This window comes from Pseudomonas sp. Pseusp16 (assembly GCF_047324915.1).
GTDB lineage: Bacteria > Pseudomonadota > Gammaproteobacteria > Pseudomonadales > Pseudomonadaceae > Aquipseudomonas > Aquipseudomonas fluorescens_CD.
Genome location: NZ_CP168522.1, coordinates 3,243,948 through 3,355,434, shown reverse-complemented (window position 1 = coordinate 3,355,434; position 111,487 = coordinate 3,243,948). Strand labels below are relative to the sequence as shown.

At 60.0% G+C, this 111,487-nt stretch carries 107 protein-coding genes, 4 tRNA genes and 1 riboswitch (2 of these 112 only partly in view); of the genes, 61 read left to right on the top strand and 50 right to left on the bottom strand.

Features of this window, described 5'->3' with window-relative positions; translation table 11 throughout:
- From ACEN8Q_RS15215 to ACEN8Q_RS15205, 3 genes are all read left to right on the top strand, one after another.
- Positions 1–362, top strand: partial view of a glycine betaine ABC transporter substrate-binding protein gene (locus tag ACEN8Q_RS15215; protein ID WP_413428622.1) — the final stretch only. Its footprint begins 490 nt before the window's first position; 362 of the gene's 852 nt are visible here — the last part of the coding sequence; its start codon lies off the left edge, out of view; the stop codon is at positions 360–362.
- Between the two features lie 252 nt (positions 363–614).
- Positions 615–926, top strand: coding sequence for a DUF485 domain-containing protein (locus tag ACEN8Q_RS15210; protein WP_057398424.1), 312 nt, complete (start codon positions 615–617; stop codon positions 924–926).
- The gene (locus ACEN8Q_RS15205) at positions 923–2,581 is read left to right on the top strand and encodes a cation acetate symporter (protein ID WP_322614313.1); all 1,659 of its coding nucleotides are present in this window, start codon (positions 923–925) and stop codon (positions 2,579–2,581) included. The genes ACEN8Q_RS15210 and ACEN8Q_RS15205 overlap by 4 nt, the downstream gene beginning before the upstream one ends.
- 941 nt (positions 2,582–3,522) lie before the next feature.
- Here ACEN8Q_RS15205 and gltA read toward each other — a convergent pair.
- Positions 3,523–4,812, bottom strand: coding sequence for a citrate synthase (gene gltA / locus ACEN8Q_RS15200; RefSeq protein ID WP_007977501.1), 1,290 nt, complete (start codon positions 4,810–4,812; stop codon positions 3,523–3,525).
- A 364-nt stretch (positions 4,813–5,176) separates the two neighbouring features.
- On the opposite strand from gltA, the gene sdhC reads away from it, so the two are divergent.
- The 12 genes from sdhC (at position 5,177) to ACEN8Q_RS15140 (ending at position 19,676) form a co-directional block, all read left to right on the top strand.
- Positions 5,177–5,551 (top strand): succinate dehydrogenase, cytochrome b556 subunit, encoded by a 375-nt coding sequence (gene sdhC, locus ACEN8Q_RS15195; RefSeq protein WP_043302324.1) that lies wholly within the window; start codon positions 5,177–5,179, stop codon positions 5,549–5,551.
- The gene (gene sdhD / locus ACEN8Q_RS15190) at positions 5,545–5,913 is read left to right on the top strand and encodes a succinate dehydrogenase, hydrophobic membrane anchor protein (protein ID WP_008017858.1); all 369 of its coding nucleotides are present in this window, start codon (positions 5,545–5,547) and stop codon (positions 5,911–5,913) included. The genes sdhC and sdhD overlap by 7 nt, the downstream gene beginning before the upstream one ends.
- 3 nt (positions 5,914–5,916) lie before the next feature.
- A complete protein-coding gene (sdhA, locus tag ACEN8Q_RS15185) occupies positions 5,917–7,689 on the top strand; it encodes a succinate dehydrogenase flavoprotein subunit (RefSeq protein ID WP_413425351.1) in 1,773 nt (590 codons plus the stop codon).
- 11 nt (positions 7,690–7,700) lie between these two features.
- On the top strand, positions 7,701–8,405 hold the full coding sequence (locus ACEN8Q_RS15180; RefSeq protein WP_003223007.1) for a succinate dehydrogenase iron-sulfur subunit: 705 nt from the start codon (positions 7,701–7,703) through the stop codon (positions 8,403–8,405).
- Positions 8,406–8,666: 261 nt separating this feature from the next.
- Positions 8,667–11,498 carry a 2-oxoglutarate dehydrogenase E1 component gene (locus ACEN8Q_RS15175; protein ID WP_413425349.1) on the top strand — a complete coding sequence of 944 codons (2,832 nt, stop codon included), beginning with the start codon at positions 8,667–8,669 and terminating at the stop codon, positions 11,496–11,498.
- A gap of 42 nt (positions 11,499–11,540) precedes the next feature.
- Positions 11,541–12,761, top strand: a complete 1,221-nt coding sequence (gene odhB / locus ACEN8Q_RS15170) for a 2-oxoglutarate dehydrogenase complex dihydrolipoyllysine-residue succinyltransferase (protein ID WP_007977514.1) — start codon at positions 11,541–11,543, stop codon at positions 12,759–12,761.
- A gap of 98 nt (positions 12,762–12,859) precedes the next feature.
- A complete protein-coding gene (gene lpdA, locus ACEN8Q_RS15165) occupies positions 12,860–14,296 on the top strand; it encodes a dihydrolipoyl dehydrogenase (protein ID WP_077047447.1) in 1,437 nt (478 codons plus the stop codon).
- A gap of 196 nt (positions 14,297–14,492) precedes the next feature.
- Positions 14,493–15,659: an ADP-forming succinate--CoA ligase subunit beta gene (sucC, locus tag ACEN8Q_RS15160; protein ID WP_003223015.1), complete on the top strand. Its 1,167-nt coding sequence runs from the start codon at positions 14,493–14,495 to the stop codon at positions 15,657–15,659.
- Positions 15,659–16,540 (top strand): succinate--CoA ligase subunit alpha, encoded by an 882-nt coding sequence (gene sucD, locus ACEN8Q_RS15155; protein WP_003223019.1) that lies wholly within the window; start codon positions 15,659–15,661, stop codon positions 16,538–16,540. The genes sucC and sucD overlap by 1 nt, the downstream gene beginning before the upstream one ends.
- A 429-nt stretch (positions 16,541–16,969) precedes the next feature.
- Positions 16,970–18,283 (top strand): branched-chain amino acid transport system II carrier protein, encoded by a 1,314-nt coding sequence (gene brnQ / locus ACEN8Q_RS15150; protein WP_413425346.1) that lies wholly within the window; start codon positions 16,970–16,972, stop codon positions 18,281–18,283.
- A 254-nt stretch (positions 18,284–18,537) separates the two neighbouring features.
- Positions 18,538–19,275: a DUF599 domain-containing protein gene (locus ACEN8Q_RS15145; protein WP_057397979.1), complete on the top strand. Its 738-nt coding sequence runs from the start codon at positions 18,538–18,540 to the stop codon at positions 19,273–19,275.
- Positions 19,275–19,676 (top strand): MAPEG family protein, encoded by a 402-nt coding sequence (locus ACEN8Q_RS15140; RefSeq protein WP_413425342.1) that lies wholly within the window; start codon positions 19,275–19,277, stop codon positions 19,674–19,676. Before ACEN8Q_RS15145 ends, ACEN8Q_RS15140 begins: the two co-directional genes overlap by 1 nt.
- A 67-nt stretch (positions 19,677–19,743) precedes the next feature.
- Here ACEN8Q_RS15140 and ACEN8Q_RS15135 read toward each other — a convergent pair whose 3' ends face one another.
- Positions 19,744–19,950, bottom strand: a complete 207-nt coding sequence (locus ACEN8Q_RS15135; RefSeq protein ID WP_413705418.1) for a hypothetical protein — start codon at positions 19,948–19,950, stop codon at positions 19,744–19,746.
- Between the two features lie 158 nt (positions 19,951–20,108).
- Between ACEN8Q_RS15135 and ACEN8Q_RS15130 the strand changes: the two genes are divergently transcribed.
- The 4 genes from ACEN8Q_RS15130 (at position 20,109) to ACEN8Q_RS15115 (ending at position 23,815) form a co-directional block, all read left to right on the top strand.
- The gene (locus ACEN8Q_RS15130; protein WP_413425338.1) at positions 20,109–20,585 is read left to right on the top strand and encodes a PaaI family thioesterase; all 477 of its coding nucleotides are present in this window, start codon (positions 20,109–20,111) and stop codon (positions 20,583–20,585) included.
- Positions 20,582–21,034 carry a PaaI family thioesterase gene (locus ACEN8Q_RS15125; RefSeq protein WP_413425337.1) on the top strand — a complete coding sequence of 151 codons (453 nt, stop codon included), beginning with the start codon at positions 20,582–20,584 and terminating at the stop codon, positions 21,032–21,034. The genes ACEN8Q_RS15130 and ACEN8Q_RS15125 overlap by 4 nt, the downstream gene beginning before the upstream one ends.
- A gap of 81 nt (positions 21,035–21,115) precedes the next feature.
- Positions 21,116–23,020: a molecular chaperone HtpG gene (gene htpG, locus ACEN8Q_RS15120; protein WP_413425336.1), complete on the top strand. Its 1,905-nt coding sequence runs from the start codon at positions 21,116–21,118 to the stop codon at positions 23,018–23,020.
- Positions 23,021–23,086: 66 nt separating this feature from the next.
- Positions 23,087–23,815 (top strand): dienelactone hydrolase family protein, encoded by a 729-nt coding sequence (locus ACEN8Q_RS15115; protein WP_413425334.1) that lies wholly within the window; start codon positions 23,087–23,089, stop codon positions 23,813–23,815.
- 121 nt (positions 23,816–23,936) lie between these two features.
- Here ACEN8Q_RS15115 and ACEN8Q_RS15110 read toward each other — a convergent pair whose 3' ends face one another.
- A complete protein-coding gene (locus ACEN8Q_RS15110; protein WP_413425332.1) occupies positions 23,937–24,797 on the bottom strand; it encodes a pirin family protein in 861 nt (286 codons plus the stop codon).
- A 62-nt stretch (positions 24,798–24,859) separates the two neighbouring features.
- The gene (locus ACEN8Q_RS15105; protein ID WP_413425330.1) at positions 24,860–25,276 is read right to left on the bottom strand and encodes an OsmC family protein; all 417 of its coding nucleotides are present in this window, start codon (positions 25,274–25,276) and stop codon (positions 24,860–24,862) included.
- A gap of 237 nt (positions 25,277–25,513) precedes the next feature.
- Between ACEN8Q_RS15105 and ACEN8Q_RS15100 the strand changes: the two genes are divergently transcribed.
- Complete coding sequence (locus ACEN8Q_RS15100; RefSeq protein WP_413705417.1) at positions 25,514–27,139, top strand: methyl-accepting chemotaxis protein; 1,626 nt, start codon at positions 25,514–25,516, stop codon at positions 27,137–27,139.
- 149 nt (positions 27,140–27,288) lie between these two features.
- Here the strand turns inward: ACEN8Q_RS15100 and ACEN8Q_RS15095 are convergent, their stop codons facing one another.
- From ACEN8Q_RS15095 to purM, 3 genes are read right to left on the bottom strand one after another with little or no spacing between them, the layout of a single operon-like run.
- The gene (locus tag ACEN8Q_RS15095; RefSeq protein WP_413425328.1) at positions 27,289–28,002 is read right to left on the bottom strand and encodes a DUF3108 domain-containing protein; all 714 of its coding nucleotides are present in this window, start codon (positions 28,000–28,002) and stop codon (positions 27,289–27,291) included.
- 8 nt (positions 28,003–28,010) lie between these two features.
- Positions 28,011–28,661 (bottom strand): phosphoribosylglycinamide formyltransferase, encoded by a 651-nt coding sequence (gene purN, locus ACEN8Q_RS15090; RefSeq protein WP_057399406.1) that lies wholly within the window; start codon positions 28,659–28,661, stop codon positions 28,011–28,013.
- Positions 28,661–29,719 (bottom strand): phosphoribosylformylglycinamidine cyclo-ligase, encoded by a 1,059-nt coding sequence (gene purM, locus ACEN8Q_RS15085; protein WP_008049708.1) that lies wholly within the window; start codon positions 29,717–29,719, stop codon positions 28,661–28,663. Before purM ends, purN begins: the two co-directional genes overlap by 1 nt.
- Positions 29,720–30,104: 385 nt before the next feature.
- Here purM and ACEN8Q_RS15080 point away from each other — a divergent pair, with 385 nt between their 5' ends.
- From ACEN8Q_RS15080 to ACEN8Q_RS15055, 6 genes are all read left to right on the top strand, one after another.
- Entirely contained in the window at positions 30,105–31,163 is a 1,059-nt protein-coding gene (locus ACEN8Q_RS15080; RefSeq protein WP_413425326.1) for a DUF2066 domain-containing protein, read from the top strand.
- Between the two features lie 36 nt (positions 31,164–31,199).
- On the top strand, positions 31,200–32,273 hold the full coding sequence (locus tag ACEN8Q_RS15075; protein WP_413425324.1) for an AI-2E family transporter: 1,074 nt from the start codon (positions 31,200–31,202) through the stop codon (positions 32,271–32,273).
- 230 nt (positions 32,274–32,503) lie between these two features.
- Positions 32,504–33,208: a DnaA regulatory inactivator Hda gene (gene hda, locus ACEN8Q_RS15070; protein WP_007898944.1), complete on the top strand. Its 705-nt coding sequence runs from the start codon at positions 32,504–32,506 to the stop codon at positions 33,206–33,208.
- A gap of 222 nt (positions 33,209–33,430) precedes the next feature.
- A complete protein-coding gene (locus ACEN8Q_RS15065) occupies positions 33,431–34,063 on the top strand; it encodes a C40 family peptidase (protein WP_413425321.1) in 633 nt (210 codons plus the stop codon).
- Between the two features lie 165 nt (positions 34,064–34,228).
- Positions 34,229–34,765, top strand: a complete 537-nt coding sequence (locus ACEN8Q_RS15060; protein ID WP_413425319.1) for a C40 family peptidase — start codon at positions 34,229–34,231, stop codon at positions 34,763–34,765.
- 18 nt (positions 34,766–34,783) lie between these two features.
- Positions 34,784–35,437, top strand: a complete 654-nt coding sequence (locus ACEN8Q_RS15055; protein ID WP_413425317.1) for an O-methyltransferase — start codon at positions 34,784–34,786, stop codon at positions 35,435–35,437.
- Positions 35,438–35,542: 105 nt separating this feature from the next.
- Here the strand turns inward: ACEN8Q_RS15055 and ACEN8Q_RS15050 are convergent, their stop codons facing one another.
- Together ACEN8Q_RS15050 and ACEN8Q_RS15045 are read right to left on the bottom strand one after the other, a co-directional pair.
- Positions 35,543–36,856, bottom strand: coding sequence for a PQQ-dependent sugar dehydrogenase (locus ACEN8Q_RS15050; protein ID WP_413705416.1), 1,314 nt, complete (start codon positions 36,854–36,856; stop codon positions 35,543–35,545).
- A gap of 66 nt (positions 36,857–36,922) precedes the next feature.
- The gene (locus ACEN8Q_RS15045) at positions 36,923–37,507 is read right to left on the bottom strand and encodes a hypothetical protein (protein WP_413425313.1); all 585 of its coding nucleotides are present in this window, start codon (positions 37,505–37,507) and stop codon (positions 36,923–36,925) included.
- Positions 37,508–37,660: 153 nt separating this feature from the next.
- Positions 37,661–37,895, top strand: a riboswitch (cobalamin riboswitch).
- Positions 37,896–37,976: 81 nt separating this feature from the next.
- Between ACEN8Q_RS15045 and cobO the strand changes: the two genes are divergently transcribed.
- The 14 genes from cobO (at position 37,977) to ACEN8Q_RS14975 (ending at position 49,451) form a co-directional block, all read left to right on the top strand.
- Entirely contained in the window at positions 37,977–38,588 is a 612-nt protein-coding gene (gene cobO, locus ACEN8Q_RS15040; RefSeq protein WP_008017892.1) for a cob(I)yrinic acid a,c-diamide adenosyltransferase, read from the top strand.
- 10 nt (positions 38,589–38,598) lie between these two features.
- Complete coding sequence (locus ACEN8Q_RS15035; protein ID WP_413425311.1) at positions 38,599–39,999, top strand: cobyrinate a,c-diamide synthase; 1,401 nt, start codon at positions 38,599–38,601, stop codon at positions 39,997–39,999.
- On the top strand, positions 39,996–40,646 hold the full coding sequence (gene bluB, locus ACEN8Q_RS15030; RefSeq protein WP_413705415.1) for a 5,6-dimethylbenzimidazole synthase: 651 nt from the start codon (positions 39,996–39,998) through the stop codon (positions 40,644–40,646). Before ACEN8Q_RS15035 ends, bluB begins: the two co-directional genes overlap by 4 nt.
- On the top strand, positions 40,643–41,551 hold the full coding sequence (gene cbiB, locus ACEN8Q_RS15025) for an adenosylcobinamide-phosphate synthase CbiB (protein WP_413425307.1): 909 nt from the start codon (positions 40,643–40,645) through the stop codon (positions 41,549–41,551). The genes bluB and cbiB overlap by 4 nt, the downstream gene beginning before the upstream one ends.
- A complete protein-coding gene (gene cobD, locus ACEN8Q_RS15020; protein ID WP_413425305.1) occupies positions 41,544–42,536 on the top strand; it encodes a threonine-phosphate decarboxylase CobD in 993 nt (330 codons plus the stop codon). Before cbiB ends, cobD begins: the two co-directional genes overlap by 8 nt.
- Complete coding sequence (locus tag ACEN8Q_RS15015; protein WP_413705414.1) at positions 42,533–43,984, top strand: cobyric acid synthase; 1,452 nt, start codon at positions 42,533–42,535, stop codon at positions 43,982–43,984. The genes cobD and ACEN8Q_RS15015 overlap by 4 nt, the downstream gene beginning before the upstream one ends.
- A 123-nt stretch (positions 43,985–44,107) precedes the next feature.
- On the top strand, positions 44,108–44,629 hold the full coding sequence (cobU, locus tag ACEN8Q_RS15010) for a bifunctional adenosylcobinamide kinase/adenosylcobinamide-phosphate guanylyltransferase (protein WP_413425301.1): 522 nt from the start codon (positions 44,108–44,110) through the stop codon (positions 44,627–44,629).
- Entirely contained in the window at positions 44,626–45,681 is a 1,056-nt protein-coding gene (gene cobT / locus ACEN8Q_RS15005) for a nicotinate-nucleotide--dimethylbenzimidazole phosphoribosyltransferase (RefSeq protein WP_413705413.1), read from the top strand. Before cobU ends, cobT begins: the two co-directional genes overlap by 4 nt.
- A complete protein-coding gene (gene cobC / locus ACEN8Q_RS15000) occupies positions 45,678–46,253 on the top strand; it encodes an alpha-ribazole phosphatase family protein (RefSeq protein WP_413425297.1) in 576 nt (191 codons plus the stop codon). The genes cobT and cobC overlap by 4 nt, the downstream gene beginning before the upstream one ends.
- A 2-nt stretch (positions 46,254–46,255) precedes the next feature.
- A complete protein-coding gene (locus ACEN8Q_RS14995; RefSeq protein ID WP_413425295.1) occupies positions 46,256–46,987 on the top strand; it encodes an adenosylcobinamide-GDP ribazoletransferase in 732 nt (243 codons plus the stop codon).
- Between the two features lie 56 nt (positions 46,988–47,043).
- Entirely contained in the window at positions 47,044–47,448 is a 405-nt protein-coding gene (locus ACEN8Q_RS14990) for a MarR family winged helix-turn-helix transcriptional regulator (RefSeq protein ID WP_008017903.1), read from the top strand.
- Between the two features lie 52 nt (positions 47,449–47,500).
- The gene (locus tag ACEN8Q_RS14985; protein ID WP_413425293.1) at positions 47,501–48,709 is read left to right on the top strand and encodes an MFS transporter; all 1,209 of its coding nucleotides are present in this window, start codon (positions 47,501–47,503) and stop codon (positions 48,707–48,709) included.
- Positions 48,706–48,828, top strand: coding sequence for a hypothetical protein (locus tag ACEN8Q_RS14980; RefSeq protein WP_413425291.1), 123 nt, complete (start codon positions 48,706–48,708; stop codon positions 48,826–48,828). Before ACEN8Q_RS14985 ends, ACEN8Q_RS14980 begins: the two co-directional genes overlap by 4 nt.
- Positions 48,829–48,884: 56 nt before the next feature.
- Positions 48,885–49,451, top strand: coding sequence for a glutathione peroxidase (locus tag ACEN8Q_RS14975; RefSeq protein WP_413425289.1), 567 nt, complete (start codon positions 48,885–48,887; stop codon positions 49,449–49,451).
- A 180-nt stretch (positions 49,452–49,631) separates the two neighbouring features.
- On the opposite strand, the gene ACEN8Q_RS14970 is transcribed toward ACEN8Q_RS14975, so the two are convergent.
- The 3 genes from ACEN8Q_RS14970 to ACEN8Q_RS14960 form a co-directional block, all read right to left on the bottom strand.
- Positions 49,632–50,903, bottom strand: a complete 1,272-nt coding sequence (locus ACEN8Q_RS14970; protein WP_413425287.1) for an OmpP1/FadL family transporter — start codon at positions 50,901–50,903, stop codon at positions 49,632–49,634.
- Between the two features lie 146 nt (positions 50,904–51,049).
- Entirely contained in the window at positions 51,050–51,532 is a 483-nt protein-coding gene (locus tag ACEN8Q_RS14965; protein ID WP_057715794.1) for a hypothetical protein, read from the bottom strand.
- Positions 51,533–51,809: 277 nt separating this feature from the next.
- Entirely contained in the window at positions 51,810–52,034 is a 225-nt protein-coding gene (locus ACEN8Q_RS14960; RefSeq protein WP_008051046.1) for a hypothetical protein, read from the bottom strand.
- 1,006 nt (positions 52,035–53,040) lie between these two features.
- On the opposite strand from ACEN8Q_RS14960, the gene ACEN8Q_RS14955 reads away from it, so the two are divergent.
- Both ACEN8Q_RS14955 and rmuC read left to right on the top strand, forming a co-directional pair.
- Positions 53,041–53,364, top strand: a complete 324-nt coding sequence (locus ACEN8Q_RS14955) for a hypothetical protein (RefSeq protein ID WP_057399384.1) — start codon at positions 53,041–53,043, stop codon at positions 53,362–53,364.
- Between the two features lie 175 nt (positions 53,365–53,539).
- Entirely contained in the window at positions 53,540–54,904 is a 1,365-nt protein-coding gene (rmuC, locus tag ACEN8Q_RS14950; protein WP_413425354.1) for a DNA recombination protein RmuC, read from the top strand.
- 124 nt (positions 54,905–55,028) lie between these two features.
- Here the strand turns inward: rmuC and ACEN8Q_RS14945 are convergent, their stop codons facing one another.
- Positions 55,029–58,499, bottom strand: a complete 3,471-nt coding sequence (locus ACEN8Q_RS14945) for a NahK/ErcS family hybrid sensor histidine kinase/response regulator (protein ID WP_413705412.1) — start codon at positions 58,497–58,499, stop codon at positions 55,029–55,031.
- Positions 58,500–58,714: 215 nt separating this feature from the next.
- Positions 58,715–59,251 (bottom strand): TetR/AcrR family transcriptional regulator, encoded by a 537-nt coding sequence (locus ACEN8Q_RS14940; RefSeq protein WP_413425282.1) that lies wholly within the window; start codon positions 59,249–59,251, stop codon positions 58,715–58,717.
- A gap of 148 nt (positions 59,252–59,399) precedes the next feature.
- Here ACEN8Q_RS14940 and ACEN8Q_RS14935 point away from each other — a divergent pair, with 148 nt between their 5' ends.
- From ACEN8Q_RS14935 to ACEN8Q_RS14925, 3 genes are all read left to right on the top strand, one after another.
- Positions 59,400–60,590 carry an MFS transporter gene (locus ACEN8Q_RS14935; RefSeq protein ID WP_413425280.1) on the top strand — a complete coding sequence of 397 codons (1,191 nt, stop codon included), beginning with the start codon at positions 59,400–59,402 and terminating at the stop codon, positions 60,588–60,590.
- 128 nt (positions 60,591–60,718) lie between these two features.
- Positions 60,719–61,870, top strand: coding sequence for a TDT family transporter (locus tag ACEN8Q_RS14930; protein WP_413705411.1), 1,152 nt, complete (start codon positions 60,719–60,721; stop codon positions 61,868–61,870).
- Positions 61,871–61,966: 96 nt separating this feature from the next.
- Positions 61,967–63,841, top strand: a complete 1,875-nt coding sequence (locus ACEN8Q_RS14925) for an MFS transporter (RefSeq protein WP_413705410.1) — start codon at positions 61,967–61,969, stop codon at positions 63,839–63,841.
- Positions 63,842–63,964: 123 nt separating this feature from the next.
- Here the strand turns inward: ACEN8Q_RS14925 and sugE are convergent, their stop codons facing one another.
- The 3 genes from sugE to rdgC form a co-directional block, all read right to left on the bottom strand.
- Entirely contained in the window at positions 63,965–64,279 is a 315-nt protein-coding gene (sugE, locus tag ACEN8Q_RS14920) for a quaternary ammonium compound efflux SMR transporter SugE (RefSeq protein ID WP_085716911.1), read from the bottom strand.
- A gap of 131 nt (positions 64,280–64,410) precedes the next feature.
- The gene (locus ACEN8Q_RS14915) at positions 64,411–65,376 is read right to left on the bottom strand and encodes a bile acid:sodium symporter family protein (RefSeq protein ID WP_413425274.1); all 966 of its coding nucleotides are present in this window, start codon (positions 65,374–65,376) and stop codon (positions 64,411–64,413) included.
- A 137-nt stretch (positions 65,377–65,513) separates the two neighbouring features.
- Entirely contained in the window at positions 65,514–66,434 is a 921-nt protein-coding gene (gene rdgC, locus ACEN8Q_RS14910) for a recombination-associated protein RdgC (protein WP_413425272.1), read from the bottom strand.
- Positions 66,435–66,593: 159 nt separating this feature from the next.
- Between rdgC and ACEN8Q_RS14905 the strand changes: the two genes are divergently transcribed.
- From ACEN8Q_RS14905 to ACEN8Q_RS14890, 4 genes are all read left to right on the top strand, one after another.
- A tRNA-Val gene (locus tag ACEN8Q_RS14905) sits at positions 66,594–66,669 on the top strand.
- 19 nt (positions 66,670–66,688) lie between these two features.
- Positions 66,689–66,765 (top strand) — tRNA-Asp (locus ACEN8Q_RS14900).
- 198 nt (positions 66,766–66,963) lie between these two features.
- Positions 66,964–67,039: transfer RNA gene (locus tag ACEN8Q_RS14895), tRNA-Val, on the top strand.
- Between the two features lie 15 nt (positions 67,040–67,054).
- Positions 67,055–67,131 (top strand) — tRNA-Asp (locus ACEN8Q_RS14890).
- A 190-nt stretch (positions 67,132–67,321) separates the two neighbouring features.
- Here the strand turns inward: ACEN8Q_RS14890 and ACEN8Q_RS14885 are convergent.
- Both ACEN8Q_RS14885 and ACEN8Q_RS14880 read right to left on the bottom strand, forming a co-directional pair.
- Complete coding sequence (locus tag ACEN8Q_RS14885; protein WP_413428344.1) at positions 67,322–68,458, bottom strand: catalase family protein; 1,137 nt, start codon at positions 68,456–68,458, stop codon at positions 67,322–67,324.
- Between the two features lie 28 nt (positions 68,459–68,486).
- On the bottom strand, positions 68,487–70,289 hold the full coding sequence (locus tag ACEN8Q_RS14880) for a di-heme-cytochrome C peroxidase (protein WP_413428343.1): 1,803 nt from the start codon (positions 70,287–70,289) through the stop codon (positions 68,487–68,489).
- Positions 70,290–70,558: 269 nt separating this feature from the next.
- On the opposite strand from ACEN8Q_RS14880, the gene ACEN8Q_RS14875 reads away from it, so the two are divergent.
- From ACEN8Q_RS14875 to ACEN8Q_RS14855, 5 genes are all read left to right on the top strand, one after another.
- On the top strand, positions 70,559–71,275 hold the full coding sequence (locus ACEN8Q_RS14875) for an FKBP-type peptidyl-prolyl cis-trans isomerase (protein ID WP_413428342.1): 717 nt from the start codon (positions 70,559–70,561) through the stop codon (positions 71,273–71,275).
- 292 nt (positions 71,276–71,567) lie between these two features.
- Entirely contained in the window at positions 71,568–72,023 is a 456-nt protein-coding gene (locus ACEN8Q_RS14870) for a YkvA family protein (protein ID WP_085716907.1), read from the top strand.
- Positions 72,024–72,137: 114 nt separating this feature from the next.
- Complete coding sequence (locus ACEN8Q_RS14865; RefSeq protein WP_413428341.1) at positions 72,138–72,479, top strand: helix-turn-helix domain-containing protein; 342 nt, start codon at positions 72,138–72,140, stop codon at positions 72,477–72,479.
- Complete coding sequence (locus tag ACEN8Q_RS14860) at positions 72,476–72,847, top strand: hypothetical protein (RefSeq protein ID WP_003223109.1); 372 nt, start codon at positions 72,476–72,478, stop codon at positions 72,845–72,847. The genes ACEN8Q_RS14865 and ACEN8Q_RS14860 overlap by 4 nt, the downstream gene beginning before the upstream one ends.
- Positions 72,848–73,258 (top strand): sel1 repeat family protein, encoded by a 411-nt coding sequence (locus tag ACEN8Q_RS14855; RefSeq protein ID WP_413428340.1) that lies wholly within the window; start codon positions 72,848–72,850, stop codon positions 73,256–73,258.
- A 49-nt stretch (positions 73,259–73,307) separates the two neighbouring features.
- Here ACEN8Q_RS14855 and ACEN8Q_RS14850 read toward each other — a convergent pair whose 3' ends face one another.
- Together ACEN8Q_RS14850 and ACEN8Q_RS14845 are read right to left on the bottom strand one after the other, a co-directional pair.
- Complete coding sequence (locus ACEN8Q_RS14850) at positions 73,308–75,098, bottom strand: bifunctional diguanylate cyclase/phosphodiesterase (RefSeq protein ID WP_413428339.1); 1,791 nt, start codon at positions 75,096–75,098, stop codon at positions 73,308–73,310.
- 145 nt (positions 75,099–75,243) lie between these two features.
- On the bottom strand, positions 75,244–77,325 hold the full coding sequence (locus tag ACEN8Q_RS14845; protein ID WP_413428346.1) for a carboxy terminal-processing peptidase: 2,082 nt from the start codon (positions 77,323–77,325) through the stop codon (positions 75,244–75,246).
- 138 nt (positions 77,326–77,463) lie between these two features.
- Between ACEN8Q_RS14845 and ACEN8Q_RS14840 the strand changes: the two genes are divergently transcribed.
- Positions 77,464–78,426, top strand: coding sequence for a zinc-binding dehydrogenase (locus ACEN8Q_RS14840; RefSeq protein WP_413705409.1), 963 nt, complete (start codon positions 77,464–77,466; stop codon positions 78,424–78,426).
- A gap of 117 nt (positions 78,427–78,543) precedes the next feature.
- On the opposite strand, the gene ACEN8Q_RS14835 is transcribed toward ACEN8Q_RS14840, so the two are convergent.
- The 6 genes from ACEN8Q_RS14835 to ACEN8Q_RS14810 form a co-directional block, all read right to left on the bottom strand.
- On the bottom strand, positions 78,544–79,197 hold the full coding sequence (locus tag ACEN8Q_RS14835) for an HAD family hydrolase (protein ID WP_413705408.1): 654 nt from the start codon (positions 79,195–79,197) through the stop codon (positions 78,544–78,546).
- Positions 79,198–79,231: 34 nt separating this feature from the next.
- Positions 79,232–80,221 (bottom strand): ABC transporter ATP-binding protein, encoded by a 990-nt coding sequence (locus ACEN8Q_RS14830; RefSeq protein ID WP_413705407.1) that lies wholly within the window; start codon positions 80,219–80,221, stop codon positions 79,232–79,234.
- The gene (locus ACEN8Q_RS14825; protein WP_413428335.1) at positions 80,218–81,018 is read right to left on the bottom strand and encodes an ABC transporter permease; all 801 of its coding nucleotides are present in this window, start codon (positions 81,016–81,018) and stop codon (positions 80,218–80,220) included. Before ACEN8Q_RS14825 ends, ACEN8Q_RS14830 begins: the two co-directional genes overlap by 4 nt.
- Entirely contained in the window at positions 81,005–81,841 is an 837-nt protein-coding gene (locus ACEN8Q_RS14820; protein ID WP_413705502.1) for an ABC transporter permease, read from the bottom strand. The genes ACEN8Q_RS14825 and ACEN8Q_RS14820 overlap by 14 nt, the downstream gene beginning before the upstream one ends.
- A 5-nt stretch (positions 81,842–81,846) precedes the next feature.
- A complete protein-coding gene (locus tag ACEN8Q_RS14815) occupies positions 81,847–82,653 on the bottom strand; it encodes an alkaline phosphatase family protein (protein WP_413705406.1) in 807 nt (268 codons plus the stop codon).
- 160 nt (positions 82,654–82,813) lie between these two features.
- Complete coding sequence (locus ACEN8Q_RS14810; protein WP_057399361.1) at positions 82,814–83,878, bottom strand: ABC transporter substrate-binding protein; 1,065 nt, start codon at positions 83,876–83,878, stop codon at positions 82,814–82,816.
- Between the two features lie 363 nt (positions 83,879–84,241).
- Here ACEN8Q_RS14810 and ACEN8Q_RS14805 point away from each other — a divergent pair, with 363 nt between their 5' ends.
- The gene (locus ACEN8Q_RS14805) at positions 84,242–84,955 is read left to right on the top strand and encodes a UTRA domain-containing protein (protein ID WP_413427809.1); all 714 of its coding nucleotides are present in this window, start codon (positions 84,242–84,244) and stop codon (positions 84,953–84,955) included.
- Positions 84,956–84,967: 12 nt separating this feature from the next.
- On the opposite strand, the gene ACEN8Q_RS14800 is transcribed toward ACEN8Q_RS14805, so the two are convergent.
- From ACEN8Q_RS14800 to minC, 7 genes are all read right to left on the bottom strand, one after another.
- Positions 84,968–87,079, bottom strand: a complete 2,112-nt coding sequence (locus ACEN8Q_RS14800; RefSeq protein ID WP_413705405.1) for a mechanosensitive ion channel family protein — start codon at positions 87,077–87,079, stop codon at positions 84,968–84,970.
- A 126-nt stretch (positions 87,080–87,205) separates the two neighbouring features.
- Entirely contained in the window at positions 87,206–87,382 is a 177-nt protein-coding gene (locus ACEN8Q_RS14795; protein ID WP_413705404.1) for a hypothetical protein, read from the bottom strand.
- Positions 87,383–87,568: 186 nt separating this feature from the next.
- A complete protein-coding gene (locus ACEN8Q_RS14790; protein WP_413705403.1) occupies positions 87,569–88,858 on the bottom strand; it encodes a M18 family aminopeptidase in 1,290 nt (429 codons plus the stop codon).
- Between the two features lie 199 nt (positions 88,859–89,057).
- Positions 89,058–89,693, bottom strand: a complete 636-nt coding sequence (locus ACEN8Q_RS14785; protein WP_413427813.1) for an RluA family pseudouridine synthase — start codon at positions 89,691–89,693, stop codon at positions 89,058–89,060.
- A 91-nt stretch (positions 89,694–89,784) separates the two neighbouring features.
- Positions 89,785–90,039 carry a cell division topological specificity factor MinE gene (gene minE / locus ACEN8Q_RS14780; protein WP_007974947.1) on the bottom strand — a complete coding sequence of 85 codons (255 nt, stop codon included), beginning with the start codon at positions 90,037–90,039 and terminating at the stop codon, positions 89,785–89,787.
- Positions 90,040–90,042: 3 nt separating this feature from the next.
- Positions 90,043–90,855 (bottom strand): septum site-determining protein MinD, encoded by an 813-nt coding sequence (minD, locus tag ACEN8Q_RS14775; RefSeq protein ID WP_007974946.1) that lies wholly within the window; start codon positions 90,853–90,855, stop codon positions 90,043–90,045.
- A 202-nt stretch (positions 90,856–91,057) separates the two neighbouring features.
- Positions 91,058–91,795: a septum site-determining protein MinC gene (minC, locus tag ACEN8Q_RS14770; RefSeq protein ID WP_111282831.1), complete on the bottom strand. Its 738-nt coding sequence runs from the start codon at positions 91,793–91,795 to the stop codon at positions 91,058–91,060.
- A 118-nt stretch (positions 91,796–91,913) separates the two neighbouring features.
- Here minC and ACEN8Q_RS14765 point away from each other — a divergent pair, with 118 nt between their 5' ends.
- Together ACEN8Q_RS14765 and ACEN8Q_RS14760 are read left to right on the top strand one after the other, a co-directional pair.
- Positions 91,914–92,846 carry a lipid A biosynthesis lauroyl acyltransferase gene (locus ACEN8Q_RS14765; RefSeq protein WP_413427814.1) on the top strand — a complete coding sequence of 311 codons (933 nt, stop codon included), beginning with the start codon at positions 91,914–91,916 and terminating at the stop codon, positions 92,844–92,846.
- Between the two features lie 133 nt (positions 92,847–92,979).
- Positions 92,980–94,152 (top strand): patatin-like phospholipase family protein, encoded by a 1,173-nt coding sequence (locus ACEN8Q_RS14760; RefSeq protein ID WP_413427815.1) that lies wholly within the window; start codon positions 92,980–92,982, stop codon positions 94,150–94,152.
- Positions 94,153–94,287: 135 nt separating this feature from the next.
- Here the strand turns inward: ACEN8Q_RS14760 and ACEN8Q_RS14755 are convergent, their stop codons facing one another.
- The 8 genes from ACEN8Q_RS14755 to puuE form a co-directional block, all read right to left on the bottom strand.
- A complete protein-coding gene (locus tag ACEN8Q_RS14755) occupies positions 94,288–95,073 on the bottom strand; it encodes an outer membrane protein OmpK (RefSeq protein WP_322614256.1) in 786 nt (261 codons plus the stop codon).
- Between the two features lie 377 nt (positions 95,074–95,450).
- Entirely contained in the window at positions 95,451–96,236 is a 786-nt protein-coding gene (locus tag ACEN8Q_RS14750) for a hypothetical protein (RefSeq protein WP_413427816.1), read from the bottom strand.
- Positions 96,237–96,410: 174 nt separating this feature from the next.
- A complete protein-coding gene (locus ACEN8Q_RS14745) occupies positions 96,411–97,763 on the bottom strand; it encodes a nucleobase:cation symporter-2 family protein (protein WP_413427817.1) in 1,353 nt (450 codons plus the stop codon).
- Between the two features lie 205 nt (positions 97,764–97,968).
- Positions 97,969–99,270, bottom strand: coding sequence for a urate hydroxylase PuuD (locus ACEN8Q_RS14740; protein ID WP_007993089.1), 1,302 nt, complete (start codon positions 99,268–99,270; stop codon positions 97,969–97,971).
- Positions 99,271–99,321: 51 nt separating this feature from the next.
- A complete protein-coding gene (locus ACEN8Q_RS14735) occupies positions 99,322–99,825 on the bottom strand; it encodes an ureidoglycolate lyase (RefSeq protein WP_150772621.1) in 504 nt (167 codons plus the stop codon).
- Between the two features lie 147 nt (positions 99,826–99,972).
- On the bottom strand, positions 99,973–100,968 hold the full coding sequence (alc, locus tag ACEN8Q_RS14730; protein WP_008017682.1) for an allantoicase: 996 nt from the start codon (positions 100,966–100,968) through the stop codon (positions 99,973–99,975).
- A gap of 90 nt (positions 100,969–101,058) precedes the next feature.
- Positions 101,059–101,574, bottom strand: a complete 516-nt coding sequence (uraD, locus tag ACEN8Q_RS14725) for a 2-oxo-4-hydroxy-4-carboxy-5-ureidoimidazoline decarboxylase (RefSeq protein ID WP_413427818.1) — start codon at positions 101,572–101,574, stop codon at positions 101,059–101,061.
- Positions 101,571–102,497 (bottom strand): allantoinase PuuE, encoded by a 927-nt coding sequence (gene puuE, locus ACEN8Q_RS14720; RefSeq protein ID WP_413427819.1) that lies wholly within the window; start codon positions 102,495–102,497, stop codon positions 101,571–101,573. Before puuE ends, uraD begins: the two co-directional genes overlap by 4 nt.
- A gap of 434 nt (positions 102,498–102,931) precedes the next feature.
- Here puuE and uraH point away from each other — a divergent pair, with 434 nt between their 5' ends.
- Positions 102,932–103,285, top strand: a complete 354-nt coding sequence (uraH, locus tag ACEN8Q_RS14715; RefSeq protein WP_085723219.1) for a hydroxyisourate hydrolase — start codon at positions 102,932–102,934, stop codon at positions 103,283–103,285.
- Positions 103,286–103,506: 221 nt separating this feature from the next.
- Here uraH and ACEN8Q_RS14710 read toward each other — a convergent pair whose 3' ends face one another.
- From ACEN8Q_RS14710 to ACEN8Q_RS14700, 3 genes are all read right to left on the bottom strand, one after another.
- Positions 103,507–104,133 (bottom strand): LysE family translocator, encoded by a 627-nt coding sequence (locus ACEN8Q_RS14710; protein ID WP_413427820.1) that lies wholly within the window; start codon positions 104,131–104,133, stop codon positions 103,507–103,509.
- 72 nt (positions 104,134–104,205) lie between these two features.
- Complete coding sequence (locus ACEN8Q_RS14705) at positions 104,206–105,555, bottom strand: NCS2 family permease (protein WP_413427821.1); 1,350 nt, start codon at positions 105,553–105,555, stop codon at positions 104,206–104,208.
- 332 nt (positions 105,556–105,887) lie between these two features.
- Positions 105,888–106,334, bottom strand: coding sequence for a MarR family winged helix-turn-helix transcriptional regulator (locus ACEN8Q_RS14700; RefSeq protein WP_413705402.1), 447 nt, complete (start codon positions 106,332–106,334; stop codon positions 105,888–105,890).
- Positions 106,335–106,415: 81 nt separating this feature from the next.
- Between ACEN8Q_RS14700 and ACEN8Q_RS14695 the strand changes: the two genes are divergently transcribed.
- Complete coding sequence (locus ACEN8Q_RS14695) at positions 106,416–107,582, top strand: PLP-dependent aminotransferase family protein (RefSeq protein ID WP_413427823.1); 1,167 nt, start codon at positions 106,416–106,418, stop codon at positions 107,580–107,582.
- A gap of 159 nt (positions 107,583–107,741) precedes the next feature.
- On the opposite strand, the gene ACEN8Q_RS14690 is transcribed toward ACEN8Q_RS14695, so the two are convergent.
- The 5 genes from ACEN8Q_RS14690 to ACEN8Q_RS14670 form a co-directional block, all read right to left on the bottom strand.
- Positions 107,742–108,113 (bottom strand): glutathione S-transferase N-terminal domain-containing protein, encoded by a 372-nt coding sequence (locus tag ACEN8Q_RS14690; protein WP_150724597.1) that lies wholly within the window; start codon positions 108,111–108,113, stop codon positions 107,742–107,744.
- Between the two features lie 104 nt (positions 108,114–108,217).
- Positions 108,218–108,763: a GTP cyclohydrolase I FolE gene (folE, locus tag ACEN8Q_RS14685; protein WP_007988130.1), complete on the bottom strand. Its 546-nt coding sequence runs from the start codon at positions 108,761–108,763 to the stop codon at positions 108,218–108,220.
- Between the two features lie 77 nt (positions 108,764–108,840).
- The gene (locus ACEN8Q_RS14680) at positions 108,841–109,398 is read right to left on the bottom strand and encodes a Smr/MutS family protein (protein ID WP_413421935.1); all 558 of its coding nucleotides are present in this window, start codon (positions 109,396–109,398) and stop codon (positions 108,841–108,843) included.
- 78 nt (positions 109,399–109,476) lie between these two features.
- Entirely contained in the window at positions 109,477–109,797 is a 321-nt protein-coding gene (locus tag ACEN8Q_RS14675; protein ID WP_413421937.1) for a hypothetical protein, read from the bottom strand.
- A 131-nt stretch (positions 109,798–109,928) separates the two neighbouring features.
- The gene (locus ACEN8Q_RS14670; protein ID WP_413421939.1) at positions 109,929–110,519 is read right to left on the bottom strand and encodes a cysteine hydrolase family protein; all 591 of its coding nucleotides are present in this window, start codon (positions 110,517–110,519) and stop codon (positions 109,929–109,931) included.
- A gap of 239 nt (positions 110,520–110,758) precedes the next feature.
- On the opposite strand from ACEN8Q_RS14670, the gene prmB reads away from it, so the two are divergent.
- Positions 110,759–111,487 carry the 5' portion of a 50S ribosomal protein L3 N(5)-glutamine methyltransferase gene (gene prmB, locus ACEN8Q_RS14665; RefSeq protein ID WP_413705401.1) on the top strand. The gene runs 180 nt beyond the window's last position, so only the first 729 of its 909 coding nucleotides appear in the window; it begins with the start codon at positions 110,759–110,761; the stop codon falls past the right edge of the window.

Sequence of the window (111,487 nt, the reverse complement as noted above, 5' to 3'; positions counted from 1 at the left end):
ATCAAAACAAAGCCAGTTCCGGCGCCGGCATGATCGCCGAGTTGACCCGTGCCGAGAAGAAAAACGAATCCATCGCCGTGACCGGTTGGGTGCCGCACTGGATGTTCGCCAAGTGGAAACTGCGCTTCCTCGAAGACCCGAAAGGCGTGTACGGCGCGGCTGAAACCGTGAACAGCATCGGCAGCAAAGGCCTGGAGGCCAAGGCACCGGAAGTGGCCAAGTTCCTGAAGAACTTCCAGTGGGAATCCAAGGACGAAATCGGTCAGGTCATGCTGGCGATTCAGGACGGTGCCAAGCCTGATGCCGCCGCGAAGGATTGGATTGCCAAACACCCAGAGCGTGTTGCTGACTGGACTAAATAAACTTCGATCAAGCGTCTAAGCTGCTTTTCCCTGTGGGAGCGGGCTTGCTCGCGAATACTGACTGTCAGTTGACTGAGAGGTTGACCGACATGCGGCTTTCGCGAGCAAGCCCGCTCCCACATTGATTTGTGGCGTGCTGATAAATGGCGAAAACGCCATGTGGTTCTAAGACTAAGGTCGTCTGGAACCTGCCCCGCAGCCGCATAGAGTGGATACCGTTCCAACTAAATCTGTGCTGCGAGGATAAAAACAATGAACGACAGCATTTACCTCTCGATTCAAAACAGCCCGCGCTTCAAGGAGCTGGTTAGCAAGAGGGAACGATTCGCCTGGATTCTTTCGGCGGTCATGCTAGGGCTTTACTCCGCATTCATCCTTTTGATCGCTTACGGGCCGCAAGTGCTGGGGACGAAAATCAGTCCCGAGTCTTCGATTACCTGGGGCATACCGATCGGCGTCGGGCTGATTGTTTCGGCCTTCGTCCTGACCGGCATCTACGTACGACGTGCCAATGGCGAGTTTGACGACCTGAACAATGCGATTCTCAAGGAGGCTCAGCAATGATCCGGCGTCTACTGGCTCTATTGAGCATCGCGGCTTTTGCACCGGGCGCCTGGGCGGCTGACGCCCTGACCGGTGAAGTGCATAAACAACCTCTCAACGTCGCTGCGATCCTGATGTTCGTTGTGTTCGTGGGGGCCACCCTGTGCATTACCTACTGGGCCTCCAAGCGCAACAAGTCGGCTGCCGACTACTATGCGGCGGGTGGCAAGATCACCGGGTTCCAGAACGGTCTGGCGATTGCCGGCGACTACATGTCGGCCGCCTCGTTCCTGGGGATTTCCGCGTTGGTGTTCGCTTCCGGCTATGACGGGCTGATCTATTCGATCGGCTTCCTGGTGGGCTGGCCGATCATTCTGTTCCTGATCGCCGAGCGCCTGCGCAACCTGGGCAAGTACACTTTTGCCGACGTGGCGTCCTATCGCCTGGGGCAAACCCAGATCCGCACACTGTCCGCCTGCGGTTCGCTGGTGGTGGTGGCGTTCTACCTGATCGCCCAGATGGTCGGTGCCGGCAAGCTGATCCAGTTGCTGTTCGGCCTCGACTATCACGTCGCGGTGATCCTGGTGGGTGTGCTGATGTGCCTTTACGTGTTGTTCGGCGGCATGCTGGCGACCACCTGGGTACAAATCATCAAGGCTGTCCTGCTGTTGTCCGGCGCTTCCTTCATGGCGCTGATGGTGATGAAGCACGTCAACTTCGACTTCAACATCCTGTTTTCCGAGGCGATCAAGGTTCACCCTAAAGGTGAGGCGATCATGAGTCCGGGCGGTCTGGTGAAGGATCCGGTTTCGGCGTTCTCCCTCGGCCTGGCACTGATGTTCGGTACCGCGGGTCTGCCGCATATCCTGATGCGCTTCTTCACCGTGAGTGACGCAAAGGAAGCTCGCAAGAGCGTGCTGTACGCAACCGGCTTCATTGGCTACTTCTACATCCTGACCTTCATCATCGGTTTCGGCGCGATCCTGCTGGTCAGCACCAACCCGGCCTTCAAAGACGCGGCCGGCGCGTTGCTCGGTGGTAACAACATGGCGGCGGTACACCTGGCCAATGCGGTCGGTGGCAGCATTTTCCTGGGCTTCATCTCGGCGGTGGCGTTCGCGACCATTCTGGCGGTCGTTGCCGGCCTGACCCTGGCCGGTGCTTCGGCGGTGTCCCACGACCTGTATGCCAGCGTGATCAAGAAGGGCAAGGCCAACGAGAAGGATGAGATTCGTATTTCGAAGATCACCACCGTTGCCCTGGGTGTGCTGGCCATTGTTCTGGGCATTCTGTTCGAAAGCCAGAACATCGCGTTCATGGTGGGCCTGGCGTTCTCCATCGCGGCGAGCTGCAACTTCCCGGTGCTGCTGCTTTCGATGTACTGGAAAAAGCTGACCACTCGCGGTGCGATGATCGGTGGCTGGATGGGGCTGATCAGTGCGGTAGGCCTGATGATCCTTGGCCCAACCATCTGGGTGCAGATCCTGCATCATGAGAAAGCCATCTTCCCGTATGAGTATCCGGCGTTGTTCTCGATGATGATTGCCTTTGTCGGGATCTGGTTCTTCTCGGTTACCGACAAGTCCACTGCGGCTGACAATGAGCGGGCGTTGTTCTTCCCGCAGTTTGTTCGTTCGCAGACCGGGTTGGGGGCGAGTGGGGCGGTTTCGCACTAAGGCTTCAATGTTTTATATATAAGTTGCACTGACATCCAATGCCCCGGTCGAGAGATCGGGGCATTTTTGTTGGGCGATAATCGACCGGAATTTTTTTGGTGTGTATATCCGTTGCTGCGGTAACGGCGACTTAGGGTTTCGCCCTTACGGCGACTCACTTTTTTTAACAAGCGCCTTAAAAAAAGTAAGCAAAAAAAGCGCTCGCCCCGAACGTCCGGCCCCTCGCCAGGGCTCGGGGTTCCTTCGCTCCGGCATTCATCCGGGGGCATTGCTCTACGGTTTGCTTCGCTGCACCTCCCTGCAATGTGTGCGTCTGCGCCGCACGGCGCTGCGCGCCATTCCCCGGATGAACACCTCCACTCAGCCTGCCGAGGGGGCGGGTGGATCAAGATCAAGAGCGGCAGGCGAGCTAACGCTCGGCCCTGTAGGAGCGAGCTTGCTCGCGATGGACGTCAACGATGACGAGGGCTGTCTGAATCCCCGCGGTGTCCCGGCGTTTTTCGCGAGCAAGCTCGCTCCTACAGGGGGGCGGTCACGTTAGATCAGGCCGGCCAGCAGGCCGCTTCGCTTTTGCTTTTGCTTTTGATCTTCTTGCCCCCTCGAGAGGCTTCGTTCCGGTTCTGCGCAGTGGGCAACCCGGCATGGATGCCGGGTTAGCCGCGTACGGCCATGGATGGCCGATCGCGGCGGGCCCACGGAGCAGGACCGGAGCGAGGGAATGCCGAGCCTTGGCGAGGCACCGAACGTCAGGGGCAAGAGCCCTTGGTTACTTGGGGCCGGGCGGCGCTCCGCTTTTCCAAGTAACCCGCCGTAAGGGCGGAACCGTAAGTGGCCGCGGCCAAAGAAACGGATATGTACACAATTAAAAAAGGAAAACAAAAACGGCCTCTATATAAGAGGCCGTTCCCGGTACAACTCAACACGCTACAGCAAGACAACTCTTACTTGCGGTCTTCCAGCTTGGTGATATCACGCGACTCGTAGCCGGTGTACAACTGGCGCGGACGGCCAATCTTGTACGGGCTGGAGAGCATTTCTTTCCAGTGGGAGATCCAGCCGACGGTCCGCGCCAGGGCGAAGATCACGGTGAACATGCTGGTTGGAATGCCGATCGCCTTGAGGATGATCCCCGAGTAGAAGTCGACGTTCGGGTACAGCGAGCGCTCGATGAAGTACGGGTCGGTCAGGGCGATCTCTTCCAGGCGCATGGCCAGTTCGAGTTGCGGATCGTTCTGGATGCCCAGTTCCTTCAACACTTCGTCGCAGGTCTGCTTCATGACGGTGGCGCGCGGGTCGCGGTTTTTGTAAACGCGGTGACCGAAGCCCATCAGTTTGAACGGATCGTTCTTGTCCTTGGCCTTGGCGATGAACTTGTCGATGTTGGAAACATCGCCGATTTCATCGAGCATGGTCAGTACGGCTTCGTTTGCACCGCCGTGGGCAGGGCCCCACAGTGCAGCGATACCGGCGGCGATACAGGCGAACGGGTTGGCGCCCGAGGAGCCCGCCAGACGCACGGTGGACGTCGAGGCGTTCTGCTCGTGGTCGGCATGGAGGATGAAGATCCGGTCCATGGCCTTGGCGAGCACCGGGCTGATCGGTTTGATCTCGCACGGGGTGTTGAACATCATGTGCAGGAAGTTTTCCGCGTACGACAGGTCGTTGCGCGGGTACATCATGGGTTGGCCCATGGAGTACTTGTAAACCATCGCGGCCAGGGTCGGCATCTTGGCAACCAGGCGGATCGCGGAAATTTCGCGATGCTGCGGGTTATTGATGTCCAGGGAGTCGTGGTAGAACGCCGAGAGGGCGCCGACTACGCCGCACATGACGGCCATCGGGTGGGCGTCGCGACGGAAGCCGTTGAAGAAGGTCTTCAGCTGCTCGTGAACCATGGTGTGGTTCTTCACGGTGCTGACGAACTGGGCCTTCTGTTCTGCGGTCGGCAGTTCGCCGTTGAGCAGCAGATAGCAGGTTTCCAGGTAGTCCGACTTTTCAGCCAGCTGTTCGATCGGGTAGCCGCGGTGCAGCAGAATGCCGTTGTCGCCGTCGATATAGGTGATCTTCGACTCGCACGAGGCGGTCGACATGAAGCCTGGGTCAAAGGTGAAACGGCCCGTGGCCGTCAGGCCCCGAACATCGATAACATCGGGACCAACGGTGCCGGTTAAAATGGGCAGCTCGACGGGGGCTGCGCCCTCGATGATCAACTGCGCTTTTTTGTCAGCCATGTGGCCTCCTATTTATGCTTGAAATCATCAGACAGACCCCCCACGCAGGGCCCGCACCACTATAGTGAGATAAATTCGAATGTCAATTTGCCTAAAGTCTTGCTCCAGAAGGCTTTAACCGGACTTTTTCCTCGAAATTGACTGCCATTTACGCCTTTTATGTCAGTTGCGCAATCCGCTGTTTGGGTTAGGTGTTTGCGTTGTCATTAGTAGCCTAACTGTCTATACTCGGCCACCGACCGCCAAGGGCTTTTGGGCTTGCTTTCATTGGGGGTCGCATCCCTGGGTGGTGGTTACCTGACCAGTGCACTCCCCAACAACTTTGCCCTGATTGTTAGGGGCTCTTCAGTGTGAAAAAAAAGCCGTGAAAAGCCAACGACCTGTAAACCTAGACCTAAGGACCATCAAACTCCCAGTCACTGCTTACACGTCCATTCTTCACCGTATTTCCGGTGTCATCCTCTTCGTGTGCCTTGCCATCATGCTTTACGCATGGGACAAGTCGCTGAGCTCCGAGGAAGGCTTCGGTCAGGTGAAAGCGTGTCTGACCAGTCCGCTAGCCAAGCTAGTGATTTGGGGCATCCTGTCCGCTCTGCTGTATCACCTGGTAGCCGGTGTGCGCCATTTGATCATGGACATGGGCATCGGTGAGACGCTGGAAGGCGGCAAGCTGGGCTCGAAAATCGTTATCGCCGTTTCCGTGGTGGTAATCGTTCTGGCAGGAGTTTGGATATGGTAACTAACGTCACGAACCTGTCGCGTTCGGGCCTCTATGACTGGATGGCGCAGCGCGTTTCTGCGGTCGTTCTCGCGGCTTACTTCATCTTCCTGATCGGATACATCGTGGCCCATCCTGGCCTCGAGTACGCCCAGTGGCATGAACTGTTCGCCCATAACGGGATGCGTATCTTCAGCCTCCTGGCCCTTGTTGCCCTCGGCGCTCACGCCTGGGTCGGCATGTGGACCATCGCGACCGACTACCTGACGCCAATGGCGCTGGGCAAGTCCGCGACGGCTGTGCGTTTCCTTTTCCAGGCAGTATGCGGCGTTGCGATGTTCGCTTACTTCGTCTGGGGTGTGCAGATTCTCTGGGGTATCTGAGTCATGGCTAACATTCCAACGATTTCTTTCGACGCCATCATTATTGGTGGTGGCGGTGCCGGCATGCGCGCAGCGCTGCAACTGGCACAGGGCGGTCACAAGACTGCCGTGATCACCAAGGTTTTCCCGACCCGCTCGCACACTGTGTCCGCTCAAGGCGGCATCACCTGCGCAATCGCGTCTGCCGACCCGAACGATGACTGGCGCTGGCACATGTACGATACCGTCAAGGGTTCCGACTACATCGGTGACCAGGACGCTATCGAATACATGTGTCAGGAAGGCCCGGCTGCCGTTTACGAGCTGGACCACATGGGCATGCCTTTCTCGCGTACCGAGCAAGGTCGTATCTACCAGCGTCCATTCGGCGGTCAGTCGAAGGATTACGGTAAAGGCGGGCAGGCTGCCCGTACTTGCGCCGCTTCCGACCGTACCGGTCACGCGCTGCTGCACACCCTTTATCAGGGCAACCTGAAAGCCGGTACCGTGTTCCTGAACGAGTACTACGCTGTCGATCTGGTGAAGAACGGCGAAGGCGAGTTCGTCGGTGTGATCGCGATCTGCATCGAAACCGGTGAAACCACCTACATCCGCGCGAAAGCCACCGTGCTGGCGACCGGCGGTGCAGGCCGTATCTACGCTTCGACCACCAACGCCCTGATCAACACCGGTGACGGCGTTGGCATGGCGCTGCGTGCCGGTGTGCCGGTACAAGACATTGAAATGTGGCAGTTCCACCCGACCGGCATCGCCGGCGCTGGTGTATTGGTTACAGAAGGTTGCCGTGGTGAAGGTGGATACCTGATCAACAAGCACGGCGAGCGTTTCATGGAGCGTTATGCTCCGAACGCCAAGGACCTTGCTGGTCGTGACGTTGTTGCCCGTTCGATGGTTAAAGAGATCATCGCCGGTAACGGTTGCGGTCCGAACGGCGACCACGTGATGCTCAAGCTCGACCACCTGGGCGAGGAAGTGCTGCACAGCCGTCTGCCAGGCATCTGCGAACTGTCGAAGACTTTCGCGCACGTTGACCCGGTTGTCGCTCCGGTTCCGGTTGTTCCGACTTGCCACTATATGATGGGCGGCGTTGCCACCAACATTCATGGCCAGGCGATCACCCAGGACGCCGAAGGCGTGGACAAGATCATTCCTGGTCTGTTCGCGGTAGGTGAAGTGGCTTGCGTATCGGTACACGGCGCCAACCGTCTGGGCGGCAACTCGTTGCTCGACCTGGTGGTATTCGGCCGCGCTGCCGGCCTGCACCTGGAGAAGGCTCTGACCGACGGCATCGAATACGATGACGCCACCGAAGCCGATATCGAAGCGGCCCTGTCGCGCCTGAACGCACTGAACAACCGTACCGACGGCGAAGACGTCGCTACCCTGCGTCGCGAGCTGCAAAGCTGCATGCAGAACTACTTCGGTGTATTCCGTACCGGCGAATACATGCAGAAAGGTATCGCTCAGCTGGCTGAGCTGCGTACCCGTATCGCCAACGTGAAGATCAACGATAAGTCGCAGGCGTTCAACACTGCACGTATCGAAGCGCTGGAACTGCAAAACCTGCTGGAAGTGGCCGAAGCTACCGCTATCGCCGCTGAAGTTCGCAAGGAGTCCCGTGGTGCTCACGCCCGTGAAGACTTCGAAGACCGTGACGACGAAAACTGGCTGTGCCACACCCTGTACTTCCCGGGTGACAAGCGCGTCACCAAGCGTGCCGTGAACTTCTCGCCGAAGACTGTTCCGACTTTCGAACCTAAAGTCCGGACTTATTAAGGGTGACCGCCATGTTGCAAGTCAGTGTTTATCGCTACAACCCTGATCAGGACGCAGCGCCGTTCATGCAGGAATTCCAGGTCGATACCGGTGGTAAGGACCTGATGGTGCTGGATGTGCTGGCCCTGATCAAAGAGCAGGACGAAGGTTTCTCCTATCGTCGCTCTTGCCGTGAAGGTGTTTGCGGTTCCGACGGCATGAACATCAACGGCAAAAACGGTCTGGCGTGCATCACGCCGCTGTCTGCTGTCGTAAAAGGTAACAAGTTGATCGTTCGTCCTCTGCCAGGTTTGCCGGTTATCCGTGACCTGGTCGTCGATATGAGCATCTTCTACAAGCAATACGAGAAGGTTAAGCCATACCTGCAGAACGACACGCCGGCTCCGGCCATCGAGCGTCTGCAGTCCCCTGAAGAGCGTGAAAAGCTGGACGGTCTGTACGAGTGCATCCTGTGCGCTTGCTGCTCGACTTCCTGCCCGTCCTTCTGGTGGAACCCGGACAAATTCCTGGGCCCAGCTGCCCTGCTGCAAGCGTACCGCTTCCTGGCAGACAGCCGTGACACCAAGACGTCCGAGCGTCTGGCTTCGCTGGATGACCCGTTCAGCGTATTCCGCTGCCGCGGGATCATGAACTGCGTCAACGTATGTCCGAAAGGCCTGAACCCGACTAAGGCCATCGGTCACATCCGTAACATGTTGCTCTCGAGCGGCGTGTGATTCAGCTGCTGTACCCGTAGAACCGCTGTACCCGTAGATGCTGCGGCGCAGGCTTCAACCGGCGCCGTAGTTTTAACCTGAGCAGCAGCTTAAAAGGCTGCGGCTCTTATTTTGAAGAAATGAGACAAGCAGGGGCATCCGGGCTGGTACCCGGACTATCAGTGTGATCCTAGTGGCTTGTTTTGGTCGCTGCATTCGGACTTCTGCAAGTTTGCTCGGTGTCGACACCGATGGTGTTCCCCTAACCGAGGGTGACCAAGCATGCAAGAAAGCGTGATGCAGCGCATGTGGAACAGTGCCTACCTATCCGGTAGTAACGCTGCCTATGTGGAAGAGCTTTACGAGCTCTACCTGCACGACCCTAACGCTGTGCCAGAAGAGTGGCGCACCTACTTCCAGAAGTTGCCTGCCGACGGCAACTCTGCCACCGATGTTTCGCACTCCACAATTCGCGATCATTTCGTCTTGCTGGCAAAGAACCAGCGCCGCGCCCAACCGGTTTCCGCCGGCAGCGTGAGCAGTGAGCACGAGAAGAAGCAAGTTGAAGTGCTGCGATTGATCCAGGCCTACCGTATGCGTGGCCACCAGGCAGCCCAGCTTGACCCGCTGGGGCTGTGGCAGCGTCCTGCACCTGCAGACCTGTCGATCAATCATTACGGCTTGACCAATGCCGATCTTGATACGACCTTCCGTGCCGGCGACCTGTTCATCGGCAAAGAGGAAGCGAGCCTACGCGAAATTCACGAAGCGTTGCAGCAGACATATTGCCGCACCATCGGCGCTGAATTCACGCATATCACCGATTCCGAGCAGCGCCAGTGGTTCCAGCAGCGTCTGGAAAGCGTGCGCGGTCGTCCGACGTACTCCGCCGACATCAAGAGCCACCTGCTCGAGCGCGTGACCGCCGGCGAAGGCCTGGAAAAATACCTGGGCACCAAATACCCGGGCACCAAGCGTTTCGGTCTGGAAGGCGGCGAGAGCCTGATTCCGATGCTCGACGAGCTGATCCAGCGTTCCGGTTCCTACGGCACCAAGGAAATCGTCATCGGCATGGCCCACCGTGGCCGTCTGAACGTGCTGGTCAACACCTTCGGCAAGAACCCGCGCGAGCTGTTCGACGAGTTCGAAGGCAAGAAGAAGGTCGAGCTGGGTTCCGGTGACGTGAAATACCACCAGGGCTTCTCGTCCAACGTGATGACCACCGGCGGTGAAGTTCACCTGGCCATGGCGTTCAACCCGTCCCACCTGGAAATCGTATCCCCGGTGGTCGAGGGTTCGGTTCGCGCCCGTCAGGATCGTCGTAACGACCCGACCGGCGAGAAGGTTCTGCCGATCTCCATCCACGGTGACGCTGCATTCGCAGGTCAGGGCGTGGTCATGGAAACCTTCCAGATGTCGCAGACCCGCGGTTTCAAGACCGGCGGTACCGTGCACATCGTGATCAACAACCAGGTCGGTTTCACCATCAGCAACCCGCTGGACTCGCGTTCCACCGAGTACGCGACCGACGTTGCGAAAATGATCCAGGCGCCGATCCTCCATGTGAATGGTGATGATCCGGAAGCCGTATTGTTCGTGACCCAGCTGGCCATCGACTACCGCATGCAATTCAAGCGTGACGTGGTGATCGACCTGGTCTGCTACCGTCGTCGCGGCCACAACGAGGCCGACGAGCCAAGCGGCACCCAGCCTCTGATGTATCAGCAGATCACCAAGCAGCGCACCACCCGTGAGCTGTATGCCGATCGTCTGACCCAGGGCGGTGTGCTGGACGCAGAGCGTGTTCAGGCGAAAGTCGACGAATACCGCAACGCGCTGGACAACGGTCTGCACGTGGTGAAAAGCCTGGTCAAGGAGCCGAACAAAGAGTTGTTCGTGGACTGGCGTCCATATCTGGGCCACGCCTGGACCGCGCGTCACGACACTCGCTTCGACCTCAAGACCTTGCAGGAGCTGTCCGCCAAGCTGCTGGAGATCCCGGAAGGCTTCGTGGTTCAGCGCCAGGTTGCCAAGATCTACGAAGACCGCCAGAAGATGCAAGCCGGCGGCCTGCCGATCAACTGGGGTTACGCCGAAACCATGGCGTACGCGACCCTGGCGTTCGAAGGTCACCCGATCCGCATGACTGGCCAGGACATCGGCCGCGGTACGTTCTCGCACCGCCATGCTGTCCTGCACAACCAGAAAGACGCGGGTACCTACATCCCGCTGCAGAACCTGTACGACGGTCAGCCGCGTTTTGACCTGTACGACTCGTTCCTGTCCGAAGAAGCGGTATTGGCGTTCGAGTACGGTTACTCGACCACCACGCCGAATGCCCTGGTTATCTGGGAAGCCCAGTTCGGCGACTTCGCCAACGGCGCCCAGGTAGTTATCGACCAGTTCATCACCAGTGGCGAGCACAAGTGGGGCCGTCTGTGCGGTCTGACCATGCTGCTGCCGCACGGTTATGAAGGTCAGGGTCCGGAGCACTCCTCGGCTCGTCTGGAGCGTTACCTGCAGCTGTGCGCCGAGCACAACATTCAGGTGTGCATGCCGACGACGCCGGCTCAGATCTACCACTTGCTGCGCCGTCAGGTGATTCGCCCGCTGCGCAAGCCACTGGTAGTCCTGACTCCGAAGTCGCTGCTGCGCCACAAGCTGGCCATCTCGACGCTGGAAGATCTGGCCGAAGGTTCGTTCCAGACCGTTATTCCGGAAATCGATGCCCTGGACCCGAAAAAGGTCGAGCGCGTTGTTCTGTGTAGCGGCAAGGTCTACTACGACCTGCTGGAAAAACGCCGTGCCGAAGGCCGTGACGACATCGCCATCGTGCGTATCGAGCAGCTGTACCCGTTCCCTGAGGACGACTTGAAAGAAGTCCTGGCTCCTTACACCAACGCCAAGCATGCCGTCTGGTGCCAGGAAGAGCCGATGAACCAGGGTGCCTGGTACTGCAGCCAACACCACTTGCGTCGCAGCGTCGCCAACCTCAACAAGTCTCTCGTACTCGAGTACGCGGGCCGTGAGGCTTCTGCTGCACCTGCATGCGGTTACGCATCGATGCACGCCGAGCAGCAGGAACAACTGCTGCAAGACGCCTTTACTGTTTAACGCCTTCGCGCACCTGAAACCGAATTTAAGGAACCACAGATAATGGCTATCGAGATCAAAGCCCCCACTTTCCCGGAATCGGTTGCCGATGGCACCGTTGCCACCTGGCACAAACAACCGGGCGACGCGGTCAAGCGCGACGAACTGATCGTCGACATCGAAACCGACAAAGTCGTGCTGGAAGTGCTGGCTACCGCTGACGGCGTGCTGGGCGCAATCGTCAAGAACGAAGGCGACACCGTTCTGTCCGACGAAGTCCTCGGCTCCATCGTTGAAGGCGGCGCTGCTGCTGCCGCTCCGGCTGCCGCTGCTGCTCCGGCCGCTGCTGCCGCAGCTCCAGCTGCCGGCGCTGACGAAGACGCTATCGCAGCTCCAGCCGCTCGCAAGCTGGCCGAAGAAAACGGCATCAACCTGGCGTCCGTCAAAGGCACCGGCAAAGACGGTCGTGTAACCAAGGAAGACGTGGTTGCCGCTGTCGAAGCCAAGAAAGCCGCTCCTGCTGCAGCACCTGCCAAGGCTGCCGCTCCGGCTGCCGCTGCTCCTGTGTTCGCCGCTGGCGACCGCATCGAGAAGCGCGTACCGATGACCCGCGTTCGCGCCACCGTGGCCAAGCGTCTGGTTGAAGCTCAGTCGAACATGGCGATGCTGACCACTTTCAACGAAGTCGACATGACCGAAGTCATGGCGCTGCGTTCGAAGTACAAGGATCTGTTCGAGAAGTCCCACAACGGCGTACGCCTGGGCTTCATGTCGTTCTTCGTGAAAGCAGCCACCGAAGCGCTGAAACGCTTCCCGGCTGTCAACGCCTCGATCGACGGCGGCGACATCGTTTACCACGGCTACGCTGACGTCGGCGTTGCAGTTTCCAGCGATCGCGGCCTGGTTGTACCGGTCCTGCGTAACGCCGAACTGATGAGCCTGGCTGAAATCGAAGGCGGCATCGCCACCTTCGGCAAGAAAGCCCGCGACGGCAAACTGTCGATGGACGAAATGACCGGTGGTACTTTCACCATCACCAACGGCGGTACTTTCGGTTCGATGATGTCGACCCCGATCGTCAACCCGCCACAAGCAGCCATCCTGGGCATGCACAACATCATCCAGCGTCCTATGGCCATCAACGGTCAGGTCGTTATCCGTCCGATGATGTACCTGGCACTGTCCTACGATCACCGTCTGATCGATGGCAAAGAAGCTGTGACCTTCCTGGTGACCATCAAGAACCTGCTGGAAGATCCGGCTCGTCTGTTGCTGGATATCTGATAGAAGCAGCCATGAGCTGCAAGCCCAGGCTGTCGGAAAACCCGCAGCCTGGCTTGTCGCTCGCGGCTTGAAGCTTTTCGCTAAAGAGGATTTTTTGAATGTCGCAGAAATTTGACGTAGTAGTGATCGGTGCGGGCCCTGGCGGTTACGTCGCTGCCATCAAGGCCGCGCAGTTGGGTCTCTCCACTGCCTGCATCGAGAAGTACACCGACAAGGAAGGCAAACTGGCTCTGGGCGGTACTTGCCTGAACGTCGGCTGCATTCCATCCAAGGCCCTGCTGGACAGCTCGTGGAAATTCCACGAGGCCCAGGACGGTTTCGCGATCCACGGTATCAATCACGCTGGCGTGACCATGGACGTGCCCGCGATGGTCGGCCGTAAAGCCAACATCGTCAAAGGCCTGACCTCTGGCGTTGCGACCCTGTTCAAAGCCAACGGTGTGACCTCCATCCAGGGTCATGGCAAGCTGCTGGCCGGCAAGAAAGTCGAAGTCACCAAGCCAGACGGCTCGGTTGAAGTCATCGAAGCCGAAAACGTCATCCTGGCTCCAGGTTCGCGTCCGATCGACATTCCGCCAGCTCCGGTTGACCAGAATGTGATCGTCGACTCCACCGGCGCCCTGGAATTCCAATCGGTACCCAAGCGTCTGGGCGTGATCGGCGCTGGCGTGATCGGTCTGGAACTGGGTTCGGTCTGGTCGCGTCTGGGTGCAGAAGTGACTGTCCTGGAAGCCCTGGACACCTTCCTGATGGCAGCGGACACCGCTGTTTCCAAGGAAGCGCTGAAAACCCTGACCAAGCAGGGTCTGGACATCAAGCTGGGCGCTCGCGTAACCGGTTCCAAAGTGAACGGCGACGAAGTCGTTGTGAACTACACCGATGCCAACGGCGAACAGAACATCACGTTCGACAAGCTGATCGTAGCCGTTGGTCGCCGTCCGGTGACCACTGATCTGCTGGCTGCCGACTGCGGCGTGACCCTGGACGAGCGCGGTTTCGTGCACGTTGACGATCACTGCGCCACCACCGTACCGGGCGTCTACGCCATCGGCGACGTGGTTCGCGGCATGATGCTGGCGCACAAGGCCTCGGAAGAGGGCATCATGGTCGTCGAGCGCATCAAGGGCCACAAGGCCCAGATGAACTATGATCTTATTCCTTCGGTTATTTATACTCACCCGGAAATCGCATGGGTTGGTAAAACCGAGCAGGCCTTGAAAGCTGAAGGCGTTGAAGTTAACGTCGGCACCTTCCCGTTCGCAGCCTCTGGCCGTGCCATGGCTGCCAACGACACCGGTGGTTTCGTCAAGGTCATCGCAGATGCCAAGACAGACCGCGTTCTGGGCGTCCACGTGATTGGCCCAAGCGCTGCAGAACTGGTTCAGCAGGGCGCGATCGGTATGGAGTTCGGCACCAGCGCTGAAGACCTGGGCATGATGGTTTTCTCCCATCCGACCCTGTCTGAAGCCTTGCACGAAGCTGCTTTGGCAGTGAATGGCGGCGCCATCCACATCGCCAACCGCAAGAAGCGTTAAGACAATAAGAAACCACGGCGGAATGGCCCGTCGTGAGCCTTGCATGCAAGACTCACCGCGGAATATCCGCTGGACGCAGTCTTGCATAGCTGCACCGGGTATCCGGAAAGGCCATGCAAGCAGCAGTCACAGGTGGTGCGGCACTTGAATGAGTGCAGCACCGAATGCGCAGTACCTAACGAAGACGGTAATAAGCATGAATCTTCACGAGTATCAGGGTAAGCAGCTGTTCGCTGAATACGGCCTGCCAGTTTCCACCGGTTACGCGGTAGACACCCCGGAAGCAGCAGCAGAAGCTTGCGACAAAATCGGCGGCAGCGAGTGGGTTGTCAAAGCCCAGGTCCACGCCGGTGGTCGCGGTAAAGCGGGCGGCGTCAAGCTGGTTCGCAACAAAGAAGACGCCAAAGCCTTCGCACAGCAGTGGCTGGGCAAGCGTCTGGTGACTTACCAGACTGACGCCAACGGTCAGCCAGTCACCAAGATCCTGGTTGAATCGTGCACTGATATCGCTAAAGAGCTGTACCTGGGCGCTGTCGTTGACCGTTCGAGCCGTCGTATCGTGTTCATGGCTTCCACCGAAGGTGGCGTGGACATCGAGAAAATCGCTCACGACACTCCAGAAAAAATTCTGAAAGCCACTATCGACCCACTGGTTGGCGCTCAGCCATTCCAGGGTCGCGAGCTGGCATTCCAGCTGGGTCTGGAAGGCAAGCAAGTTGCCCAGTTCGCCAAGATCTTCGTAGGTCTGGCCAAACTGTTCCAGGATCACGATCTGGCCCTGCTGGAAGTGAACCCGCTGGTGATCAAGGCTGACGGCGATCTGCACTGCCTGGACGCCAAGATCAACATCGACGCCAACGCCATGTACCGTCAGCCTAAGCTGAAGACTTTCCACGATCCGTCGCAAGACGATCCGCGCGAAGCGCACGCTGCCAAGTTCGAACTGAACTACGTAGCGCTGGAAGGCAACATCGGTTGCATGGTCAACGGTGCTGGCCTGGCCATGGGTACCATGGACATCGTCAACCTGCATGGCGGCAAGCCAGCCAACTTCCTCGACGTGGGCGGCGGCGCTACCAAAGAACGCGTTACCGAAGCGTTCAAGATCATCCTGTCCGACACTAACGTCGCTGCAGTACTGGTCAACATCTTCGGCGGCATCGTTCGTTGCGACATGATTGCCGAAGGCATCATCGGTGCAGTGAAAGAAGTCGGCGTGAAAATCCCGGTTGTTGTTCGCCTTGAAGGCAACAACGCTGAGCTGGGCGCTAAAGTACTGGCAGAAAGCGGTTTGAACATCATCGCTGCTACCAGCCTGACCGACGCTGCTCAACAAGTTGTCAAAGCTGCGGAGGGCAAATAATGAGCGTCCTGATCAATAAAGACACCAAAGTTATCTGCCAGGGTATTACCGGTTCGCAAGGTAGTTTCCACACCCAGCAAGCCATCGAGTACGGCACCAAGATGGTTGGTGGTGTAACTCCAGGCAAAGGCGGCACCGAGCACCTGGGCCTGCCAGTGTTCAACACCGTGAAAGACGCCGTAGCTGCCACTGGCGCCACCGCCAGCGTGATCTACGTTCCGGCTCCTTTCTGCAAAGACTCGATCCTGGAAGCTGCCTTCGGCGGCATCAAGCTGATCGTGTGCATCACCGAAGGCATTCCTACCCTGGACATGCTGGACGCTAAAGTTAAGTGCGACGAGCTGGGTGTTACCCTGATCGGCCCTAACTGCCCAGGCGTAATCACTCCAGGCGAATGCAAGATCGGCATCATGCCAGGTCACATTCACTTGCCAGGCAAGGTCGGTATCGTTTCCCGTTCCGGCACCCTGACCTACGAAGCTGTGAAGCAGACTACTGACGCCGGTTTCGGTCAGTCGACTTGCGTCGGCATCGGTGGTGACCCGATCCCGGGTTCGAACTTCATCGACATCCTGAAGCTGTTCCAGGAAGACCCGAAGACCGAAGCGATCGTGATGATCGGCGAGATCGGCGGTTCGGCTGAAGAAGAAGCGGCTGCCTACATCAAGGCACACGTGACCAAGCCGGTTGTTTCCTACATCGCTGGTGTGACTGCTCCTCCGGGCAAGCGCATGGGCCATGCTGGCGCAATCATCTCTGGCGGCAAAGGCACTGCAGACGAGAAATTCGCTGCTCTGCAAGACGCAGGTGTTAAAACCGTGCGTTCGCTGGCAGACATCGGCAAGGCCCTGGCCGAGCTGACTGGTTGGGCTGTCAAGTAAGCCTCGTGCTTGGCTGACGCTTCACCAAACAAAGGCCACCTTCGGGTGGCCTTTGTCGTTTTCGAGGTCATGCGGTGTCAGGACCGGCCCCTTCGCGGGCAAGCCCGCTCCCACAGGGAGTTGTGCCGTATGCAATTTTTGCGAACGACCCGGTCAACTGTGGGAGCGGGCTTGCTCGCGAAGACGGACTTACAGGCGCCAACCATTTACATGCGAAAATGCGACACGCAAATGTCGTAGATCGGATAGTTCGCCCTCTAACAGTGCGTTTATCGGCCAAATTCGTTAATCTACGCGCCATTTTTGCGTCCGCGGCCCACAAGGCGGCAACGCGCTAAAAGGGTCGGTCTTATACGGACTGACAGCATTTCCCTCACCCATAGGGAAATCCCTCTCTAAATTCCGATTCAGTAGTGTGGTATTTCCTTAATGAAAGTGTTGAAAGGCCAGGACATCCTGGCACTTGGTTTTATGACGTTTGCCCTGTTCGTCGGGGCCGGCAATATCATCTTCCCCCCTATCGTCGGTTTGCAGTCCGGACCTAATGTCTGGATGGCGGCGCTGGGTTTCCTGGTCACCGCGGTCGGTCTGCCGGTGATCACCGTTGTGGCCCTGGCCAAGGTCGGTGGTGCAATGGATGCGTTGAGCAGCCCGATCGGTAAAATCGCCGGCGGCCTGTTGGCGGCGGCGTGCTACCTGGCCGTGGGCCCGCTGTTCGCAACGCCACGTACCGCGACGGTATCGTTCGAAGTGGGTCTGGCGCCGCTGACCGGCGAGAGCCCGCTGGCATTGTTCCTGTACAGCTCGGTGTACTTCCTGCTGGTGTTCTTCATCTCGCTGTATCCGGGCCGTCTGCTGGATACCGTAGGGCGCTTCCTCGCTCCGCTGAAGATCATCGCCCTGGCGGTGCTGGGCATTGCCGCATTCGCCCTGCCGGCCGGTGACATTGGCCAGGCAACCCCTGAATATGTGGCGGCGCCGTTTTCCCAGGGCTTCATCAATGGTTACCTGACCATGGATACCCTGGGCGCCCTGGTGTTCGGCATCGTCATCGTCAACGCCATCCGTTCCCGTGGCGTTGAGTCGCCAGCACTGATCACCCGCTATGCGATCATCGCCGGTCTGATTGCCGGTGTGGGCCTGGCGCTGGTGTATGTCAGCCTGTTCCGTCTCGGTTCGGGCAGCCATGAAGTGGCCGCAGGCGCTACCAACGGCGCGGCGGTACTGCATGCTTACGTGCAGCACACCTTCGGTTCGCTGGGCAGTGGTTTCCTCGCTGTGTTGATTTCGCTGGCGTGCCTGGTGACCGCGGTCGGCCTGACCTGTGCCTGCGCCGAATACTTCAGCCGAGTGCTGCCACTGTCCTACAAGACGCTGGTCATCATCCTGGCTGCATTCTCCCTGCTGGTGTCCAACCTGGGCCTGACCAAGCTGATTGCGTTCTCGATCCCGGTACTGACCGCGATCTACCCGCCGTGCATCGCCCTGGTGGCCCTGAGCTTCTGCAAGGACTTCTGGCACGAACAAGGTCGCATTGTCGGTCCGGTAATGCTGGTATCGTTCCTCTTCGGCCTGATCGACGCCCTGAAGGGTGCAGGTCTGGCGGACTGGATGCCGACGCAATTGGCCCACCTGCCGCTGAGCGAGCAGGGCCTGGCCTGGCTGGTGCCATCGGTGATGACACTGGTCGTCGCAGTTGTCTTTGATCGTCTGCTGGGCAAGCGCGAAGAAGCCTTGGCTTAAGTCGCTCCACGGCCCGCCACAAGCGGGTTTCGAGCAGAAACGGAAATGCCCCGTCTCAATCGATACGGGGCATTTTTTATGGGCGTGAGGCAGTGTCTTTTTCCTTAAGCTAACGTCGAAGCACTTTGTGGGAGCGGGCTTGCTCGCGAATGCGGTTTATCATTCAACATGGATGTCGACTGACACTCCGCTTTCGCGAGCAAGCCCGCTCCCACAGGTTTTCGGTATTTCGCCCTTACATCACAAGGACCTGCATGTCGTTCATCCAAGCCAACCTGATCCACATTCTTGCCGCCATCTGGTTCGTTACCTGCTGGGGCGGGTACACCCGTTATGCCACCTGGAAAGGCCGTGACACTGCATGCCTGGCCAGTGTGCTGCACCTGTATCGTGAGGACTGGATGCGCCGCATGCTGCTGCGTGACAACCGCATCGCCGATGCCAGCGTGATCGGCAATCTGGAGCGCAATGCTTCGTTCTTCGCCTCCAGTACATTGATTATCCTGGCCGGTATTCTCACCGTGTTGGGGGCTTCGGAGCGGGCGGTATCGTTGCTGGCAGATATCCCGATGGTGCAACAGGCGTCCCAGGGCATGTCGGAAATCAAGTTGCTGTGCCTGGCGCTGGTGTTTGTCTATGCGTTCTTCACGTTCAGCTGGTGCATGCGCCAATACAACTTTGCGGCGGTACTGGTGGGGTCGGCACCGATGGCCGGCGAGCGCCATGTGTCGGAGCAAGAGCGCAAGGCGTTTGCCTCCCGCGCAGCCCGCGTCATCTCCATGGCTGCCAACCAGTTCAACTTCGGGCTGCGTTCCTACTACTTCGGCATGACCATGCTGGCCTGGTTTGTCAGCCCATGGTTATTCATGTTGATGAGTGCCGGCGTCGTGTTTGTGTTGTACCGCCGCGAGTTTCATTCCGACGTTCTCGACGTGATGGTCTATACCCCTACAGAGGCGCCGTTGCCGGAGGTAATCAAAGAGGCTGCTTGATGAGTATTCCATTCTGGTGCGTGTTTATCAGTGCCGTGTTGATCTACCTGGCGCGAATCCCCGTTACCAGCGCCATGAAAGAGCAGGGCGGCTACGATAACCACCTGCCGCGCCAACAGCAGTTGCAACTCACAGGCCTGGGTGCCCGGGCAGTAGCCGCGCATCAGAATAGTTTCGAAGCGTTCATGTTATTCGCGGTGGGTGTGTTGATGGCGCATACCACGCAGACGGCGGGATGGCTGATCGACTGTCTGGCGATCATCTTTGTGGTTTCGCGGGTTATTTACCTGGTGTGTTACTGGAAGGACCTGGCCTGGCAACGCAGTATGGTTTGGCTGGTGGGATTAATCTGTTCGCTGTTGCTGATAATTAGTCCGACTTTTCGGACGATTTTGCTCTAACCGCTTTTTTGAAGACAAAAGAAAACCCGCACTTGGCGGGTTTTCTTTTGTCACGCTAAAAACCGGATTAGTTCTTAGGCGCTTCCGGAGCGGCCGGAGCGGCTGGAGCGGCTGGAGCGGCCGGAGCAGCCTCTTTCGCCGCGTCGTTCATTTTTTGCTGGGCTTGCTCAGCATTTTGGTTAGCATCTTGAGCTTTGTCCTCGGTTTTTTTGCCGCAGGCAGCGAGACCGAGGGAAGCGGTCAACATCAAGGCAATAGCTAAAGTCTTACGCATGGGGTGTTTCTCCTGATGAAAAGCATCTACTGGCCTTAAGAGCCCACGCATCAGGGTTAAGTTCCTTAATTCTTTCAGATATATAAGTTTGCTCTAGTGCGGAACTTTTACCCGAACCTCCACCGCACTCTACGAACATCAACAAGAGTTTTAATAAAATGGCTGAAAACCCCGTTTTTGAGCGTGCGATGCGCTTTCTGTCGGCGCTGCGACATTGTCAGGTACTTGGACTAAGCGTACACAGCGCCAGCAGCGAAGGGCTGACGATTGTGTTGCCGTACAGCCCGCAGATCGTCGGTAATCCCGAAACCGGCGTGATTCATGGCGGGGCGCTGACTTCGTTGATGGACACGGCCTGTGGCATGGCGACACTCTGCGTGCTCCCGGAGTTCGAAGTCTGCCCGACCCTCGACCTGCGCATCGACTATATGCACGCTGCCGAGCCGCATAAGAATGTCTACGGCTTTGCCCAGTGCTATCGGGTAACCACCGACGTGATTTTTGCCCGTGGCTTCGCCTATCAGGATGACCCCGGGCAACCCATTGCCCATGTGGTAGGCACTTTCATGCGCATGGGCAAGGGCATCAAAGGTACCAAGGGCTTTGCTGGCGCGGTTGCCGGAGGTGCGCAATGAGCGAGTCTCTGAAGGAGCAATTGCAAAAGGCCCACGAGCAGGGCGATTACGCCTCGCTGCTGGATCTGATTCCTTATGCCCGGCTTATCGGCGTCGAATGCTCAAGGGTGGGAGATGAGTTGCTGTTCAAGCTGCCAGCGAACAAGGACAACATTGGTAACCCTTTGTTGCCGGCGATTCACGGCGGTGTGATCGCCGGTTTCATGGAATTGGCCGCTGCGCTGCACTTGCTGGTGTTTACCGGAACGCCCGGGGTACCGAAGATCATCGACTTCTCCCTGGATTACCTGCGTGCCGGGCAGTTTCGCGATACCTGGGCCCGATGCCAGGTTTGCCGCCAGGGCCGCCGGGTTGCCAACGTGGCGATTACCGCCTGGCAAAGCACCGAGGCCGAACCCATTGCCACGGCCCGTGCACATTTCAAACTCGAGGAGCCCTTGAAATCCTGAACTCAGCCCCAAACTCTGAGAACAACCCGCCGCTGACCCTCAAGGTCGCGGCTTATGCCATCTGATTGGAGTTTGATGACCATGAGTGTGGAAACTCAAAAGGAAACCCTGGGCTTCCAGACCGAGGTGAAGCAACTGCTGCATCTCATGATCCATTCGCTGTATTCCAACAAGGAAATTTTCCTTCGCGAATTGATCTCGAACGCCTCTGACGCTGTCGACAAATTACGTTTCGAAGCCCTGGCCAAGCCAGAGCTGCTGGAAGGTGGTGCCGAACTGAAAATCCGCGTGAGCTTCGACAAGGACGCTAAAACCGTCACCCTCGAAGACAACGGTATCGGCATGAGCCGCGAGGATGCGATCACCCACCTGGGCACCATCGCCAAGTCCGGCACCGCCGATTTCATGAAGCACCTGACCGGCGACCAGAAGAAAGATTCGCACCTGATCGGCCAGTTCGGTGTCGGTTTCTACTCCGCATTCATCGTCGCCGACAAAGTCGACGTGTTCAGCCGTCGTGCCGGCAGCGCCGCCAGCGAAGGCGTGCACTGGTCGTCCAGGGGCGAAGGCAATTTCGAAGTCGCGACCATCGACAAGGCCGAGCGCGGTACCCGCATCGTCCTGCACCTGAAATCCGGTGAAGACGAGTTCGCCGATGGCTGGCGTCTGCGCAATATCATCAAGAAGTACTCCGACCATATCGCCTTGCCGATCGAGTTGCCGAAAGAAGTGGCAGCCGCTGAAGGCGAAGAGAAACCGGCCGTCGAGTGGGAAACCGTCAACCGCGCCAGCGCCCTGTGGACCCGTCCGCGTACCGAGATCAAGGACGAGGAATACCAGGAGTTCTACAAGCACATCGCCCACGACTTCGAAAACCCGCTGAGCTGGAGCCACAACAAGGTCGAAGGCAAGCTGGAGTACAGCTCGCTGCTGTACGTGCCGAGCCGTGCGCCGTTTGACCTGTACCAGCGTGAAGCGCCAAAAGGCCTGAAGCTGTACGTGCAGCGCGTGTTCGTCATGGATCAGGCCGAGTCCTTCCTGCCGCTGTACCTGCGCTTCATCAAAGGCGTGGTCGATTCCAACGACCTGTCGCTGAACGTGTCGCGGGAAATCCTGCAGAAAGACCCGATCATCGATTCCATGAAGTCGGCGCTGACCAAGCGCGTCCTGGACATGCTGGAAAAACTGGCGAAGAACGAGCCAGAGCAATACAAGGGCTTCTGGAAAAACTTCGGTCAGGTCATGAAAGAAGGCCCGGCAGAAGATTTTGCCAACAAGGAAAAAATCGCCGGTCTGCTGCGTTTCGCATCGACCACTGGCGACGATGGCGAACAGGTTGTCGGCCTGGCCGAGTACCTGGCGCGCGCCAAGGAAGGTCAGGACAAGATCTACTACCTGACCGGCGAAACCTACGCGCAGGTCAAGAACAGCCCGCACCTGGAAGTCTTCCGCAAGAAAGGCATCGAAGTGCTGCTGTTGACCGACCGCATCGACGAGTGGCTGATGAGCTACCTCAGCGACTTCGACGGCAAGAGCTTCGTCGACGTGGCGCGCGGTGACCTGGACCTGGGCAACCTGGACTCGGAAGAGGACAAAAAGGCCGCGGAAGAAGTCGCCAAGTCCAAGGAAGGTCTGGTCGAGCGTCTGAAGACTGCATTGGGCGAGTCCGTTGCCGAAGTGCGGGTTTCCCACCGCCTGACCGACTCCCCGGCGATCCTCGCCATCGGCGAGCAGGACCTGGGCCTGCAGATGCGTCAGATCCTCGAAGCCAGTGGTCAGAAGGTGCCGGATTCGAAGCCGATCTTCGAGTTCAACCCGGCTCACCCGCTGATCGAGAAGCTCGACAACGAGCAGAGCGACGAGCGCTTCGGCGACCTGTCGCACATCCTCTTCGATCAGGCAGCCCTGGCGGCTGGCGACAGCTTGAAAGATCCGGCGGCCTATGTGCGTCGCCTGAACAAGTTGCTGGTTGAGCTGTCGGCTTAACAACGTTGTATAAAAACCCGCTTCGGCGGGTTTTTTCATTCTGGTGTTCAAAATCAGGAGTCAGACATGAGCCAAATCACTGTACGTTCCGTTGCTTATCAGATTGACGGCCAGGCTTACGAAAGCCGCCTGGCCTTTGATGCCGACCATAAAGGCCCGCGTCCGGGATTGTTGATGGCGCCGAACTGGATGGGCGTCGGTGCCGGAGCCGAAGAGATCGCCAAATCGGTGGCGGCCAAGGGCTACGTGGTGCTGGTTGCGGACCTTTACGGCCAGTCGGTTCGTCCAACGAACAACGATGAGGCGGGCGCGGCGATGATGCCGCTGAAGAACGACCGGGCATTGCTGCGCAAGCGTATGCAGGCAGCGTTCGAACAATTGCAAAAGCAGGGCGAAGCGGCGGTCGATACGTCGAAACTGGCAACCTACGGTTTCTGCTTCGGTGGTTGCTGCGCCCTGGAATTTGCCCGTACCGGCGCGCCGGTGAAGGCCGCGGTGTCGTTCCACGGCACGCTGGACACGCCGAATCCGGCCGATGCGAAAAACATCAAGGGCAAGGTGCTGGTGTTGCACGGTGCCTCCGATCCACTGGTGCCGAAGGAGCAGTTGCCAGCGTTCGAAGATGAAATGAACGCGGCCGGTGTGGACTGGCAATTGCTGAGCTACGGCGGTGCGTTCCACTCGTTCACCGACCCGCACGCCAAGGTGCCGGGCATGATGATGTATGACGCGAAGATTGCCGCACGGGCATTCACGTCGATGCATAACTTGCTGGATGAAGTGTTCAAGGGCTGACCATGATTTGGTCGGTGTGAGTGCCGGCCTCTTCGCGAGCAAGCCCGCTCCCATATTGGAATGCTGTTCCCCTGTGGGAGCGGGCTTGCCCGCGATGGCGGTATAACTGGCGCCGAAAATTTTAAGGCAGTTCGATCCGCTCAACTTCCCCCGGCACCGTCGGCCAATCCCCCGCCGCCCAGCGCCGGCGCGCTTCATCGATAGCAGCTGGATCGCTCGCGACAAAATTCCAGTTGATCCGCCGTGGCCCGTCCAGTGGCGCTCCGCCAAACAGCACGGCATGACAGTCGCTCTCGGCGAACAGCGTCATCTCTTCCCCGGCCGGCAGCACCACTAGCGTGTAGGGCTCCAGCAGCTCGCCCTCCAGTTGCACCTCGCCGCTCAACACATACAGCGCACGTTCTTCATGTTCGGTGGGAATCAGCAAGGACGTCGCCGTTTGCAGGTGCAATTCTGCGTACAGCGTAGGAGAAAGCACCGGTACCGGCGATTCCAGGCAAAAGCCTGACCCGGCAATCATGCGAATCTTCACCCCCAGGTTTTCGCTGACCGGCAATGTGGACGCCGGATGGTGGCTGTAATGCCCTGGGCCCTGTTCTTTGTCCTTGGGCGAAGCCAGCCAGATCTGCAAGCCGTGCATCGTGAAGCCGCTTTCTTTAAGGGCCTCAGGCGTGCGTTCGACGTGGGCGATGGCGCTGCCGGCCGTCATCCAGCTGACATCGCCGGTATCGACAACCTGATCGGAACCGAGGCTGTCCTTGTGCTGGATCTGCCCCTGGAACAAGTAGGTGAGGGTCGACAGGCCGATGTGCGGGTGCTGGCGGATGTTCATGCCTTTGCCCCGCGGATAACGGGTTTCCAGCATGTGATCAAAAAACACGAATGGTCCGACGCTGCGGCACTTGGCGGATGGCAGCGGGCGGAGAATCGGCTGGCCTTCGACATCTTCGGTGCGGGGGCGGATCACGAGCGGAGTGTTCATGGTGCATTCCAGACTGAGCGGGTGATGCGGTCGAGCATAACCCGCTTGCGCAGCCCTTGCCGCTATTGGCTGAACGCGCCTTCGGACAAGTGCGTTTCGATGCTGACTTCAGTCGTGGTCATCAGCTTGTGGATCGGGCAGCGATCGGCCACGCGGTGCAGTTCCTCGCGTTGGGCGTCGGTGAGCACGCCCTTGAGGGTCAGCTTGACGTGCAGGGCGTACTTGCCTTTCTGTTCTTCACTGTTGTCGCGTTTGACCTCGACGCCGACACCGGTCAACGGGATGTCTTTTTTCTTCGCATACAGCTTCAAGGTCAGGGCCTTGCACGCGCCGAGTGCAGCGTCGAAGTAATCGTGTGGCTCGGGCGCCGAGCCTTCGCCGCCTGCGGTGGTCGGCACATCGGCAAAGAGTTCATGGTCATCGATTTGCACGCTGTGACGGAAACCTTCGGCGCAGACGGTGTTGACAGTAACGGTCATGGGAAACCTCGTAAGCAACGGGACATTTATTCGATCAAAAAAGACCTTGAAGGTATAGAACATGGTGCCGGATGTGCGTTCCGGTTTTCTTGTACGGGTGGGTCTTTTCGCTGAATCGTTACCGTAGCAGTAATGGTGTTTTGATATCACTTTTTCGTCTTACGCAAATTTTCAACAGTCCGATACCGTCTAAAGAACCAGCTGCCTGATGCAGCGCTTTTGGAAGGAACCAGGGGAATGAGTATCAGAAGTCTCAATATTGCGCCACGCGCGAGTCTCGGTTTTGGCCTGTTGGCGTTGATGGTGTTTGGCTTGGGGGTGTTCGCTCTACTGCAAATGTCGAATATGCGGGCGCAGTCCGATCAGGTCGATGACAACTGGCTGCCCAGTGTGATGGCGGTCGGTGATATGAGTCAGGACATGTTGCGACTGCGGGCGCTGACCATGCGTCTGCTGATCAATCGCGAGCCACAGGCACAGGCGCAGAACGTCAACAAAATCAACGAACTCAAAAGTGTTCTCGACGATGCCAAGCAACGTTATGACAAGTTGATCGTGCTGCCTGAAGATCGCGTGTTGTTCGATCGCTTCAAGGCTGCCGAGGGTAAATATCTGCAGTTCCAGAGTCAGGTGATGGCCCAGGCTACCCAGGGACGGGTGGAAGAGGCCGCGGCCATTCTCAATGGCGAGATGAACCCGCTGGCCGATGAGATCACGGTCACCCTCAGGGAGTTGGTCGAACTCAACAAGCACAACGCCAATCTGGCGACTGCAGCGGGACGCCTGGTGTTCAACCAGTCGCGGGTCTGGGTCGGGGTAATGATCGGTGTGACCGCGCTGATCACCATTGGCCTGGCACTGCTGTTGACACGCAGTATCGTGTTGCCGCTGTCACAGTCGTTGAAAGTGGCCGAGGTGGTCGCCGGCGGCGACCTCACTGCAGCTATCAGCATTACCGGCAAGGATGAGCCCGCGCGGCTGCTGCACGCGCTCAAGAGCATGCAACAGAGTTTGCGTGAAACCATCCAGCGTATATCCGATTCATCCAGTCAATTGGCCTCGGCTTCGGAGGAGCTCAATAGCGTCACGGAAGACGCCACCCGTGGCCTGCATCAGCAGAGCCTGGAGATCGAACAGGCGGCCACGGCGGTCAACCAGATGACCGCGGCCGTGGAAGAAGTGGCGAGCAATGCCGCCGCAACGTCGCAGGCCTCGCGCGAGTCCGACCGCATTGCCCAGCATGGTCGCGAACAAGTGCATCAGACAGTACTGTCGATCGAGTCGCTGGCTGAAGATGTCACCACCAACGTCACTCAGGTCGAAGACCTGGCGCAGAAGGTGTATGGCATCACTACGGTGCTGGACGTGATTCGCGCGATTGCGGAGCAGACCAATCTGTTGGCGCTGAACGCGGCAATCGAAGCCGCGCGGGCCGGGGAGGCCGGGCGCGGGTTTGCGGTAGTGGCCGATGAGGTGCGGGCCCTGGCGCATCGCACCCAGCAATCGACCCGGGAAATCGAGCAGATGATTACCGGTATCCAGCAGGGCACCGATCTGGCTGTCAGCTCCATGCAGCAGAGCAACACCCGGGCGCGCTCGACGCTGGAGGCAGCGAAAGCGGCGGGCGTGGCCCTGGAAGATATCGCCTCGGCATTCACCGTGATCAATGAGCGCAATATCGTGATCGCCAGTGCCTCGGAGGAACAGGCGGCGGTGGCGCGGGAGGTGGACCGCAACTTGATGAATATCCGTGACCTGGCGCAACAGAGCTCGGCCGGAGCGAACCAGACCAGCGCGGCGAGTCAGGAATTGTCGCGGTTGGCGGTAGACCTGAATACGCTGGTGGCGCGGTTTTCGGTCTGAATGACAGGCGAGCGTAATACTGTTCAGTCAAGGATTCTGTAGGAGCGAGCTTGCTCGCGATGGTCGTTAACGATGGCGCGTGTTTACTGACTAAACACAGCGCTCTTGAGTCCATCGCGAGCAAGCTCGCTCCTACATATCGGTCCGGATCAGCTGCCTTTGACAGCCTTGCCGTTGACCGTGCCGTCCAGGAGCATGATGTTGTACTCCTTGCCGTCGGTTTCGACCTGTTGCAGGCGGACCAGCAGGTAATCCCAGTCCTTGGCGAACCACATCACGGTGATGCGTTTGCTTTGTGTCGGGTCGCGCACGCGCTCAACCTTGATCGCTTCGATCTGACCGGCCTTGGTGTCGACTTTTTCCGTGCCGAGCACGCGGAAATCATAGGTGTCGACTTCACCGCCATCGACCACCTGATAGCTCATGGTCTTTTTGCCGGCGGCCACGTCGTGCTGCAGTGCCAGTTGATAGGTCGACTTGTCGACCATGCCGCGGTTCAGTGGAACCTTGACCGGATCGCCACGATCGGTGCCGGTGACCATCTTGGCGTTCCAGTCGAAGTCCAGATCAGCCTTTTTCGCCTTGCCCAGACCACCACGTTCGAAGTGGTACGACTGCGGCAGCAGGGTGTCCTTGTCCAGGGTCAGGGTGCTTTCTTCGGTCAGGCTGGCGATCATCATCGACGCCTTGAAACTCAGTTTCCATTTGCCGTCGCTGGTTTTTTCCAGGCTGCGTTCGGCAGTGCCGCTCATGGGCAGCTGTTTCCAGTCGGCGGTGTAGCTGGCGGAGAAGGGTTGAAGGTCTGCCGCCTGGGCGAAGGGCAAGGCGAGCAGAGCGCAAGCGAAGAGCAGGGCGCGACGCATAAAATCTCCTAGTTTCGAATCAAGTGGCCGCTGGCCGCGAGTAACTGTCCATCCAGTAAAGCACCTTGCTCGCCGAGGGCTAGACGGCCTTCGGCAAACCAGCGTACGGCCATCGGGTAGATCAGGTGTTCCTGAACATGGACCCGCTGCGCCAGACTCTGCGGCGAATCCTGTAACTCTACCGGTATTACAGCCTGTACGACCAGTGGTCCGCCATCGAGTTCCTCGGTGACGAAGTGCACGGAGCAGCCATGCTCGGCGTCGCCAGCCTCCAGCGCGCGCTGATGAGTGTGTAACCCTTTGTATTTGGGTAGCAGCGAGGGATGGATATTGAGCAGGCGACCCTGATAGTGGCGTACGAAACCCGCGCTGAGAATGCGCATGAATCCGGCCAGTACCACGAGTTCGGGATTGAAGGCGTCGATCAGTTCGATCAGTGCGGCATCGAAGGCCTCGCGACCTTCGAAAGCCTTGTGATCCAGGGTGCGGGTGTCGATACCCGCGTCCCTGGCGCGTTGCAGGCCGTAGGCGTCGGCGCGGTTGGAAATCACCGCAGCGATGCGGACCGGGCTGTCGCCGGTCCGCGTGCTGTCGATCAGGGCCTGCAAGTTACTGCCGGTGCCGGACAACAGCACCACGACATCACAGGTCTTAGGCATCAGTGAGCCTTGAGGTTCTTTAGTTCAACCTGAGCCGCGCCTTCGGCGGCGGTGGAGATCTGGCCGATGACCCAAGGCTGCTCGCCCGCTTCGCGCAGAACGTTCAGGGCTGCTTCAACGTGCTCTTGAGCCACGCAGATGACCATGCCCACGCCGCAGTTCAGCACGCGGTGCATCTCGTTCTCGTCAACGTTGCCTTTCTCTTGCAGCCAGTCGAACACGGCCGGGCGGTTCCAGCTTGCTACGTCAACCACGGCTTGTGCGCCTTTTGGCAGCACGCGCGGGATGTTGTCCAGCAGGCCGCCACCGGTGATGTGGGCCATGGCTTTGACGGCGCCGGTTTCCTTGATCAGCTTGAGCAGCGGCTTCACATAGATGCGGGTCGGAGCCATCAGCAGGTCGGTCAGCGGCTTGCCGTCGAGCTGGGTGTTTTCGATGTCGGCGCCGGACACTTCGATGATCTTGCGGATCAGCGAGTAGCCGTTGGAGTGCGGGCCGGAAGACGGCAGGGCGAGCAGGGCATCGCCGGCGGCAACCTTGGAGCCGTCGATGATTTCGGATTTTTCCACGACGCCGACGCAGAAACCGGCCAGGTCGTAGTCTTCGCCTTCGTACATGCCCGGCATTTCAGCGGTTTCGCCGCCAACCAGCGAGCAACCCGACAGTTCGCAGCCAGCGCCGATGCCGGTTACAACCTGGGCAGCGGTGTCGACGTTGAGTTTGCCGGTAGCGTAGTAGTCGAGGAAGAACAGCGGCTCGGCGCCGCACACCACCAGGTCGTTGACGCACATGGCAACCAGGTCGATGCCGATGCTGTCGTGTTTGTTCAGATTCAGTGCCAGACGCAGCTTGGTGCCGACGCCGTCAGTACCGGAAACCAGCACAGGCTGCTTGTAGCCGGCCGGGATTTCGCAGAGGGCGCCGAAACCGCCCAGGCCGCCCATGACTTCCGGGCGCGCAGTGCGCTTGGCGACGCTCTTGATGCGTTCGACCAATGCTTCACCGGCGTCGATGTCTACACCGGCGTCCTTGTAGCTCAGGGAGGGTTGCTTGCTCATGATCCAGGCCTTTAGGGGGGGATTTCTGGGTAACGACCGAGTCCATCGGGACCGCTCAAACAGGCGAAGGCGAGGGCCATACGCGAATTTCAGGGTGCCCGGCTGTTGCCGGTCTGCGAAGGCGCGCGATTTTATCAGGCTTGAGCCGCAGCGGCCATCCTCAGGCCGACAGCAGGGCCATATCCGTTCAAAAAAAACCGTTGATGCGCGCTGTCGATGGCATCCTGCATGGCTGTATAAGGTATCGAGATTAACCGTCTATCGTTATGACAGTGCGAAAACATACCCCGGACGTGTGAATGTTTTGTATCGGGCGATGGTCACAGCCTTGCTCGATCGTCTTCATGCGGTCTGTTCCAGCCGCTCTTGTCGTCAGGAATCTCCCATGCGTTTTTGTAATTTCTTGTTTGCAGGTTGTTTGTCATTGGTCAGCCTGGTCGGTCATGCCGAAACCGTCAAAGGCCTTTACCAGGTACGCGAGCCGGTGAATGGCCAGTCGCCCGAGGAGCGCGACCAGGCCACTCAACGAGCGTTGGACACCTTGGTGTTGCGCCTGACCGGCGACCCCAAGGCCGCCCAGAGTCCGGGGCTGGCAGCGATTCGCAAGGACCCGCAACAGATCATCAGCCAATACGGCTTTGATGCCGGGCCGCCGGAAGTCCTGAAAGTCGATTTCGACCCGGGCACCACCGAGCAGGCCCTGCGCCGCGCCGGACTGGGCGTGTGGGGGGCCAGTCGGCCGTCGATCCTTGGCTGGTGGTTGAATGATTCCGCCGAGGGCTCAAGTCTGGTCGGCGACGGTCAGGCCAGCGCGGCACCGCTGCGTCGGGCTGCACAGCACCGAGGCTTGCCGCTGCGCCTGCCATTGGCGGATTTGAATGAGCAGATCGTCGCGACCGCGCCGAATCTGGAAGGTGCGGATCCCGCGCCTTTGCATGCGGCCTCGGAACGCTACAGCGCCGATGCCTTGCTCGCGGTACACGCCCAGGAAGAGGGTGGGCAGTGGCAAGCCAAGTGGCGTCTGTGGCTGGGCGATCAGAAGGAGGCCGGCACCGTGCAGGGTGCCGATCAGGCCGCGGTGGCCGATGCGGTGATGCTGGCGGTCAACGAGCGCCTGGCGCCGCGGTTTGTCGCCAGACCTGGTGCTTCGAGCACGCAATTGCTGGAAGTGCAAGGCATGAATCTCGAGCACTACGCATCCCTTGGGCGCTTGCTGGAGCCATTTGGCGGGCGCGTTCAAAGCGTCGAGGGCGACCGGATCGTGTACCTGGTCAATGGCAGCGCCGATCAACTGCGTGCACAGCTGTCGCTGGCGAGGCTGCAAGAGGCGCCGGCGGGGCAGGCCCCGACTCCGGCAGTGCCGGTTCAGCCTGCCGCCAGTGGTGCAGTGCCTGCCCCTGCCCCGGCGCCGGCCCCGACACCGCAACTGCGTTTCCGCTGGTAGTTTTTCTTTCTTTATATAGAAGCAATGGAGTGGTTCATGGCCGATACGCGGCGTTGGTTCTGGCTCGGTGGGGTGGTCCTGCTTTGCGCGTTTGTCTGGTTGTTGCACCCGATCCTGACGCCGTTCCTGGTGGCGCTGCTGTTGGCCTACCTGTTCGATCCGCTGGTGGATCGACTGGAGAGGGCGGGCCTGTCCCGAACCTGGGGTGTAGTGGCGGTGTTTACCCTGTTTACATTGATCTTCACCGCGTTGCTGTTGGTATTGGTACCGCTGCTCGCCAGGCAGTTGTTTCGTTTGTATGAACTGGCCCCGCAGATGCTCGACTGGATACAGCACACTGCGTTGCCTTGGGCGCAATCGAAGTTCGGCCTGTCGGACGGTTTCTGGAAGTTCGACAAGCTGAAGGCAGCCATCAGCGAGCATATGAGCCAGACCACCGATGTTGTCGGCGTGGTGCTGAGTCATGCCACTGCCTCGGGGCTGGCGTTGATTGGCTGGCTGGCGAATCTGGTGCTGATTCCGGTGGTGAGCTTCTACTTGTTGCGCGATTGGGACCTGATGATGGCCAAGATCCGCAGCCTGCTGCCCCGTGAGCGTGAAGAGCGCGCGGTGTCGCTGGCGGGTGAATGCCATGAAGTGCTCGGAGCGTTCGTTCGCGGACAGTTGCTGGTGATGGTGGCCTTGGGGGTGATCTACGCAGCAGGCCTGATGCTGGTCGGGCTGGAACTGGGTTTGTTGATTGGCCTGATTGCCGGTCTGGCGGCGATCGTGCCGTACATGGGGTTTATCATTGGCATTGGCGCGGCGCTGATTGCGGGGTTGTTCCAGTTCGGTGGTGATCTATACCCGATGCTTGGCATCGTCGCGGTGTTCATGGTCGGCCAGGCACTGGAGGGTATGGTGCTGACGCCGTTGCTGGTCGGTGACCGGATCGGTCTGCACCCGGTGGCGGTGATTTTCTCGATCCTGGCCGGTGGCGAGCTGTTTGGCTTTACCGGTGTGCTGCTGGCATTGCCGGTCGCCGCAGTGATCATGGTGCTGGTGCGTCATGTGCATGATTTGTATAAGGATTCTGAGATCTACTCGGGCGTCGACGAACCGGAGCTGTAAGGGTTGTCGACGGGCGATGGCGGGCTGCCCGGGTTGGTGCCGGGTCGGCCTGCTTGCATCGTGCGACTGTCACATGCACCGCCAAAGAATCTGTCACCAAACCGGGGCGTTAACGCAAACCTTTGATTTTGCTTGTGGTCTGTCGCATTGTGCGGTCCGCTTCACGGGTATAAACTTCGCAAACTTTACACAGAGGCCACTAACGGTTCCTTTGGAACTGTTCAGTCAGCATGAAACCGATTCAGCTGCCCCTAGGTGTGCGTCTGCGTGACGACGCCACCTTTATCAATTACTACCCAGGCGCCAATGCCGCTGCACTCGGCTATGTCGAGCGGCTATGCGAAGCCGACGCCGGCTGGACCGAAAGCCTGATCTACCTTTGGGGCAAGGATGGGGTAGGGCGTACGCACCTGTTGCAGGCCGCCTGCCTGCGCTTCGAGCAATTGGGGGAACCCGCGGTGTATCTGCCGCTGGCCGAACTGCTCGATCGCGGCATTGAAATTCTCGACAACCTTGAACAGTACGAACTGGTCTGTCTCGATGACCTGCAGGCGGTTGCCGGCAAGGCGGACTGGGAAGAGGCGCTGTTCCATCTGTTCAATCGCTTGCGCGACAGCGGCCGACGCTTGCTGATTGCCGCGTCGACCTCCCCGCGCGAGTTGCCGGTGAAGCTGGCAGATCTCAAATCCCGCCTGACCCTGGCCTTGATCTTCCAGATGCGCCCGCTGTCCGATGAGGACAAATTGCGTGCCTTGCAATTGCGCGCATCCCGTCGCGGGCTGCATCTGACCGATGAAGTCGGGCATTTCATCCTGACTCGCGGTACCCGCAGCATGAGTGCGCTTTTCGAGCTGCTGGAGCGTCTCGATCAGGCCTCCCTCCAGGCTCAGCGCAAGCTGACCATCCCGTTTTTGAAAGAAACCCTCGGCTGGTAAACCCGCTGAAACCGGGGCTTTGGCGGGTTTTGGCATATTTCAGGCGTCAGAAAACCCGCTTTCCTGCACGGTGGCAGGCTGCGTGTGAGTTTTAAATGGGCTTAAGCGCTTAGATGTAAACGAGAAACGGATAAGTCACAAAAAGATCGATTGAATTTGCAAATGAGGTTGATAGCGGGCATAGTCTCGGCTTCTTTACAACTTTCAGCCACGGTCGTGCCCATGCTCAATCGCTTCGCACCCCTCGTGCCTCTCGCACTCGTTACCCTGCTGTTCGGTTGCGCTGCCCACACTCCGGTGTCCCAGCAAGTGCCGCAACAACAGGTTCAAAACTCCGTTACTGCCCAGTCCTCCTCTCTTTTCCAGGAAGAGCTGGCTACCGAAAAAGAGCTCGCAGACTTCGCCGGTGGCAAGTCCTACCAGCTTCCGGTACTGGCCGACAGCATCCTCGAACGTGGCATGTCCCTGATCGGTACCCGTTACCGTTTCGGCGGTACCTCTGAAGCCGGCTTCGATTGCAGTGGTTTCATCGGTTACCTGTTCCGCGAAGAAGCGGGCATGAACCTGCCGCGCTCCACCCGCGAAATGATCAACGTGGACGCTCCACTGGTCTCGCGCAGCAAGCTTGAGCCGGGCGACCTGTTGTTCTTCGCAACCAACGGCCGTCGCGGTCGCGTCAGTCACGCCGGGATCTACCTGGGTGACAACCAGTTCATCCATTCCAGCAGCCGCCGCAGCGGTGGCGTGCGGATCGATAGCCTGGGTGACAGCTACTGGAGCAAGACCTTCATCGAAGCCAAGCGCGCCCTGGCAATGGCGCCTAATGCGTCGCCAATCGTCACTGCCCGCAAATAAGCGCACAGTTTGTAAGGCAAACTTAAAGTCTTACTTGAAGTTTGCCATATAACCGCTAGAATCCTGATGTATGAATGATGGCAAACCGCCTGCGTCCCGCGCAGGCGGTTTTCTTTTCTGCACTCCCGGCAGAAAAAGCCGCAGCCAGATCAGGATGCTCTGCTTATGACGACGTCGGCCCGCCTCGCAATCATGTTCTTCGCAGCGCTGCTCAGCGCTTGTGCCAGCCGTACACCGCCACCAGCGCCGGTGGTTCGTGCCCCCATCGTATTTGGCTCTTCACAAGCGTTTTCGCCCGAGGCGGAAGACGTGCTGTTTCGCGCGCTCGGTCTGGTGGGCACGCCTTATCGCTGGGGTGGCAATACGCCGGATTCCGGATTTGATTGCAGCGGCCTGATCGCTTACGTTTACCGCGATGTCGCCGGCATTTCCTTGCCGCGCACCACTCGCGAGATGATCGCCATGCAAGCGGCGAGTGTGGGCAAGGAAGGCCTGCAAACCGGTGACCTGATTTTCTTCGCCACCAATGGCGGTTCCCAGGTCAGTCATGCCGGCATCTACGTGGGGGAAGGGCGCTTTGTCCACGCGCCGGCCACCGGTGGCACCGTGAAGCTCGACAGCCTGTCCAAGACGTATTGGCAAAAGGCTTATCTGAGCGCCAAGCGTGTTCTGCAGCCTGAACATCTGGCGCGCAACCCGTAACTTCCGGAGCTGGTTGTCATGACTGCTCGCACCCTCAATCTCGACGATTCGCTGTATCAGTACCTGCTCGACGTCTCGCTGCGGGAAACCCCGCTGCTCAAGCGCCTGCGCGATGAAACCCAGGCGCTGCCCATGGCTCGCTGGCAGGTGGCGCCGGAGCAAGGGCAGTTTCTCGCTTTGCTGGTGAAACTGACGGGGGCCAGGCGCTTGCTCGAAGTCGGCACCTTTACCGGTTACAGCGCGCTGTGCATGGCGGCGGCATTGCCCGCTGACGGTTCGCTGATTTGCTGTGATATCCCCGGCGACTACAACGCCACGGCCCTGCGCTACTGGCAGGAAGCCGGGCTGGCCGGACGCATCGATCTGCGTCTGGCGCCTGCCCTGGAAACCCTCGGCAAGCTGGACCAGCCAGGCCAGTTCGATCTGATTTTCATCGATGCCGACAAGGCCAACTATCCGGGTTATCTGGAACACGCCCTGCGATTGCTGCGGGTTGGCGGGCTGGCGGTGTTCGATAACACCCTGTGGAGCGGGCGCGTGCTTGAGACCAATCCAGAGAGCGCGGACACCCGGGCGATCCAGGCGCTGAACCGGGCGTTGAAGGATGATGCGCGGGTGGATCTGTCGTTGTTGCCGTTGGGGGATGGTTTGACCCTTTGCCGCAAACGCTGAACCCCGTGGGAACGGGCTTGCTCGCGAATACAGGCTGTCAGTCGACTGATGTGTTGGCTGATACACCGCATTCGCGAGCAAGCCCGCTCCCACAGGTTCAGTGACTTACTTTGCTGCCGACACTCGCCATACCTTGTTCCCCACATCATCGGCCACCAACAGGTCACCCTGCCGGTCGATCACCACGCCCACCGGCCGGCCCATGGCTTCTTCCTTGTCGTTGAGAAACCCGCTGAGCACTTCAACCGGGTTTCCGACTGGCTTGCCAGCGCGGAAGGGCACGAAAATCACTTTGTAGCCGCTGTGGGGCTTGCGGTTCCAGGAGCCGTGCTGGCCGATGAAGGCGCCTTCCCTGAATTGCGCCGGCAACTTGTTGCCTTCGGCAAACGCCAGGCCCAGTGACGCCGTGTGTGGGCCGACGGCGTAGTCCGGGGTGATAGCCTTGGCCACCAGGTCCGGGTTTTGCGGCTCGACGCGAATATCGACATGCTGGCCGTAGTAACTGAACGGCCAGCCATAGAATGCCCCGTCTTTAACCGAGGTGATGTAGTCCGGTACCAGATCACTGCCGATTTCATCCCGTTCGTTGACCGCTGTCCACAACGCACCACTGCGCGGTTCCCAGGCCATGCCGTTGGGGTTGCGCAGACCTGAGGCAAAGATCCGGTGCTGGCCGGTGGCGCGATCCACTTCCCAGATCGCTGCACGACCTTCTTCCTTGTCCATGCCGTTTTCCGCAACGTTGCTGTTGGAGCCCACAGTGACGTAGAGCTTGCTGCCGTCCTTGCTGGCGATGACGTTTTTGGTCCAGTGGTGGTTAAGCGGGCCGCCTGGCAGGTCAATTACCTTGATCGGTGGTGACTGGATCTGCGTATCGCCACTTTCATAGTGAAAGCGCAGAAGGCGATCGGTATCGGCCACGTACAGGTCATTGCCGACCAGCGTCATGCCGAAGGGCGAATTGAGGTTTTGCACAAACACCGTGCGGGTTTCCGCAACGCCATCGTGATCCTTGTCGCGCAGCAAAGTGATGCGGTTCGCGCTGGGCACGCGAGCCCCGGCACGCCCCATGACTTTCTTCATCACCCAGCCGCGAACGCTTTTGCCGTCTTCGGGTTTCGCTGGTGCGCTGGTTTCCGCCACGAGCACATCGCCATTGGGCAGCACATAAAGCCAGCGCGGGTGATCCAGGTCTTCGGCAAAAGCGGCCACTTGAGTGCCCGTTGCTGCGACGGGTTTCGCACCCTGTGGCCAGCCGATGGCCGGTGCGATGTTCACGGTCGGGATCAGGGTTTTGTTCGGTTCCGGCAGTCGGGGCGAAGGGCCGGTGCCATCGGAGACTTGCAGGCGGGAGGTCTCGCTGCAAGCGGCGAGCCCTCCTGAGAGCGCGATAACGAGAACGAGCGAGGGCGTGCGCATGCTGGTCTTCCCTATGAATGCCTTGTTCTAATCATAGAGAAGCGTTATCGACCGATGGTTCAACCCTTAGCCGCGTGTTTCCTTGAACAGCACCGCAATGCCGGGGTGATAGTTGCCAGCTTCGTTGCGCAATTTGCGGTAGGCATAAGGGAAATACCAGGCGACGGCGCAGGTGTGTTCCTTTTGCAGGTCGTCGACCATGTCCTGGAGTTCTTCCGGCGTTGCGCCTTGCTGGGCTTTTTGCGGGGCGACGAACAGGCAGCCGAGTTTCAGGTCGCTGGCATGGCTCACTCGCTTCGCATCGCTGGCGATGTCGACCAAGGCCTGGGTCAGGTTGAGGCTGTTGACCCGTGGCCAGCGCTGGCTGACCTGGATGTAGGCGCGGGTTTCGGGCGAGGCGAGGAACAGGTCGGCACGGCCGTTGCGGTCGCCTTCTTCGGTCTGTTTGCGGGTGGGGGTCTGTTGCAGCGTGACCATCTCGGCCATCCAGGCCGCGGCAGAGAGCAGTCCGAGATTGGCTTTTTCGTCATGCCAGTACGGTGTGTCGCCATCGCCACGGACGGCGTTATAGCGGTCGATGCATTCGAACCAGCGCTCGAGCACCGGACGCAGGAATTCCAGCTTTGGATTGCTGATGATCATGCCTTGCATGGGCTCACCCTTGTTATTGTGTTGTGGGGTTGTGGCTCTTTGATATCACTGCTGCGAGCGTGGCACAAGATTGACGTCAGATTATTGATTGACGACAGTTATTCGGCAGGTGGCCGCCCGGCTTTAATTGACGCTCCACCCCCAACCCTCTAACCTTCGCGGCTTGTTTCAGGTGCTCTGTGACTTGGGTCGACAGAGTGAAACAGGGAAGCCGGTGAGTGAGTCCTTCTGTTTGTCGAAGGCCTGCAATTCCGGCGCTGCCCCCGCAACGGTAAATGAGTGAAAACTGTGTGTGATGCCACTGTGTCGATTCGATGCGGGAAGGCGCACAGTCCGGCCCCGCGGCCACTCATGAGCCCGGAGACCGGCCTGATTCATCCAGCGGCATCACGGTGGGCGATGCCAGGCTTGTTGCCTTCTTTTGCTGTGCCTGCCCGCCGTTATTCCTGCCTCAACGGAGAGCTCCCCCATGACTGATACCCCCGATCGTGACGAACGCCACCTGGCGCGCATGCAGCGCAAAAAAGCCGTGATCGACGAACGCATCGCCAATTCCCCGAACGAATGCGGCCTGTTGCTGGTGCTGACCGGTAACGGCAAAGGCAAGAGCAGTTCGGCCTTTGGCATGCTCGCCCGCGCCATGGGGCATGGCATGCAATGCGGCGTGGTGCAGTTCATCAAGGGCCGCAACAGCACGGGCGAAGAGCTGTTTTTCCGGCGCTTTCCCGAGCAGGTGCGTTTTCATGTGATGGGTGAAGGTTTTACCTGGGAAACCCAGGACCGTCAGCGCGACATCGCTGCCGCCGAAGCCGCCTGGGCGGTGTCGCAGCAACTGCTGCGCGATCCGTCTATTGGTCTGGTGGTGCTGGACGAATTGAACATCGCACTCAAGCATGGCTACCTCGACCTCGATCAGGTGCTCAGCGACTTGCAGTCCCGGCCACCGATGCAGCACGTGGTGGTCACCGGTCGTGCCGCCAAGCCGGAAATGATCGAGATGGCTGACACCGTCACCGAAATGGGCGTGATCAAACATGCCTTCCAGGCCGGGATCAAAGCGCAGAAAGGCGTCGAGCTGTGAGTCGCACTTTATGAATAGCCCTCGTCAATGCCCGGCGGTACTGATTGCCGCGCCGGCTTCCGGCCAGGGCAAGACCACCGTCACCGCGGCGCTGGCCCGATTGCATCGCAATCAGGGGCGCAAGGTCCGCGTGTTCAAGTGCGGCCCGGACTTTCTCGATCCGATGATTCTCGAGCGCGCCAGCGGTGCGCCGGTGTATCAGCTGGACATGTGGATGGTCGGCGAGCAGGAGAGTCGCCGGTTACTGTGGGAAGCCGCGGCCGAAGCCGACCTGATTCTGATCGAAGGCGTCATGGGGCTGTTCGACGGTACGCCGTCGAGCGCCGATCTGGCGCGGCATTTTGGTGTGCCGGTGCTGGGTGTGATCGATGGCACCGCCATGGCCCAGACCTTCGGCGCATTGGCCCTGGGGCTGGCGCGTTATCAGCCGGACTTGCCGTTCGCCGGCGTGCTGGCCAACCGCGTCGGCACACTGCGCCATGCGCAACTGCTCGAAGGCAGCCTGACTGAAGGTTTGCGCTGGTACGGCGCGCTGTCCCGGGAAACCGGGATCGAACTGCCGAGCCGGCACCTGGGGCTGGTTCAGGCCAGTGAGCTGAACGATCTCGACCTGCGCCTCGATGCGGCCGCCGATGCCCTGGCCAGCAGCTGCGAGGTCGCGCTGCCACCGGCAGTCGAGTTCGCCGCACCGGATGCCATCGCCGCCGAACCGTTGCTGGCCGGTGTGCGCATTGCCGTTGCCCGGGATGAAGCCTTTGCATTCACCTACGGTGCGAGCCTGGACTTGCTGCGGGCGATGGGCGCCGAGTTGTCATTCTTCTCGCCGATCCGCGACCGTGCGTTACCAGAGGCCGACAGCCTGTACCTGCCGGGTGGTTACCCGGAGCTGCACCATGTTGCGCTGGCGCAGAACACCACGATGCTCGATGCGATCCGCGCCCACCACCAGGCAGGCAAACCACTGCTCGCCGAGTGTGGCGGCATGCTGTATCTGCTCGATTCGCTGACCGATGTCGAGGGCACTCGCGCCGAACTGGTGGGCTTGCTGGCCGGTGATGCGGTCATGCAAAAGCGTCTGGCGGCGCTGGCGTTGCAAGCGGTGGAACTGCCGGAAGGTTCGCTGCGCGGGCACACCTACCACCATTCGCTGACGACTACTGAATTGACACCGATTGCCCGTGGCTTGAGTCCTAACGGTGGGCGAGGGGCGGAAGCGGTTTATCGTGAGGGGCGGATGACTGCCTCCTATGTGCATTTCTATTTTCCGTCCAATCCGTCGGCGATTGCCGCGCTGTTTGCGCCTGACCGAAAGGGCGCCTTCGCGAGCAAGCCCGCTCCCACAGGGGATCGAGTTTCATCAGGCCACTCACTTTCAAATGTGGGAGCGGGCTTGCCCGCGAAGAGGCCATGACGGATAACGGATTTTCCGAAGCCGAACGCGCAGCGGTCTATCGCGCCATCGCCGAACGCCGCGACATGCGCCACTTCAGCGGCGGCACCGTCGAGCCTGAATTGCTCCGGCGCCTGCTCGAGGCCGCACACCAGGCACCCAGTGTCGGCCTGATGCAGCCCTGGCGCTTCATCCGCATCAGTGATCGCACCTTGCGCGGGCAAATCCAGGCCCTGGTGGAAGAAGAACGCATCCGCACCGCCGAAGCCCTCGGCGAGCGCAGCGATGAGTTCATGAAGCTCAAGGTGGAAGGCATCAACGATTGCGCCGAGGTACTGGTCGCCGCACTGATGGACGAGCGCGAGCAGCATATCTTCGGCCGCCGCACCTTGCCGGAAATGGACATGGCCTCACTGTCCTGTGCCATCCAGAACCTGTGGCTGGCGTCCCGCGCGGAAGGGCTGGGCATGGGCTGGGTGTCGCTGTTCGAACCCCGGGCACTGGCGGACCTGTTGCGGCTGCCGCCGGGCGCCAAACCGCTGGCGGTGCTGTGTCTGGGACCGGTCAAAGAGTTCTACCCGGCGCCGATGCTGGTGCTTGAAGGCTGGGCGCAGGCGCGTCCGCTACATGAATTGCTGTACGAAAATTTCTGGGGAGTGAGTCAATGAGTGTGGCGTTGTTGAGTGTCGCCGCGGTTGCGCTGGATGCGCTGCTGGGTGAGCCCAAACGCTGGCATCCGCTGGTGGCGTTCGGCCGTTTTGCCGAGCGCATCGAGCAACGTTTCAACGGTGGTGGTCGCGGTTGGCGCAGCCATGGCGTCACTGCGTGGGTGATCGCCGTGTTGCCGCTGACGCTGCTGGCCACGGCATTCTCCTGGGCGCCTTATGTCGGCTGGATCGTCGAGATACTCGCGCTCTATTGCGCCCTCGGCATGCGCAGCCTCGGCGAGCACGTCGAGCCTGTGGCCAAGGCCCTGCGCGGTGGTGATCTTGATGAAGCACGCAAACGTGTGAGCTATCTGGTCAGCCGTAAAACCAGCGAACTGGATGAAACTGAAGTTGCCCGTGCCGCTACCGAATCGGTACTGGAAAACGGCAGCGATGCGGTGTTCGCGGCACTGTTCTGGTTTGCCGTGGCGGGTGTGCCGGGCGTGGTGCTCTACCGCCTGAGCAATACGCTGGATGCGATGTGGGGCTATCGCAATGAGCGCTTCGAGCGGTTCGGCTGGGCGGCGGCGAAGATCGACGACGTGCTCAATTACATTCCTGCGCGTCTGGTGGCACTGACTTACGCACTGCTGGGCAAAACCCGGCTGGCGTTGAAATGCTGGCGCACCCAGGGCCCGACCTGGGACAGCCCGAACGCCGGCCCGGTGATGGCGGCGGGTGCGGGTGCGCTGGGTGTCGAACTGGGCGGGGCGGCGATTTATCACGGCGAACTGCATCAGCGTCCGCAGTTGGGCGAAGGCGTGCCGGCGGATGCCGACTCCATTGACCGGGGCTGGCAATTGGTCCAGCGCGGGGTATGGTTATGGCTGCTGATTCTCTGCATGGGGGCTGAGTTTTATGCTTGAGCACGGTGGGCGGCTGCGCAAGGCAGCGCTCGAGTACGGCATCGATGAAGCTGACTGGCTGGACCTGTCCACGGGGCTGGCACCCTGGCCGTTCCCGGTGCCGGATATTCCGCTGCGGGCCTGGGCCCGTCTGCCGGAGACGGACGATGGCCTGGAGCAAGCCGCCTGTGATTACTACGGTACCTTGCAGGCGCTGCCGGTGGCCGGCTCGCAGATGGCGATCCAACTGCTGCCGCGATTGCGTCGGGCGGGCAAGGTCGGCGTGTTGTCGCCGTGTTATGCCGAGCATGCCGAAGCGTGGCGTCGCAACGGCTACATCGTGCGGGAAGTGCTGGAGCAGGAAGTCGACTTCTTTATCGACAGTTTCGACGTGCTGGTAGTGGTCAATCCGAATAACCCCACAGGCCTGAGCCTTACGCCCAGTCGCTTGCTCGACTGGCACACGCGACTGGCCCAACGCGGTGGCTGGCTGGTCGTGGACGAAGCGTTCATGGATAACACGCCGCGACTGAGCCTGGCGCCGTTTGCCCATCAAGTCGGGTTGATCGTGTTGCGCTCCTTCGGCAAGTTTTTCGGCCTGGCCGGCGTGCGCCTGGGCTTTGTGCTGGCGGAGCGCAAGTTGCTCAAGTTGCTGGCTGAACAAGTGGGGCCGTGGGCCGTGAGCGGGCCGACCCGGGTGGTGGGCCACGCCTGCCTGCGCAATACCGAAGAGCAGACCCGGCAACGGATACGCGCGGATGACGCCAGCGAGCGCCTTGCGTCGTTGCTGGAGCAACATGGGTTCCAGCCGCAGGGCGGTTGCGCGCTATTCCAGTGGCTGGTCACCGAACGCGCCGAAGAGCTGCATGAGTTCATGGCCCGGCGCGGCATTCTCCTGCGGTTGTTCGCGCACAACAGCAGCCTGCGATTCGGCTTGCCCGGTGACGAAGCCGCCTGGGTGCGACTGGCGCAGGCGTTCGAAGATTTCGCCAAGGAAAACCAATGACCACGCTGATGGTGCAGGGCACCACGTCGGATGCCGGTAAAAGCACACTGGTGACCGCGCTGTGCCGTTGGGCCACGCGCCAGGGCACCAGGGTGGTGCCGTTCAAGCCGCAGAACATGGCACTCAACAGCGCGGTGACCGCCGACGGTGGCGAGATCGGTCGCGCCCAGGCGGTACAGGCCCAGGCCGCGCACCTTGAACCGCACACCGACATGAACCCGGTGCTGCTCAAGCCCAACAGTGACACCGGTGCCCAGGTGATCATCCATGGTCGCGCCGTCACGACCATGAACGCCGTTGCCTATCACGACTACAAAGCCATCGCGATGCAAGCGGTACTGGCCTCCCACCAGCGCTTGAGCGCGGAGTATCCGCTGGTGATGGTCGAGGGCGCGGGCTCGCCGGCGGAAATCAATCTGCGGGCTGGCGACATCGCCAACATGGGCTTTGCCGAAGCGGTGGATTGCCCGGTCGTGCTGATCGCCGATATCAATCGCGGCGGGGTTTTCGCCCATCTGGTGGGCACCCTTGAACTGCTGTCGCCGAGCGAACAGGCGCGGGTCAAAGGATTCGTCATCAATCGTTTCCGTGGTGATATCGCGTTGCTGCAACCCGGTCTCGACTGGCTCGAAGAACGCACCGGCAAACCGGTAATCGGCGTGTTGCCGTACGTGATGGACCTGCACCTGGAGGCCGAGGACGGCATCGATCAACGCCAGACCGATAAAGCCGACCAGGTACTGAAAGTGGTAGTACCGGTGCTGCCGCGCATCAGCAATCACACCGATTTCGATCCGCTGCGCCTGCATCCGCAAGTGGACCTGCAATTCATCGGCCCCGGCCAGGCGATTCCACCCGCCGACCTGATCATTCTTCCTGGCTCGAAAAGCGTGCGCAGCGACCTCGCGTACCTGCGGGCCAATGGCTGGGAAACCGCAATCGCCCGGCACCTGCGTTACGGCGGAAAACTGCTGGGGATTTGTGGCGGCCTGCAGATGCTCGGCGAGCAAGTGCATGACCCGCTGGGTCTCGAAGGTGCGCCGGGTTCCAGTGTCGGTTTGGGGCTGCTGGCGTTCCAGACTCAACTCGAACAAGAGAAGCAGTTGCGCAATGTGCGTGGGCGTCTGGCGCTGGAAGATGCGCCGGTTGCGGGTTATGAAATTCATGCCGGCGTGACCACCGGGCCGGCGCTGGAAAATGCCGCCGTGCAACTGGATGACGGTCGCTGTGACGGTGCGCAAAGTTTGGACGGGCAGATTTTCGGCACCTACCTGCACGGGTTGTTCGAATCGCCGGCGGCGTGCAGTGCGCTGTTGCGCTGGGCCGGGTTGCAGGATGTGCAGGCCGTGGATTACCACGCCTTGCGCGAGCGCGATATCGAGCGGCTGGCGGATCTGGTGGAGAAGCATCTGGATACCGGGCTGTTGCGGGAACTCTGTGGAATCTGAGGTGGAAGCTCTGGCCTCTTCGCGAGCAAGCCCGCTCCCACGGTTGACCGCGTTCTAAATGTGGGAGCGGGCTTGCTCGCGAAGACTGAAGTGGCCACACCGCTCATTTGAAAGGATGTAACCATGCTGCAACTGATCCTCGGCGGCGCCCGCTCCGGCAAGAGTCGCCTGGCTGAAAAACTCGCCACCGACAGCGCTCTGGCCGTGACCTACATCGCCACCAGCCAGCCGCTGGATGGAGAAATGAGCGAGCGTGTGGCCCATCACCGCGCCCGTCGTCCTGTCGAATGGGCATTGATCGAAGAGCCCGTGGAACTGGCTCGGGTGCTGCGCGAATCCGCCCGTACCGACAGTTGCCTGCTGGTGGATTGCCTGACCCTGTGGCTGACCAACCTGCTGATGCTCGACGATGCCGAGCGCCTGACAGCCGAGCGTGATGCCTTGCTGGACTGCCTGGCGTCGCTGCCGGGTGAAATCATTTTTGTCAGCAACGAGACCGGAATGGGTGTCGTGCCGCTGGGCGAATTGACTCGCCGCTATGTCGATGAGGCCGGTTGGCTGCATCAAGCTCTGGCTGAGCGCTGTCAGCGTGTCGTGCTGACCGTCGCCGGCCTGCCCCTGACTCTGAAAGGAACTGCGTTATGACTCAATCCTGGTGGCTGAACCCGAGCAAGCCAGTCGATACCCAAGTGGTCGAACAGGCACTGGCGCGGCAACAGCAACTGACCAAACCGGCCGGCTCTCTCGGTCAGCTGGAATCGGTGGCGGTGCAACTGGCGGGTTTGCAGGGGCGGGTCAAGCCGAGCCTGGAGCAGGTGTGGATCGCGATATTTGCCGGCGACCATGGCGTCGTCGCCGAGGGCGTGTCGGCGTTTCCCCAGGAAGTCACCGGGCAGATGCTGCACAATTTCGTCAACGGCGGTGCGGCGATCAGCGTACTGGCGCGGCAACTGGGCGCTTCCCTTGAGGTGGTGGACCTGGGCACGATAACGCCGTCGCTGAACCTGCCGGGCGTACGCCACCTGAACATCGGCCCGGGCACGGCGAACTTTGTCCAGGGGGCGGCCATGACCGGGGCGCAGGGGCAACTCGCCTTGCAGGCCGGCCGTGACAGCGTGCAGCGAGCAATGGCCAGCGGTGCGCAGCTGTTTATCGGTGGCGAAATGGGCATCGGTAACACCACCGCCGCCAGCGCCCTGGCGTGTGCCTTGCTCGATTGCCCGGTGGGCCATCTGACCGGACCCGGTACCGGGCTCAACGCCGAAGGGGTCAGCCACAAGGCCCAAGTGATCGAGCGTGCCTTGGCATTGCATGGCGTGCAGCGTGACGATGCCTTGCAAACCCTGTTCAACCTCGGCGGTTTCGAGATCGCCGCGCTGGTCGGTGCCTATCTCGCCTGTGCCCAGGAGGGTGTCGCGGCGCTGGTGGACGGTTTCATCTGCAGTGTCGCGGCTCTGGTTGCGGTGCGCTTGAATCCTGAATGCCGTCAGTGGCTGTTGTTCGGTCATCGTGGCGCCGAGCCGGGCCATCGTCATGTGCTGGAAACCCTGAATGCGCAACCGTTGCTCGATCTTGGCCTGCGGCTTGGCGAAGGCAGTGGTGCGGCATTGGCCGTGCCGCTGCTGCGTCTGGCTTGCGACCTGCACGGGCAAATGGCGACCTTCGCCGAGGCCGCCGTGGCAGATCGTCCGGCATGACCTTGCACCTGGATCTGTTGCGCCACGGTGAAACCGAACTCGGCGGCGGGCTGCGTGGCAGCATCGATGATGCGTTGACCGACACGGGCTGGGCGCAGATGCGCGCCGCCGTGGTCGGCCGAGGCCCATGGGATCGGCTGGTCAGTTCGCCGTTGCAGCGTTGTGCGCGGTTCGCCGAGGAGCTCGGTGCGCAATTGGCTGTGCCGGTGCAACTGGACAACGACCTGCAAGAGTTGCATTTCGGCGCCTGGGAAGGGCAGAGCGCGGTGGCGTTGATGGAAACCGACGCACAGGCGCTGGGCTTGTTCTGGGCCGACCCCTATTCGTTCACACCGCCTCAGGGTGAACCGGTCGCAGACTTTTCGGCACGGGTGCTGGCTGCGCTGGAGCGGTTGTATGCGAGCTTTCCCGGTGAGCGCATTTTGCTGATCAGCCACGGCGGAGTGATGCGACTGTTGCTGGCACAGGCTCGCGGGCTGCCGCGAGAACAACTGCTCAACGTCGAGGTCGGCCATGGCGCGGTGTTTTCGCTGACGCTGGAATCCGCTGGCTTGTTGAAGGAAGTGCTCTGACCATGCTGCCGTTCTGGATCGCCCTGCAATTTCTCGGCAGCCTGCCGATTCGCCTTCCCGGCATGCCCGAGCCTCGGGAACTGGGGCGGTCGCTGCTGTTTTATCCGCTGGTGGGATTGCTCTTTGGCGCGATTCTGTGGGCAGTGAACTGGCTGTTGCTCGGCACGCCGACGTTGTTGCATGGGGCGTTGCTGCTGAGCGTTTGGGTCTTGCTCAGTGGCGGGTTGCATCTGGATGGCCTGGCGGACAGCGCCGATGCCTGGCTCGGCGGCTTTGGCGATCGTGAGCGTACGCTGACTATCATGAAAGACCCGCGCAGCGGTCCGATCGCCGTGGTGACGCTGGTGCTGGTGTTGTTGCTTAAATTCAGCGCGCTGCTGGCGTTGATCGAGCAACCGCATTCGCTCGCCTTGATCATCGTGCCGTTGATAGGGCGCAGCGCATTGCTCGGCCTGTTCCTGACCACACCGTACGTGCGCGCCGGTGGCCTGGGTCAGGCGCTGGCCGATCATCTTCCGCGTTCGGCGGGCAGGCAGGTGTTGGCGGTCAGCGCGCTGGCCTGTGTGGTGATCGCCGGCGTCAGTGGTGTGCTGGCGCTGGTGCTGGCAGTAGTGGGGTTTGTCTGGCTGCGCCAGGTGATGTTGCGGCGCCTGGGTGGCACGACGGGGGACACAGCAGGGGCAATGCTGGAGTTGCTGGAAGTTGCAGTGCTGGTAGGCTTGGCGCTGTTCTGACTGTTACTCCGGTTCTGTAACTTGATTTAAACGACTCGCGGGTATATACACGCACCATGCTCGATTCCCAATGTTTATGCATCAACCTGCGTCGCGCCGCCCGTGGCGTCAGCAGGCATTATGACGGCGCTCTCGACGGCTTCGGGATCAACGTTGCGCAGTATTCTTTGCTGTGCAATCTGCAGCGTCTGGATCAGCCGAGCATCTCGGTCCTGGCCGAGGCCATGGGTCTGGATCGCAGCACCCTGGGGCGCAATTTGCGGGTGCTGGAGGGGGACGGCCTGGTGACGCTGGTCGAGGGCGAGGACATGCGCAATCGCATCGTCCTGCTGACCGAGGCCGGGGCAGAGCGTCTCAAGGCTGCCTTGCCGGCCTGGGAAGCCGCACAGCAGCGTTTGATCGATCGCCTGGGAGCCGAGAAGCGCGAAACCTTATTGAAGCTGCTGGACGAACTGGCGTGATGCCGGTTTTTCCGATCTTAAGCGGGTATATACCCGCTATTGGAGAATAACAATGACATCGATGTGGCGTACTTGCGGCTGGGTTCTGTTGGGGAGTGCGCTGATCCTTGCGTTGTCTCTGGGGGTTCGACATGGCTTCGGGCTGTTTCTGGCGCCGATGAGCGCCGAGTTCGGCTGGGGCCGTGAAGTGTTTGCCTTCGCCATCGCCTTGCAGAACCTGATCTGGGGCCTCGCTCAGCCATTCACCGGTGCATTGGCCGACCGCTTCGGCGCGGCGAAAGTGGTGCTGATCGGTGGCGTGCTGTACGCGGCCGGGCTGATTTGCATGGGGCTCTCCGATTCCGCGGTGACCTTGTCGCTGAGCGCCGGCCTGTTGATCGGCATCGGACTGTCCGGTACGTCGTTCTCGGTGATCCTGGGTGTGGTCGGTCGCGCAGTGCCGCCGGAAAAACGCAGCATGGGCATGGGCATCGCCAGTGCTGCCGGTTCGTTCGGCCAGTTCGCGATGTTGCCCGGCACACTCGGTTTGATCGGCTGGCTTGGCTGGTCCGCGGCGCTGTTGGCGCTGGGCTTGCTGGTGGCGCTGATCGTACCGTTGGTGAGCATGCTCAAGGACAAGCCGCTGCCAGTCCTGGGTCACGAACAGACCCTTGGCGAAGCACTGCGCGAAGCCTGCTCTCACTCCGGATTCTGGCTGCTGGCGTTCGGCTTTTTCGTGTGCGGATTCCAGGTGGTGTTCATCGGAGTGCACTTGCCGGCCTATCTGGTGGATCAGCATCTCCCGGCGACGGTCGGCACCACGGTGCTGGCGCTGATCGGCCTGTTCAACATCTTCGGTACCTACACCGCTGGATGGCTCGGCGGGCGGATGTCCAAGCCGCGTTTGCTCACCGGTTTGTACTTGCTGCGGGCAGTGGTGATTGCGTTGTTCCTGTGGGCGCCGGTGACCACCATGTCGGCCTACCTGTTCGGCATGGCCATGGGCTTCCTGTGGCTGTCGACGGTGCCGTTGACCAACGGTACGGTGGCGACCTTGTTTGGTGTGCGAAACCTGTCCATGCTGGGTGGGATTGTTTTCCTGTTTCACCAGCTCGGTTCGTTCCTGGGCGGCTGGTTGGGTGGCGTGGTGTACGACCGTACCGGCAGCTATGACTTGATCTGGCAGGTCGCGATTCTCTTGAGCCTGTTGGCCGCCGCCCTGAACTGGCCGGTGCGTGAACGGCCGGTGGCGCGCCTGCAAACACAAATGAGTGCGACATGAACAGCCTTTGGCCACGGATCACGATTCTTGCCGTCTGCGCGTTGCTGCTCGCCGTGGTGTGGTGGGGCTGGCATCAGGGCGGGCTGGCGCTGATGCAGTTGGGCATGGGGACTTGCTAGCGCGATGGCGGGGCGAGTAACGTCGAATCCAGACGAATTCCCAAGGGTGTCCCGAGATGCTGATGCGCTGGCTGGCAGTTCCCGCGTTACTGGTCGCTTTTTCCGGGTGGGTTCACGCGGCGGATTGCCCGGATCTGTTGCAGGGCTCGTTGCCCAAGCTGCGTGCCAAGGAATCCATCGATTTGTGCCAGCGCTTCGCCGGTAAACCGTTGGTTGTGGTCAATACCGCAAGCTTCTGTGGCTTTGCTCCGCAGTTCAAAGGCCTTGAGGCGCTGAACCAGCGCTTCAAGGGGCAGGGACTTGAGGTAATTGGCGTTCCGTCCAATGACTTCAAGCAGGAGTCGAAGGATGGCGCCGAGACTGCCAAGGTCTGCTACGTCAACTATGGCGTGACCTTCACCATGACCGAACCGCAAAAGGTTCGTGGCGACGATGCGACGCACTTGTTCAAAGTCCTCGCCAGTCAAACCAGCGCGCCGAAGTGGAATTTCTACAAGTATGTGGTGGATCGCCAAGGCAAGGTGATCGCCAGTTTCTCCAGCCTGACCAAGCCGGATGATCCCGAGTTCATTGCCGCGGTGGAGAAAGCCCTGGCTTCGCCACCGCGGGTTGCGACCCCCTGACCTGTAGGAGCGAGCTTGCTCGCGAAAATCTCAAGGCGCCTCCTTCATCCAGTCAGCACGCGTCATCGTTCGCGTCCATCGCGAGCAAGCTCGCCCCTACAAATGAAAAGCCCCGCCTCCGTGAGGAGAGCGGGGCTTTTTTGATTCCGATGGCGAGCGGTTCAGGCTCGCCGGGAATCATCAGAAGCGGTAGGTCGCACCGAGGCCGAAACCGTTCGCGTAGTTTTCATACTTGGCGTTGTAGCTCTGGCCACGGTTGTTGCTGTTGTTGACCTTGACCGACTCTTCGCGCAGGTACGAATACGCCAGGTCGATGGTCAGGTCGTCGGTCGGGCTCCAGCCGGCGCCCACGCTGAAAATCTTGCGATCGCCAGTCGGGATGCGTGGGGAACGGTCTACGTTGTTGGTCGGTGCCTGGTCGACAGACAGACCGGTACGCAGTACCCATTGCTTGTTCAGCTGGTAGGACGCGCCGATGGCGTGAGCCCAGGTGTCGTGCCAGTTCTGTTCTTCGGTGATGGTGCCGAACTGGCCGTTCAGAACAGCCGGAACACCCGTGTTTTCAACGGTGATGTCCTTCAGGCGGCTCCAGCGGGTCCAGGTGCTGCCTGCGTACAGAGTCCATTTGTCGTCGAGCTGGTGAGTGACCGAGAGGTCCACCGATTCAGGGGTGGTCACATCCAGCGAAGCGTCGAACTTCTGGTTCGGGTTCTGGCCGATCAGGCTCAGCACGTTGTAGTTGACCTTGGTGCTGCCCTCGAGCTTGTACTTCACTTTCGAGTGGTAGGTCATGCCGACGCGAGTGCTGTCGGTGGCTTGAACCAGCACGCCGATGTTGTAGCCCAGCGCGGTGTCGTCACCTGTGATCTTGACCTTGCCGTCTGGCGCGGCCTGGGTGATCGACAGGTTCGACTCCAGGGTGCCGTCAATGCGGTTGATGGTCGGGCCAAAACCGATGGAAACCTTGTCGTTGAAGGCGTAGCTGACAGTCGGTTGCAGGGTGACGATCTTGACTTCGCTCTTGCTGCCGAAGTAACGACCGGCAAAGCCGTTTTCATAATCGGTTACCAGACCGAATGGTGCGTACACGCCCACACCAAACGCCCACTGGTCATCTATTGGCTTGACGTAATAGCCCATCGGCACGCCCATGAAGGGGACCATGTCACCCTTGTTGGTGCCGCCGTTTGGACGGGAGCTGGCATCACTGATGTCGGTGTGCGCGTCGATAAATGCAACACCGCCGGTCACTTGTTCACGTTTGAGGCGAGACATGCCGGCAGGGTTGCCAAAAATAGTGGATGCATCATCGGCAGAGGAAGATCGCCCGGCAAAACCTGTACCCATCCCGCTGATGCTTTGTTCGTTGAGGGCAAAGCCACTTGCGAAAATCTGGGCGGATGCCATGGCAACGGCGAGACTGATGCTGGTTTTGAGCATTACTTTTTTCATTATTAGAACTCCTGGTGATCACCGGGGCGAAAATTACCAACATTTTCGTCCCGGCGCCATAGGCTGTATGCCTTGATTTAGAGCGGTTTTGTAGGACAATCCGACCAGAATCGCGGCGTGATGCGCGAACTTTGGATCCAGAGGTGTCAGCAGGCTACCTGATTCAGGGGTGAAACACAGGTTTGCCAGGCGCAGGTGAAATCACGCAGGCGCCCCTGGGGCTGAAATGTCTGGCGCCAGATTCTGGCCATACCCAACAAATCATCCGGGGCGGGGAGGGGGGTATTCTGTTCTTCCACCAGCAGCCAGGCGATGGCTGTGGCGTATCGCAGGTTGACGGTCAACTCGAGGTGCGGGCCACTCAGAAACGCATGCTGGCTGGCCAGGCCGCGGACCAGGCTCGCACGTTCCGGATCAAGGGCCAGATAATGGTCCCAAAGGGCTTGGTGGCGGGGCTCGGCGATGCGGTACAGGCCGTGCCCACGGCGGTCATGCAGAGCGGAACCAAGGGCGGACTGGCTGGCGGCAATGCCCAGCAGCAGGGATTCGGCAGTAGCGCTATGTTGTCCGAGATAGATCAATGTCGGACGAATCACATAGCGGCACAGTTCGCTGGCAGCGATACCCATAAAACCCTCGAAACCTGAATTGGACGGCGATACCTGAAAGGGGGGCTTGGCAGCTGTGAATCGGCTCAGGCTCGCCGCAAGCGGGTCAAGCCGCTTGAGTTGAAGTGTAGTGTCATATTCGCGCCGTAAAGGCCTGTTTTTAAAATATTTCCAGCGAGCAGTTATAACCGTTATACCGGATTGTGCTTAGTCGTGGTTCGAGGGGAGGGAAACATCGGGCAATAAAAAGCCCCGCTTTTCGGGCAGCGCTTTCGGGGTTTTCAGCCTTTCTGGCGTTTCAGGCAACCAGTGCCTGACGGGTACGCTCGATCACGGCCTGCAGCGGCTCGGCGCTGGAGTATTGATCGGGGTACAGGCGTTCGCTGTGACGAGCGATGCCGTGTTCGTTGACCAGGGTGAAGCTGAAGCAGCCTTTGCGGGCAGCCATGATCAGGCAGTTCATTGGTGCAAAAGCGTTGGTTAGGGTGCGAATGGCATCCTGAGTCTGGATTTGAGTAGACATTATTGGGTGTTCCTACAAATGACACGGATAAGAACCGTGCAACGTTAAAACGTTCCAGTAACGTCGATCACCATTGACCGAACGAAGAACCCGACTGGAACAAAGCAGCCAGTTTGAAGCGCTTATAAGTTGGCGCGCTTGGGCTGGCAGGTAGGTACTTAGGAGGGCAGGCAACACATCAAGGGCAAAGGTTCTGGGCCCGGGGTGAAGATCCTGATCAATTTGCAGGTTGGTTCGAGCAGAGTAAGCAGGCGGGACAACAGCCTTTGCTTTCGATTCAAAGGTTGTGTTTGCGCAAGATTTACCTGGAAACCATCGAGGTGGTCGATCCCGCTTGTTCGGTAGAGGCTTCCGTCGGGAAGGCTGACCGGGGGGATTTGTTCGACCAGAATTGACTTTCAGCTTGGTACTAACGCCGCGGATACTAACGGATTGAACTGGTTAAGGGAAGTGTGCTAGCAAAAAGAATTTCCCGGCAGGTGCCTGATCTGGCTGTTTTGCCCTGTAGAGGTGAGCAAAAAGCTGCGCTGCCTGCGATTGATGCGCCCTGTTTCAGGACAAAATCCGACCACCGGTCATCGAGGTTTGTAGCAGCACAGCGGTCTAAATTCCGGGTTTGCCAGGGTTTATCCCCAGGCTTGACAAAAAATGCGCCGAAAAAGTGCATCGATATAACCGTCGCAAAGGCACTTGTGCACATTAGTTGCGCAGCCTGTCACCCCGCTGTCATCTCATGTTCAAGCACGATAGCTGCCTGTAACCAAAATTTAAGTCAATGAAAAACATCGCTTTTTTTTACTGGTGAAAAAATCGTCAGTTTGACTGCGAGCCCCATTCCACAGGGCTTTGAGCGGGTTCAAGGGCGGTTGTCCACTGAGTTATCCACAGCTTCTGTGGATTGTCCCGAGCGCTTGCTCTAGGACGGGCGTGCCGGGATATTTTCAGCTTTACCTGTAAGAAAAAGAGAGTAAAGTTGCGCGCCTTCCGATCTGCCCCACAGTGCTTTATGAAGTTTCGCTCAGCCCCTGTTTCCTCTTCCTCCACATCACCCTCTGTTGCCCCTACCAAGCGCTTTTCCATGCGCGTGGCAGAGTGGCTGTTGGACAGTCCGCATCTGGGCGAAAACCGTAACGTCAAACACATCGCCGGACGTCTGCTCAAGCAGCCGGCCCGTGAAGGCGTGGTGGCTGCGCAAAGTCGCCTTGGCCAGTTGATGTGCCGGGAATGCGGGAACGCCCGGGACCGCCGGATCGGTCAGGACCTGCTGCGTCAGGCCGCTCGGGCAGGCGATCGCCGCGCTCAACAGGAACTGGGGTTGATCGAAGACTGAGCTGTCCAAGATCAGGCGCCTTGGTTAACCTTCAGGCTTTATCCGAATGGCAGGAGTGGCTATGGCAATGGACTTGACCAGCATATTGCTGGGTCTGGCAGCGGCTGGGTTGCCGTTGCTGGTATTGGCCTGGCAACTTCAGCGTCGGGCCAGTACCACGCTGGCTGACGTTGCGCTGCTGCAAGAACGCCTGGCCATGGCGCAACTGGCGCAGGACGGATTGAATGCACAACTTGAATCCAGCCGCGATGAAGTCGGCGATCTGACCCAGGCCAATGCCGCCAAGCAGGCTGATCTGGCTGCGCTGCGTCGTGAAGTCGAACTGCTGCAGATCGAGCGCGACGACGCCCGGGACGCCGCCCATGCGTGGAACATCGAGCGCGCCGGCAAAGAAGCCGAATTGCGCCGCCTGGATGCCCAGGCCGCCTCGCTCAACGCCGAATTGCGCGAGCAACAGGACAGTCATCAGCAACGCCTCAACGACTTGCAAGGTTCACGGGACGAGTTGCGCGCGCAGTTTGCCGAGCTGGCGGGGAAAATTTTCGATGAGCGCGAGCAGCGTTTTGCCGAAACCAGCCAGCAGCGCCTGGGGCAGTTGCTCGATCCACTCAAGGAGCGCATCCAGTCCTTCGAGAAACGTGTCGAGGAAAGCTATCAGAACGAGGCTCGTGAGCGTTTCTCCCTGGCCAGGGAGCTGGAGCGTCTGCAGCAGCTGAATTTGCGCTTGAGCGATGAAGCCACCAACCTGACCCGCGCCTTGAAAGGACAGAAGACCCAGGGCAATTGGGGTGAACTGATCCTTGAGCGCGTGCTCGAACATGCGGGGCTGGAGAAGGGCCGCGAGTACCAGACTCAGGTCAATCTCAAGGGGCCGGACGGCGAGCGCTTCCAGCCGGACGTGATCATTTATCTGCCGGGCGACAAGCAGGTGGTGGTCGACTCCAAGGTCAGCCTGACGGCCTATCAGCAATACGTGGCGGCTGAGGACGAGGCTATCGGCCAGATCGCCATCAAGCAACACGTGCTGTCGTTGCGAAATCACGTCAAGGGCCTGGCCGGCAAGGATTACAAGCGCCTCGATGGCTTGCACAGCCTGGATTTCGTGTTGCTCTTCGTGCCGATCGAGGCGGCGTTTTCTGCCGCGTTGCAGGCCGAGCCGACGCTGTTTCAGGAGGCATTCGACCGCAACATCGTGATCGTCAGCCCCACCACGTTGCTGGCGACCCTGCGCGTCATCGACAGCCTGTGGAAACAGGAGCGCCAGAGCCAGAATGCCCGGGAAATCGCCGAGCGGGCCGGGTGGCTGTACGACAAGTTCGTGCTGTTCATTCAGGATCTGGACGAGGTCGGCAATCGCTTGCAGCAACTGGACAAGGCCTACAGTTCGGCACGCAACAAGCTGACAGAGGGACGAGGCAACCTGGTCAGCCGCAGTGAACAACTCAAACTGCTGGGCGCACGGGCGAGCAAGAGCCTGCCGGCGGACTTGCTGGAGCGGGCGATGACGGATGTCGATGGGTTGGTAGAGCTGCCTGAGTAACTTCCAGCCCAAGGCTGCGTCGGAACGCCGCTGCCTCCTGTGGGAGCGGGCTTGCTCGCGAAGAGGCCGGCACATTCAACATCTCTGTCGCCTGACACTCCGACATCACCACGTCACTCAAACCCTACAACGGCAAATACCGGCTCAACAACGCACGCAACGCTGCCGGCTTCACCGGTTTGGCCAAATAGTCCAGCCCCGCGGCATGCACCTGATCAACCGTCTCCGGCCGGCCATCGGCGCTGATCACCACCCCGGGAACCGGCTCGCCCATCTGGGTGCGCAACCAGGCCATCAAGTCGGTTCCGGTCTCGCCATGATCGAGGTGGTAATCCACCAGCGCCAATTGCGGGCGCACGCCTTCGGCCAGCAGCGATGCGCACTCTTCGCGATTACGCGCGGTCCAGACCTGGCAACCCCAGCGGCTGAGCAGGCTGTTCATGCCGATCAGGATGCTGTCCTCGTTGTCGATACACAGCACCTGCGCGCCATTGAGCAATTTGCCATTGAGCTCGGCGACTTTGACCGGCGCTGCGGTTTGCGCCCTGGCCAGCGGCACGCTGACGCTGAACACGCTACCGCGTCCCGGCCAGGAGCGAACGCGCAGGGTATGACCGAGCACGCGACATAGCCCGTCGGCAATCGCCAGCCCCAGGCCGAGGCCTTTTTCGGCCCGTGTCTGGTGGCTGTCGAGGCGCTTGAACTCTTCGAAAATCACCTGCTGTTTATCTTCCGGAATACCTGGCCCACGGTCCCAGACTTCCAGGCACAGTTGTTCTTTGCGCCGACGAACCCCCAGCAGCACCGGCCCTTTGCCGTAGCGGAAAGCGTTGGTCAGGAAGTTCTGCAGGATCCGCCGCAGCAGTTTGATGTCGCTGTCGACCCGCAGCGCGCTGCCGCGAACCCGGAACTCCAGTTTTTGTTCTCGCGCCAGTGCCTTGAATTCGGTACCGAGGGTGTCGAACAGTTCGTTGAGTGCGAATGGCTGGCGATTCGGGTTGATCTTGCCGTTCTCCAGGCGGGAAATGTCCAGCAGGTCGCTGATCAAGTCTTCGGCCGAGCGCAGCGAGCTGTCCAGGTGCTCGACCAGTTTCTGCGCTTCGCCGGACAAACCGTCGTCCTGATGGGAGAGGGCGGCGGAGAACAACCGCGCCGCGTTCAGCGGTTGCATCAAGTCATGGCTGACCGCCGCGAGGAAACGGGTCTTCGACTGGTTGGCCGCCTCGGCGTTGCCCTTGGCTTCGGTCAGGGCAACGTTGAGTTGCGAGAGTTCGTGGGTCCGTTCGGTCACCCGTTGCTCCAGGCCTTCGTTGGCCTCGGTCAGCGCCTGCTCGGCTTCGCGGAACGCGGTGATGTCGGTGAAACTCATGACGAAGCCACCGCCCGGCATCGGGTTGCCGATCAGCTCGATCACCCGGCCATTGGGGAACAAACGTTCGGAAGTATGCGCGCGGCCCTGACGCATCCAGTGCAGGCGACGCGCGACGTGAACTTCGGCTTCGCCGGGGCCGCACAGACCGCGATCGGCATTATGGCGAATGATGTCGGCAATGGGCCGGCCGACACTGATCAAGCCGTCCGGATAGTTGAATAGCTCCAGGTATCGACGGTTCCAGGCCACCAGTTTCAGCGACTGGTCGACGACGCTGATGCCCTGGGTGATGTTCTCGATGGCGCCCTGCAGCAAGGCGCGATTGAATTGCAGCACCTCCGAGGCTTCGTCGGCGATGCGCACGACGTCCTCCAGTTGCATCTCCCGACCTTCAATGGCGGCTTTTACCACCGCGCGGGTCGAGGAGGCGCCGAGCACACCGGCCAACAGGCGTTCGGTATGGGCGATCCATTCACTGTCGGCGTTCTGGTTCGGGTTGAAGCCTTTGCCCTGGCGATAGGCAAAGCGGATGAAGCTTTGACGGGCGCGTTCTTCACCGACGAAGCGCGCCGCCAGTTGCAGCAGGTCGTCGATCTGCACCGCCAGCATTGAGCGTGCGCTGGGGCGGGCACTGATTTCCTGGCCGATGAAGCGGCCTGCTTGCCAGTGCTCGGAAACCCGGGTGCGCGATAGCACCGAAACCCAGGCGAACAGCGTGAAGTTGCCTGCGAGTGACAGCACCACGCCTTGGGTCAGCGGGGTGATCGGCAGGTTCAGTGGATTGCTGTGCAACCAGGCCAGTCCCGGGAATGTGCTCAGGGACAGGCCGAGGCTGAGGGCGGCAATCGGCAGGATCAAGGTGTAGAACCACAGGAACGTGCCCGCGGCGAGGCCAGCGAAAACGCCGCGGCGGTTGGCCTGTTTCCAGTACAGCGCACCGAGCATGGCGGGGGCCAGTTGGGTCACGGCCGCGAAGGCAATCTGGCCAATGGTCGCCAGGCTGGCGGTCGAGCCCAGCAGGCGGTAACTGACGTAGGCCAGCAGCAGAATGACCACAATGCTGACGCGGCGCACCGACAACATCCACTGGCGGAACACTTCGAACGGGCGCTCGGCGTTGTTGCGACGCAGCAGCCAGGGCAACAGCATGTCGTTGGAGACCATGGTCGACAGCGCCACGCTGGCCACGATCACCATGCCGGTGGCCGCCGATGCGCCACCGATAAACGCCAGCAGGGCCAGCGCCGGATGTGCCTGGGCCAGGGGCAGGCTGATGACGAACGAGTCCGGCAGCACTGAACTGGGCAGCATCATCTGGCCGGCCAGGGCGATTGGCACGACAAACAAGGCAGCGAGGGCGAGGTAGGCCGGAAACACCCACTTGGCAAGGCGCAGATCCTGGGGGTCGATGTTTTCCACAACAGTCACGTGGAACTGCCGTGGCAAGCAAATGATCGCCATCATCGCCACGCCGGTCTGCACCACCATCGACGGCCAGTTGATGGTTTCCTTCCAGTACTGCTCAAGCCGCGGCGCAAGCATGGCCTGGTCGAACAGGTCGTCGAAACCGTCGTACAGGCCGTAGGTCACGAACGCGCCGACGGCGAGAAACGCGAACAGCTTGACCAGCGACTCGAAGGCAATCGCCAGCACCATGCCGCGGTGGTGCTCCGTGGCGTCGAGGTTGCGGGTACCGAAGACGATGGTGAACAGCGCCAGCACCAGCGACACGATCAGTGCGGTGTCCTGGGCACGGGTGCCCATGGCGTCGGCTCCGGCGCCGATCAGCAGGTTCACGCCGAGCACAATGCCCTTGAGCTGCAGCGCGATGTAGGGCAGCACGCCGACCAGGCAAATCAGCGCCACCACCACCGCCAATGGCTGGGATTTGCCATAGCGTGCAGCGATGAAGTCGGCGATCGAGGTGATGTTCTCCTGTTTGCTGATCATCACCATTTTTTGCAGGACCCACGGCGCACCGATCAGCAACAGGATCGGCCCGAGGTAAATCGGCAGGAACGACCAGAGCTGTTCGGCGGCCTGGCCCACGGCGCCGAAGAACGTCCAGCTGGTGCAATAGACCGCCAGCGACAGGCTGTACACCCAGGCACGCACACGCGGCGGCAAGGGCGCGCTGCGACGGTCGCCATAGAAGGCGATGGCGAACATGATGGCCATATAGGCCAGGGCGACGGCGGCAATCAGCCCGGTGGACAGCGACATGGGGACTCCAGACAAAAGACTCCCGGGCCTGCGCCCGGACAGACAGTCTCGCACGACCGCCAGCGTTAGTCAGTGTCGACCAAGGTCGTGGCGTGGCGGGGTGTCGCAGGGGGATTTGCGATGTCTGGACTGGCCCCTTCGCGAGCAAGCCCGCTCCCACAGAGGCGGTGAACGCAGGGCAAATGTGGGAGCGGGCTTGCTCGCGAATGGCGGTATTACGGAATCAACGCAATTTCGATCAAGCGATGCAGTTCTTCAAGTTCCAATGGCGCCTCGGAAAACAGGATGCGAAACACCGTCGGCGCGGCGATCAGATTGATCAGCCGATCGACACTGGGCTTGGGCGCATCCGGATAGCGATCCAGAATCGTCTGCAGTTGCCCGCCAATGATCGTTGCGCAGTAACTCGGCTTCAGCGCCGCCTGCACGTCGCACAGCATGTTACGGCCGGGTTCGGAGCTCATCTCGTCCAGGTACTGTTCCGCCCAGGCCCGCACATCACCGTGAAGGCTGCCGGTATTGGCCGGTTCGTTGTCAGGCTGCATGCGGGCGAGGGCGACGTCGGCCAGCAGCGCCGACACATCGCCCCAGCGCCGATAGATGGTTGACGGCGTGACGCCTGCGCGCGCAGCTATTTGCGGGACGGTCACGCTTGCGCGGTCCTGTTCCTGCAGGAGTTGGCGCACGGCCGAATGAATCGACTCTTGTACCCGTGCGCTGCGGCCGCCGGGGCGTAATGTGGGAGCTGTCATCCTGTGTTTCCTGTATCGCGTCGGGTCCCGTTGCAGGCACTCGGTCCTGAAAGCCATGCCTGGGACCTTAACACAAAGAATTTGCTTTAAGAGGGATCCAGTAGCACACTCCGCAAAAGCAAAAAATTAGCTTTTGCGGAGTGTGTCCATGCCCGGTTCTCGTTCAAATCGTTCCAGCCTGTGGTTTCTGGCAGTGACCTTGCTCAGTTTTCTGGCGGCCTCCACTGCGCCGACGCCGCTGTATCACCTGTACCAGGAGCAGATGCAGTTTTCTGCCGCGACGCTGACCCTGATCTTTGGCGTGTACGCCCTCAGCCTGTTGGCGGCGTTGCTGACGGTCGGCTCGCTGTCGGATTACCTGGGGCGCAAGCCGGTGATTTTTACTGCGGTGATTCTGAACATTCTGGCGATGCTGCTGTTCATTCACGCCGACAGCGCCACCTGGCTGATCAGTGCCCGAATTCTGCAAGGTTTTGCCACCGGGATGGCTACCGCCGTGCTGGGCGCAACACTACTGGATACCGACCGCGAGCGGGGGCCGCTGGTCAATAGCGTTGCACCGTTGACCGGCATGGCTATAGGTGGGCTGGGCTGCGGTGCGTTGGCCGAGTACGCCCCGGCTCCGTTGCATCTGACTTTCTGGCTGCTGCTGGCGTTGTTCGTGATGCAGGCGTTTTATGTCTGGCGCTTGCCGGAAAGCGTCTCGCGGCAGGCCGGGGTTTGGGCGTCATTGCGACCGACTCTGCATGTGCCACTGCAAGCGCGCTCCACTTTGTGGCGAGTACTGCCGCTCAATACTGCCCTGTGGGCCCTCGGCGGTTTCTACGCATCCCTGGCGCCTTCGTTGGTGCGCACCGCCACGGGCTCGACCTCGAACATGATTGGCGGCGCGACCGTGGCCGCCTTGACGCTGACCGGCGCGCTGATGATCTACAGCATGCGCAACCGACCCGCCGGCAAGGCGTTGTTATTGGGTGCCAGCATGATGCCAACGGGTGTCGTGCTGATTTTGCTGGGGGTGCACAGTGCCAGCCTGCCGCTGTTCTTCCTTGGCACACTGGTCGCAGGATGTGGTTTCGGTTCCGGTTTTCTCGGCACCTTGCGTAGCCTGGTGCCGCTGGCCTTGCCCCATGAACGTGCCGGGCTGGTGTCGGCGTATTACGCGCTCAGCTATCTCGCCTTTTGCCTGCCATCGCTGCTGGCCGGGAACCTGAGCCGGACCCTCGGCCTGGTAGCGACCACCGATGGGTATGGTGCGGTGTTGATTGTTCTGGCCCTTGGCGCTTTGGCAGGTTTGATACGCCCGCGTTCAGGCAGGGCGTGTGAGGCCAATCCATGACATTGCGACACGGGCATGCCTGATTGAATATCTATAAAGTAGATAAGATATAGAGAAATTACCCGTTATATAGATATTCTATTCGGATCTAACATGGGCTCTACCTCACGAGAGGACAGGAGTACGCCATGACATGCGCCAATAGCATCAAGCCCGGAATCAAACCTTTCAGTCACTTGCAGCATCCCCGCGAAGTGATCCGCCAGTTCACCCCTCACTGGTTCGCGGCCACCATGGGTACCGGCGTGCTGGCGTTGGCGCTGGCGCAATTGCCGGTCGCCATACCCGCCTTGCACGCCTTCGCCGAAGCCCTCTGGTTGTTCAACATCGCGCTGTTTCTGCTGTTTACGGCGATGTACACGGCGCGTTGGCTGCTGTTTTTCGACGAAGCACGACGGATCTTCGGCCACTCCACGGTCTCGATGTTTTTCGGCACCATCCCGATGGGCCTGGCGACCATCATCAACGGCTTCCTGGTGTTCGGCTTGCCACGCTGGGGTGAAGGCGTGATTCACCTCGCCGAGGTGCTGTGGTGGCTGGATGTGGCGATGTCGCTGGCTTGCGGCGTGCTGATTCCCTACATGATGTTCACCCGTCAGGAGCACAGCATCGACCAGATGACAGCGGTCTGGTTGTTGCCGGTGGTCGCGGCAGAGGTGGCGGCCGCCAGCGGTGGCCTGTTGGCACCGCATCTGGCCGACGCTCATTCGCAACTGGTGGTGCTGGTGACCAGCTACGTGCTCTGGGCCTTTTCCCTGCCGGTGGCCTTCAGCATCCTGACCATCCTGTTGTTGCGCATGGCCCTGCATAAACTGCCCCACGAAAACATGGCCGCCTCTAGCTGGCTGGCCCTTGGCCCGATCGGCACCGGTGCCTTGGGCATGCTGGTACTGGGCGGCGATGCACCGCTGATTTTCGCGGCCAACGGGTTGCCGGGCATCGGTGAGATTGCTGCAGGATTGGGTCTGGTGGCCGGCATCACCCTGTGGGGCTTCGGCCTGTGGTGGATGCTGATGGCGCTGCTGATCACTGTGCGTTACCTGCGTGCCGGCATTCCATTCAACCTCGGCTGGTGGGGTTTCACCTTCCCGTTGGGCGTCTATTCTCTGGCGACGTTGAAGCTGGCCAGTACCTTGAGCCTGACGTTTTTCAGTGTGTTCGGCTGTGTGCTGGTGGCGTTGCTGGCCGTGATGTGGCTGATCGTCGGCAAGCGCACAGTGCTGGGCGCCTGGCGTGGCGAGCTGTTTGTCTCGCCTTGCATTGCCGGATTGAAGAAATAACCGGTCAGGATTAGGTAATGTGTGGCCTGGATCGGCTTTTGATAATCCAATAAGAATCCAGGCCACTCGCTACCTAACATCAGGGACACATGGAAGATGAGTCACCCCTCACAGTTCACCTTGCTGCGCACCCGGCGCTTCCTGCCGTTCTTCATCACCCAGTCCCTCGGGGCGTTCAACGACAACGTGTTCAAGCAGTCGTTGATCCTCGCCATTTTGTACAAGCTGACCATCGAAGGTGACCGCTCTATCTGGGTCAACCTGTGTGCGCTGCTGTTTATCCTGCCGTTTTTCCTGTTCTCGGCCCTGGCCGGCCAATTCGGGGAAAAGTTCGCCAAGGACGCGTTGATCCGCCTGATCAAGCTAGGGGAAATCGTCATCATGGCGGTCGGCGCCGTCGGCTTCCTGTTCGATCACCTGTCGTTGATGCTGGTGGCGCTGTTCGCCATGGGCACCCATTCGGCGCTGTTCGGGCCGGTGAAGTACTCGATCCTGCCGCAGGCCCTGCGTGAGGATGAGCTGGTAGGCGGCAACGGCCTGGTGGAAATGGGTACCTTCCTGGCGATCCTCGCCGGCACCATTGGCGCCGGGGTCATGATGTCTTCGGCGCATTACGCGCCGGTGGTGTCCACGGCGATCATCGGCATTGCCGTGCTCGGCTACCTGGCCAGTCGCAGCATTCCTCGTGCTGCTGCCGCCACACCGCAAATGCGCCTGAACTGGAACATCTTCAGCCAGTCCTGGGCCACGTTGAAACTCGGCCTGGGGCAAACTCCGGCGGTGTCGCGCTCGATTGTCGGCAACTCGTGGTTCTGGTTTGTCGGGGCGATCTATCTGACGCAGATCCCGGCGTATGCCAAGGAATGGATGCACGGCGACGAAACCGTGGTGACGCTGATCCTGACGGTGTTCTCGGTCGGCATCGCCTTGGGTTCGATGCTGTGCGAGAAGCTCTCCGGACGCAAAGTCGAAATTGGCCTGGTGCCGTTCGGATCGTTCGGCTTGACTGTCTTCGGTTTGCTGCTGTGGTGGCATTCCGGTGCAATCCCGGACAGCGCCACCGGTCATGGCTGGATTGAAATCCTCGGTTTCGGCCACGCCTGGCTGGTGTTGCTCGACATCCTCGGCCTGGGCGTTTTCGGCGGTTTCTATATCGTGCCGCTGTACGCGCTGATCCAGTCACGTACCGCCGAGAACGAGCGGGCGCGGGTGATTGCCGCCAACAACATCCTCAACGCGTTGTTCATGGTGGTGTCGGCGATTGTCTCGATCGTCTTGCTGAGTGTGGCCAAGCTGTCGATCCCGCAACTGTTCCTGGTGGTCTCGTTGCTGAACATCGGCGTCAACGCTTACATCTTCAAGATCGTCCCCGAGTTCACCATGCGTTTCATGATCTGGCTGCTCAGCCATTCCATGTACCGCGTCGAGCACCGCAACCTGGATCTGATCCCCGATGAGGGCGCGGCGTTGCTGGTGTGCAATCACGTGTCCTTCGTCGATGCCTTGCTGATTGGCGGCGCGGTGCGTCGGCCGATTCGCTTTGTTATGTATTACAAGATCTACAACCTGCCGGTGCTGAACTTCATCTTCCGCACCGCAGGGACGATTCCTATCGCGGGGCGTCATGAAGACATCCAGATCTACGAAAAGGCCTTCACGCGCATTGCCCGGTATCTGAAGGACGGTGAGCTGGTGTGCATCTTCCCCGAGGGTAAATTGACCGCCGATGGCGAGATGAATGAGTTCAAGGGCGGCTTGACGCGAATTCTCGAAGAGACGCCGGTGCCGGTGATTCCGCTGGCCTTGCAGGGGTTGTGGGGGAGTTTCTTCAGCCGCGATCCGGGCAAGGGGCTGTTTCATCGCCTGTGGTCGCGAGTGACCCTGGTGGCAGGGCCGGCGGTGGCGGTTGAGGCGGCGGAGCCTGCCAGGTTGCAGGCGTTGGTGGGGGAGTTGCGCGGGGCCGTAAGATAATCGGTGATTCTACCGGCCTCTTCGCGAGCAAGCCCGCTCCCACAGGTTTTGTGTTGTGCCACACATAGTAGGCACACCTACAATCCCTGTGGGAGCGGGCTTGCTCGCGAAGGCGATAGTGGCTTAGGCGCTGACCTTCAGGCCAACGAGCCCTGTAATGATCAGCGCCACACTGGCCAGCCTCACCAGCGCCATGGATTCGCCAAACAGAATGATCCCGGCGATCACCGTGCCAACGGCACCGACACCGGTCCAGATCGCATAGGCCGTACCCAGCGGCAATTCCTTCATGGCAAGGCCGAGCAGGCCAAGGCTGACAGCCATGGCCGTAACGGTCAAAACAGTGGGGAGCGGGCGGGTGAAGCCGTCGGTGTACTTGAGGCCGACGGCCCAGCCGACTTCGAACAGGCCGGCGAAAAACAGAATGATCCAGGACATGAAGACCTCCATCGTCTGACGGGGTCGTCCCCAGATTAATGACTCGATCGAGCTGCGGGGTCGTCCCCGCGATGCGCAATATAGTGCCCAGTATTAACCCGGGGATCAAGATCGCGGATCAAGATCGCGGATCAATCAGTGGCTTGTTGGGCGGCGATTTCCCGCTCCTGTTTCTCGCTCATGCGACGAAAGTAAGTCGACAGCAGAGCCCCGGAAATATTGTGCCAGACACTGAACAATGCACTGGGCACCGCCGCCAGCGGCGAGAAGTGCGCACTGGCCAGGGCCGCGCCCAATCCGGAGTTCTGCATGCCTACTTCCAGGGCCAGGGACTTGCGCTGTGCCAGAGGCAACTTGAACAGGCGCCCGGTGAAGTAACCCAGCAAGTAGCCAAAGCTGTTGTGCAGCATGACCACAGCCATGATCAGCAGGCCGGACTCGGCGATCTTCGCCTGACTGGCGGCAACTACCGCAGTGACGATGATCACGATGCTCACCACCGACACCAGCGGCAATACGTCCACTGCGTGCCTGACCTTGTCGCCAAGCAGCCGTTGGGCAACCACGCCCAGCACGATCGGCAACAGCACCACTTGCAGGATCGACCAGAACAACTCCATGAACGACACCGGCAACCAGGCCGAGGCCAGCAGCCAGATCAGCGCCGGCGTCAGCAGCGGAGCGAGGAGGGTGGTGACGGCGGCGATGGCCACCGACAGCGCCAGATCGCCGCGGGCCAGCCAGGTCATCACGTTCGACGAGGTGCCGCTTGGGCAGCAGCCCACCAGAATCACGCCGACGGCGATCTCCGCTGGCAAGTGGAACGCCTGGCAGAGCAACCACGCCACGCCGGGCATGATCACGAAATGTGCAACTACGCCCAGGGCCACGCGCCATGGATGGCGAGCGACTTCGGCGAAGTCTTCGAGTTTGAGGGTCAGGCCCATGCCGAACATCACCAGCCCCAGTAAGGGCACGATGGCGCCTTTGAGGCCGAGGAACCATGCCGGCTGCAGAAATGCCACGGCAGCGAAAATCAGAACCCAGTAAGCAAAGGTGTTGCCGACAAAGCGACTCAATGCAGCCAGTGCGCGCATGACTTGATCCTTATTTTTACGTAACACCACAAAACCCCTGTAGGAGCGAGCTCGCTCGCGATGGTGTGTCAGTCACCCCTCTTTATCTGACACACCATCGCGAGCGGGCTCGCTCCTACAGGAGAGATCACTGGTCCTTAGATCCCCTGCGGAGTCTCTTCGCCACCCAGCGCTTCAACCAGCGCCGGCAGGAAGTCGCCGAAGGTCAGCATCATCAGGGTGAAGCTGGCGTCCAGTTGGCCCAGGGCTTCGTCGCCGCCGTCCTGTTCCGCCTGGTCTTGCAGCAGGTCTTCGAACTTCAGGCGCTTGACCACCATTTTGTCGTCGAGGACGAACGACAGTTTGTCCTGCCAGGCCAGGGACAGTTGAGTGACCACTTTGCCGGTGCTCAGGTGCAGCTGGATTTCTTCGCTGGTCAGGTCCTGGCGCTTGCAACGCACGATACCGCCGTCTTCGTGGGTGTCGCGCAGTTCGCACTCGTCCAGCACAAAGAAATCGTCTGCGGCTTTCTGCGTGGTGACCCACTCGGTCATGGTCGCCGTCGGGGACATTTTCACGGTCAGCGGGCGCACCGGCAGGGTGCCGATCACTTCGCGCAAGGTCGACAGCAGGTCTTCGGCGCGTTTCGGGCTGGCCGAGTTGACCAGGATCAGGCCCTGTTTCGGCGCGATGGCGGCGAAGGTCGAAGAGCGACGGATAAAGGCGCGGGGCAGGAAGGCCTGGATGATTTCATCCTTGATCTGATCGCGTTCCTTCTTATAGACCTTGCGCATTTGCTCGGCTTCGATCTCTTCGATCTTTTCCTTGACGGCGTCACGCACAACGCTGCCCGGCAAAATACGTTCTTCCTTGCGCGCGGACACCAGCAGGAAGTCACCGCTGACGTGCACCAGCGGCGCATCTTCGCCTTTGCCGAACGGCGCGACGAAACCGTAGGTGGTCAACTCCTGGCTTGCACATGGGCGCGCCAGTTTGGTGGCCAGTGCAGTTTCCAACGCCTCGGCATCAACAGGCAGATCTTGGGTCAGGCGATAGATAAGCAGGTTTTTGAACCACATGGGGTGAGTCTCTCCTTTATACAAAGGCGGGCATTATTGTCTTCGCCGTGCCATAGGCCAACCTTTCTCTAAGCCTTTGGAAGGCCTGAGAAAATTATTTTAAAAAGTGCTTGCCAGAGGTTGGGTCGCTCCGTAGAATGCGCGCCACACCGAAGCGAAGGGTGATTAGCTCAGCTGGGAGAGCGTCTGCCTTACAAGCAGAATGTCGGCGGTTCGATCCCGTCATCACCCACCATTCGTTTCAAGTGTTTAGCGCAGCGGTAGTTCAGTCGGTTAGAATACCGGCCTGTCACGCCGGGGGTCGCGGGTTCGAGTCCCGTCCGCTGCGCCATATTCGGTAACCTGGAACACTGAACGCCAGGTCACCACGGAAAAGCCCGCTTAGGCGGGCTTTTTTCTGTCTCATGTTTGACTGTTGTTCCTGTGGGTTGCATCGTTTCACCGGTTTTTAGATTTTTTTGAAAAAACTTCAAATAAATCAACACTTTATAAAAACCTGTGGCATAATGTGCCCCGCAACGAAGGTAAAGGGTGATTAGCTCAGCTGGGAGAGCGTCTGCCTTACAAGCAGAATGTCGGCGGTTCGATCCCGTCATCACCCACCACTTTCAACGCTACGCGCAGCGGTAGTTCAGTCGGTTAGAATACCGGCCTGTCACGCCGGGGGTCGCGGGTTCGAGTCCCGTCCGCTGCGCCATATTCGGTAATCTGGAACACTGAACGCCAGATCACCACAGAAAGCCCGCCTAGTGCGGGCTTTTTGCTGTCTGGGATTTGGCTTTTCTCGCTCCTTGTAGGAGCGAGCTAGCTCGCGAAGATCGTTAACGATAACGCATAAATTCAGATGCCCAGCGGCGCCCATTGGTTTTTCGCGAGCGAGCTCGCTCCTACAGTTCGGCGTTACGGCTGTGCCGGTAGTCGCTGACGGCTTCATACACCGCCTTGCGCAGGCGATTGATCCCGCCAATGGGGCGGTGCGCCTCAAGGCCAAACCAGGGATTGAACGACTGGTTGTCGCATTGCAGGTTCAGCGCCGGTGTATCGAAGTCCTGTGCTGGCACGTTGATCCGCGCCACCGTCTCGAAGGGCGCATCACTCTCTCGCCACTCAATGCTGGTGTCTTCGATCGGCATGTACTTGTTGGCGTCCTGTCGCTGGATTTGCAGAGCGAAACACGCGGGTACCCGGTCGGTGGACAGCTGTTGGTTCAGCGCATTGCGCAGAAAGTTCGGCAGCTTGCGATTTTGTTCCGGCAGGTTGTAGGCCGGGCAGTTATCCGGATCGGGTATGACCCGGAACTTCGCATTGGCTTCACCGAATTTGTAGGGTGAAACCGAAAAGTACGTCGTCCGGGTTGGGCTCGACGGGGCGGGGGACAATGTCGCCAAGGCAATAAACAGGTGGCGAACCTGCCAGGCGCGTGGATCCCAGCCGGGGAAAAAAGCCATGATCTTTTTACCGTCAGCCTGGGCGGCGACGTTCTGACGGTATTCGGCGACATCACTGACAAAGAAGTTCGGATGGCTGAACATCACAAAGTCCTGTTCGCTTCGCCCCTGCCGATCGCTCAACAGTTGTTTGCCCGGAACATCGAGCAGTTTGATCGCCATGCCCCTGGCGTCGCGGATGCTGTCGAACTGCGGGTAGGCATTGCCGTTGGACAGGCGCATCGTCGCTCGCCAGGTTTTACCCGGTTCGCTGAACACGCCCTGGCGCAGTTCGCCTGGCAGTTCCGGCAGCACCTGAACCTCGGCCTTCACACATCCGTGGGCCTTGGCATGGGCGTCGCGCAGGTAGCGAGTGCTTTCACGGTGCTGATCGACGATGCGTACGGCGGTCTGGATGATGTCCCGGGTCATCGCGGCTTCGCCGTCCGCAATCAACTCCTGCGCCGGGACCGGCCCGCGATGCTGCCAGGCAAACCAGGCGGTGGCCAATGCCCAGCCAAGCACTCCGAGACCCAGCAGCCACAGCAACAGCTTGCCGAGGAAGGCGCCCAGGCGCAGCCAGAGAGTTGTCAGCATGGGAAAGTCCTTTTGACTGGGGCTGTGGTCATGGCAATTGCGCTTCCAGCGGGCCGCCCAGCACTTTCAGGTATTCCAGCAGTGCCCAGCGTTCCTCCGGCTGCAACCAGCGGCCGATCACGCCATTGCCGAGTTTGCCGGCACGGAATTCATGACCACTGTTGTGGTTGCCAGTGATTCGCGTGTCGAACAGAAAACCATTGGTAAAGGCTTCGGTGCGGTAACCCAGGTGTCCCGGGTCGTATTCGAAAGTGCCTTTGTAGAAGGTGGTCGCACGCTCATCCTGAGGCGACAGCAATTGATAAATGCTCGGTACCGAACCGTTGTGCAGAAACGGCGCCGTCGCCCATACACCCGCCAATGGCCTGGCCTTGTACGAACGCAACTCGCGCACGCCGATCGGCAGGCCGAAACCGTCCATTGCCGGACGCTCGGCAGGGGTGACATGGGCGTCCTGATACGCGCGGTCCAGGACAAATGCCGTGACATAGGCCAGCCCCCTGGCCACGGACATCTTGCTCAGGTCCAGTGGTTCGTCGGGTTTCGGCTCTACATCAAGTTGTTCCAGTTCCGCCTGATTCCATTGCAGCGCTGTCAGGTCGAAGCGGTGGTCGGCGATGTTGTTGGCCGCACCGGGATCTGTGCCGATGTAATCCACCGGGAGCATTTTCAGGTGCTGAACGTATCGTCCCTCGCCCTGGGTGGTGCTCGGTACATGACAACCCGCGCAGTTTTCCGCGAACAAGGCGCGCCCCTTTGCTGCCAGGGGTTTGTCGACTGCGCCCAACAGATCTTCCGGCCAGGCGGGAGGCGAGAGTCGTTGCAGGGTTTTTTCGATCAGGTGCAGGTCGCGCACACGGACACTGGAGGGATAGCGGGCATCGCCCATCAGCGGCTGACCATTGTTGTCAAAGAAGTCCAGGGTGGCGCCGACGCCAAGCGCCTCGCCGATGTTGCGGGCCATCGGTTGTTTCGCCGAGCCGTTCCACTGCACCCATTCGAACGTCCACATGTCCCACAACTGCGGATAATCGACCGGGGCATTGGCTATGCGGTAGTTTTCGGGGGAAATCGCGTCACCGAAGCTGGCGTTGGCAATGCGTCCGAAGGCGTCTGTGCGCCCCGGGCCTTCCTCGGTCGGATAGAGCCCGCGATGGGTGTCGTTCCAGGCCACTTTGAGGAACGTATCCAGTGAAGATTTGAATTCCTTGCGCAGCTGTTGGTGACGGGCGTCATAGTCCTGGCCCAGCACAGTGCGTGCGAAACGTTCGAATTTCCACGGGTTGTAGTAGGTCGAGGTCAGGCTGGCCACCAGCGCTTGTCCGAAACTGCCCCCTTTGAGTGTAGGAACACTGGACGGCAGGACATGTTGCGCCGAGCCGCCGTCGATACGCACGGCTTGTCCTTTGAAGCGCAATTCTCCGGTGTGGCAGGCCGCGCAGGTGATATCCAGAAACACATCCGGGCTCCCCGCATTCTGGTGCCGGGTAAAGCCTGCCGGGAGGTTGCCGGGGTTGTTCGGTGTCGGTTTCTGGCCGGGATCCACCAGAAAACCGAAGCGGGCGAGGTACTCGGGGGCGGCGAAGCGTTGCTGCGAGAAGGGCAGTTCGAGGGCGGTGAACCAGTCGTAGCGCAAGCCTTTGACCTGAGTGCCCTGGGGGGTGAAGTAATAAGTCTCGCGGTCTGCGGCGCTCCATTGCTCCAGGTAATGCACCTGTTGAGCAGGCGACCAGGCCGGCAATTTCGGGTTGGCAACGTAGTAAAGAACCACGGCCATGACCAGCCCGAACAGTACTGCGATGAGAACCAGCAAGCGAAGGAAGAGGCGCAAGATAAACATCCATGTCAAGTTGTCATGCCGTTATGCCCGAGTCCCCAGGGTGCGGCAAGAGGCCATTACGCCAGATGTTGCGGGTTCTGGAATCAGTCTGCGTCGGAACAAGATGAAAGAAGCTTCATCAGCCGAATTGTGAAATGCGTTTAAACACCTGAACTTATCAAGTGTTTCCGGCTCTCATGCCGGTAGCCATTGGTCGTGGCGGCCTGATAAGCTCGCGGCTTTACTCGATTGCCCTTTAGGCGCATGAACAAGGAAATAGCATGAAACAGCATCGGTTGGCGGCGGCGGTGGCCCTGGTTAGCCTGGTACTCGCGGGTTGTGATTCGCAGACCAGCGTAGAGCTGAAAACCCCGGCGCAAAAAGCTTCCTACGGAATTGGCCTGAACATGGGCAAGAGCCTGGCTCAGGAAGGCATGGACGATCTCGATTCCAAAGCTGTAGCCCAGGGCATCGAAGACGCCGTCGGCAAGAAAGAGCAGAAGCTCAAGGACGAAGAACTGGTTGAGGCGTTCGCCGCACTGCAAAAGCGTGCCGAAGAGCGCATGGCCAAGATGAGCGAAGAGTCGGCCGCTGCCGGCAAGAAATTCCTCGAGGAAAACGGCAAGAAAGCCGGTGTGACCACCACGGCTTCGGGCCTGCAGTATGAAGTCGTGCAGAAAGCCGATGGCCCTCAGCCAAAGCCGACTGACGTAGTGACCGTTCACTACACCGGCAAATTGACCAACGGCACCGTATTCGACAGCTCCGTCGAGCGCGGCAGCCCGATCGATCTGCCGGTCAGCGGTGTGATCCCGGGTTGGGTCGAAGGCCTGCAACTGATGCACGTTGGCGAGAAGTACAAACTGTACATCCCGGCTGACCTGGCTTACGGCGCTCAAAGCCCAAGCCCGGCGATTCCAGCCAATTCGGTGCTGGTATTCGACCTGGAACTGCTGGCCATCAAGGACCCGGCAAAAGAAGACGCCGAAGCCAAGTAACCAGCGTCTGCTTCGATAACAACGCCTCGCTCATGCGGGGCGTTGTTGCATCTGGCGCCCGGCAGGGGTAAACAAAACGAACAGACGCTCTAGACCGGAGTCTCACGCATAGTAGTGTTGCCGGTAGACGCACAACGCCGCCAAGTCAATGAAATTATGGGTTTTTTTTGATGAGTAAAAAACGCCCGATCTGAACGCAAGCCTTGTAAAGCGGGGCTTTCAGCGGTGAAAAGCAGCTCTGTTCACAAGGTTATCCACAATTTGTGTGGATAACATTTCAACGGGAGAAATCATGAAAGCACCCTGGAATTTCGCTCGTTTCCTGCCACTGGCCGGGCGCCTGCTGGCACGCGGTCGATTGCCGACCCTGTTGTTCGCGGTCGCCAGCAAAGGCGCGAGCCAGGGCAACCGACTGGGCAAGCTCAAGGACGACTTGAAGCTGTTGCAGGCACTCTGCCTGGCCTACTGGCGCGGGGAATATCGCGCCATCAGCCCCAAGGCGCTGATTTCGGTCGTCGCGGGCCTGATGTACTTCCTCAGCCCGGTGGATGCGATCCCGGATTTCATTCCGGTATTCGGCATGTTCGATGACATTGCGGTATTGGCGTGGCTGATGAAAGTGCTCGACGACGAACTCAATGCCTTCCGCACCTGGCGCAAACGGCAGGCGCCGGAAAAGCTCGCGGTGGTTGAGCGTCTGCCTGACACCCCCGAGCAGCTTCAACTTCAAGGCCCGAAAAAACACTGAGCCGATTGCGACCTGTTCATAGATTGATGCCCCCCGCGACCTTGGCCGCTGTTAGGATTACACTTCTAAGGAAAAGTGCCGACTCGCTAAGTGTTTTTGTCCTACGGGGTAGTCATGGATATTCAGATAATTACACGCGAAGGCGAGCCCGAATATGCGGTTCTGCCATGGGCTCAGTATCAGGCGTTACTGAAAGCAGCAGGCATCAAAGAGCAAGCGTCGCCTGAAGCCGTGAAGCTTCAGGCGGCAACACCAGACCCGATTCTTCCGGGTCTGGATCAACTACGCAGTTTGCGCGAAGGAAAGGGCATCGCCATCGAGGCGCTGGCCCGCACGGTAGGCATCAGCCCGTCTTACCTGGCCATGATCGAAAGTGGCGAGCGTCTGCCCGACGCCGCGATTCGCCGCAGCCTGGCCTGGGAATTGACGGTGCCAGGGTGGAGGGAAGAATCGTGAGCGTACGTATCAGTCGTCAACACTGGGACGGATTGCTGGGCGAACTGGATCAGGCGCGTCGCCAGCGCCATCTGTTGACGTATCGGGCATTGCTGGAGCGTTTGCAGCTGCCGACCCCGGCCATGCAGACCCTGACTGCGGCCCTTGAGCATCTGGCGGCCCTGGACGCGAAGGCGGAGCAACCATTGCGCAGTTCACTGGTGATCAGTCAGGGCGCCAGCCGTTTGCCACGTACCGGGTTCTTTGAGTGTGTCGAGCGCCTCGGGCGTTTTTCCGGGCCGTCGGACGGCGTTGCCGCTGCGTCCTGGCACGCTTCGGAAGTGGTGCGGGTGTTCGAGTACGAATACCCGGAATCGGCCGAGGCCTGAGTGTTTTTACAACTCAAGGCACGAGCCGGTTACTGGCTCGCGCGCCGATTGTTTCACTGGTCATGGTTTGTCCGCCAGCCACGAGGCTGGCGCTGGCTCGAAGGCCAGTTCGCCCGCATGGCCAACCTGGGCAATGTCGGCGCCCAGAGCTTCTATGGGCACATCCTGACGTTTCGCGGCGTCGGCCTCGGTGCTCGTGAGGAGGGCGTGCGTTTGTTGCGCCTGGCGGCATTGGCGGGCGATGGCAAGGCGGCGTATCAAGTGGGTGTGATCAGCCTGGCCGGGACAGCGAGCAAGGCGCCGGACCCGGCTGAAGCGGCGCGGTTCTGGGGGATGGCTGCCAAGGCTGGGCATCCGTTGGCCGAGATCAAGCTCAAAGAGTTGGCGTCTCGCGGTCCTTTGGATAATTAGTGGCTGGTCTGGTGCCTTCGCGAGCCTGCTCGCGAAAGCCTCAGTTCAATCACCGCTGCCCCACGAACAACTCCCCATCCGACATCCGCTGCGCCAGACTGTCAATCACATGCACGCTATACCCCTGCACATTCTTCGCATGGTGCTTGGCCTGCGAAGCCATCTCCGCCAACTGGCTCGCATCGAGTTGTGCACAGGCCTGTGGATGCAGATGCACCACCCCTATCGACAGCGACAACAGCGCAAACTCCTGCCGCACGCCCTGGCGATTCGGTGCGATGAAGCAGCCGGCTTCCAGGTGCTCGCTGCGGTAGAAGCGCCGGCACTGGCTCTGGAAGTCGTCGAGCAACTGGTTCAAACGTTTTCGCCAGTCTTCCGGGCCGAGCACCAGCAGGAAATCGTCACCGCCGATGTGGCCGACAAAATCGCGGGACGGGTCGACGCGGTCGATCAGGCATTGCGCCAGGCACAGCAGGACTTCGTCACCGCGGCCATAGCCGTAGATGTCGTTGAAGGGTTTGAAGCTATCGATGTCCACGTAGCAGATCACCGATTCCCGTTGCTGTTGCAGCAGCCGCGTCAGGCATTGCTGGATCGGTACGTTGCCCGGTAGCAAGGTCAGCGGGTTGGCGTAGCGGGCCTGTTGGATCTTCAGTTCGGTGATCAGTTTGAGCACGTCTATTACGCGGCCCAGCCCGAGATAGCCACCATTGAGGGTGATGATGAAATCCTCTTCGATACGCTGGCGGGCACGGCTGGTGATCAGGCGGCTGACTTGTTGCAACGACTGGCTCAGCTCGACGGCGAGGAAGTCATCGCTCATCAGGCGGCTGATGGGCTTGCGGGCGAACAGGTCGGTGGCAAAGGGCTTGAGCAGGACGTCGGAGAGCGAATGACGATGGACAATGCCGCAGGGCTGACCCTGTTCATCCAAGACGGCCAGCGAGTTCAGGTTGGCCTGGCGGCGAAAGGCTTCGAGCACCGTGGCGGTCGGGGTGTCCCGGTCCATTGCGGGTTGCTCGTTGAGCAGGGCGCTGAGGTCGCTGCCGTCTTCGCTCAGGACCACGGCGGTGCTGTCCTGTCGGGGCATCAATGCCCGGGCATCCCGCGGCGGGTGTTCCTGGGGGCGGCAGAGCAGGTAGCCCTGCACCAGGTCCACGCCCATTTCGGTCAGCACCGTGAGCTCTTCGGGTAGCTCGATACCTTCGGCGATGACTTGCGCCCGCGAGGCCTTGGCGATTTGCAGGATCGAGCCGACGAATTCGCGCTTGAGCGCATCCTGATGAATGCCATCGATGAAATGCCGGTCGATTTTCACGTAGTCCGGCCGTAGCTCGGACCACAGCCGCAAACTCGAATAGCCCGCGCCCAGATCATCCAGCGCAATCGAAAAGCCCATCGCCCGATAGTGATGCAGGGCGGTTTGCAGCAACTGGAAATCATCCGCCGGCGTCTGTTCCGTGAGCTCGATGACCACCTGACTCGGCGGAATGCCGAAGTCCTGCAGCAATTGCAGGGTACGCCCCGGTTGATGCGCCGCTTCGAGCAGGGATTCCGGAGAGACGTTAAGGAACAACAGGCCAGGCAGTTGTTGTTCATTGAAGCGTCGGCAAGCGTTTTCGCGGCAGGTGATTTCCAGCTCGCTCAGACGTCCGGCCTGGCGGGCGACGGCGAACAGGGCGACAGGGGAGTGCAGAGGGCTGTTGGAGGGGCCGCGACTGAGGGCTTCGTAACCGAGAATGCGCCGTTCAGAGAGGCTGATGATCGGCTGGAACAGGCTGTGCAAACCGCTTTGAGTCAGGATCGAGCTCAATGCACTCAGCTGTTCGGTTGTGGTCATGGCGATCTCTGGCGATAAAAAAAGGACCGGGCGTGCCCTTGGTAAAAAGTGCACGCCCGGTCCTTTATTTCACGACAGAATGATGACTGTTTAATGACGCTCCGGGGAGCGTCAGCATTAAATTGCCATCATTGTTTGTAAAAACTCAGTGCTTGGCCACTGCCGTATTGAGTTTCAGGTAATCCAGCAGAATCCGCCCGGTTTCGCTCAGGTAGGCATCGTCTTCCGGTTTGGTCTTGGCATCCTCGGCCGCAATGGCGTCCTCGTCTTCTTTCTTCAGCTCTTTGAGCGGTTCTTCGCCCTTGGCCTTGCGACGGATGTTTTCCATGGTCAGCTGTTTGGCTTCGATGTCGGCGTGCTGGGCGCGCCGCTCGGCTTCATTGAGGCTGACGGTTTTTTCGGTCATCAGTTTCTGCGCCAGGGCCAGCTTGTCGCGGATGAACACGAACTCCGCATCCTTGGCAGTGCGCACGTCATGCTCAGACTTGAGCTGCGAAATGTACGGCTTGAACGGATCCACGGCAGGCTTGATCGCAGCCTTGATGGTGTCCCACGGCATGGCTTCCGGCAGGGCGCTTTCACCGATTTCCTTGGTGTCGATGATCGACGGGTAATCGATGTCCGGCAAGACGCCCTGATGCTGGGTGCTCTGCCCGGAAACCCGGTAGAACTTGGCCAGGGTCAGTTTCAGTTCGCCATGGTTGAGCGGCTGAATGGTCTGCACGGTGCCTTTGCCGAAGGTCTGGCCGCCGATGATCAGTGCGCGGTGGTAGTCCTGCATGGCACCGGCAAAAATCTCCGAAGCCGAGGCGGACAGGCGGTTGACCAGCAACGCCATCGGGCCTTTGTAGAACGCACCCGGGTTTTCATCTTCCAGGACATCGACGCGGCCATCGGCGTTGCGCACGAGCACGGTTGGGCCTTTGTCGATGAACAGGCTGGTCAGCTCGGTGGCCTCTTGCAAGGAACCGCCGCCGTTGTTACGCAGGTCGATGACCACGCCGTCGACTTTGTCTTTCTGCAACTCGGTCAGCAGTTTCTTGACGTCGCGGGTGGTGCTCTTGTAATCCGGGTCGCCGGCACGGAAGGCCTTGAAGTCCAGATAGAACGCCGGGATTTCGATGATGCCGAGCTTGTAGTCCTTGCCGTCCTGTTTCAGGTTCAGCACCGATTTCTTCACGGCCTGGTCTTCGAGCTTCACCGCTTCACGGGTGATCGGCACGATCTTGCTGGTCTGGTCGTTCGGCGCATTGCTGGCCGGGATGACTTCCAGGCGCACCACGGTGCCCTTCGGACCGCGAATCAGCTTGACTACTTCGTCCAGACGCCAGCCCACCACGTCGACCATTTCCTTGTTGCCCTGGGCCACGCCGATGATCTTGTCGGCCGGTGCAACCTGCTTGGTCTTGTCCGCCGGACCTGCCGGCACCAGGCGCACGACTTTCACCTGGTCGTTATCGCTCTGCAACACGGCGCCGATGCCCTCCAGGGACAGGCTCATGTTGATGTCGAAGTTCTCCGCGTTATCCGGCGACAGATAGTTCGTGTGCGGGTCGTAGGACATGGCGAAGGTGTTGATGTACGCCTGGAAGATATCTTCCGCGCGGGTCTGGTCCAGGCGTGCCAACTGGTTCTTGTAGCGCTTGGTCAGGGTTTCCTGGATCTGCTTGGGCTCTTTGCCGGCGATCTTCATCCGCAGTACTTCATCCTTGACGCGTTTGCGCCACAGGTCGTCGAGTTCTGCGGTGGATTTGAGCCAAGGGGCGTCCTTGCGGTCGATCAGCAAGGTTTCCTTGGTGGTGAAGTCTATCTTGTCGACGCCTTTGTCCAGCTCGGCAAGGGCGAAGTCCAGACGCGCCTTTACGCGGTCCAGGTAGCGCTTGTAGATGGTGAACCCGGCGTTCAGGTCGCCGCTCTTGAGGAAGTCGTCGAACTGGGTCTTCCACTTGTCGAATTCGGCAATGTCGCTGGCCATGAAGTAGCTGCGCGACGGATCCAGCAGCTTGAGGTAGCTGTCGTAGATGATCACCGAGCGTGCGTCATCGAGTGGCGGCTTGCTGTAGTGGTGGCGCTTGAGCAACTCCACGACGTTCAGACTGGCGATCACTTCGTCACGATCGGGTTGAAGCTTGTCCCAGCTATTGGCTGCGAATGTATTGCTCGACATCGGCAGCAAGCCGATACCGATGAACAAGGCGAGGGCAGTGCTGGGGAACAGATGCTTCATGCTGATTCGACGCGGGGACAATTGATAACGCATATTAGGCCGTCTTTGAAGTCGCCGGTTCTCTGGGAGCCGGTCGCATAATGCAAAAAGCCCGGCGCTACAGCTTCGGGCTCAGTCCAGACTCACTATGGAGGCACTGTGAAAGCATTGCAAGGCGTTGACGGTCAAGTGGTATGGGTTGATGAGCCCAGTCCTGCGTGCGATGTAGGACAAGTTCGTATTCGAGTGGCGGCATCGGGCCTCAATCGCGCCGATTTGTTGCAGAAGGCCGGCCTTTATCCGCCACCGCCAGGGGCCAGCCAGGTGCTCGGTCTAGAGTGCTCCGGCGTGATCAGCGAGGTCGGCGCCGGGTCTTCCTGGCAGGTGGGCGATCGGGTTTGCGCCTTGCTGGCCGGGGGCGGGATGGCCGAAGAGGTGGTTGTCGACGGGCGGCATGTATTGCCGGTTCCCGACGGAATGTCACTGGTCGAAGCGGCGGCATTGCCCGAAGTCTATGCAACAGTCTGGCTGAATCTGTTTCAACTGGCGACGCTCAAGCCGGGTCAGAAAGTTCTTCTGCATGCCGGGGCAAGTGGAATTGGTTCAGCGGCCATTCAGCTGTGCAAGGCCTTCGGTAACCCGTGTTGGGTCAGCGTCGGCTCCACCGAGCGACTGGCGTATTGCGAAGCGCTCGGCGCCCAGGGCGGCGTGGTGCGTAACGATGATCTGGAGAGCCTGCGGGACCTGGGGCCGTTCGACGTGATTCTCGACCCGGTGGGCGGTAATTATGCGGCGTTGAACCTCAAGCTGCTCGCGCAGGATGGCCGTTGGGTTTTGATCGGTTTGATGGGCGGGCGCGAGGCCAAACTGGATCTGGCCCAGGTGCTGGCCAAGCGCGTGCAGTTGCTGGGTTCGACGTTGCGCAGCCGTGATGATCAATTCAAGGCCGATCTGTTCCGCGACCTGAGCCTGCATGTGTGGCCGTTGTTTGCCGAGGGGCGCTTGAGCCCGCAACTGGCCAGGGCCTTCCCGATCAAGGAAGCCGAGGCGGCGTTTGCCGAATTGGCGAGTAATACCGTGGCGGGGAAGGTGGTGCTGGTGATTGACGAAAGCCTCACCTGATATCTGTTGTAGGAGCGAGCTTGCTCGCGATGAACTTGAAGGCGACGCTGGTTATCAGGTAGCACGCGTTATCGTTCACGACCATCGCGAGCGAGCTCGCTCCTACAGGGTTATCTGTTATTTCCAGTCATGAATCGGCCAGCCGGCTTTTTCGGCCTGCTCGCGCAGCACCGGATCCGGGTTGACCACGTGGGGGAAATCCACCTTCAGCAATAGCGGCAGGTCGTTGCGCGAGTCGGAATAGAAACTCGCGCCTTCGAGGTTTTCCTCTTCCGCATCCAGCCATTCCAGCAAGCGGGTGATCTTGCCTTCGCGGTAGGTCAGGGTGCCGACGGTGTTGCCGGTATAAGCACCGTGTGCCACTTCCAGCTCAATGCCGAGAATCTCGTCGATGCCCAGGCGCTCGGCAATCGGCTTGACCAGATGTACCCCCGAGGCCGAGATCACCAGGATGCGGTCGCCGGCCTTGCGATGGGCGGCGATGGCTTTGGTGGCGTCGCTGAAGATGATCGGTTCGATGAAGTCTTCCACCCAGGGGCCGACCAGATGCTCGACTTCTTCGGGCGTGCGGCCGATCAAGGGTTCCAGGCTGAAAGCCATGTAGTCCTCCATCGCCAGGTGGCCCCGGCCGTAGGCATCCATCAACTCCCTGTCACGACGCAGGAAGGATTCGCTGTCGACCCAGCCGAGGCGGACCATTTGCTCGCTCCACAGTGAGGCGCAGTCGCCGTGGATCAGGGTTTCGTCCAGATCAAAAATTGCCAGGGCCATCAGTGCAGTTCTCTCTTCAGGATAAGCAAAGGCATCAGGCTACCTCACACAGGGCCGTCGGATCGATGGAAAGTGCCAGGCGCTGACCATCGGGGTGCAGATCGGAGGCCGAACGGTTGAGCACATCCACCACCAACTCCACGCCCCGGGCTTCGATCCGGTAGCGAATCACGTTGCCCAGCAGGCTGTGGCTGCGTACCTGTGCGTCCAGTTCGCCATTGAGGCTCAGTTCGATGGCTTCCGGGCGAATCGCAATCCGATGATTGACCGGGCGCTGCAGCAGTTTCGTCGCGCTGTCGGCGTCCAGCAGGTTGTAGTTGCCGATAAAACCGGCGGCGAACACATCCACCGGAGCGGTATAGAGGGTTTCGGCGTCGCCGCTTTGTACGATTTTTCCCTGATTCATCAGGAAAATCCGGTCAGACATGGTCAGGGCTTCTTCCTGATCGTGTGTGACGAATATCGTGGTCAGGCCCAGTTCGCGCTGGATCTGACGGATCTGTTCGCGCAGGTGCTTGCGGATACGCGCATCGAGGGCCGACAGCGGTTCGTCCAGCAACAACAGCCGTGGTCGGGTCACCAGTGAGCGGGCGAGGGCGACACGCTGGCATTGGCCGCCGGACAACTGATGCGGATAGCGGGCGGCAAAATCATTTAGCTCCACCAGTCTCAGCACTTCGGCGACGCGCTTCTGGCTATCGTCGGCGTTGACCTTCTGCATGCGCAAACCGAAGGCGACGTTCTGCTCGACAGTCATGTTGGGGAACAGCGCATAACTCTGGAACACCATGCCGATCCCGCGCTTCTGCGGGCTTAACGGCACGATATCGACACCATCGAGCAGGATCTTGCCGCCATCCACCGAGGTCAGGCCGGCGATGCAACGCAGCAGCGTGGATTTGCCGCAACCGGACGGGCCGAGCAAGGTGACGAACTCGCCCTTTTGAATTTCGCAATTGATGTCGCTGAACACTGTGGTGCCCGCGTAATTCTTTTGCAGATGTTGGACGCTGACATAGCTCATTCGCTTTTGTCCTTGTTCAAGATATTGGCCGCCCAGGTCAGAACCAGCACGAAAAAGAAGTAGGAAATCACCAGCGCACTGGTGAAGTGGCCGCTGCTGTTGCGCATGTTGTTGAGATAGACCTGCAAGGTTTCGTAACGGGTGCCGACGAGGATGTTGGCGAACACGAACTCACCGAACAGGAACGAGAACGACAGCAGTAACGCCACCATCAGGCCCTTGCGCAGGTTCGGCAGCACCACCAGGAGCGCCGCCTGAAAAGTGCTGGCGCCGAGCAGTTGGGCGGCGTCCATCAGGTCGCGCAGGTTGATCGCCTGCAGGTTGTTGGTGATCGCCCGATACATGAACGGCAGCGCCACGGTGAAGTAGCAACCGATCAGGATCCACGGCGTGCCGACCATGGCGAACGGCCCGGAACCGTAGAGCTGCAACAGCCCCACCGACGACACCACCGGCGGCACGGCGAAGGGCAGCAGGATCAGGATATTCATCAGCGCATCGAGTTTCGGGAAGTGGTAATGCACCACGAACAGCAACGGCAGAATCAGCACCACCGAAAGAATCAATGAACCAACGCAAACCAGCAGCGATTGCCCGAACGCTTGCAGGAAGCGCGGATCGCTCCACAGATGCACGTACCATTTGATGCTGAAACCGCTGGGCAGGATGGTGGCCGACCAACTGCTGGAAATCGAATAGATAAAGGTGCCGAGCAGAGGCAACAACAGAATGGCGAACAGCAGGTAGACCACTACCCGGTGGTAGATACCGATGGGGCCCAATTCAGCGCGAGTCATGGTAGCTCCTCTTCAACAGCAGCTGATGCACGATGGTCACCAGGGTCATCAAGGCCACCAGCACCACGGCCAGGGCGCTGGCCAGGTTCGGGTCCAGGGAAATGTCACCGGACACCATCGCCGCGATGCGGATTGGCATCACGTTGAAGTTGCCGGTGGTCAGGGCGTACACCGTGGCGTAGGCGCCGAGGGCATTGGCCAACAGGATCACGAAGGTGCCAAGCAGTGCCGGGGTCAGCACCGGCAGGCCGATGTGGCGCCAAAACTGCCAGCCGTTCGCGCCGAGCAGCGCGGCGGACTCGCGCCAGTCTTCGCGCAAGGCGTCGAAGGCCGGGTAGAGCAGCAGCACGCCAAGGGGAATCTGGAAGTAGGTGTAGAGAATGATCACCCCGGTTTTCGAATACAGGTTGAAGTCCTGAATGATGCCGGCCTGTTTGAGCATGATGGTGAAGGTGCCGTTGAAACCCAGCAGGATGATGAACGCAAAAGCCAGGGGCACGCCGGCGAAGTTGCTGGTCATGTTGGCGAAGGCGTTGACGAAATTGCGCAGTCTCGAGTCGACCCGGCGCAAGGAGTAGGCCCCGAGCACGGCGATGATGATTCCGAATACGCTGGACCAGAAACTGATCTCGAGGCTGTACTGGATCGCCTGCATATAGAACTTCGAATTGAATATCCTGGTGAAGTTGGCCAGGCCCCAACCGAACTCTTCCGATTCCAGGCTATTGATCATCACCCACACCAGCGGGGCGATTTCGAACATGATGAAGAACAGGGCGAAGGGCACCAGGCACAAGGCAGCCAGCCATTTGCCGCGCGTCATGGAGGTCACTTGAGCAGCTCCCGGCACACGGGTTTGTCGTGGGGCACGCCCAGCAGTTCGCACACGGTGCCGCAGATTTCGGTCTGTTTTGGCGTGGCTTTGGCGTTGAAACTGAACGCATCGCCGAGCACGAACAGCGGTACTTCGCGCTCTTCGGGCAGCAGGCCGTTATGGGAGCGGTCGTTGTTCATGCCGTGGTCGGCGGTGACCAGCACCTGATAACCGGCATCGAGCCAGCCTTGCAGGTAGTCGGCCAGGATGATGTCGGCCGAGCGGGCGCTGTTGCGGTACTGCGGGGTGTCGAGGCCGTGCTTGTGCCCGGCGTCGTCGATGTTCATCGGGTGGATCAACAGAAAGTTCGGCGAATGGCGCTGGCGCAGGCTTTCGGCGTCGGCGAACAGGTGCGAGTCGGGGTAGTGGTCGTTCCAGTAGAAATGCCCGTGCTGGATCGGCAGTTCCGGGTCGTCGGTGTGGCGATCCCGGGCCGCCACGAAGGGCGAACGGTTGTACAGCTCGCTGACCCAGTGATAAGCCGCCGCGGCAGTCACAAGGCCGGCGTCGGTGGCGTAGTGATAGATGCTGCGCTGGTTGGACAGGCGCGAGACGTTGTTGTGGACGATGCCGCTGTCGATGGGCGCAACGCCCGTCAGGATGCATTCGTACAGCGGGCGGGACAGGGCGGGCAACTCGCACTCCAGTTTATAGAGTGCGGCGCGTCCGGCGCCGACGTAAGCCTGCAGGTGCCCCATGGCGTGGCGGGCGACTTCGTAGTTGAGGCCGTCGAGCACGACAAGGATGACGTTGTGTTTCATAGGGGCAAAAACTCCGTGAAACAGGAATTCGGAAATTTCGGACTTCACTCGGTCCACTGTGGGAGCGGGCTTGCTCGCGAATGCGGTCGATCATTCAACATCGATGTCGACTGACACGCCGCCTTCGCGAGCAAGCCCGCTCCCACAGGGATCTACAGCATTACTTCATTTCGACGATGACTTCTTCATTCCACTTCTGAGGCAGGGCCTTGGAAGTCTTCTCCCACGCATCCGCGTCCTTGATCGGCGTGACCTTCTTGTACTGCTCGTTCGGCAGCAGCTTGGCCTGCACTTCGGCTGGCAGGGTCAGGTGCTCGGCACGGATCGGACGGGCATTGCCCTTGGCCAGGTTGATTTGGCCGGCATCGCTGAAGATGTACTCGCGGGCCAGCTTGGCGGCGTTCGGGTTCTTCGCGTACTTGTTGATGATGGTGGTGTAGCCGGAAATCACCGAACCGTCGGACGGGATCAGCACCACGTAGTCATCCGGGTTGGCCATCTTGGCCTTGTAGCTCAAGCCGTTGAAGTCCCAGACCACGCCGACTTCGATCTCGCCCTTTTCCATGGTGGCAATGGTCGGGTTGGCCATCGACAGACGCCCTTGCTTGGCGATGTCGGCGAACAGCTCCAATGCAGGCTTCAGGTTCTTCTCGTCGCCACCGTTGGCCAGTGCAGCGGCCAGTACGCCGTTGGCGGCCTGGGCTGCGGTGCTCACGTCACCGATGGACACCTTGTATTTGCCGCCCTTGAGGTCAGCCCACTTGGTTGGGGCTTCCGAGCCGTGCAGCAGTTTCTTGTTGACGATGAAAGCGATGGTGCCGGTGTAGGCCAGGGCCCAGTGGCCATCCTTGTCTTTAGCCCAGGTCGGCACCTGGTCCCAGGTGGATGGCTTGTAGGGTTGGGTAACGTTCTGCTTGACCGCGATCGGGCCGAACGCTGCACCGACGTCGCCGATGTCGGCGCTGGCGTTGTCTTTTTCAGCGGCGAACTTGGCGATCTCCTGGGCCGAGCTCATGTCGGTATCGATGTGTTTCAGGCCGTACGTCTTGGCCAGGTCTTCCCAGGTGCCTTTCCAGTTGGCCCAGTCATCGGGCATGCCGACGCTGTTGACGGCGCCTTCCGCTTTCGCAGCGGCTTCCAGGGTTTTCAAATCATCAGCCGCCATGGCGGCGGTGCACATTGCAATGGTCGAGCCTAACAGTGATGCCAGGAAAAACTGTTTCATTCCGAAGCTCCTTGGGTCGTGTTCAACGCTGCGATTGCGGTTTGTGTTGGTCTAGGTCAGCAATACCTGAGCCAATTTAAGGGGGCTGGATGACACTTTGATGTCGTTCGTCGCCCTGGATGACTATTTGTTCGACGGTATCGCCAGTGGCCTGCTAAGCGTAGACCATGGTCAAGGCCCCGGCTGGCAAGGGACTTGGCCGATGAATTGCAGGTTCTTGCAGCCAGCGAATGGCGACCGTTGGGCAGCTTTGTCACATCTCGGTCATCTGCACTGCCTACGCTTGCAAGCTATTGAACGAGCCGGATTACGCTGCGGTTCTGCCCCGAATTGGTGCTGGTCTAGTCCAGATAGGAAACGTTGATGCGTGACGAGGCAACAAAAGCGGTAACAGCCATCGGTCAGGTGCTTCAGGAGCAGATCGACCATGGACTGTTGACTCCCGGCAGCAAATTGCCGGCCGAGCGCAAGCTCAGTGAATTGTTCGGCACCACGCGGATCACTTTGCGTGAGGCGTTGTTGCAGTTGGAGTCACAAGGGCAGATCTACCGCGAGGAGCGCCGCGGCTGGTTCGTCTCGCCGCCACGCTTGGCGTACAACCTGATGCAGCGCAGCCACTTTCACGCGATGGTCAGCGCCCAGGGGCGGGTGCCGTCCACCGAAGTGATTTCGGCGCGCTTGCAACCAGCATCGGCAGCGGTCTGCGCCTGGTTGCAATTGCCGGCGCTGTCGAGCGTGATCCAGATCTGCCGCTCACGGCGGATCGACGGGCGACTGGTGCTGTATGTGGAGCACTATCTGAACCCGCAGTATTTTCCCGGGATCCTCGATTTCGATTTGAATCAGTCAATCACCGAGTTGTATGCGCGGCATTACGATTTGCACTACGGGCGGGTGCGTTTCGAGATTGTGCCCACGGCCTTGTCGGTGGACGCGGCGGCGGCGTTGAAGGTGTCGGCGGGCAGCCCGGGCTTGCAGATTGCCCGGGTCAACTATGACCAGCATGAACGCTTGATCGACTGCGACCTGGAGTTCTGGCGGCATGATGCGATTCATGTCGGGGTGGATGTGGTCTAACGTCCGACCCACCTACACGGACTGTTCTGGCGTACCACCCGCGGTAATCACCTGAATGCTCATCCGCGGTGTCGCCAGATCCAGTCCGGCTTCATCCATGTGCCGCTTGAGCGACAGGTTGAACGCTCGCGACACTTCCCACTGCTTGATTGGCGCGGTCTTGAAGCGGGCGCGGAGGATCGCGTTGCCCGATTCGAAGCTTTCCACTCCCTGAAACTCCAGTGGCGACCAGATATTGCGCCGTTGCAGCGGGTCGGTGCGCATTTTCTGGCCGACTTCGCGCATCAGTTTGATTGCGTTGTCGATGTCCATGCTGGCCGGCACTGCGACCCGGAAGATCGCGTAGCCGAATTCCCGGGAGTAGTTCTTGATGCTTTTGATTTCACTGAACGGAATGGTGTGGACGATGCCATCGATGTCCCGCAGGCGCACGGTACGGATGGTCAGGCCTTCAACCGTGCCGAGGTGGCCGCCGACATCCACGTAGTCGTCGATGGCCAGGGAGTCTTCGATGATGATGAACAACCCGGTAATCAGGTCGGCTACCAGCGACTGCGCACCAAAGCCGATGGCCAGGCCGATCACGCCGGCACCGGCCAGCAGTGGCGTGACGTTCATGCCCATGTTCGCCAGGGCGACGATCAGCGCGACGATGAAAATGGCCACGAACAGCACGTTGCGAATCAGCGGCATCATCGTCTGCGCGCGGGCATTGGCCAGACCTTTGCGCGAGCGGGTCAGCGCGTGATGCACGGCGGTGTCGCTGAGAATCCAGATCAGCCAGGCGAACAGCAGCGTGCCAGCGAGGCTGAACAGCTTGACGCTGATTTCGTGGCCGTCGCCTTCGGTAAAGCGGATCAACGACATGCCCCAGACCCGCAGGCCGAGTTCGATGAAGGCCAGCCACACCAACAGGTGGACGATGGTGTAGAAGAAGTTTTTCAGCCGTTCCGAATACACCGCGTAGCGTCGGATGCCGCGCTGCGGTTTGAGGGCGTGGCGGCGTACCAGGCCGTTGATGACCATGCACAACACCAGCAAAACCGTGCAGATCAGCGACTGGCGCAGGGCGGTGCTGGTGTCGCCGGCGGAAATGAATGTCGCGAACAGGGAGATGGCCACCAGCACCAGTGCCGGCACGTACCAGAAGGTGCCGAGAATCGACAGGGTGTCGTTGAGGGCGCGTCGGGTCAGGCGTCGGGACAGCGGCTGGTTGCGGATCAGGTGGGCGATCGGCCGGCGGAAGCGCAGGATGAACCGCCCCGTGGAAAGCGCTGCCAGGACATTGGCGACAGTCGCGGCGGTATGGGCCAGATGGCTGCCGAGGCTGTCGACCAGTTGCGGATCGCTCAGCGCTTCACCAAACGCGGCAAAGCTGCCGATCAGCCACAGTGGCCGAAACGCCTGGTGCCGCAGGATGTACAAGGCGCGGTGGCGATGTGGGCCGTCGAGCAGGGAAAAGGCAATCACGCAGATGGCCGAGAAGCAGGTGCCGACCACCAGTGCATAGGCCAGTACCATGGCCAGGCTTTTGCCCAGGGACGAGGGCAGGGCGTAGCTCATGTAGACCGTGATCACCAGGGCGATCAGCCATGGCCCGAGTTTGCGCAAGGCGAAGCGCAACATGTCGAGGGCCCGGGGGTGTTGCGGCAGTTCTTCAGGCAGGCCGAAACGCATCCGCACCCGGTGGCTGATCCAGATCAGGGCGGCGGCCAGCAGGCTCCAGACCACCAGGATCATGGCGAAGGCGAAAAGCATGGGCAGCCATTCGTTGGCCGGCAACGCCAGCGCCACCAGTTCTTCCCTGGCCTGATCGAACTCACTGGACCAGCGCGTGAGCGGACTGTCGTCGCCGGTAAACTTCTTCTCGATATTGGTCAAGGTTCCGCCGATCAGGCCCAGCACGCCTTCTTCGGTAATCGGCTGGGCCTTTTTGGTGGCGTCACGGAGCTTTTTCAGGTCGGCCAGCAGCTTGGTACGTTGCTGATCGTTCTCCAGCGACTTGATCACTTCGTCCAGGGATTGCCCCAACGGCTCCTGTGCCTCGGGCTGGGTCTTGGCCTGGCTGGTGAGCAGGCTTGGCAAGCCGGCCGCCTGGGCGGGCGCCACTGACAGCAGCGTCATCAGGCAGGCAAGGAAAATACACGGGAGGGCAAAAAGACGAGCGAACACTAGGCGGTCAACCTCGCAAGGGGCGGATCGACCGAGTGTACGAGCGCGTCAAAATCAATGCGAGCCAAGGGCGATGAATTATTCGTTGAGTTTGGCGAGGATCTTGATCACCACGGTCGCGAGAATGGTCAGCATGCCGATCCACATGACAAACACACCGGCATTCTTGTCGCGAAAGTTGAAGCCGACGGCGAGTATCAGCATCCCGGCAAGAATCGGGATGAGCATGGCGTGAAAGGTGGACATCGAAATCATGGTGACAGCCTTGTCGAAGGGATACTGGGAGTCTAGGCAGCTTTTTTGCGCGGTGTTGCCTGTCCGTCTGTCTGTAGGAGCGAGCTTGCTCGCGATGGACTTCAAGGCGCTGCGTTTATCCAGAAAGCACGCGTAATCGTTCACGTCCATCGCGAGCAAGCTCGCTCCTACAGGGTATTGCGGGGTTTACGGCAAATCGCGGCAGGCGTAGAACGCGCTCAGCACCTTGACCAGGTGAGCCAGGTCATGGCTGCCGCACAGTTCGCGGATCGAGTGCATGGCGAACGTCGGCAGGCCGATGTCCACAGTGCGCACACCCAGGTGGCTGGCGGTGATCGGGCCGATGGTCGAACCGCAGCCCATGTCGCTGCGCACCACGAAGCTTTGCACCGGCACTTCTTCAGCCATGCACAGGTGACGGAAGAACCCGGCGGTTTCGCTGTTGGTGGCGTAGCGCTGGTTGCTGTTGACCTTGATCACCGGGCCGGCATTGAGTTTCGGGCCGTGGTTGGCATCGTGCTTGTCGGCGTAGTTCGGATGCACGCCGTGGGCGTTGTCGGCCGAAACCAGCAGGGATTTCTGAATGGTGCGTACAAACTCGTCACCTTCGGGCAGCAGGCGACGCAAGGTTTGCTCGAGCATCGGGCCGTCGGCGCCGCAGGCCGAGCAGGAACCCACCTCTTCGTGATCGTTGCACACCAGCACGCAGGTTTCGTCGGTCTCGGCCGTCAGCAACGCTTGCAGGCCGGCGTAGCACGACAGCAGGTTGTCCAGGCGCGCACCGGCAATGAAGTCGCCATGCAAGCCAATGACCGCAGCGCTTTGGGTGTCGTAGAAGCTCAGCTCGTAATCGAGCACCACGTCCGCGTTCAAGCCGTGTTCACGGGCGAGTTGGTCGGTGAGTACCGCGCGGAAGTCCACGCGCTCGTCACCGGCAAATTGCGCGAGGATCGGCGGCAGTTCGGTCTGGGCGTTGATTGCCCAGCCCATGTTGGCTTCGCGGTTTAGGTGAATCGCCAGGTTCGGAATGATCGCGATCGGAGCCTCGAAGTCGATCAACTGGCTCTCGACCTTGCCATCACGCCGGAAGGTTACGCGGCCCGCCAGCGACAGGTCGCGGTCGAACCACGGTGCCAGCAGCGCACCGCCATACACTTCGACGCCCAATTGCCAGAAGCCCTGGCGTTGCAGTTCCGGTTGCGGCTTGACCCGCAGGCACGGGCTGTCGGTATGGGCGCCGACCAGGCGAATGCCGCCGTGCAGGGGCGAGTGGCGGCCCATCTTGATTGCGACAATCGAAGAGTCGTTGCGGGTGACGTAGTAGCGACCGTTGGCTTCGGTATTCCACGGCTCGCGTTCGTCGAGGCGCTGATAGCCCGCCGCTTCCAGGCGCTTTACAAGGCTGGCGGTGGCATGGAACGGGGTAGGGGAGGCCTTGAGAAAATCGATCAGGCCTTGGTTCAACTCTTCGCGCATAAAGTAGCTCCAGACAGCAATGGCGCCAGTTTAACGTATTGGCTTGGTAAATGGCGCCGCACTGATGGTGGGGCTGGTCACCGAAATCGAATCTGGAGGAGATCCCTTGTGGGAGCGGGCTTGCTCGCGAAGGCGTCGGGTCAGTCAATACATCGTTGAATGACACACCGTATTCGCGAGCAAGCCCGCTCCCACAGTTTCAGAACGGTGCCGGGCACTCGAAGCGCAGGCGTTCGCCGGTCTGGGGATGGGTGAACGTGAGCATGCTCGCGTGCAGGCACAGGCGCGGCCAGGCCGCCAGCGCCTGCTCATGGGCATACAGCCCGTCACCCAGCAGCGGATGACCAATGGAGAGCATGTGCACGCGTAACTGGTGGGAGCGGCCGGTGATCGGTGTCAGCTCGACGCGACACCAGTCGCCACAACGTTCGAGCACTCGCCAGAAGGTCAGCGCATGTTTGCCGAATTCGTGATCGACCACATGCCTTGGCTTGGTCGGCGGGTCGTAGCGCAGCGGCAAATCGATGCTGCCACTGTCCAGTTCGGGTTGACCCCAGCACAAGGCGGTGTAGGCCTTTTCGGTTTCGCGGTCGTGAAATTGCCGGGACAGCTCGCGATGGGTGTCCGGATCGCGGGCCAACAGGATGATGCCCGAGGTCTCCCAGTCCAGCCGATGGACGATCCGCGCTTCCGGGTAGCCGTTTTCTTGCAGGCGGGTAATCAGGCAGTCCTTGTTGTCATCGGCCCGGCCAGGGACGGAGAGCAACAGGGTCGGTTTGTTCACCACCAGTACGGCGGCGTCCTGATGGATGATTTGGACGTTGGACAACGGCATTAAAACAGCCTCGTAACAAACGCCAACGGCGGTTCAGGCCCCCCGCAGTCGCGCGTGGGGTCTGAACCGCCGTGGCTCCAGCCGGATCGACTCAGCGATCAGGCAGGGTGATATTGAGTTCCAGAATCGAGCAGCTGCCCTGGCTTTCCAGTGCGACATGCACGTCATCGGACCCGATATTGACGTACTTGCGGATCACCTCGACCAGTTCCTTCTGCAAGGCCGGCAGGTAGTCCGGGGTACTGCGTTGGCCGCGTTCGTGCGCCACGATGATCTGTAGACGCTCTTTCGCTACCGACGCGGTGCTTTGCTTTTTGTTGGCACGAAAGAAGTCAAAAAGGTTCATTGCTTAGTTGCCTCCAAACAGGCGCTCGAAGAATCCCTTCTTCTGTACATCGAGGAATCGATGATCCACGGTCTTGCCCAGCAGGCGGTCAACGGTATCGCTGTAGGCTTGGCCGGCATCGCTCTGGTCGTCGAGAATCACCGGAACACCCTGGTTGGATGCCTTGAGCACCGCCTGGGATTCCGGGATCACGCCGAGCAGGGTCACCGAAAGGATTTCCTTGACGTCTTCTACGCCGAGCATTTCGCCTTTGCTCACACGTTCCGGGTGATAACGGGTAATCAGCAGGTGTTCCTTGATCGGGTCTTCGCCGCGTTCGGCACGACGGGACTTGCTGGCCAGCAGGCCGAGCATGCGGTCCGAATCTCGTACCGAGGAGACTTCCGGGTTGGTCACGACGATCGCTTCATCGGCGAAGTACATGGCCAGGTGGGCGCCTTTCTCGATGCCCGCCGGGGAGTCGCAGACCACGAACTCAAAGTCTTCCTTGAGTTGCATCAGGACTTTTTCCACGCCTTCGACTGTCAGCGCGTCTTTGTCGCGGGTCTGGCTGGCGGCCAGCACGTAGAGGTTTTCCAGGCGCTTGTCTTTGATCAGGGCCTGTTGCAGGTTGGCTTCGCCGTTGACCACGTTGACGAAGTCGTAAACCACACGACGCTCGCAACCCATGATCAGGTCGAGGTTACGCAAACCCACGTCGAAGTCGACGATAACTGTTTTGTGACCGCGCAGAGCGAGGCCGGTACCGATAGCGGCGCTGGTGGTGGTCTTACCCACACCACCCTTGCCGGATGTAACCACGAGAATCTTGGCCAAGGTGTTTCACCCCTAAGGAAAAAGGACTTTTCAGTCCCTGAAAAACATCTCCTGTAAAACTACTGCAGTCGGACAGCCTTGGCTGGAATCCGGTTTTGAGCGGCGTTTACCCCCGGTAAACACTGCTTTCGGCCTTTTTCCTACTTCGTTTGAGCCGTTTTCGCTACGTTTTAGAGATGCTTGGAAAATGCGGCAGTATCCGTTAAAGCCGAATGATGTTCAACACGTCGCCGGACAGGCTGACCTGCACACCCGAACCCCATAGCGGGTCGCGGCGCAGATCTTCGGAAACCTTGTAATGCCCGGCGATGGAAATCAGTTCAGCACTCATTTGCTGACAGAAAATCCGCGCCTTGGTGTCGCCCTTGACGCCGGCCAACACGCGACCGCGCATCGGGCCGTATACATGGATGTTGCCATCGGCGAGAAGTTCCGCCCCCGGGCTGACCGAGGAAATTACCACCAGGTCGCTGCCCTGGGCATAAATCTGCTGGCCACCGCGTACCGGCGAGGTGATGATTTTCGTCGGCTTGATGGTTGGCTCTGGCGGTTTTTCCGGTTTTTTCTTCGGTTCGCCTTCGCTCAGGTCCAGTGGACGCTCCCGGGCACCGGACGGTGGCAGCACCGGCAGGTCGACCGCGATGGCGGCGGCAATGTCTTCGATACGGCTGGCGCGGATCGCCAGGGTCCGCAGGCCATGCTGGCGGCAGACGCGCATCAGCCCCGGCAGATCGACAGCGCCTTCGTTGGCCGGGAGTTTGTCCAGGGCCAATACCAGCGGCGCGTTGCTGAAGAAGTTGGGCGCCTGGGCGACCTTGGCGGCCAGTTGCCGATCAAGGCTTTCAAGGTCGTTACGGGCCAGTTCCAGCACCGTAATGGCCAGCATGCTGCCCTTCAACTGGAACACGGGATCTTGGTCTAGCGGTTCGGTTTGGCTCATGGTCGGCATACAACGACTTGTCACTAAAAGTGCCGAGACTTATAACGAGAACGCCCGCAGGCCGCAAGCCGGGTCGAACGATGTAGAATGCGCGGCCATTGTCATTCCGGAAGCATTAATGGACCGCCCGCGTTTTCGAAAAGCATTTCTATCTCCACGTTTCTGGCCGCTGTGGTGTGGCCTGGGGCTGTTGTGGCTGATCGTCCAGTTGCCGTATCCGGCACTGCTGTGGATCGGTCGCGCACTGGGCGCATTGATGTATCGCGTGGCCGGCGACAGACGGCGCATTGCCCAGCGCAACCTGGAACTGTGCTTTCCTGAAAAAACCGCCGCCGAACGCAAGCGCCTGCTCAAGGAAAACTTCGCCTCCACCGGCATCGCTTTTTTCGAGATGGCGATGAGCTGGTGGTGGTCGCGTAAGCGCCTGGCGACTCTCGCTCACGTTGAAGGGCTGGAATATCTGCAGCAGGCCCAACGCGAAGGCAAGGGCGTGATCCTGATGGCCCTGCATTTCACCACTCTGGAAATCGGCGCGGCGCTGCTCGGCCAGCAACACACCATCGACGGCATGTACCGCGAACACAAGAATCCATTGTTCGACTACATCCAGCGCCAGGGCCGCGAGCGGCACAACCTCGATTCGCTGGCGGTGGAACGCGAAGACGTGCGCGGCATGCTCAAATTGCTGCGCTCGGGCCGCGCGATCTGGTACGCACCGGATCAGGACTACGGCGCCAAGCAAAGCATTTTCGTGCCGCTGTTCGGCATTCAGGCCGCGACCGTTACCGCCACCAGCAAATTTGCACGGCTGGGCAAGGCGCTGGTGGTGCCGTTCACCCAGGAGCGCCTGGCGGACGGCAGCGGGTATCGCCTGGTGATCCATGCGCCGCTCGAAGGCTTCCCCGGCGAAACCGAAGAAGCCGACTGCCTGCGCATCAATCAGTGGATCGAAGGCGTGCTGCGCGAGCATCCCGAGCAATACCTGTGGGCCCACCGCCGCTTCAAGAGCCGTCCACCGGGCGAGCCGAAGCTGTACGCCAAACGCGTGTAGGAGCGAGCTCGCTCGCGATGGTGGCCAACGATAACGCGGGGTACCTGACACCCCGCGGCGTTTTCACGACCATCGCGAGCAAGGGAACAGGTCGAAGCAACGAAATCCCATCAGGCACCAAGGAGAGTTGTGCATGAGTCCAGGCGAACCGGTTACAGGGTTGATTCTTTCCGGCGGCGGGGCTCGGGCGGCCTATCAAGTCGGCGTGCTGGCGGCGATTGCCGAATTGCTGCCGCCGGGGGCGAGCAATCCGTTTCCGGTGATCGTCGGCACCTCGGCGGGCGCGATCAACGCAGTCAGCCTCGCCAGTGGGGCGATGGACTTTCGTAACGCCATCGAACGCCTGACGGCCTTCTGGCAGGGTTTTCGCAGTCATCGGGTATTGCGCAGCGACTGGCCCGGGGTGATCCGCCAGGCCAGCCGCTTTGTCAGCCACAGTTTGCTCGGCATCGGTAAACACATGCCGGTGGCGCTGCTCAACAGTTCTCCGCTGCGCCATCTGCTCAACGACAAGCTGCATATGGGCGGCATCGCCGAAGCGATCGCACAGAAGCAATTGCATGCGGTGGCGGTCACGGCGTTCGGCTATGAGTCCGGTCAGGCAGTCACCTTCTATCAGGGCGGCGGCAAGATCGATGCCTGGTTGCGCCATCGACGCATCGGCGTTCCCACCCAATTGTCCGTCGAACACCTGCTCGCCAGTTCGGCCATTCCACTGCTGTTCGCCCCGGTGAAAATCGGCGAGGAGTACTTCGGTGATGGCGCGGTGCGTCAGTCGGCGCCGATCAGTCCGGCGCTGCACCTGGGCGCCAGTCGCGTACTGGTGGTGGGCGTCAGCGGCAACCCGCGTGGCTTTGATCCGGCGCAGCCACTGCAACGCGCTTACACCGGGCAACAACCCACCCTGGCGCAGATCGGCGGGCACATGCTCAACAGTACGTTCATTGATAGCCTGGAAAGTGACATCGAGTTGCTGCAGCGCTTGAACCAGTTCAGCCACCTGATGCCCGACGGTACGCCGACCCGCGCCTTGGGCGTGGCGCCGGTGGACGTGCTGGTGATTTCACCAAGCCAACCGATCGACGAAATTGCCGCGCGACATCGCCAGGAATTGCCGCCTGCATTGCGTCTGTTCCTGCGCGGGCCGGGCGCGACCAAGACCAGTGGGGCAGGGGTTTTGAGTTACCTGCTGTTCGAGGCGGGGTATTGCAGCGAGTTGATCGAACTGGGGCGGCGGGATGCGTTGGCCAAGCGCGGGGAGTTGTGCCGGTTTCTGGGGATAGTGGAGCCTTTGGTTTCGGCTTGAGATCGGCGGTGCGGCTATCTCTTGTAGGAGCGAGCTTGCTCGCGATGGAGGAAAGGACGCCGCGGGGTATCAGGACCCCAGCGTTATCGTTCACGACCATCGCGAGCGGGCTCGCTCCTACAGGAGGTTTTCAGATCAGAAGTGAACCTTGACCAGGAAGCTGGTCACGCTCTGATCGGTCTTGAAGCCCTGGCTGTCTTCGATCCCGTACTTGTTTTTCCAGTAGTCATACTCGACACCGACGTACAACTGCTTGGCACCCAGGTTCAGCGCCTTGCCCAGGTCGTATTTGACCTGCGGATTGAAGTGCAGGTTGGCGTGGTATTCGCCTTTTTTGTTCACATCATTGTCGACGACCCAATCCATGAAGCCGTCGATCAGCACGTCCGAGCCACCCACCGGGATGGTGTAGGACCAGACCGGCGTGACCTGCCAGATGTTGTCGCCCGGGCGGTCGCCTTCGGTGTGACGGTTGTAGAAGTTCAACTGGAAGTAGTCGAAGCCCGGGATGGCCAGGTCGAAGCCTGGACCGATCAGGTAGGACTCGGTGTCGTCTTCACCGAACTCGTAGGTCATGGCCAGCAGCACGTCCTTGATCGGGCCGAACTCGAATTTCTGGTCGAAGATCTTGTTGAACGACAGGCGTGGGCTGAACTCGCCATAGTGGGTGTTCTTACCCGCAAAGGCGTCTTCCTTGCCGTTGTAGAAGATTTTGTCGATGAAGAAGAAGTTGTCGCCGTACTTCCAGCCATCGGCGTGTTCGAAGGTCACCGTCTGCTGGATGCGCGGGTTGACCTGGAAGTCCTTGCCATACAGGTAGGTCAGGCTGTTGTTCTGCCACTGCAGCAAATCGCCGGCCATGGCCTGGCCCCCGGCCAGCATCGATCCCGCCAGCATCAGGCTAGTGCACGTACGTTTCATTCGGTTGCTCCCAAAAAGTAGGTGGTTCCACGTTATTTTTTTAAGGTCGGCGCTCTGGTGTGGCGCCTGTTTCCGTAGCGGTAAAAAATTATCCATTCGGTCAGCTTCAGTGCTGTTGGCAAGAGCTGGGCCAAGGCTTTCAAAAAGCAAAAAAACTCCCGTTCGGCGGCTCAAGAGCAGTCGATTGAGAGGGGTTTTGGAGTGCCTTGGTGCCTGCCAGCGCCGGGATAAGTTGGCCTGCTGGTCAGGTTTTAAATCCGGGCTTTTTTTTAAACCGGATTCGGGCGGCCGCGGAGAATACTGACTCCTCGGCCAGGTCTCAAGTGCTCCGCAACGGCGCACCGACGACAGGTTTGGGGCGCGGTTGCGGGGCAGCATCAGAAATGCACCTTCACCAGCAGGCTGGTGGTGTTTTCATTGGTGTCGAAGTGGCTGCTGTTTTCGATGCCGTACTTGTCTTTCCAGTAGCTGTATTCGGCGCCGACATACACCTGTTTCTCCCGCCAGCCCAAGGCCTTGCCCAGGTCGTACTTGATCTGCGGGTTGAAGTGCAGGTTGGCGTGATAAGTGCCGTGTGAGTTCTGGTCGTTATCCACCACCCAGTCCATGTAGCCGTCGATCAACAGGTTCGAGTTGCCCAATGGCAGGGTGTAGGACCAGGCCGGCGTGATCTGCCAGACATCGTCGCCGGGACGCGAGCCTTCGGTCTGACGGTAATAGAAGTTCAAGGTGAAGAAATTGAAGCCCGGTACCGCGAGGTCGAAACCAGGGCCGATCAGGTAGGCCTCGGTGTCGTCTTCGCCGTTCTCGTAGGTCATGGCCAGCAGCACGTCCTTGACCGGGCCGAATTCGAAACGGCGGTCGAGGATCTTGCCGAAGGAGAGGCGCGGGCTGAACTCGCCGTAATAGGCGTGGACGCCTTTGTTCCGGTCTTTGTCGCCGTTGTAGTAAGTGCTGTCGATGAACATGAAGTTGTCGCCGTACTTCCAGCGGTCGGCGTGTTCGAAGGTGATCGTCTGCTGGATGTGCGGGTTGACCACGAAATCCTTGCCGTACAGGTAGCTCAGGCTGTTGGTCTGCCACAGCAGCAAATCGCCGGCCATGGCCTGACTCGCGGCCAGCAGGCCGCCACACAACAGCACGTTGGTTTGTGTCCGAATCATCTGTTGCTCCCTCTTGTTTTTATTTTTGCGAGGCGCAGGCAGCCCCAAACCCTGTAGGAGCGAGCTCGCTCGCGATGGTCGTCAACGATTACGCGTGTTGTCTGAATACCCGTGGTGCTCTCGGGTCCATCGCGAGCAAGCTCGCTCCTACAGGGGGGGGCGTGTCTTTACCTGTCAGTGGGCGTGGCAGTCGTTGACGGCTGCGCGTTCGGCGCCGCCAAGGATGTTGAACAGCAGGTTCAGCGTCAGCGCGCTGAGGGTGGCCATGGCGATGCCGCTGTGGGTGATCGGACTCATCCACACGGGCAGGTGGGCGAAAAACTCCGGGCGCACCACCGGGATCAGACCCATGCCGATGCTCACCGCAACCAGTAACTGGTTGCGACGGTCACCGATGTCGGCTTCCTGGAGAATCTTGATCCCGGTGGCGGCGACCATGCCGAACATCGCGATCGCTGCGCCACCCAGTACTGCCGGAGGAATCGAGGCCACCAGGAACGCGGCTTTGGGCAGCAGGCTCAGCACGATCAACAACCCGCCGGCGACGATGGTCACCGAACGGCAGCGCACGCCGGTCATCTGCACCAGGCCGATGTTCTGGGCGAAGGAGGAGTGGGTGAAGGTGTTGAAGAACCCGGCGAAGAACGAAGCGCCGGCATCGCACAGCAAGCCGCGGCGCAGCATCCGTGGGCAAACTTCCTGGCCGGTGATCTTGCCCAGCGCCAGGAACATCCCGGTGGACTCGACGAAGATGATCACTACCACCAGGCACATCGAGAGGATCGGTGCCAGTTCGAATTTCGGCATGCCGAAATGCAACGGGGTGACGAATTGCAGCCACGGCGCCTGAGCCATGCCACTGAGGTCGACCATGCCGAGCAGGCCGCAGAGCACGTAGCCCAGGCACATGCCGATCAGCACGGAAATATTGACCCAGAAACCGCGCATGAAGCGGTGCACCAGCAAAATGGTACCCAGTACCAGCGCGGCAATGGTCAGGTAGATGGGGGAGCCGAATTGAGCGGCGTCAGCACCACCGCCGGCCCAGTTCACGGCCACGGGGAACAGCGACAAACCGATCGAGGTGATGACCGTGCCGGTCACCAGCGGCGGGAAGAAGCGTACGACTTTGGACATGAACGGGGCGATGAGCATGCCGAAGAACCCGGCGGCGATGGTGGCGCCGAAGATCCCCTGCAGGCCGATACCGGGCATGCCGGCCATGGCGACCATGCTGCCGACGGCGGCGAAACTGGCGCCCATCATCACTGGCATGCGAATGCCCATGGGGCCGATGCCGAGGGACTGGACGATGGTGGCAATACCGGCCACCAGCAGGTCGGCATTGATCAGGAAGGCGATTTCTTCACGACTCAGGCCTGCGGCCTGTCCGATGATCAGCGGCACTGCGATGGCTCCGCCGTACATCAGCAGAACGTGTTGCAGGCCAACCAGGATCAGTTGCAAAAGGGGCAAACGCTGAATGGCGGGTGCGTCGGGGATGCGCGCTTCGGATAGCTCGGACATGCAACACCTCGGATCTTTTTTATTCTTTTGATTTTGTGCATCAGGCAAACCTGTGGGAGCGGCGATGCGGCGTCCCGACTTGCTCGCGAAGAGGCCATAACATTCAACATTGTTGTTGACTGACCCGACGCCTTCGCGAGCAAGCCCGCTCCCACAGGATTGATGGTGTCCATGTGGGAGCGAGCCTGCTCGCGAAGCTTTTTACTTAGTTGGTCGGAGCACCCTGAACAATCCAGGCACCGATCAGGTCACGTTCCTGCTGGGTCATCTGTGTGATGTTGCCCAGTGGCATGATCTGGCTGGTGACGGCTTGCGCCTGGATGCGAGCCGCGTTCTGGCGGATCTGCTCGGGGGTGTCGAACATCACACCGGCAGGGGCCGCGCTGAACAGAGGGCTGGTCGGCTTGGCCGAATGGCAAACCGCGCAACGTTCCTGAATCACGCTGTGCACTTTGTCGAAGCCTGGGCCGGCATTGGATGCTTGCGCCGGTGCAGCTGCAGGCGCTTCGGCAGGTTTTGCTTCAGCAGGTTTCAAACCACCACCCACGGCTGTTTCCGGCAATGGTTGGTATTCGATTTTCGCCGGTGCCTTGGCCACTTCCGGGCTGTTCAACGGCGCAGGGCCGGTGACGTAAGCCAGGCTGATCATGCCGACGGCTGCCACAGGCAGGGTCCAGGCAAACTTGTGGCTGTCGTGACGGGTGTTGAAGTAGTGACGCACCAACACCGCCAGAACCGCGATCCCGGCCAGGATCAACCAGTTGTACTGGCTGCCGTAGGTGCTCGGGAAGTGGTTGCTGATCATGATGAACAGCACAGGCAAGGTGAAGTAGTTGTTGTGGCGCGAACGCAGCAGGCCTTTGGCCGGCAGTGCCGGATCGGGTGTGCGGTTTTCGGCGATCGCCGCGACCAGTGCGCGCTGCGCCGGCATGATGATGCGGAACACGTTGCCGACCATGATGGTGCCGATGATCGCGCCGACGTGCAGGTACGCACCCCGCCCGCTGAACACTTTGCTGAAGCCGTAGGCCGCGCCGATGATCAGTACGAACAGGATGAAACCCAGCAGGGCAGGGCGTTTGCCCAGGGCCGAATCGCACAGGAAGGAGTAGATGAACCAGCCGATGAACAACGAGCCGAGGCCGATGGCCACGCCTTCAGGACCGCTCAGGGTGCTGCCCGGAGCCAGCAGGTAGAGCGTCGGGTTGGAGTAGAACACCACGCACAGCAGCGCGATACCCGACATCCAGGTGAAGTAGGCTTCCCATTTGAACCAGTGCAGGTTGTCCGGCATGGTCGGTGGAGCCAGTTTGTATTTTTCCAGGTGGTAGATACCGCCGCCGTGGATCGCCCACAAATCGCCAGCCAGACCGCTTTTCGGGTTGACCCGATTGAGGTTGTTTTCCAGCCATACGAAATAGAACGACGCACCGATCCAGGCCACGCCAGTAATCATGTGAACCCAGCGCACGCTCAGGTTCAGCCATTCCAACAGATGTGCTTCCACAGTCTTTACCTCTCGCCCGTCACTCTTGTTGTCGAGTGATCGGACCTTCTCTTATTGGTGGGGGGCGAGGATCAAACGCTCATCCTCTTTGAAAAAATGCTCATCGCAGTTATTGCCTGTGCCACTGCGATCAACCACCAGGAAGTCATCCCGCTTTTCGATCGTCAGCACCGGGTGGTGCCAGACGCCGCGATGGTAATTAATGCCCTGCCTGCCGTTGGTGACGAAGGCGCGGACCAAGCCTGATACAGGTTCATCGCCAAGTGGCGCGACCACGATCAGAAAGGGGTTGCCGAGCAGCGGAATGAAAGCCTGGCTGCCCAGCGGATGACGCTCCAGCATGCTGACGGTCAGCGGCATGTCCTGCGCGTCGGCGCGGAAGATGCTGATGATCGCCTTGTCCTCTGGCGTGGCGGTTTCCACCGACGCCAGTTTGTGGAAGCGCATGGTCGAACCGTTGTTGATCATGAAGTGATCGCTGCCGTCGGTTTCGATCACGTCACCGAAAGGGGCGAAGGCTTCTTTGGTCAGCGGTTCAATCGTCAGTGTGCGCATGCTGGTCTTCTTAATCTGTTTAGGTATTGATGGTTCTTTGTAGGAGCGAGCTTGCTCGCGATGGTCGTCAACGAAAACGCGCCCAATCTGAATGAACACGGTGTCTTGACGTTTTTCGCGAGCAAGCTCGCTCCTACAGGCTCAGCATTACTTCGCTACCTTGCCCAAAACGCGCAGGCGGCTTACACCACCATCCGGGAACACGTTCAGGCGGATGTGGGTGATCGGACCCAACGCCTTGATCTGCTCGGCGAAGGTGTGTTCGGCGTGCATTTCCAGCTTCTGGCTTGGCAGCAGTTCGCGCCAGAACAGCGACTGGGTTTCGATCTGGCTGTCGGTACCGCCCTTCACGAAGGCGCCCTGGATCGAGCAGCTGTCCGGGTAGTTGCCCTTGAAGTGCAGGGTGTCGACGATGACTTTCTCGACTTCACCGGCATGACCCAGGGCGACGATGACCCAGTCATTGCCCGGAGTACGACGACGCGCGGTTTCCCAGCCATCGCCCATGTTGATGCCGCGACCCGGGTTGAGGATGTTGCTCATGCGGCCGAAGTGTTCGTCGGAGCAGGCGAGGGCGCGGCCGCCGTTGAGGGCCGCGGCCAGGTCGACTTGCTCGTTGTCGCCGATGGCCGACCAGTCGCGGAACGGCACACCGTACACACGCAGACGGGCTACGCCGCCATCCGGGTAGATGTTGAAGCGCAGGTGGCTGAAGGCCTGGTCGTTGTTGATTTCGTGGTAGTGGTGGCTGTTGCCTTGCAGCTCGACGGCCGACAGCACTTCAACCCACTGGGTGTTTTCGTTCGGCTCGCCCGAGGCCAGGAAGCAGGCTTCCAGGGAGGCCGACGGCGGGAAGTTGCCGGTGAAGAATGAAGTGTCGATGTCGACGCCCTTGATCGAACCTGGCACGCCCAGGCGAATCACTGCGCTGTCGAAGCCTTCGAAGCGCTTGCGACGCGATTCCCAGCCGTCCATCCACTTGCCGTTGTCATCGAACACGCCCTCCTTCCATACGGCCGGGGTCGGTTGGAACAGACGGTTGGCGTCTGCGAACCAGTCATCGGTGACCGAGATGATTTTGGTGCCCAGGCGGGCATCGGCCAGGTTGACGAACTTCTCGAAAGGTACGGCGTAAGCTTTCATTCTTCTTGTCTGCCTTTAAATAAGTGGCTTGGGATACTTGCCAGGCCCCGGGCGGTTTCGGCGTTCTTGAGTCCGCCGGGGCCAGGCTTGCTATAGGGTCAGTAATCGGAACAGGGCGATCTTGTTGATCTCCGCCAACGCGCACTTGAACTCGGTGTCGACCGGGTTGTGGATGCGCGTTTCGAACGCTGCGAGGATCTGATGCCGGTTGCTGCCTTTTACCGCCATGATGAAGGGAAACTTGAACTTGGCCTTGTAGGCGTCGTTCAGCTCGGTGAAGCGAGAAAACTCTTCGGCCGTGCATTGGTGAATACCGGCGCCGGCCTGTTCATTGGTGCTGGCTTCGGTAAGTTGGCCCTGGACGGCGGCTTTGCCGGCCAGGTCCGGGTGAGCGTTGATCAGGGCCAGCTGACTGGTGTGATCGGCGCTCAACAGGATGTCGCTCATGCGCTGGTGCAGGGTTTCGATCTCGTCGATCGAAGCGTCCTGGCCCAGGTCGAAGGCTTTCTCGGCCACCCATGGCGAATGTTCGTAGATGTCGGCGAAAGCGGCGACGAAAGCATCGCGGCTCAGGGTCGATGGTTTGACGGTTTGAAAGGTGCTCATTTGGCAGCCCCTGTGTACGGGTGGGTTTCGTGCCAGTGGCGCGCGATGTCGACGCGACGGCTGAACCACACCTGTTCATGACTTTTAGCGTATTCGATAAAGCGCTTGAGCGAAGCCAGACGCGCCGGACGGCCGATCAGGCGGCAGTGCAGGCCGATCGACAGCATCTTCGGTGCCTCGGCGCCTTCGGCGTAGAGCACGTCGAATGCATCCTTGAGGTATTCGAAGAAGTCGTCGCCCTTGTTGAACCCCTGGACCTGGGTGAAGCGCATGTCGTTGGTGTCCAGGGTGTACGGGATCACCAGGTGCGGCTTGCCGGTCGGGTTGTTCGGTTCCCAGTAGGGCAGGTCGTCGTCGTAGGTGTCGCAGTCGTAGAGGAAACCGCCTTCTTCCATCACCAGGCGACGGGTGTTCGGGCCGGTGCGGCCGGTGTACCAGCCCAGCGGGCGTTCGCCGGTGATCTCGGTGAGGATGCGGATCGCTTCGAGCATGTGCTCGCGTTCCTGGGTTTCATCCATGTACTGGTAGTCGATCCAGCGATAGCCGTGGCTGCAGATCTCGTGGCCGGCATCGACCATGGCGCGGATCACGTCCGGGTGACGCTGGGCGGCCATGGCCACGGCGAAGATGGTCAGGGGAATGTCGAATTCCTTGAACAACTTCAGGATCCGCCACACGCCGGCACGGCTGCCATACTCGTAAAGGGATTCCATGCTCATGTTGCGCGCGCCTTGCAGCGGTTGCGCAGAAACCATTTCCGAGAGGAACGCTTCGGACTCTTTGTCGCCGTGCAGGATGTTGCGCTCGCCACCTTCTTCGTAATTGAGTACGAACGACAGGGCGATTCGGGCATTGCCCGGCCAGTGTGGGTGCGGAGGGTTACTGCCGTAACCGACCAGGTCGCGTGGGTAGTCAGCGCTCACTGCAGGCTTCCTTCTTATTCGATGATGACGGTTGGTGTGACGCAGCTGAAGATTGAATGGCAGGCTGGCGTCACAGCGATGGGCTGATTGTATACAACTTTATATTCACTTTGTAAGCCTGAATTTTCGCATTTTTCACCGGCCGTCATCTTTTACTGCGATTGGCGTGAGCCTGCAAGAAATCTGCCTGACTGGTCAGTAATTTGATGAGGGGGTCATAGGCTGTGCGGTTTGGCCAGAAATCGATGCTAAATGCGCCGGTGGCAGGGATTATGGGAAAAATGTCGTTTTTATTGTGTACAATTTTTTTGAAAAGTGTCTTAATCAATCGCTCGCCGCAGCTTTTCGTGCTCCGAATCGGTGCGGTCTCCTTTTCAACTGACTTCGGGAGGCGCGAAGTCTGACTGCTCCACGCAGGCAGGCGCGCAGAATCAATGGGACGTTTGACTACACACGTTTTGGACGCAGCACACGGTTGCCCGGGCAGCTCGATCAAGGTTGAGTTGTACCGCGTTGAAGGTTCGCAGCTGGAATTGGTCGCCACTGCTATCACCAACAGCGATGGCCGTGTCGATGCACCGCTGCTGCAAGGCGATGACTACCGCACCGGGGTCTATCAGGTTCAGTTTCATGCCGGCGATTACTACCGCGCCCGTGGCGTCAAGCTGCCGGAGCCGGCTTTCCTGGATGTCGTGGTGCTGCGTTTCGGCATCTCCGCCGAGCAGGATCACTACCACGTGCCGCTGTTGATTTCGCCTTACAGCTATTCCACCTATCGCGGCAGCTGATCCCCCAAGCAGCTGCTGCACCCTGGAAGCGACTGCGCATATAGCTTCTTTGGTCTTTCGCCCGCTCACACTGCGGGCTTTTTTTCGCCTTGCGAAAATCGGTGCCTGTGATGCCGTCTTCGCGAGCAAGCCCGCTCCCACACTGGATCATCTTCGAACACAAATACCCTGTTCACTGAAGATCAACTGTGGGAGCGGGCTTGCTCGCGAAGCTTTTGCTGTTAGCGGCTCAACAGAGACGCAGCACCCGCGCCACTGAACAAGCCCGCACTGATCCTGTTGAACCAACTCTGCCCCTTGCCGCTGCGCAGATACCGCGCCGCACCATGGGCGCCGAGGCCATAGGCCAATTTGCACAGCAGGTCGAGCAGGGTCCAGGTCGCGATCATCACCAGCAATTGCGGCAGGAACGGCTGTTCGGCACTCAAGAACTGCGGCAGGAAAGCGGCGAAGAACAGAATGTCTTTCGGGTTGCTCGCACCCAGCATGAACGCACGCCCGAACAGTGCACGAAAGCGTGGCACCGCTGCTGCCTGTGGCACTTCAGCGCCGTGGGACGGCTGGCGCGACTGCTGCCAGCTCTGCCAGGCGAGGTAGAACAGGTAAAGCGCGCCAAGAATCTTCAGGGCGCTGAACAACTGTTCCGAAGCCAACAGCAACGCACCCAGGCCCAACGCCGAAGCACTCAACAAGCAGATCGAGGCCGATACGCCGCCAAGAAAGGCCGGACAGGAGCGGCGCAGGCCGTAATTCAGGCTGTTGCTGATCATCAGCAAAGACAGCGGCCCCGGGATCAGGATCACTATCAGCGCAGCGCCGCTGAACAGCAGCCAGGTTTCCAGACTCATCACTTTCCTCCATTTGCACAAAAGCCCCACCCGACGGGGTGAGGCTGTTTTCAAGCCGGTACGGCGTGTGGTTTACAAGAAGATGAACTTGGCGATGAAGATCGCACAGAGCACCCACAGGCTGACCGAGATTTCCTTGTACTTGCCGGTGCCGGCCTTCAGCGCCACGTAGGTGATGAAGCCCAGCGCGATACCGTCGGCGACCGAGAAGGTCAGCGGCATCATGATTGCGGTGACGATCGCCGGAATGCTGTCGGTCGCTTCGTCCCATTCGATGTGGGCCATGCCGCCCATCATCAGCATTGCCACATAAATCAGTGCGCCAGCGGTGGCATAGGCGGGAATCATGCCGGCCAGTGGTGCGAAAAACATTGCCGCAATAAATAGCACACCCACGGTGACTGCGGTAAGACCAGTCCGACCACCAGCGGCTACACCGGCAGCACTTTCCACATAGCTTGTCACTGGTGGAACACCCACCACTGCACCGAATACGCTGGAAGCACTGTCGGCTTTCATGGCGCGGGAAAGGTTTTCGATCCGGCCATCAGCGCCCACCAGGTTGGCGCGCTGGGCAACCCCCATCAAGGTGCCGGCGGTGTCGAACATGTGCACGAATAGGAACGCCAGGACCACACTGATCATGCTGACGTTGAACACGCCGGCGACGTTCATGGCCATAAAGGTCGGAGCCAGGCTCGGCGGGGCCGACATGATGCCCTCGTAGTGCACCAGCCCAAGGCCCCAGCCGGCGAGGGTCACGGTGATGATGCTGATGAGGATCGCGCCGAACACCTTGTGGTAGCTGAGGATGGCGATCATCAGGAAGCACACGGCGGCGAGCAACGGGCCGGGTTCGCGCAGGGAGCCGAGCTTGATCAGGGTGGCCGGGCTATCGACGACGATACCCGCGGTTTTCAGGCCGATCAGCCCCAGGAACAGCCCCACGCCTGCGCCCATGGCGAAGCGCAGGCTGACCGGGATGCTGTTGAGCAACCATTCGCGGATCCGCGAGAACGTCAGGATCATGAACAACACACCGGAAACGAACACCGCACCGAGGGCGGTTTCCCAGTTGTAGCCCATGGTGCCGACCACGGTGTAGGTGAAGAAGGCGTTCAGCCCCATGCCCGGTGCCAGGCCGACTGGCCAGTTGGCGTACAGGCCCATCAACAGGCAACCGAGTGCGGCGGCGATGCAGGTGGCGACGAACGCGGCACCGTGATCGATCCCGGCGTCGGCCATGATGTTGGGGTTGACGAAAATGATGTAGGCCATGGTGATGAAGGTTGTCAGTCCGGCAATCAACTCGGTCTTCACCGTGGTGCCATGCAAGCTGAGTTTGAACAGGCGTTCCAGCAAGCCATTGCGTAATGGCGGCGAGAGTTCCAGCGTCGATGCTTCGGATTTGCGGCTTTCCACAGCGAATACTCCTCAAGAGTTTTATTGTTATTTCCAGGGCCGGACCCATGAGGGTGGCAGCGGCCCTTTGAGGCACTTGCGAATTTGTTGACCGCTTGGTCAGGAACTCGCACGAGGTGGATTATGCTTTTGTATACAAAGAAAGCAAATAATGTTTTTGATTTTGTAGACGAAATATTTGGCAATAGGGATATATCGCCTATTCTGGCCTCTTCGTCGGAACGCCGCCCGGAGTAAGCCCGCTCCCACAGGGGGGAATGCGGTCGCCTGTGGGAGCGGGCTTGCTCGCGAAGGCGTCGGTTCAGCCACTACAAATCCAGCAGATTGAATACTCAGTCTGCCGACAACTGGCCTTTCCCCAACGCGAGGTTCACCGCCAACCACCCATTCACCGCTGTCTCCCCAGCCTCGGCAAACACCCGCTCGAGCAATTTCACCTGCTCGCGGCGCAACGACTGTTCGAAACGAGCGCCGTCATCGGTCAACTCCAGCAGCCGCTTACGCTTGTCCGACTCGGAAGCGACGCTGTCCACCAGATGCATTTCCACCAACTGACGCAGCGGCATGTTCAGCGCCTGCTTGCTCACCCCGAGCAATGCCAGCAGCTCCTTGACGCTCAGGTTCGGATAGCGGGCGATGAAAAACACGATGCGCTGATGCACCCGACTCAGGCCACGACGTTCGAGCATTTCATCGGCCTTGGCGGTGAAGGCCTGGTAGCCGAAGAAAAACGCTTCCATGGCTTGTTGCTGGGAAAGCGGGTTTTTAAGGTCAAGCATATTGACGTATCCATTCGATCAAGCGTAATTTCGGTCAACAAGTTTGACTCATTTTCCACATGCCTCGCTACCGGTGATCCCATGGCTTTTTCCGAACGTGTCTCGCGCCTTAAAAGTTCTTTGATCCGTGAAATCCTCGCCGCGGCCCAGCGTCCGCAGATGATGTCGTTTGCCGGTGGCCTGCCAGCCGAAGCCATGTTGCCGAAAGTCGAATGGGCCGACATGCCGCTGTCCATCGGTCAATACGGCATGAGCGAAGGGGAGCCGGCGCTGCGCGAAGCGTTGGCCGGCGAAGCGCGAGCGCTGGGTGTGCCGTGCGAGGCCAGCCAGGTGCTGGTGGTCAGTGGTTCACAGCAGGCCCTGGACCTTGCCGCCAAGCTGTACATCGACAAGGGCACCGAGATCCTGCTCGAAGCGCCGACTTATCTGGCTGCGTTGCAAATCTTCCAACTGTTCGGCGCCGATTGCCTGACCGTGCCGCTGGAGGCCGACGGGCCGAACCTGGTGGAGCTTCGCGCTCGCCTGGAACAACACCGCCCGGCCTTCATCTACCTGATCCCGACCTTCCAGAACCCATCGGCCGTGCGTTACAGCGAATCCAGGCGCGATGCGGTGGCGGCGTTGCTGGATGAATTCGGCGTGACGCTGATCGAAGACGAGCCTTACCGCGAACTGACCTTCGACGGTGGCAGCGCCACGCCGATTGTCAGTCGCTTGAAAAAAGCCAGCTGGATCTACACCGGCACCGTGTCGAAAACCCTGCTGCCGGGTTTGCGCGTCGGCTTTCTGATCGCCAGCCCTGACCTGTTTCCCCATCTGTTGAAACTCAAGCAATCGGCGGACCTGCACACCAATCGGGTCGGGCAGTGGCAGGCACTGCAATGGATCGGCAGCGAAAGGTACCGGCAACACCGCAGTGAGTTGCGTGATTTTTACCGTGGGCGTCGGGATGCGTTTCAGGCGGCACTGATCACGCATTTCTCTGATCTGGCGGACTGGAACGTGCCGCAGGGTGGGCTGTTTTTCTGGCTGAAACTCAAGCAGCCGCAGGACACCCGCACCTTGCTCGACGCCGCGTTGGCCAATGACGTGGCGTTCATGCCGGGCGAGCCGTTTTTCCCCGAGCCGAATAACCATCCGGGGTATCTGCGGTTGAACTTCAGTCACATCGACCCGGTGCGGCTGGATGAGGGGCTCAAGCGGTTGGCGGCGGTGGTGCGTGCGGCACAGGCTGCAAAGGCAGCCTAGAAACAAATAAACCGGCCAATGGGCCGGTTTATTTTTGTCTGAAGTTTGCGGTGCCTGTGCCGGCCTCTTCGCGAGCAAGCCCGCTCCCACAGTTGATCGCATTCCCCCTGTGGGAGCGGGCTTGCTCGCGAAAGCGTCCGTCAGAGCACTACATAACCATCAGGCTGCAGCGAAACGCTTATCCAGATAATCAATGATCACCTTGGACTCATACATCCAGGTAGTCTGGCCATTCTCTTCGATACGCAGGCACGGCACCTTGATCTTGCCGCCTTGCTCCAGCAGGGTCTGGCGATCCTGTTCGTTGTTCTTCGCATCGCGAAGGGCCACCGGCACATTCAGGCGGCGCAGGGTACGGCGGGTCTTCACGCAGAACGGGCAGGCGTGGAATTGATACAGGGTCAGACCCTTGGCGGCGGATTCGACCTGGGCCTGAGCGGCGGCAGGGCGCTTTTTCTTGCTCGGGCGCGTGATGAAGTCGATGAAGATGATCAGTTGGCCAAGGCCGACACGAAGCGCTTTTACGAACACGTTGAAAGCCTCACGGTGCAAATGAATAAGGGCGCGCAGCTTACCTGATTTTTTACGGGCGAAAAAAAACCGGCGATGAACGCCGGTTTTCTTCGTGCCGCGAATTACTTGATGAGGCTGAGGAATTCGCTGCGGGTGGCTGCATTCTCGCGGAACTCACCGAGCATCACCGAGGTGATCATCGTCGAATTCTGCTTCTCCACACCGCGCATCATCATGCACATGTGCTTGGCCTCGATCACCACCGCAACGCCCAGGGCGCCGGTGACTTGCTGGACCGCATCGGCGATCTGGCGGCTGAGGTTTTCCTGGATCTGCAGGCGGCGGGCGTACATGTCGACGATGCGCGCCACCTTCGACAGGCCCAGGACCTTGCCGCTCGGGATGTAGGCGACGTGAGCCTTGCCGATGAACGGCAGCAGGTGGTGTTCGCACAACGAGTACAACTCGATGTCCTTGACCAGCACCATTTCGCTGTTGTCGGAGCTGAACAGGGCACCGTTGGTGACCTCTTCCAGTGTCTGTTCATAGCCGCGGCAGAGGTACTGCATGGCTTTGGCGGCACGCTTGGGCGTGTCGAGCAGGCCCTCGCGGGAGACGTCCTCGCCCAGTTGGCCAAGGATCGCGGTGTAATTCTGTTCCAGGGACATGAAACTACCTGTGGGATTTTACGCAAAGGGCAAGGGTACGGTGGCGGACACGACGCTGCAAGCGTGGCGCATCAGCTTTACTCGTCGCGACCTTCCATCATGGTGCGTTTGAGCATGACGTAAACCGCTCCGGCACCGCCGTGTTTCGCCTGGCACGAGGTGAAGCCGAGCACCTGTGGATGCTGGCGCAGCCAGGTGTTGACGTGGCTCTTGATCATCGGCCGCTTGCCGTCCAGGCGTACCGCCTTGCCATGGGTGACGCGCACGCAGCGGATTTCGAACCGGGTTGCCTCGGCCAGGAACGCCCAGAGGGTTTCCCGGGCCTTTTCCACGCTCATGCCGTGCAGGTCGAGGCTGCCTTCGAACGGAATCTGTCCGGTCTTGAGCTTGCGCATCTGGCTTTCCTGCACGCCATCACGTGCCCACATCAGCTCGTCTTCAGGGCCGACGTCGATGACGAACTGATCGGACAGCCCGTCAACGGTGGTGGATTCGGTACGCACGCTGGCCGCCTGACGCAGCTTGGCAATCTGCGCGCGGTCAGCCTTGGGTTTGCCGGTTTCGGCGCGATCGTGCTTGATCGGCTTGACGCCTTGGAGCGCGCTCTTGAACAGGGATAAATCGTCGTCTTGCATGTCAGCCTCCGCGAAGGGCGGCCAGTTTACCCAACTCGAAGCGAATCGGGCGCGACAAAAATGCGCGCGACGTTTGGCTCAGTCGTGTTTTTTCATCAGGTGCGGGGACATGGCCAGTTCCCGCGACTGTCGCGAGCGACGACGGCAACGGCGCCACAGCCAGACCCCGAGGTACAGCACGAACAGGCCGATGACCAGGATCACGGCAGCCCCGGTGCGGCTTGTGTTCAATTCACCCAGGGCAGGTGCGTGGCCGAGCAGGCTGGCGGTACCGGCCATGGCGAGCAACACGCCGCACATCGCCAGCAATGCCGCGAACGTCGCGCCGATTCGAAAACGCCAGTTTTTTTGGCCTTTGGGCCGCAAGCGGCGAGCGTCAAAACCATCGGATAACTTCATTCCGACCTTCCTCAATGGGTATCGGCCCTTCGACCGGGAGTTGACCGGGATGTTCCTGAGGCTAAGACAATTATGGCAAATGAGAGATTTTTGCGGATGAGCGGCGTATCAGGCCGCTCATTGAGCGTCGATCAGATCAGTTCACAGGTCAGCGCGAGGGTGGCGAAGTTGTCGCCCATGATCGCCATTTCCGTCTGGTGAACGTGTTCGGCACTGAGCACTTTGCCCTTGTAAGGCAGGTCGCGGGTGGCGCAGGCGTCTTCCACCAGTGTGCAGCGGAAGCCCAGGTTCTTGGCCGCGCGCACCGTGGTGCTGACACTGGAGTGGCTCATGAAACCGCAGACGATCAGGTCGAGGGCGCCGAGGTCTTCCAGGCGTTTTGCCAGTTCGGTGCCGTGAAAGGCGCTTGGCAACAATTTACCGATGACGGTTTCACCACTCTGTGGCTCCAGGCCCGCAATGAACTCACCACCTACGCCCTGGGGGTTGAACAACCCGCCGAGTGTGCCAAGGTGGCGGACATGCACGATCGGTCGGCCGGCTGCACGGGCAGCGGCGAGCAATTGCTTGATGTTGGCGACTGCTTCATCCATGCCACTCAGGGCCAGGGGACCGCTGAGGTATTCTTTCTGGGCATCGATGATGACCAGCGTTGCATGGCTCAGATTGGCCGCTGCATAACCGCGGCCGCTGAGTTGAAACATCGTTTTTGGAACGGACATTCTGGGGCTCCTTGGAGTGGGGCTTTTGCGACATTGTCCTCTGGCTGAGCGGTTCTGTGAATCGCTACGATCGTAGGTGCCGTCGTTGCTGGCCTGTAGCCTTGTCAATAGTCGCATTTTGTTCAATAGCCAGGCGAAAAAACGGATAACTCCTACAGTTGAGTCGGAAGTTTTCCCGCGTCGTCGTGGCGCCGTTTGACTGGTAGAATCCCCCGTCGATTTTTCTGGAGTTTGCCGTCGTGATCACTTCCCGCCTTCGCACCCTGCGTGACCATATCCGTTGGGCTGTCAGCCGCTTCCATGGGGAGGATCTGTTTTTTGGCCATGGTACCGACAACGCCTGGGACGAAGCCCGTCAGTTGGTGTTGGGTGCGTTGCACTTGCCTTGGGAAATCGCCGACAGTTACCTCGACTGCAATCTGGAAGACGACGAACTGGTCCACCTGCAGAACTTGCTCAAACGTCGTATCGAAGAACGGGTGCCTACCGCGTATCTGCTGGGCGAGGCCTGGTTCTGTGGCATGTCGTTCATCGTCGATGAGCGCGTGCTGATCCCGCGCTCACCCATTGGCGAACTGATCGAAAATCGTTTTACGCCGTGGCTGGCTGCCGAGCCGGCGCGGATTCTCGACCTGTGCACCGGTTCCGGTTGCATCGGCATCGCCTGCGCCTACGAGTTCCAGCATGCCGAGGTGGTGTTGGCGGACCTGTCGTTCGAAGCGCTGGAAGTGGCTAACCAGAACATTGAGCGCCACGGCGTCGATCAGCGCGTGTACACGGTGCAGGGCGACGGTTTTGACGGCTTGCCGGGGCAACGTTTCGACTTGATCGTGTCGAACCCGCCCTACGTCGATGCCGAAGATTTTGCCGACATGCCGGACGAGTACCAGCACGAACCGGAACTGGGCCTGGCCTGCGGTGACGACGGTTTGAACCTGGTGCGGCGCATGCTTGCCGAAGCGGCGGAT

Coding starts and splice junctions, on each gene's coding strand:
- ACEN8Q_RS15210 (WP_057398424.1), top strand. CDS start 615: ATGAACGACAGCATTTACCTCTCGATTCAAAACAGCCCGCGCTTCAAG.
- ACEN8Q_RS15205 (WP_322614313.1), top strand. CDS start 923: ATGATCCGGCGTCTACTGGCTCTATTGAGCATCGCGGCTTTTGCACCG.
- gltA (WP_007977501.1), bottom strand. CDS start 4,812: ATGGCTGACAAAAAAGCGCAGTTGATCATCGAGGGCGCAGCCCCCGTC.
- sdhD (WP_008017858.1), top strand. CDS start 5,545: ATGGTAACTAACGTCACGAACCTGTCGCGTTCGGGCCTCTATGACTGG.
- sdhA (WP_413425351.1), top strand. CDS start 5,917: ATGGCTAACATTCCAACGATTTCTTTCGACGCCATCATTATTGGTGGT.
- ACEN8Q_RS15180 (WP_003223007.1), top strand. CDS start 7,701: ATGTTGCAAGTCAGTGTTTATCGCTACAACCCTGATCAGGACGCAGCG.
- ACEN8Q_RS15175 (WP_413425349.1), top strand. CDS start 8,667: ATGCAAGAAAGCGTGATGCAGCGCATGTGGAACAGTGCCTACCTATCC.
- odhB (WP_007977514.1), top strand. CDS start 11,541: ATGGCTATCGAGATCAAAGCCCCCACTTTCCCGGAATCGGTTGCCGAT.
- lpdA (WP_077047447.1), top strand. CDS start 12,860: ATGTCGCAGAAATTTGACGTAGTAGTGATCGGTGCGGGCCCTGGCGGT.
- sucC (WP_003223015.1), top strand. CDS start 14,493: ATGAATCTTCACGAGTATCAGGGTAAGCAGCTGTTCGCTGAATACGGC.
- sucD (WP_003223019.1), top strand. CDS start 15,659: ATGAGCGTCCTGATCAATAAAGACACCAAAGTTATCTGCCAGGGTATT.
- brnQ (WP_413425346.1), top strand. CDS start 16,970: ATGAAAGTGTTGAAAGGCCAGGACATCCTGGCACTTGGTTTTATGACG.
- ACEN8Q_RS15145 (WP_057397979.1), top strand. CDS start 18,538: ATGTCGTTCATCCAAGCCAACCTGATCCACATTCTTGCCGCCATCTGG.
- ACEN8Q_RS15140 (WP_413425342.1), top strand. CDS start 19,275: ATGAGTATTCCATTCTGGTGCGTGTTTATCAGTGCCGTGTTGATCTAC.
- ACEN8Q_RS15135 (WP_413705418.1), bottom strand. CDS start 19,950: ATGCGTAAGACTTTAGCTATTGCCTTGATGTTGACCGCTTCCCTCGGT.
- ACEN8Q_RS15130 (WP_413425338.1), top strand. CDS start 20,109: ATGGCTGAAAACCCCGTTTTTGAGCGTGCGATGCGCTTTCTGTCGGCG.
- ACEN8Q_RS15125 (WP_413425337.1), top strand. CDS start 20,582: ATGAGCGAGTCTCTGAAGGAGCAATTGCAAAAGGCCCACGAGCAGGGC.
- htpG (WP_413425336.1), top strand. CDS start 21,116: ATGAGTGTGGAAACTCAAAAGGAAACCCTGGGCTTCCAGACCGAGGTG.
- ACEN8Q_RS15115 (WP_413425334.1), top strand. CDS start 23,087: ATGAGCCAAATCACTGTACGTTCCGTTGCTTATCAGATTGACGGCCAG.
- ACEN8Q_RS15110 (WP_413425332.1), bottom strand. CDS start 24,797: ATGAACACTCCGCTCGTGATCCGCCCCCGCACCGAAGATGTCGAAGGC.
- ACEN8Q_RS15105 (WP_413425330.1), bottom strand. CDS start 25,276: ATGACCGTTACTGTCAACACCGTCTGCGCCGAAGGTTTCCGTCACAGC.
- ACEN8Q_RS15100 (WP_413705417.1), top strand. CDS start 25,514: ATGAGTATCAGAAGTCTCAATATTGCGCCACGCGCGAGTCTCGGTTTT.
- ACEN8Q_RS15095 (WP_413425328.1), bottom strand. CDS start 28,002: ATGCGTCGCGCCCTGCTCTTCGCTTGCGCTCTGCTCGCCTTGCCCTTC.
- purN (WP_057399406.1), bottom strand. CDS start 28,661: ATGCCTAAGACCTGTGATGTCGTGGTGCTGTTGTCCGGCACCGGCAGT.
- purM (WP_008049708.1), bottom strand. CDS start 29,719: ATGAGCAAGCAACCCTCCCTGAGCTACAAGGACGCCGGTGTAGACATC.
- ACEN8Q_RS15080 (WP_413425326.1), top strand. CDS start 30,105: ATGCGTTTTTGTAATTTCTTGTTTGCAGGTTGTTTGTCATTGGTCAGC.
- ACEN8Q_RS15075 (WP_413425324.1), top strand. CDS start 31,200: ATGGCCGATACGCGGCGTTGGTTCTGGCTCGGTGGGGTGGTCCTGCTT.
- hda (WP_007898944.1), top strand. CDS start 32,504: ATGAAACCGATTCAGCTGCCCCTAGGTGTGCGTCTGCGTGACGACGCC.
- ACEN8Q_RS15065 (WP_413425321.1), top strand. CDS start 33,431: ATGCTCAATCGCTTCGCACCCCTCGTGCCTCTCGCACTCGTTACCCTG.
- ACEN8Q_RS15060 (WP_413425319.1), top strand. CDS start 34,229: ATGACGACGTCGGCCCGCCTCGCAATCATGTTCTTCGCAGCGCTGCTC.
- ACEN8Q_RS15055 (WP_413425317.1), top strand. CDS start 34,784: ATGACTGCTCGCACCCTCAATCTCGACGATTCGCTGTATCAGTACCTG.
- ACEN8Q_RS15050 (WP_413705416.1), bottom strand. CDS start 36,856: ATGCGCACGCCCTCGCTCGTTCTCGTTATCGCGCTCTCAGGAGGGCTC.
- ACEN8Q_RS15045 (WP_413425313.1), bottom strand. CDS start 37,507: ATGCAAGGCATGATCATCAGCAATCCAAAGCTGGAATTCCTGCGTCCG.
- cobO (WP_008017892.1), top strand. CDS start 37,977: ATGACTGATACCCCCGATCGTGACGAACGCCACCTGGCGCGCATGCAG.
- ACEN8Q_RS15035 (WP_413425311.1), top strand. CDS start 38,599: ATGAATAGCCCTCGTCAATGCCCGGCGGTACTGATTGCCGCGCCGGCT.
- bluB (WP_413705415.1), top strand. CDS start 39,996: ATGACGGATAACGGATTTTCCGAAGCCGAACGCGCAGCGGTCTATCGC.
- cbiB (WP_413425307.1), top strand. CDS start 40,643: ATGAGTGTGGCGTTGTTGAGTGTCGCCGCGGTTGCGCTGGATGCGCTG.
- cobD (WP_413425305.1), top strand. CDS start 41,544: ATGCTTGAGCACGGTGGGCGGCTGCGCAAGGCAGCGCTCGAGTACGGC.
- ACEN8Q_RS15015 (WP_413705414.1), top strand. CDS start 42,533: ATGACCACGCTGATGGTGCAGGGCACCACGTCGGATGCCGGTAAAAGC.
- cobU (WP_413425301.1), top strand. CDS start 44,108: ATGCTGCAACTGATCCTCGGCGGCGCCCGCTCCGGCAAGAGTCGCCTG.
- cobT (WP_413705413.1), top strand. CDS start 44,626: ATGACTCAATCCTGGTGGCTGAACCCGAGCAAGCCAGTCGATACCCAA.
- cobC (WP_413425297.1), top strand. CDS start 45,678: ATGACCTTGCACCTGGATCTGTTGCGCCACGGTGAAACCGAACTCGGC.
- ACEN8Q_RS14995 (WP_413425295.1), top strand. CDS start 46,256: ATGCTGCCGTTCTGGATCGCCCTGCAATTTCTCGGCAGCCTGCCGATT.
- ACEN8Q_RS14990 (WP_008017903.1), top strand. CDS start 47,044: ATGCTCGATTCCCAATGTTTATGCATCAACCTGCGTCGCGCCGCCCGT.
- ACEN8Q_RS14985 (WP_413425293.1), top strand. CDS start 47,501: ATGACATCGATGTGGCGTACTTGCGGCTGGGTTCTGTTGGGGAGTGCG.
- ACEN8Q_RS14980 (WP_413425291.1), top strand. CDS start 48,706: ATGAACAGCCTTTGGCCACGGATCACGATTCTTGCCGTCTGCGCGTTG.
- ACEN8Q_RS14975 (WP_413425289.1), top strand. CDS start 48,885: ATGCTGATGCGCTGGCTGGCAGTTCCCGCGTTACTGGTCGCTTTTTCC.
- ACEN8Q_RS14970 (WP_413425287.1), bottom strand. CDS start 50,903: ATGAAAAAAGTAATGCTCAAAACCAGCATCAGTCTCGCCGTTGCCATG.
- ACEN8Q_RS14965 (WP_057715794.1), bottom strand. CDS start 51,532: ATGGGTATCGCTGCCAGCGAACTGTGCCGCTATGTGATTCGTCCGACA.
- ACEN8Q_RS14960 (WP_008051046.1), bottom strand. CDS start 52,034: ATGTCTACTCAAATCCAGACTCAGGATGCCATTCGCACCCTAACCAAC.
- ACEN8Q_RS14955 (WP_057399384.1), top strand. CDS start 53,041: ATGAAGTTTCGCTCAGCCCCTGTTTCCTCTTCCTCCACATCACCCTCT.
- ACEN8Q_RS14945 (WP_413705412.1), bottom strand. CDS start 58,499: ATGTCGCTGTCCACCGGGCTGATTGCCGCCGTCGCCCTGGCCTATATG.
- ACEN8Q_RS14940 (WP_413425282.1), bottom strand. CDS start 59,251: ATGACAGCTCCCACATTACGCCCCGGCGGCCGCAGCGCACGGGTACAA.
- ACEN8Q_RS14935 (WP_413425280.1), top strand. CDS start 59,400: ATGCCCGGTTCTCGTTCAAATCGTTCCAGCCTGTGGTTTCTGGCAGTG.
- ACEN8Q_RS14930 (WP_413705411.1), top strand. CDS start 60,719: ATGACATGCGCCAATAGCATCAAGCCCGGAATCAAACCTTTCAGTCAC.
- ACEN8Q_RS14925 (WP_413705410.1), top strand. CDS start 61,967: ATGAGTCACCCCTCACAGTTCACCTTGCTGCGCACCCGGCGCTTCCTG.
- sugE (WP_085716911.1), bottom strand. CDS start 64,279: ATGTCCTGGATCATTCTGTTTTTCGCCGGCCTGTTCGAAGTCGGCTGG.
- ACEN8Q_RS14915 (WP_413425274.1), bottom strand. CDS start 65,376: ATGCGCGCACTGGCTGCATTGAGTCGCTTTGTCGGCAACACCTTTGCT.
- rdgC (WP_413425272.1), bottom strand. CDS start 66,434: ATGTGGTTCAAAAACCTGCTTATCTATCGCCTGACCCAAGATCTGCCT.
- ACEN8Q_RS14885 (WP_413428344.1), bottom strand. CDS start 68,458: ATGCTGACAACTCTCTGGCTGCGCCTGGGCGCCTTCCTCGGCAAGCTG.
- ACEN8Q_RS14875 (WP_413428342.1), top strand. CDS start 70,559: ATGAAACAGCATCGGTTGGCGGCGGCGGTGGCCCTGGTTAGCCTGGTA.
- ACEN8Q_RS14870 (WP_085716907.1), top strand. CDS start 71,568: ATGAAAGCACCCTGGAATTTCGCTCGTTTCCTGCCACTGGCCGGGCGC.
- ACEN8Q_RS14865 (WP_413428341.1), top strand. CDS start 72,138: ATGGATATTCAGATAATTACACGCGAAGGCGAGCCCGAATATGCGGTT.
- ACEN8Q_RS14850 (WP_413428339.1), bottom strand. CDS start 75,098: ATGACCACAACCGAACAGCTGAGTGCATTGAGCTCGATCCTGACTCAA.
- ACEN8Q_RS14845 (WP_413428346.1), bottom strand. CDS start 77,325: ATGAAGCATCTGTTCCCCAGCACTGCCCTCGCCTTGTTCATCGGTATC.
- ACEN8Q_RS14835 (WP_413705408.1), bottom strand. CDS start 79,197: ATGGCCCTGGCAATTTTTGATCTGGACGAAACCCTGATCCACGGCGAC.
- ACEN8Q_RS14830 (WP_413705407.1), bottom strand. CDS start 80,221: ATGAGCTATGTCAGCGTCCAACATCTGCAAAAGAATTACGCGGGCACC.
- ACEN8Q_RS14825 (WP_413428335.1), bottom strand. CDS start 81,018: ATGACTCGCGCTGAATTGGGCCCCATCGGTATCTACCACCGGGTAGTG.
- ACEN8Q_RS14820 (WP_413705502.1), bottom strand. CDS start 81,841: ATGACGCGCGGCAAATGGCTGGCTGCCTTGTGCCTGGTGCCCTTCGCC.
- ACEN8Q_RS14815 (WP_413705406.1), bottom strand. CDS start 82,653: ATGAAACACAACGTCATCCTTGTCGTGCTCGACGGCCTCAACTACGAA.
- ACEN8Q_RS14810 (WP_057399361.1), bottom strand. CDS start 83,878: ATGAAACAGTTTTTCCTGGCATCACTGTTAGGCTCGACCATTGCAATG.
- ACEN8Q_RS14805 (WP_413427809.1), top strand. CDS start 84,242: ATGCGTGACGAGGCAACAAAAGCGGTAACAGCCATCGGTCAGGTGCTT.
- ACEN8Q_RS14800 (WP_413705405.1), bottom strand. CDS start 87,079: ATGACGCTGCTGTCAGTGGCGCCCGCCCAGGCGGCCGGCTTGCCAAGC.
- ACEN8Q_RS14795 (WP_413705404.1), bottom strand. CDS start 87,382: ATGATTTCGATGTCCACCTTTCACGCCATGCTCATCCCGATTCTTGCC.
- ACEN8Q_RS14790 (WP_413705403.1), bottom strand. CDS start 88,858: ATGCGCGAAGAGTTGAACCAAGGCCTGATCGATTTTCTCAAGGCCTCC.
- ACEN8Q_RS14785 (WP_413427813.1), bottom strand. CDS start 89,693: ATGCCGTTGTCCAACGTCCAAATCATCCATCAGGACGCCGCCGTACTG.
- minE (WP_007974947.1), bottom strand. CDS start 90,039: ATGAACCTTTTTGACTTCTTTCGTGCCAACAAAAAGCAAAGCACCGCG.
- minC (WP_111282831.1), bottom strand. CDS start 91,795: ATGAGCCAAACCGAACCGCTAGACCAAGATCCCGTGTTCCAGTTGAAG.
- ACEN8Q_RS14765 (WP_413427814.1), top strand. CDS start 91,914: ATGGACCGCCCGCGTTTTCGAAAAGCATTTCTATCTCCACGTTTCTGG.
- ACEN8Q_RS14760 (WP_413427815.1), top strand. CDS start 92,980: ATGAGTCCAGGCGAACCGGTTACAGGGTTGATTCTTTCCGGCGGCGGG.
- ACEN8Q_RS14755 (WP_322614256.1), bottom strand. CDS start 95,073: ATGAAACGTACGTGCACTAGCCTGATGCTGGCGGGATCGATGCTGGCC.
- ACEN8Q_RS14750 (WP_413427816.1), bottom strand. CDS start 96,236: ATGATTCGGACACAAACCAACGTGCTGTTGTGTGGCGGCCTGCTGGCC.
- ACEN8Q_RS14745 (WP_413427817.1), bottom strand. CDS start 97,763: ATGTCCGAGCTATCCGAAGCGCGCATCCCCGACGCACCCGCCATTCAG.
- ACEN8Q_RS14735 (WP_150772621.1), bottom strand. CDS start 99,825: ATGCGCACACTGACGATTGAACCGCTGACCAAAGAAGCCTTCGCCCCT.
- alc (WP_008017682.1), bottom strand. CDS start 100,968: ATGAAAGCTTACGCCGTACCTTTCGAGAAGTTCGTCAACCTGGCCGAT.
- uraD (WP_413427818.1), bottom strand. CDS start 101,574: ATGAGCACCTTTCAAACCGTCAAACCATCGACCCTGAGCCGCGATGCT.
- uraH (WP_085723219.1), top strand. CDS start 102,932: ATGGGACGTTTGACTACACACGTTTTGGACGCAGCACACGGTTGCCCG.
- ACEN8Q_RS14710 (WP_413427820.1), bottom strand. CDS start 104,133: ATGAGTCTGGAAACCTGGCTGCTGTTCAGCGGCGCTGCGCTGATAGTG.
- ACEN8Q_RS14700 (WP_413705402.1), bottom strand. CDS start 106,334: ATGCTTGACCTTAAAAACCCGCTTTCCCAGCAACAAGCCATGGAAGCG.
- ACEN8Q_RS14695 (WP_413427823.1), top strand. CDS start 106,416: ATGGCTTTTTCCGAACGTGTCTCGCGCCTTAAAAGTTCTTTGATCCGT.
- folE (WP_007988130.1), bottom strand. CDS start 108,763: ATGTCCCTGGAACAGAATTACACCGCGATCCTTGGCCAACTGGGCGAG.
- ACEN8Q_RS14680 (WP_413421935.1), bottom strand. CDS start 109,398: ATGCAAGACGACGATTTATCCCTGTTCAAGAGCGCGCTCCAAGGCGTC.
- ACEN8Q_RS14675 (WP_413421937.1), bottom strand. CDS start 109,797: ATGAAGTTATCCGATGGTTTTGACGCTCGCCGCTTGCGGCCCAAAGGC.
- ACEN8Q_RS14670 (WP_413421939.1), bottom strand. CDS start 110,519: ATGTCCGTTCCAAAAACGATGTTTCAACTCAGCGGCCGCGGTTATGCA.